General features: G+C 62.9%; 104 protein-coding genes (2 of these 104 only partly in view). 60 read left to right on the forward strand and 44 right to left on the reverse strand.

The genetic code is table 11. From position 1 onward, the window contains the following. Positions 1 to 624 carry the 5' end (the start) of a decarboxylating NADP(+)-dependent phosphogluconate dehydrogenase gene (gene gnd / locus C4S68_RS06950; RefSeq protein WP_103932342.1) on the reverse strand. It extends 837 nt beyond the left edge of the window, so only the first 624 of its 1,461 coding nucleotides appear in the window; its start codon is at positions 622 to 624; the stop codon falls past the left edge of the window. 340 nt (positions 625 to 964) lie between these two features. Here gnd and C4S68_RS06955 point away from each other — a divergent pair, with 340 nt between their 5' ends. Next, positions 965 to 1,690, forward strand: coding sequence for a hypothetical protein (locus C4S68_RS06955; RefSeq protein ID WP_103932343.1), 726 nt, complete (start codon positions 965 to 967; stop codon positions 1,688 to 1,690). A 20-nt stretch (positions 1,691 to 1,710) separates the two neighbouring features. Here C4S68_RS06955 and C4S68_RS06960 read toward each other — a convergent pair whose 3' ends face one another. Next, positions 1,711 to 2,577 (reverse strand): prephenate dehydratase, encoded by an 867-nt coding sequence (locus tag C4S68_RS06960; protein ID WP_268807267.1) that lies wholly within the window; start codon positions 2,575 to 2,577, stop codon positions 1,711 to 1,713. A 201-nt stretch (positions 2,578 to 2,778) separates the two neighbouring features. Here C4S68_RS06960 and C4S68_RS06965 point away from each other — a divergent pair, with 201 nt between their 5' ends. Continuing rightward, complete coding sequence (locus C4S68_RS06965) at positions 2,779 to 2,928, forward strand: lmo0937 family membrane protein (RefSeq protein ID WP_103932344.1); 150 nt, start codon at positions 2,779 to 2,781, stop codon at positions 2,926 to 2,928. Between the two features lie 124 nt (positions 2,929 to 3,052). Further along, positions 3,053 to 3,358 (forward strand): CsbD family protein, encoded by a 306-nt coding sequence (locus C4S68_RS06970; protein WP_103932345.1) that lies wholly within the window; start codon positions 3,053 to 3,055, stop codon positions 3,356 to 3,358. Between the two features lie 65 nt (positions 3,359 to 3,423). On the opposite strand, the gene C4S68_RS06975 is transcribed toward C4S68_RS06970, so the two are convergent. From C4S68_RS06975 to C4S68_RS06995, 5 genes are all read right to left on the reverse strand, one after another. Beyond that, positions 3,424 to 4,290 (reverse strand): UbiA-like polyprenyltransferase, encoded by an 867-nt coding sequence (locus C4S68_RS06975; RefSeq protein ID WP_103932346.1) that lies wholly within the window; start codon positions 4,288 to 4,290, stop codon positions 3,424 to 3,426. Between the two features lie 114 nt (positions 4,291 to 4,404). Next, a complete protein-coding gene (locus tag C4S68_RS06980) occupies positions 4,405 to 5,172 on the reverse strand; it encodes a BON domain-containing protein (protein WP_103932347.1) in 768 nt (255 codons plus the stop codon). 114 nt (positions 5,173 to 5,286) lie between these two features. Then, positions 5,287 to 9,843, reverse strand: a complete 4,557-nt coding sequence (locus tag C4S68_RS06985) for a translocation/assembly module TamB domain-containing protein (RefSeq protein WP_103932348.1) — start codon at positions 9,841 to 9,843, stop codon at positions 5,287 to 5,289. Next, entirely contained in the window at positions 9,840 to 10,637 is a 798-nt protein-coding gene (locus C4S68_RS06990) for a peptidylprolyl isomerase (protein ID WP_103932349.1), read from the reverse strand. The genes C4S68_RS06985 and C4S68_RS06990 overlap by 4 nt, the downstream gene beginning before the upstream one ends. Before the next feature lie 36 nt (positions 10,638 to 10,673). Then, complete coding sequence (locus tag C4S68_RS06995) at positions 10,674 to 14,153, reverse strand: outer membrane protein assembly factor (RefSeq protein WP_103932350.1); 3,480 nt, start codon at positions 14,151 to 14,153, stop codon at positions 10,674 to 10,676. 412 nt (positions 14,154 to 14,565) lie between these two features. On the opposite strand from C4S68_RS06995, the gene C4S68_RS07000 reads away from it, so the two are divergent. The 8 genes from C4S68_RS07000 to C4S68_RS07035 all read left to right on the forward strand — a co-directional run bounded on the left by C4S68_RS07000 (position 14,566) and on the right by C4S68_RS07035 (position 21,252). After that, on the forward strand, positions 14,566 to 15,678 hold the full coding sequence (locus C4S68_RS07000) for a ThiF family adenylyltransferase (protein WP_200821503.1): 1,113 nt from the start codon (positions 14,566 to 14,568) through the stop codon (positions 15,676 to 15,678). A 155-nt stretch (positions 15,679 to 15,833) separates the two neighbouring features. Continuing rightward, the gene (locus C4S68_RS07005) at positions 15,834 to 16,478 is read left to right on the forward strand and encodes an RNA polymerase sigma factor (protein ID WP_103932756.1); all 645 of its coding nucleotides are present in this window, start codon (positions 15,834 to 15,836) and stop codon (positions 16,476 to 16,478) included. Beyond that, complete coding sequence (locus C4S68_RS07010) at positions 16,475 to 16,753, forward strand: hypothetical protein (RefSeq protein WP_103932352.1); 279 nt, start codon at positions 16,475 to 16,477, stop codon at positions 16,751 to 16,753. The genes C4S68_RS07005 and C4S68_RS07010 overlap by 4 nt, the downstream gene beginning before the upstream one ends. Positions 16,754 to 17,060: 307 nt before the next feature. Further along, positions 17,061 to 17,615 carry a shikimate kinase gene (locus C4S68_RS07015; protein ID WP_235011432.1) on the forward strand — a complete coding sequence of 185 codons (555 nt, stop codon included), beginning with the start codon at positions 17,061 to 17,063 and terminating at the stop codon, positions 17,613 to 17,615. Between the two features lie 217 nt (positions 17,616 to 17,832). Then, positions 17,833 to 18,849, forward strand: a complete 1,017-nt coding sequence (locus tag C4S68_RS07020; RefSeq protein ID WP_327333410.1) for an AI-2E family transporter — start codon at positions 17,833 to 17,835, stop codon at positions 18,847 to 18,849. Between the two features lie 137 nt (positions 18,850 to 18,986). Further along, complete coding sequence (locus C4S68_RS07025; protein ID WP_235011434.1) at positions 18,987 to 19,586, forward strand: RNA polymerase sigma factor; 600 nt, start codon at positions 18,987 to 18,989, stop codon at positions 19,584 to 19,586. After that, positions 19,583 to 20,506, forward strand: a complete 924-nt coding sequence (locus C4S68_RS07030) for a hypothetical protein (protein ID WP_103932355.1) — start codon at positions 19,583 to 19,585, stop codon at positions 20,504 to 20,506. The genes C4S68_RS07025 and C4S68_RS07030 overlap by 4 nt, the downstream gene beginning before the upstream one ends. Before the next feature lie 122 nt (positions 20,507 to 20,628). Next, positions 20,629 to 21,252 carry a hypothetical protein gene (locus C4S68_RS07035; protein WP_103932356.1) on the forward strand — a complete coding sequence of 208 codons (624 nt, stop codon included), beginning with the start codon at positions 20,629 to 20,631 and terminating at the stop codon, positions 21,250 to 21,252. Between the two features lie 60 nt (positions 21,253 to 21,312). On the opposite strand, the gene C4S68_RS07040 is transcribed toward C4S68_RS07035, so the two are convergent. Next, positions 21,313 to 22,371 (reverse strand): aldose epimerase family protein, encoded by a 1,059-nt coding sequence (locus tag C4S68_RS07040; protein WP_103932357.1) that lies wholly within the window; start codon positions 22,369 to 22,371, stop codon positions 21,313 to 21,315. Between the two features lie 135 nt (positions 22,372 to 22,506). Here C4S68_RS07040 and C4S68_RS07045 point away from each other — a divergent pair, with 135 nt between their 5' ends. From C4S68_RS07045 to C4S68_RS07060, 4 genes are all read left to right on the forward strand, one after another. Further along, the gene (locus tag C4S68_RS07045) at positions 22,507 to 23,748 is read left to right on the forward strand and encodes an SGNH/GDSL hydrolase family protein (RefSeq protein ID WP_235011435.1); all 1,242 of its coding nucleotides are present in this window, start codon (positions 22,507 to 22,509) and stop codon (positions 23,746 to 23,748) included. 79 nt (positions 23,749 to 23,827) lie between these two features. After that, a complete protein-coding gene (locus C4S68_RS07050; RefSeq protein WP_103932358.1) occupies positions 23,828 to 25,615 on the forward strand; it encodes an alpha-amylase family glycosyl hydrolase in 1,788 nt (595 codons plus the stop codon). 213 nt (positions 25,616 to 25,828) lie between these two features. Next, the gene (locus tag C4S68_RS07055; RefSeq protein ID WP_103932359.1) at positions 25,829 to 26,200 is read left to right on the forward strand and encodes a hypothetical protein; all 372 of its coding nucleotides are present in this window, start codon (positions 25,829 to 25,831) and stop codon (positions 26,198 to 26,200) included. A 138-nt stretch (positions 26,201 to 26,338) separates the two neighbouring features. Further along, positions 26,339 to 26,788, forward strand: coding sequence for a hypothetical protein (locus tag C4S68_RS07060; protein WP_160115048.1), 450 nt, complete (start codon positions 26,339 to 26,341; stop codon positions 26,786 to 26,788). A 7-nt stretch (positions 26,789 to 26,795) separates the two neighbouring features. Here the strand turns inward: C4S68_RS07060 and C4S68_RS07065 are convergent, their stop codons facing one another. After that, positions 26,796 to 27,476: a tetratricopeptide repeat protein gene (locus C4S68_RS07065; RefSeq protein ID WP_103932361.1), complete on the reverse strand. Its 681-nt coding sequence runs from the start codon at positions 27,474 to 27,476 to the stop codon at positions 26,796 to 26,798. Between the two features lie 141 nt (positions 27,477 to 27,617). Next, positions 27,618 to 27,836, reverse strand: coding sequence for a hypothetical protein (locus C4S68_RS07070; RefSeq protein WP_103932362.1), 219 nt, complete (start codon positions 27,834 to 27,836; stop codon positions 27,618 to 27,620). Positions 27,837 to 27,958: 122 nt separating this feature from the next. Between C4S68_RS07070 and C4S68_RS07075 the strand changes: the two genes are divergently transcribed. The 4 genes from C4S68_RS07075 to C4S68_RS07090 all read left to right on the forward strand — a co-directional run bounded on the left by C4S68_RS07075 (position 27,959) and on the right by C4S68_RS07090 (position 31,533). Next, on the forward strand, positions 27,959 to 29,641 hold the full coding sequence (locus C4S68_RS07075) for a rhamnogalacturonidase (protein WP_235011436.1): 1,683 nt from the start codon (positions 27,959 to 27,961) through the stop codon (positions 29,639 to 29,641). A 19-nt stretch (positions 29,642 to 29,660) separates the two neighbouring features. Next, positions 29,661 to 30,140 (forward strand): YcxB family protein, encoded by a 480-nt coding sequence (locus tag C4S68_RS07080; protein WP_103932364.1) that lies wholly within the window; start codon positions 29,661 to 29,663, stop codon positions 30,138 to 30,140. 14 nt (positions 30,141 to 30,154) lie between these two features. Continuing rightward, positions 30,155 to 30,610 carry a VOC family protein gene (locus C4S68_RS07085; RefSeq protein WP_103932365.1) on the forward strand — a complete coding sequence of 152 codons (456 nt, stop codon included), beginning with the start codon at positions 30,155 to 30,157 and terminating at the stop codon, positions 30,608 to 30,610. A 233-nt stretch (positions 30,611 to 30,843) separates the two neighbouring features. Continuing rightward, a complete protein-coding gene (locus C4S68_RS07090; protein ID WP_103932366.1) occupies positions 30,844 to 31,533 on the forward strand; it encodes a DUF4339 domain-containing protein in 690 nt (229 codons plus the stop codon). Between the two features lie 96 nt (positions 31,534 to 31,629). On the opposite strand, the gene C4S68_RS07095 is transcribed toward C4S68_RS07090, so the two are convergent. The 3 genes from C4S68_RS07095 to C4S68_RS07105 form a co-directional block, all read right to left on the reverse strand. Then, complete coding sequence (locus C4S68_RS07095; protein ID WP_103932367.1) at positions 31,630 to 32,115, reverse strand: bactofilin family protein; 486 nt, start codon at positions 32,113 to 32,115, stop codon at positions 31,630 to 31,632. Between the two features lie 327 nt (positions 32,116 to 32,442). Beyond that, a complete protein-coding gene (locus C4S68_RS07100) occupies positions 32,443 to 33,123 on the reverse strand; it encodes a hypothetical protein (protein WP_103932368.1) in 681 nt (226 codons plus the stop codon). 126 nt (positions 33,124 to 33,249) lie between these two features. Further along, positions 33,250 to 33,777 carry a hypothetical protein gene (locus C4S68_RS07105; RefSeq protein ID WP_146072054.1) on the reverse strand — a complete coding sequence of 176 codons (528 nt, stop codon included), beginning with the start codon at positions 33,775 to 33,777 and terminating at the stop codon, positions 33,250 to 33,252. Positions 33,778 to 34,148: 371 nt separating this feature from the next. Here C4S68_RS07105 and infA point away from each other — a divergent pair, with 371 nt between their 5' ends. The 8 genes from infA to rplQ all read left to right on the forward strand — a co-directional run bounded on the left by infA (position 34,149) and on the right by rplQ (position 38,692). After that, on the forward strand, positions 34,149 to 34,367 hold the full coding sequence (infA, locus tag C4S68_RS07110) for a translation initiation factor IF-1 (protein WP_014264250.1): 219 nt from the start codon (positions 34,149 to 34,151) through the stop codon (positions 34,365 to 34,367). 84 nt (positions 34,368 to 34,451) lie between these two features. After that, positions 34,452 to 34,565 (forward strand): 50S ribosomal protein L36, encoded by a 114-nt coding sequence (rpmJ, locus tag C4S68_RS07115; protein WP_103932370.1) that lies wholly within the window; start codon positions 34,452 to 34,454, stop codon positions 34,563 to 34,565. A 232-nt stretch (positions 34,566 to 34,797) separates the two neighbouring features. Then, positions 34,798 to 35,178 (forward strand): 30S ribosomal protein S13, encoded by a 381-nt coding sequence (gene rpsM / locus C4S68_RS07120; protein WP_103932371.1) that lies wholly within the window; start codon positions 34,798 to 34,800, stop codon positions 35,176 to 35,178. 3 nt (positions 35,179 to 35,181) lie between these two features. Continuing rightward, the gene (gene rpsK / locus C4S68_RS07125; protein WP_103932372.1) at positions 35,182 to 35,610 is read left to right on the forward strand and encodes a 30S ribosomal protein S11; all 429 of its coding nucleotides are present in this window, start codon (positions 35,182 to 35,184) and stop codon (positions 35,608 to 35,610) included. A gap of 151 nt (positions 35,611 to 35,761) precedes the next feature. After that, the gene (rpsD, locus tag C4S68_RS07130; RefSeq protein WP_103932373.1) at positions 35,762 to 36,394 is read left to right on the forward strand and encodes a 30S ribosomal protein S4; all 633 of its coding nucleotides are present in this window, start codon (positions 35,762 to 35,764) and stop codon (positions 36,392 to 36,394) included. A 215-nt stretch (positions 36,395 to 36,609) separates the two neighbouring features. Beyond that, positions 36,610 to 37,698, forward strand: coding sequence for a DNA-directed RNA polymerase subunit alpha (locus tag C4S68_RS07135; protein WP_103932374.1), 1,089 nt, complete (start codon positions 36,610 to 36,612; stop codon positions 37,696 to 37,698). Positions 37,699 to 37,788: 90 nt separating this feature from the next. Then, a complete protein-coding gene (locus C4S68_RS07140; protein WP_103932375.1) occupies positions 37,789 to 38,235 on the forward strand; it encodes a four helix bundle protein in 447 nt (148 codons plus the stop codon). After that, positions 38,222 to 38,692, forward strand: coding sequence for a 50S ribosomal protein L17 (rplQ, locus tag C4S68_RS07145; protein ID WP_103932376.1), 471 nt, complete (start codon positions 38,222 to 38,224; stop codon positions 38,690 to 38,692). Before C4S68_RS07140 ends, rplQ begins: the two co-directional genes overlap by 14 nt. 354 nt (positions 38,693 to 39,046) lie before the next feature. Here rplQ and polA read toward each other — a convergent pair whose 3' ends face one another. Next, entirely contained in the window at positions 39,047 to 42,046 is a 3,000-nt protein-coding gene (polA, locus tag C4S68_RS07150) for a DNA polymerase I (RefSeq protein ID WP_103932377.1), read from the reverse strand. Between the two features lie 85 nt (positions 42,047 to 42,131). Between polA and C4S68_RS07155 the strand changes: the two genes are divergently transcribed. After that, a complete protein-coding gene (locus C4S68_RS07155; protein WP_160115049.1) occupies positions 42,132 to 42,635 on the forward strand; it encodes a nuclear transport factor 2 family protein in 504 nt (167 codons plus the stop codon). Positions 42,636 to 42,644: 9 nt separating this feature from the next. Here the strand turns inward: C4S68_RS07155 and queA are convergent, their stop codons facing one another. The 4 genes from queA to C4S68_RS07175 form a co-directional block, all read right to left on the reverse strand. Further along, positions 42,645 to 43,772 (reverse strand): tRNA preQ1(34) S-adenosylmethionine ribosyltransferase-isomerase QueA, encoded by a 1,128-nt coding sequence (queA, locus tag C4S68_RS07160; RefSeq protein WP_103932379.1) that lies wholly within the window; start codon positions 43,770 to 43,772, stop codon positions 42,645 to 42,647. 18 nt (positions 43,773 to 43,790) lie between these two features. Then, positions 43,791 to 44,480, reverse strand: a complete 690-nt coding sequence (locus C4S68_RS07165) for a lysophospholipid acyltransferase family protein (protein ID WP_103932380.1) — start codon at positions 44,478 to 44,480, stop codon at positions 43,791 to 43,793. A gap of 323 nt (positions 44,481 to 44,803) precedes the next feature. Beyond that, on the reverse strand, positions 44,804 to 46,033 hold the full coding sequence (locus tag C4S68_RS07170) for an ABC transporter permease (RefSeq protein ID WP_103932759.1): 1,230 nt from the start codon (positions 46,031 to 46,033) through the stop codon (positions 44,804 to 44,806). After that, positions 46,026 to 46,958 carry an ABC transporter ATP-binding protein gene (locus tag C4S68_RS07175; protein ID WP_103932381.1) on the reverse strand — a complete coding sequence of 311 codons (933 nt, stop codon included), beginning with the start codon at positions 46,956 to 46,958 and terminating at the stop codon, positions 46,026 to 46,028. Before C4S68_RS07175 ends, C4S68_RS07170 begins: the two co-directional genes overlap by 8 nt. 274 nt (positions 46,959 to 47,232) lie before the next feature. Between C4S68_RS07175 and C4S68_RS07180 the strand changes: the two genes are divergently transcribed. Together C4S68_RS07180 and C4S68_RS07185 are read left to right on the forward strand one after the other, a co-directional pair. Continuing rightward, a complete protein-coding gene (locus C4S68_RS07180; RefSeq protein ID WP_146072056.1) occupies positions 47,233 to 48,261 on the forward strand; it encodes a sensor domain-containing diguanylate cyclase in 1,029 nt (342 codons plus the stop codon). Positions 48,262 to 48,403: 142 nt separating this feature from the next. After that, positions 48,404 to 49,480, forward strand: a complete 1,077-nt coding sequence (locus tag C4S68_RS07185; RefSeq protein ID WP_103932383.1) for a PAS domain-containing protein — start codon at positions 48,404 to 48,406, stop codon at positions 49,478 to 49,480. Between the two features lie 60 nt (positions 49,481 to 49,540). On the opposite strand, the gene glmM is transcribed toward C4S68_RS07185, so the two are convergent. From glmM to C4S68_RS07200, 3 genes are all read right to left on the reverse strand, one after another. Next, a complete protein-coding gene (gene glmM, locus C4S68_RS07190) occupies positions 49,541 to 50,893 on the reverse strand; it encodes a phosphoglucosamine mutase (protein ID WP_103932384.1) in 1,353 nt (450 codons plus the stop codon). 82 nt (positions 50,894 to 50,975) lie between these two features. Further along, positions 50,976 to 52,595 (reverse strand): exodeoxyribonuclease VII large subunit, encoded by a 1,620-nt coding sequence (gene xseA / locus C4S68_RS07195; RefSeq protein WP_103932385.1) that lies wholly within the window; start codon positions 52,593 to 52,595, stop codon positions 50,976 to 50,978. A 67-nt stretch (positions 52,596 to 52,662) separates the two neighbouring features. After that, positions 52,663 to 53,034: a response regulator gene (locus C4S68_RS07200; RefSeq protein ID WP_103932386.1), complete on the reverse strand. Its 372-nt coding sequence runs from the start codon at positions 53,032 to 53,034 to the stop codon at positions 52,663 to 52,665. A 260-nt stretch (positions 53,035 to 53,294) separates the two neighbouring features. Here C4S68_RS07200 and C4S68_RS07205 point away from each other — a divergent pair, with 260 nt between their 5' ends. Continuing rightward, positions 53,295 to 54,527: a potassium channel family protein gene (locus C4S68_RS07205; protein WP_235011437.1), complete on the forward strand. Its 1,233-nt coding sequence runs from the start codon at positions 53,295 to 53,297 to the stop codon at positions 54,525 to 54,527. 94 nt (positions 54,528 to 54,621) lie between these two features. Here the strand turns inward: C4S68_RS07205 and C4S68_RS07210 are convergent, their stop codons facing one another. Continuing rightward, on the reverse strand, positions 54,622 to 55,377 hold the full coding sequence (locus C4S68_RS07210) for a tetratricopeptide repeat protein (protein WP_103932388.1): 756 nt from the start codon (positions 55,375 to 55,377) through the stop codon (positions 54,622 to 54,624). A 356-nt stretch (positions 55,378 to 55,733) separates the two neighbouring features. On the opposite strand from C4S68_RS07210, the gene C4S68_RS07215 reads away from it, so the two are divergent. Further along, on the forward strand, positions 55,734 to 56,483 hold the full coding sequence (locus tag C4S68_RS07215; RefSeq protein ID WP_103932389.1) for a GvpL/GvpF family gas vesicle protein: 750 nt from the start codon (positions 55,734 to 55,736) through the stop codon (positions 56,481 to 56,483). An 88-nt stretch (positions 56,484 to 56,571) separates the two neighbouring features. Here the strand turns inward: C4S68_RS07215 and pgsA are convergent, their stop codons facing one another. Further along, the gene (gene pgsA, locus C4S68_RS07220) at positions 56,572 to 57,222 is read right to left on the reverse strand and encodes a CDP-diacylglycerol--glycerol-3-phosphate 3-phosphatidyltransferase (protein WP_103932390.1); all 651 of its coding nucleotides are present in this window, start codon (positions 57,220 to 57,222) and stop codon (positions 56,572 to 56,574) included. Between the two features lie 229 nt (positions 57,223 to 57,451). Between pgsA and C4S68_RS07225 the strand changes: the two genes are divergently transcribed. Beyond that, on the forward strand, positions 57,452 to 60,640 hold the full coding sequence (locus tag C4S68_RS07225; protein ID WP_103932391.1) for an Ig-like domain-containing protein: 3,189 nt from the start codon (positions 57,452 to 57,454) through the stop codon (positions 60,638 to 60,640). A gap of 97 nt (positions 60,641 to 60,737) precedes the next feature. Here C4S68_RS07225 and C4S68_RS07230 read toward each other — a convergent pair whose 3' ends face one another. Then, positions 60,738 to 62,033 (reverse strand): Glu/Leu/Phe/Val family dehydrogenase, encoded by a 1,296-nt coding sequence (locus tag C4S68_RS07230; protein WP_103932760.1) that lies wholly within the window; start codon positions 62,031 to 62,033, stop codon positions 60,738 to 60,740. A 556-nt stretch (positions 62,034 to 62,589) separates the two neighbouring features. On the opposite strand from C4S68_RS07230, the gene C4S68_RS07235 reads away from it, so the two are divergent. Together C4S68_RS07235 and C4S68_RS07240 are read left to right on the forward strand one after the other, a co-directional pair. Continuing rightward, entirely contained in the window at positions 62,590 to 64,245 is a 1,656-nt protein-coding gene (locus C4S68_RS07235; RefSeq protein WP_103932761.1) for an anthranilate synthase component I family protein, read from the forward strand. Positions 64,246 to 64,270: 25 nt separating this feature from the next. Beyond that, on the forward strand, positions 64,271 to 65,047 hold the full coding sequence (locus C4S68_RS07240) for a DUF2076 domain-containing protein (RefSeq protein WP_146072057.1): 777 nt from the start codon (positions 64,271 to 64,273) through the stop codon (positions 65,045 to 65,047). A 9-nt stretch (positions 65,048 to 65,056) separates the two neighbouring features. Here the strand turns inward: C4S68_RS07240 and C4S68_RS07245 are convergent, their stop codons facing one another. Then, on the reverse strand, positions 65,057 to 65,599 hold the full coding sequence (locus tag C4S68_RS07245) for a DUF4199 domain-containing protein (protein WP_103932393.1): 543 nt from the start codon (positions 65,597 to 65,599) through the stop codon (positions 65,057 to 65,059). Positions 65,600 to 65,782: 183 nt separating this feature from the next. Continuing rightward, positions 65,783 to 66,262 carry a helix-turn-helix transcriptional regulator gene (locus C4S68_RS07250; protein ID WP_103932394.1) on the reverse strand — a complete coding sequence of 160 codons (480 nt, stop codon included), beginning with the start codon at positions 66,260 to 66,262 and terminating at the stop codon, positions 65,783 to 65,785. Positions 66,263 to 66,375: 113 nt separating this feature from the next. On the opposite strand from C4S68_RS07250, the gene C4S68_RS23790 reads away from it, so the two are divergent. Next, positions 66,376 to 66,486: an energy transducer TonB gene (locus tag C4S68_RS23790; protein ID WP_146072058.1), complete on the forward strand. Its 111-nt coding sequence runs from the start codon at positions 66,376 to 66,378 to the stop codon at positions 66,484 to 66,486. 40 nt (positions 66,487 to 66,526) lie between these two features. Further along, positions 66,527 to 67,594, forward strand: a complete 1,068-nt coding sequence (locus C4S68_RS07255; RefSeq protein WP_103932395.1) for an NAD(P)-dependent alcohol dehydrogenase — start codon at positions 66,527 to 66,529, stop codon at positions 67,592 to 67,594. 4 nt (positions 67,595 to 67,598) lie between these two features. On the opposite strand, the gene C4S68_RS07260 is transcribed toward C4S68_RS07255, so the two are convergent. From C4S68_RS07260 to C4S68_RS07275, 4 genes are all read right to left on the reverse strand, one after another. Continuing rightward, on the reverse strand, positions 67,599 to 67,880 hold the full coding sequence (locus C4S68_RS07260) for a hypothetical protein (protein ID WP_103932396.1): 282 nt from the start codon (positions 67,878 to 67,880) through the stop codon (positions 67,599 to 67,601). Between the two features lie 89 nt (positions 67,881 to 67,969). Beyond that, a complete protein-coding gene (locus C4S68_RS07265) occupies positions 67,970 to 69,166 on the reverse strand; it encodes a lactonase family protein (protein WP_103932397.1) in 1,197 nt (398 codons plus the stop codon). A 92-nt stretch (positions 69,167 to 69,258) separates the two neighbouring features. Then, a complete protein-coding gene (locus C4S68_RS07270; RefSeq protein WP_103932398.1) occupies positions 69,259 to 70,056 on the reverse strand; it encodes a tetratricopeptide repeat protein in 798 nt (265 codons plus the stop codon). Positions 70,057 to 70,059: 3 nt separating this feature from the next. Beyond that, positions 70,060 to 71,400, reverse strand: a complete 1,341-nt coding sequence (locus tag C4S68_RS07275; RefSeq protein ID WP_103932399.1) for a hypothetical protein — start codon at positions 71,398 to 71,400, stop codon at positions 70,060 to 70,062. Positions 71,401 to 71,551: 151 nt separating this feature from the next. Here C4S68_RS07275 and C4S68_RS07280 point away from each other — a divergent pair, with 151 nt between their 5' ends. From C4S68_RS07280 to C4S68_RS07290, 3 genes are all read left to right on the forward strand, one after another. Continuing rightward, the gene (locus tag C4S68_RS07280; RefSeq protein ID WP_146072059.1) at positions 71,552 to 72,397 is read left to right on the forward strand and encodes a response regulator; all 846 of its coding nucleotides are present in this window, start codon (positions 71,552 to 71,554) and stop codon (positions 72,395 to 72,397) included. 100 nt (positions 72,398 to 72,497) lie between these two features. Further along, positions 72,498 to 73,175, forward strand: a complete 678-nt coding sequence (locus C4S68_RS07285) for a response regulator (RefSeq protein WP_103932762.1) — start codon at positions 72,498 to 72,500, stop codon at positions 73,173 to 73,175. Positions 73,176 to 73,262: 87 nt separating this feature from the next. After that, positions 73,263 to 74,303 (forward strand): YpdA family putative bacillithiol disulfide reductase, encoded by a 1,041-nt coding sequence (locus C4S68_RS07290; protein WP_103932401.1) that lies wholly within the window; start codon positions 73,263 to 73,265, stop codon positions 74,301 to 74,303. A 117-nt stretch (positions 74,304 to 74,420) separates the two neighbouring features. On the opposite strand, the gene C4S68_RS07295 is transcribed toward C4S68_RS07290, so the two are convergent. Both C4S68_RS07295 and C4S68_RS07300 read right to left on the reverse strand, forming a co-directional pair. Further along, complete coding sequence (locus C4S68_RS07295) at positions 74,421 to 75,275, reverse strand: ABC transporter permease (protein ID WP_103932402.1); 855 nt, start codon at positions 75,273 to 75,275, stop codon at positions 74,421 to 74,423. Next, a complete protein-coding gene (locus C4S68_RS07300) occupies positions 75,268 to 76,218 on the reverse strand; it encodes an ABC transporter ATP-binding protein (protein WP_103932403.1) in 951 nt (316 codons plus the stop codon). Before C4S68_RS07300 ends, C4S68_RS07295 begins: the two co-directional genes overlap by 8 nt. Before the next feature lie 84 nt (positions 76,219 to 76,302). On the opposite strand from C4S68_RS07300, the gene C4S68_RS07305 reads away from it, so the two are divergent. The 4 genes from C4S68_RS07305 (at position 76,303) to C4S68_RS07320 (ending at position 81,277) form a co-directional block, all read left to right on the forward strand. Further along, entirely contained in the window at positions 76,303 to 76,845 is a 543-nt protein-coding gene (locus C4S68_RS07305; protein ID WP_103932404.1) for a Uma2 family endonuclease, read from the forward strand. Between the two features lie 94 nt (positions 76,846 to 76,939). Beyond that, positions 76,940 to 78,487, forward strand: coding sequence for a fumarate hydratase (locus C4S68_RS07310; protein WP_103932405.1), 1,548 nt, complete (start codon positions 76,940 to 76,942; stop codon positions 78,485 to 78,487). 192 nt (positions 78,488 to 78,679) lie between these two features. Further along, positions 78,680 to 80,311 carry an OmpA family protein gene (locus C4S68_RS07315; protein ID WP_235011438.1) on the forward strand — a complete coding sequence of 544 codons (1,632 nt, stop codon included), beginning with the start codon at positions 78,680 to 78,682 and terminating at the stop codon, positions 80,309 to 80,311. Positions 80,312 to 80,500: 189 nt separating this feature from the next. Beyond that, complete coding sequence (locus tag C4S68_RS07320; RefSeq protein WP_235011439.1) at positions 80,501 to 81,277, forward strand: SDR family NAD(P)-dependent oxidoreductase; 777 nt, start codon at positions 80,501 to 80,503, stop codon at positions 81,275 to 81,277. A gap of 167 nt (positions 81,278 to 81,444) precedes the next feature. Here C4S68_RS07320 and C4S68_RS07325 read toward each other — a convergent pair whose 3' ends face one another. The 3 genes from C4S68_RS07325 to C4S68_RS07335 all read right to left on the reverse strand — a co-directional run bounded on the left by C4S68_RS07325 (position 81,445) and on the right by C4S68_RS07335 (position 83,833). Beyond that, the gene (locus tag C4S68_RS07325) at positions 81,445 to 81,666 is read right to left on the reverse strand and encodes a hypothetical protein (protein ID WP_103932406.1); all 222 of its coding nucleotides are present in this window, start codon (positions 81,664 to 81,666) and stop codon (positions 81,445 to 81,447) included. 85 nt (positions 81,667 to 81,751) lie between these two features. Continuing rightward, complete coding sequence (locus tag C4S68_RS07330; RefSeq protein ID WP_103932407.1) at positions 81,752 to 82,483, reverse strand: hypothetical protein; 732 nt, start codon at positions 82,481 to 82,483, stop codon at positions 81,752 to 81,754. Positions 82,484 to 82,615: 132 nt separating this feature from the next. After that, positions 82,616 to 83,833 carry a DUF481 domain-containing protein gene (locus tag C4S68_RS07335; RefSeq protein WP_235011440.1) on the reverse strand — a complete coding sequence of 406 codons (1,218 nt, stop codon included), beginning with the start codon at positions 83,831 to 83,833 and terminating at the stop codon, positions 82,616 to 82,618. Between the two features lie 136 nt (positions 83,834 to 83,969). Here C4S68_RS07335 and C4S68_RS07340 point away from each other — a divergent pair, with 136 nt between their 5' ends. The 4 genes from C4S68_RS07340 to C4S68_RS07355 all read left to right on the forward strand — a co-directional run bounded on the left by C4S68_RS07340 (position 83,970) and on the right by C4S68_RS07355 (position 86,225). Next, the gene (locus C4S68_RS07340; protein ID WP_103932408.1) at positions 83,970 to 84,458 is read left to right on the forward strand and encodes a hypothetical protein; all 489 of its coding nucleotides are present in this window, start codon (positions 83,970 to 83,972) and stop codon (positions 84,456 to 84,458) included. Between the two features lie 206 nt (positions 84,459 to 84,664). Further along, the gene (locus C4S68_RS07345) at positions 84,665 to 85,660 is read left to right on the forward strand and encodes an alpha/beta hydrolase (protein WP_103932409.1); all 996 of its coding nucleotides are present in this window, start codon (positions 84,665 to 84,667) and stop codon (positions 85,658 to 85,660) included. Between the two features lie 21 nt (positions 85,661 to 85,681). Next, entirely contained in the window at positions 85,682 to 85,960 is a 279-nt protein-coding gene (locus tag C4S68_RS07350) for a BrnT family toxin (protein ID WP_103932410.1), read from the forward strand. Then, positions 85,944 to 86,225: a ribbon-helix-helix protein, CopG family gene (locus C4S68_RS07355; protein WP_103932411.1), complete on the forward strand. Its 282-nt coding sequence runs from the start codon at positions 85,944 to 85,946 to the stop codon at positions 86,223 to 86,225. Before C4S68_RS07350 ends, C4S68_RS07355 begins: the two co-directional genes overlap by 17 nt. 31 nt (positions 86,226 to 86,256) lie before the next feature. Here the strand turns inward: C4S68_RS07355 and C4S68_RS07360 are convergent, their stop codons facing one another. After that, complete coding sequence (locus tag C4S68_RS07360; protein WP_103932412.1) at positions 86,257 to 89,025, reverse strand: DNA translocase FtsK; 2,769 nt, start codon at positions 89,023 to 89,025, stop codon at positions 86,257 to 86,259. 470 nt (positions 89,026 to 89,495) lie between these two features. On the opposite strand from C4S68_RS07360, the gene C4S68_RS07365 reads away from it, so the two are divergent. From C4S68_RS07365 to glgC, 3 genes are all read left to right on the forward strand, one after another. Beyond that, on the forward strand, positions 89,496 to 89,969 hold the full coding sequence (locus tag C4S68_RS07365; RefSeq protein WP_103932766.1) for a PA2169 family four-helix-bundle protein: 474 nt from the start codon (positions 89,496 to 89,498) through the stop codon (positions 89,967 to 89,969). A 261-nt stretch (positions 89,970 to 90,230) separates the two neighbouring features. Next, on the forward strand, positions 90,231 to 90,554 hold the full coding sequence (locus tag C4S68_RS07370; protein WP_103932413.1) for a hypothetical protein: 324 nt from the start codon (positions 90,231 to 90,233) through the stop codon (positions 90,552 to 90,554). A 265-nt stretch (positions 90,555 to 90,819) separates the two neighbouring features. Further along, positions 90,820 to 92,073, forward strand: a complete 1,254-nt coding sequence (gene glgC, locus C4S68_RS07375; RefSeq protein ID WP_103932414.1) for a glucose-1-phosphate adenylyltransferase — start codon at positions 90,820 to 90,822, stop codon at positions 92,071 to 92,073. 94 nt (positions 92,074 to 92,167) lie between these two features. Here glgC and guaB read toward each other — a convergent pair whose 3' ends face one another. The 3 genes from guaB to C4S68_RS07390 form a co-directional block, all read right to left on the reverse strand. Further along, positions 92,168 to 93,688, reverse strand: a complete 1,521-nt coding sequence (gene guaB, locus C4S68_RS07380) for an IMP dehydrogenase (protein ID WP_103932415.1) — start codon at positions 93,686 to 93,688, stop codon at positions 92,168 to 92,170. A gap of 110 nt (positions 93,689 to 93,798) precedes the next feature. Further along, positions 93,799 to 95,094, reverse strand: a complete 1,296-nt coding sequence (locus tag C4S68_RS07385; RefSeq protein WP_103932416.1) for a hypothetical protein — start codon at positions 95,092 to 95,094, stop codon at positions 93,799 to 93,801. Positions 95,095 to 95,403: 309 nt separating this feature from the next. Beyond that, positions 95,404 to 96,678: a PKD domain-containing protein gene (locus C4S68_RS07390; RefSeq protein WP_103932417.1), complete on the reverse strand. Its 1,275-nt coding sequence runs from the start codon at positions 96,676 to 96,678 to the stop codon at positions 95,404 to 95,406. Positions 96,679 to 97,126: 448 nt separating this feature from the next. On the opposite strand from C4S68_RS07390, the gene C4S68_RS07395 reads away from it, so the two are divergent. The 3 genes from C4S68_RS07395 (at position 97,127) to infB (ending at position 103,012) form a co-directional block, all read left to right on the forward strand. Beyond that, the gene (locus C4S68_RS07395) at positions 97,127 to 97,729 is read left to right on the forward strand and encodes a ribosome maturation factor RimP (RefSeq protein ID WP_103932418.1); all 603 of its coding nucleotides are present in this window, start codon (positions 97,127 to 97,129) and stop codon (positions 97,727 to 97,729) included. Between the two features lie 115 nt (positions 97,730 to 97,844). Next, a complete protein-coding gene (gene nusA, locus C4S68_RS07400; RefSeq protein ID WP_103932419.1) occupies positions 97,845 to 99,485 on the forward strand; it encodes a transcription termination factor NusA in 1,641 nt (546 codons plus the stop codon). A 248-nt stretch (positions 99,486 to 99,733) separates the two neighbouring features. Beyond that, positions 99,734 to 103,012, forward strand: a complete 3,279-nt coding sequence (infB, locus tag C4S68_RS07405) for a translation initiation factor IF-2 (RefSeq protein WP_103932420.1) — start codon at positions 99,734 to 99,736, stop codon at positions 103,010 to 103,012. Positions 103,013 to 103,132: 120 nt separating this feature from the next. Here infB and aqpZ read toward each other — a convergent pair whose 3' ends face one another. From aqpZ to C4S68_RS07420, 3 genes are all read right to left on the reverse strand, one after another. Then, a complete protein-coding gene (gene aqpZ, locus C4S68_RS07410) occupies positions 103,133 to 103,852 on the reverse strand; it encodes an aquaporin Z (RefSeq protein ID WP_103932421.1) in 720 nt (239 codons plus the stop codon). Positions 103,853 to 104,010: 158 nt separating this feature from the next. Continuing rightward, positions 104,011 to 104,784 carry a hypothetical protein gene (locus C4S68_RS07415; protein ID WP_146072060.1) on the reverse strand — a complete coding sequence of 258 codons (774 nt, stop codon included), beginning with the start codon at positions 104,782 to 104,784 and terminating at the stop codon, positions 104,011 to 104,013. A gap of 187 nt (positions 104,785 to 104,971) precedes the next feature. Continuing rightward, positions 104,972 to 107,395: a carbohydrate binding family 9 domain-containing protein gene (locus tag C4S68_RS07420; protein WP_146072061.1), complete on the reverse strand. Its 2,424-nt coding sequence runs from the start codon at positions 107,393 to 107,395 to the stop codon at positions 104,972 to 104,974. Positions 107,396 to 107,543: 148 nt separating this feature from the next. On the opposite strand from C4S68_RS07420, the gene C4S68_RS07425 reads away from it, so the two are divergent. The 3 genes from C4S68_RS07425 (at position 107,544) to C4S68_RS23370 (ending at position 109,430) form a co-directional block, all read left to right on the forward strand. Then, complete coding sequence (locus tag C4S68_RS07425) at positions 107,544 to 108,740, forward strand: M24 family metallopeptidase (RefSeq protein ID WP_103932424.1); 1,197 nt, start codon at positions 107,544 to 107,546, stop codon at positions 108,738 to 108,740. 77 nt (positions 108,741 to 108,817) lie between these two features. Beyond that, complete coding sequence (locus C4S68_RS07430; protein WP_103932425.1) at positions 108,818 to 109,252, forward strand: DUF6677 family protein; 435 nt, start codon at positions 108,818 to 108,820, stop codon at positions 109,250 to 109,252. A gap of 1 nt (position 109,253) precedes the next feature. Beyond that, positions 109,254 to 109,430 (forward strand): hypothetical protein, encoded by a 177-nt coding sequence (locus C4S68_RS23370; RefSeq protein WP_200821504.1) that lies wholly within the window; start codon positions 109,254 to 109,256, stop codon positions 109,428 to 109,430. A gap of 118 nt (positions 109,431 to 109,548) precedes the next feature. Here C4S68_RS23370 and C4S68_RS07435 read toward each other — a convergent pair whose 3' ends face one another. Then, a complete protein-coding gene (locus tag C4S68_RS07435; RefSeq protein WP_235011441.1) occupies positions 109,549 to 109,920 on the reverse strand; it encodes a YbjQ family protein in 372 nt (123 codons plus the stop codon). Between the two features lie 66 nt (positions 109,921 to 109,986). Next, positions 109,987 to 111,012, reverse strand: a complete 1,026-nt coding sequence (gene trpD, locus C4S68_RS07440; protein ID WP_103932426.1) for an anthranilate phosphoribosyltransferase — start codon at positions 111,010 to 111,012, stop codon at positions 109,987 to 109,989. A gap of 269 nt (positions 111,013 to 111,281) precedes the next feature. On the opposite strand from trpD, the gene sucC reads away from it, so the two are divergent. The 3 genes in view from sucC to sucD are tightly spaced (at most 53 nt apart) and all read left to right on the forward strand, a layout consistent with a single transcriptional unit that may run on beyond the window. Further along, positions 111,282 to 112,454, forward strand: a complete 1,173-nt coding sequence (gene sucC / locus C4S68_RS07445; RefSeq protein ID WP_103932427.1) for an ADP-forming succinate--CoA ligase subunit beta — start codon at positions 111,282 to 111,284, stop codon at positions 112,452 to 112,454. Positions 112,455 to 112,486: 32 nt separating this feature from the next. After that, positions 112,487 to 113,671: an FAD-dependent oxidoreductase gene (locus tag C4S68_RS07450; protein ID WP_103932428.1), complete on the forward strand. Its 1,185-nt coding sequence runs from the start codon at positions 112,487 to 112,489 to the stop codon at positions 113,669 to 113,671. Positions 113,672 to 113,724: 53 nt separating this feature from the next. Then, a protein-coding gene (gene sucD, locus C4S68_RS07455) for a succinate--CoA ligase subunit alpha (RefSeq protein ID WP_103932429.1) crosses the window boundary here: on the forward strand, positions 113,725 to 114,564 show its 5' portion. It continues 51 nt past the right edge of the window; the window shows 840 of its 891 coding nt (coding positions 1-840); it begins with the start codon at positions 113,725 to 113,727; its stop codon lies off the right edge, out of view.

The following is a 114,564-nucleotide window of genomic DNA, read 5'->3' on the forward strand; positions in this document are numbered from 1 at the left end:
CTTGAGCAGCTGGTAGGCTTCGCCGATCAGCTGCATGTCGCCGTACTCGATGCCGTTGTGCACCATCTTCACGTAGTGGCCGGCCCCGCCCTCGCCCACCCAGTCGCAGCAGGGAGTGCCGTCTTCCACCTTGGCAGAGATGCCCTGGAAGATCGCCTTTACCGCAGGCCATGCCGCGGGATCGCCGCCAGGCATGATCGACGGGCCGAAGCGCGCACCCTCTTCGCCGCCGGAGACGCCGGTGCCGATGTAGTGCAGACCCTTCTCCGCGAGCTCCTTGGTGCGGCGCTCCGAGTCGGTGAACAGCGAGTTGCCGCCGTCGATGATGATGTCGCCCTTCTCCAGGAAGGGAACGATCTGCTCGATGGTCTGGTCGACGACGGAGCCCGCCTTGACCATGATCATGACGCGGCGCGGCGTCTTGAGCTTGGAACACATCTCTTCGATCGAGTGTGCACCTTCAACCTCGGTGCCCTTTGCTTCCTGCGCCAGGAACTCGTCCACCTTGCTCGTCGTGCGGTTGTAAACGCACACCTTGAAGCCGTGGTCGTTCATGTTGAGGACCAGGTTCTGGCCCATCACTGCCAGGCCAATCAGGCCGATGTCGCAGCTTCCACTTGCCATCTCGTCTTAGTCTCCTTGCATGCGCGCCGGCATTCCCTGGCTCACACTGCAAATTCGGGGTTTGAACTATCTTAGCCGACGCTGTATGAGCGCCCGTTAGCGCTGACTGACAGCGTACCTCGTATCCACTCCTCAGGGATGTGAGCAGAAGCACACGTCAACAGGCGTCAACACCGGCCTTCGCGACACCCTACGCTCCTGGTGCAACGACTGTAAAGCTCGGCTGTGGACGCGCGAAGACTCGAAAGAGGCGTTCTTCTGCAACCGAAGCACGATGTGAAACTCCGGCGCGATACACTTCGGCAAACCTGTCCTGCTAACTCTGAGTCCGCGAGCCCCTATGACCTACGATCCCGCCTTCGTGCCCATCTCTTCCACTCCCGCCCCGGTCAGCGAGCGCCGCCCCACCGGCGTCGTGATCGCTGCGCTGACGCTGGGTCTCGCCTCGCTGGGGCTGCTCGTCATGGCTGGATTTCTGGCGGTGGCCGTCGTCGTGGTTGGAAAGTCTCCGCAGATGCTAGCAGCCGCACAAAGCGGAACGCCGCAAGGCGCCATGCCACCCAGCATCGCCGCGATTCAGCTCATCTATGTGGCAATGTCGATCGTGTCGCTTGGACTGGCCGTCTGGGGTGGCGTCACCGTCGTGGGACTGTTCCGGCTCAAGCCCTGGGCTCGCATCTCGATCATGGTGCAGGGAGGTCTCGTTGCAGCTTCCGCGGGCTTCTTCGCTCTCATCTGCCTCATCGCTCCGCTCATGATGTCCTCCATGAAGCTGCCGTCCAACGTCAGCAGCTCGCAGATGCACATCGTCTTCGCCGTGATGGGCCTGATCGCAGGCCTGGTCGCCCTCGTAGGCGTCTGGTGGATCGTCTACTTCGCCCTGCGAGGAGCCCGCGAGGTATTCTCGCCCAGCAGCCGTCCGGGGCAGTCCTTCGGCTCACGCTCGGCGATCGCCACGCCGGCACTGCCGCCGCGGCAGGTCGGCCCCATCACTGACTTCAGCGTCGCGCAACCGTTGCCGCCGACAGCTCCTCCACCACCGGAGAACATCGATCCAGAGATCTAACACTCGTGACGCTGGCCCCGTTACGCCGCCGCGTAACGCCCCAGCTCCTTCACCATGGAGCACACCGGCTTCAGAGCCGCCAGCGCAGCGTCCGCCGTGGACTCATCGTCGAAGCGGAAGTCCACGTAGAAGATGTACTCCCACGGACGCCCCGGAACCGGGCGCGACTCGATCTTCATCAGGTTGACGCCTGCCGCTGCGAGGCCCTGCAGCGCTGCCACCAGCGTGCCGGGCTGGTGTTCCACCGCGAACGCCACGCTGAGCTTGTTAGGGGCGGGAAGGCTGCCGGGTTTGGGGTCGCTCGCACGCCGCAGCAGGTGAAAGCGCGTGTAATTGTCCTCGTGGTCTTCGATCCCCGGGACGAGAATCTCCGCACCATAGATCTCCGCAGCCAGCGCCGGAGCTACACCCGCTACGTCGCGCAGGCCCTCCGCCATCACGTGCTTCACGCTGCCCGCCGTGTCATAGAAGGGCACAGCGCGCGCGTGTGTCATGGTCGCAAGATACTTGCGGCACTGCGCCAGCGCGACGGGGTGCGAGTAAACAGTGCGAATCTCGTCGAGTTTCACACCCGGAACCACCATCAGGTTGTGCCGGATGCGCAGCTGACCCTCGCTGTCGATCCGCACCGGGTTCGCCAGCATCAGGTCGTAGTGTTCATGCACGCTGCCGTGCAGGCTGTTCTCGATCGGCAATACCGCCCCATCGACACGACCGTCGACCAGCGCCGCGATCACCTCGGCCGAAATGGAGCAGGGAACCACCTCGACGTCCCCGAGCATCTCGAGCGCCATCATGTGGCTGTTCGATCCCGGCTCGCCCTGGATGGCGACCGTTCGCAATCTGCTAATGCCCTGTTCCTTCGCCTGCGTCGTTCCGAGACTCACCGCTACCACCCTCCATCGCCTGCCGCGCGATTTTCGCCGGCACGGGCAACCCTGTCGATACAACAGATTATCCCGGCGAAGGGACAACCTCGCTCATAAGCATGGGCTCTTATTCATTACAACCCGGCGCGGAGCCGGAAAGATTTCAGCGCCGATCCCGCAGGCATGAGGATCGCGCTTCATCGTTAGGAGAACGACCTCATGCTTTGGACCATCACGATTATTCTCGTCATCCTCTGGCTTCTCGGCGTTGTTAGCAGCTACACGCTGGGCGGCTGGATTCACCTTTTGCTGGTCTTGGCGGTTATCGTTCTGATCTTCAACCTTCTTTCGGGGCGCAGAGGAATCTAGTCGCTCTGCCCGGCGATCCGGCTACGTTGCATCAGGCTGGATCGCATCGACAGTTAGCACGCAAACGATACTCGCGATTTGGGATTCCGGCCCAGTCGCGCGGTACCTTTTCGAGGAGCCTCATATGAGCACCACGACAAGTGAAAGCACGATCAAAGGCAAGTTCAACGAAGTAGCTGGCCGCGCGAAGCAGAGCATCGGCGAGCTGACGAACAACGACTCCCTGGCCAACGAAGGCGCCGCCCAACAGATCAAGGGGCACGCCCAGCAGGCCTGGGGAAGCCTTGAAGAAGCCGCGAAGGACACCAAGGAACGTCACCAGCCCGAAGCTGAAGCCAAGGCGCATGACATCCGGGAGAAGATTGTTTCGACTGCGCAGAACGTCCGCGAGCACGTCGAGGCCTTCGCCGAAAAACACAAGAATCACTAGGATTCGCTTTGGCGCCAAGAACAAGGCCCGCTTCGGCGGGCCTTGTCGTTTCTTGAAAACGAAGCTCAGCGACGCACGAGAATATCGGTCGCCACAAAAACGAAGAACACCACCGAGATGATGCCGTTCAACGTGAAGAACGCAGCGTTCATCCGTTTCAGGTCGCGTGGGCTCACGATCGCGTGCTCATACGCCAACAACGCGCCCACAAGGCACATCCCTGCAAACGCAATCCACCCCAGCCCGAAGGCATGCACCAGCACGAAGAGCAGCACAAACATGGTGCCGTGCATGCCCTGCGCGATCCAGAACGCCCCTTCCAGGCCGAACGCTGCCGGAATGCTGTTCAGTCCCACCTTGCGATCATGCTCGAAGTCCTGGCACGCATACAGCACATCGAATGCACCGACCCATAGCAGCACGATCGCCGTCATCAACAGCATGCGCCAGTCATAGGTGCCGCGCACCGCTATCCACGCTGCCGAAGGAGCAATGCCAAGCGCGAGCCCCAGCACCAGGTGTGACCACCGTGTGATGCGCTTCATGTAGCTGTAGCTGAGGATCACTGCCAGCGCGATTGGAGACAGCACCAGTGTTAGCCGATTCAGCATCGCGGAGGCCACGAGAAACAGGCACGCCGAGATCAACGTGAAGGCGATGACAAACGTGATCGTAAGCTCGCCCTTGGCCAGTGCCCGCATCGATGTCCGTGGATTGGCTGCATCGAGCTTCGCATCCACCAGCCGATTGAACGCCATGGCCGCCGACCGGGCGCTCACCATACACACGATGATCCAGCCTAGAACTTGAAGCGGCGGCCATCCACCAGCTGCCAGCATCGCTCCCGTGAGAGCGAACGGGAGCGCAAAGATCGAGTGCTCCCACTTGATCATCTCCAGCGTGACGCGCGTGCTGCGGAGAATGTTTTCCATCGCTTAATCGTACTTGAAACGCGGATACGGCATTCCCGGCGCCTTCCGGCCCTCATTGCCGGGTGTTGGGCCACGAACCAGCTGACCCGACATCCGGCAACTCGAACCCGATACCTACCGGCCGCTCTCCTGGCCTGCGACCTGCAGATCGTTCGTCACCGAGAACACTCCCGGAACGCCGTTCGCCCGCATGCCTGCCATCTGTTTGTCGGACTGGCTGTCCACCGATCCCACGAGGGTTGCGTGCCCATTGATCACAACGATGCGGATCGACTTCGCAGGATCAAGCGCGTAACGATTCAGCGCCGTGTAACCGTAGATCGCAGCAAAGAGCGCGCGGCGCAGCTGGTCGTCGTTGCTGGAGAGCGGCGCCACCTTGATGTTGTCCACCAGGTCGCGCACACCACTGGTATCGGCAATATCGCCGATCACCTCGTCCTTATCTTCAGGACGCACGGCGACGCCGCCCACCGTCACCACACCGTCATGGACGCCCAGCGTGAACGCATTGAACGGTTGCGTCCAATAGCCGACGCGGGCATAGAGGATCTTCTTCATCAGCTTCTCGCCGAGCTGCTGATCGCTGATGACCGGGCCGCCGCTCATCGACACCTGGATGTGATTCTGCACGCCCACCGGCTTGAAATGCTCAGCCTTCCTGGCGGCCTCGATCTTGTCGTTCAGCTTGTTTACCTGGCCGGTCAAAGTCACAACACCTTCGGCGACCTGGACCTGCACGTCGGCATACTGCTTCTTGCTGAGTGATTTCTGCACCTCGGCCTGAAGCTGAGGATCGGGGTCGACCTTCTGCGCCGCAATCGAAACGGTGGAAAGAGTAATGGCCAGCATCGCAGCAGCGGATAGTAGCGTCTTTGTTCGCATAGTGCACTTTCTCCTGGAGCTCCGCACCCCTCGGAGGCTCAACTATTTCGATGCTTAATGCCCGAGGAAGTGAGCATCGCCGACAAAACGCTTACATAACGCCCGAGCCCGAAATTAACGATAGCGCTTGCGGATCTTGTACACGATGGAGAAGACGCCGGATTCGTCGCGGGTGGCTACAATCGAGCGATTCTCCGATACCTGCCACTGCACCTGGATCAGCTGTTGCGCCGTCTGGTTCACGTTGGTCGCGAATACCAGCGTCAGCTGCTTGGAGAGTGGCTCCTGCACCGTGATGCGTGCCGACGAGTTTCCGAGTGTGCCCACGAAGGCCGGATCGATCTTCACCGAACCCGCACCGAAGAGTTTGCCCACACGGCTCGAGACGGTCGCGTTCAATGCTCCGCCCAGCAGCGCACTGGTCGTCGGATCGGTTCCGGCCTGCACCTGCTGCTCCTGGTAGAGCTGCGCTTCTTCCTGTGTGCGTCCCAGCGCTAGCAGGTTGAAGATGTCAGCCTCAGTGAGCGGGGGCTCTGACCGGTACGTCGGCTTCAGGTTGGTCATCGTACCGTTCAGCCCGATCGTGATGTCGTAGTTCTCCACGCGCGCGCTCGCCGTCAGATCGATGATCGGATCGATGCGCACCGGGTTCGAGAAGTAGATCGTTCCGCGGTCCAGCTGATACTTCGTTCCCGCAAACGTCGCGCTGCCTTCGGTGATCTGGATGCGACCCAGGATGCTCGGCACTGCGGTTGTGCCACGCACTGTCAGGTCGACGGTACCGGCAAGTTTCGCGTAGCTGTTCTGGAAGTCGAGCTGCGGCGAGCTCGTGATCCGCACATCCAGCCGCACTTTGTTGGCAGCAGACGTCGGATCCGGAGGAAGTTCGACACCACCCGCTCCCGCGAAGCCTGCAAAGTCCACATCCGGCCCCACGTTGAAGCGCGTGATCAGCACATTGCCGGAGAAGAGCAGCGACTGCGGGCCGCCCTGCAGACGGAAGTTCGCATTGGCCGTGGCGCTCAGCCCGTTATAGCGGACGCGAACGTTGTCGCCGGTGGCCGTCAGGTCCGCAACCAGGCCCTTCTGGTAGTAGATTGAGCCGCCGATCTTGAGATCGCCACCACCGGAGCGCCCGGTGAGCGACTGCACGTCGAGTCGGTTCTCGTTGAACACCAGCGTGCCGTTCATCGAGCTCAGGCCGTTCGGTATACCGTCGATCGCGAGGTTCACGTTCTGGAACTGCACCTTGCCGTTGAGCTCCGGCGCCAGCAACCTTCCATTCGCCCCGACGTTGAAGATGACCTTGCCACTCGTGATGAGATCCTGGTCGAAGACGTGCGCGAGGCCCATGTTGATCGCGCCGCCCGCGTTGATGCTCAGCGTACCGCCCTTGGGATTGGGATCGCCGAAGAGTACCGCCGAGCCACCCGCGCGCAGGTCGGTGTCGCGCCCCGTAATGTGAAGCTGGTCGATCGTGAGCGTGCCGTTGCGTAGCGAAGCCCGCAGCGGCTCCGCAGTCTTCAGGTCGATGCCCTGCACCATGATGTCGGCGAGGTTCAGCTCGATGTTGCCCACCAGCTGTTTCGGCTGCGTCGCTGGTCCGTTCACCGTAATCGTGCCGCTGATCTTCGAAGTTGCCTTCACGCTGCCGGGCGCGAACAATGCGATCGCGTTCGCAATATCGAGGTCTGCGAGCGTCAGCTTGGCGCTGGTGTCGAAGTTCCCTGTAAGGGCCGTCTGGCCGTTGGCTACCAGCTGCGCTCCCAGCGCATTCGAATGCACGTCGTAGTAGACGATGCTCTTCGTGCTGTAAGCGGTCGCGTTGAGGTCCCCCAGCGCCTTGCCTTGGTAGATCAGCTTCGCAAGGCTCAGCTTGGCATGCAGATTCGGTTCTTGCAGCGTGCCGTTGGCATCGGCGTTGAAGGTCAACACGCCGTCTGCCCCGGCGTTGCGTACCGCCGCAAGCTTTGCCAGCTGCATGTTGCTGCCTGCAAGCTGCGCTGTGATGTGCTTCGTCTCGTAGTTGTAGCTGCCGGAGCCACTCACCGACATGTCATAGGCCTGCACCAGCAGGTGGGAGGCGTCGATCTGCGGCCCCGCCATCGTAAAGATCACATCGAGATTCTGATAGCTCTCGCCGTAAGCCGAGCCGTTCTTCAGCGTCACCTCGCCGCCACCCGCGAGAGTCTTCAACGTGCCTGCCGCATGAGCGTTCGCAGCCACGGTACCGGTGAGAGGAATCTTGCCTTTCTGACCAGCGATGTCCAGCAGGTCCGCAGCCTGTGCTGTGTCCAGCTTCAAGTTGGTGTTGATGTCACCGCCGTCATCCCACACGTAGCTCACAAGGCCGCGCCGTGAGACGACCTTGCGCGGACGATAGGTGCCCGCTACCTCGAGCACGGCGGTGTTGCGCTTGATCGTCGACGAGCCAACTGCCAGTCCCGAGTTCGGGGAATACTCCGCATCCGCGACCAGCGAGTCGATGTGGACGTCTGCGGTGGTGCCTGATGCTGCCTCAAAGTTGTCCGCGCTCAGGTGACCCTTCACATCGAGATTACGTACCGCGCCATGCGCCGAACCGTTGAAGTTCAACGCTCCATGCAGCGCCACGGGGATTGCTGCCGAGCCCTTCTTCCCATTGTTCTCGAAGCCGAGCGTCTGAAGCACGGAGTCGAACTCGGAGAGATCGCGGGCCTGCAGGTTGAGCGCAAGCTGCGTCAACGGATCGCCCTTGTTCACACCGAGGATGCCGTTCGCGTCCAGCGTCGTCGATGGTGTCTGGAGGTTCACCGACGTGATCTTTACGGTCTCGTTGGCGCCGTCGTAGTGGCCCACCACATGGCCGCTCACCGGGATGTTTTGCCTGCCCCTGGTTTGCTTGCCTGTGGGAGTAAACGCCAGATCCGCGTCGACCTTCACCGTGTCGGCGACGTTCGTTGCGGGCCCGCCCCACTCGACCTCCACGGGGCCTGCAATGGACGTGTCGAGTCCGAGATCACCGTAGTGCTCCGGCGCGGTGATGTCCATGATGGTGCGCAGCGAGATGCCCTGCACCTTGACCGTGATGTACGTATGCGTGCCGGTGACCGGCGCCGCCGTAGCTGCGGCGGTCTTGGGCGAAACATCCTTTCGCTTCACGGCCTTCACGTTGTCGACGGGGGCTTTCGCACCGATGCTCTTCGCGGCGTTGTTCGCGACCTTTTCGCTGGCCACCGTCGTCGCGGAGGCCACCGGAGAATCGGGCAGCACCTCGCCAAGCCAGTTCTCGATCTTCATATCGCCGGCGATACGGCCACCACCAGGAAGCGTCGAGGTGATCGAGTTGAAGAGCAGCTCTTCCGGCGTCACGTGAAGCTGTGCCACTGCGTCCACGTCATGGAATCGAACCTGGGGAATCCGATAGGCCACACGATGGGCCTTCACCCCGCCCACCAGCAGGTAGCCCTTCTGGCAGTCCGGGCTTGGCGGCAACGCCTTGGCGGCGGGTGATGTCTTGTGGCTCCGTTGCCAGAAGTGCGGCTTCGTCTGCGCTTCCTGCGGAGTCACGTCGCACGAGTGTCCACTCACATCGAGTTCCACCGAACCAGCGCTGAAACCGTCGATGCCCGCGAGCAGTCCGAGCTGCTTCAGGTCAACGCTGCCGTTTGCGCTCGCCTGCCACACCGGCTTCGCAAAGTCGCGCAAGAAGACATTCGCGGAAAGGTGTGTATTGCGAGCCGTCGTAAAGTCCACTTTGTTCAGCGCAAACATGTCGCGGCCAAGCTCGGCGGTGATGTGCAGCTGCGATTGCACCTCGGGCTGCTTGCTGATCCTCGTCCGCAGATCGTTAAGGTCGACCGTAGCGCCGTAGTGATCGGTCTGCGGCAGGTACTTCACCTCGGCCGCGAGATCGTGCGCTGCCATGTCGAACGGGATCGACTTGTCGTTGATCACCGCCAGGCCATTGGCAAGTTGCACATCGCCAGCCTGCAGGTCGAGCAGCGTGTTCTGCACCGGCTCCGTGCTTGGTGTCGGATGCTTCGGCGTCGGCTGGTTGGTCGTTCCGTCCTTGTTCACGATCAGGTGAACATGCGGCTGCTCGACACGCAGGAAGTTGAGCCCAACGTGCGTCTGCGGCCCCTTGCCCACGGTGTGGGAAATGAAGGTGTTGATGCGCAGACGCAGCAGAATCTTGTCCGCAGAAAGATAGGGCATCTCGCCGGCAGGCTCGGTGCCATGGATGACGAGCCCGTCGACCTCAATCGCAAGATGCCACAGGCTGAAGCCGATGTGCCCGACGTCGACGCGGCCACCGGTGGAGTCTTCGAGCACCTCCTTCACCTCGCGGCCCACGCGGTGCTGGAAGTCGTTGGTGCCCGTGTACCAGGTCGCAACGCCCAGCATCAGCACCAGCAGCGCCAGCAGAGAACCGGAGACGATACCCACCCAACGCCAGAATCCACGGCGTTTCGCAGGAGGAATCTCCTCATACCGATCGTGTACATCCTTAAGCTTCTCTTTGAGGTGCTCGCCCTTCTCCTTGAGATGTTCGCCGAGGTGCTCGCCTGTTTCCTTCAGGTGCTCGTGCGTCTCCCTCAGGTGGTCACGAAGCGACTCGTGCGCCTTGGGCTTCTCGTCCTCCGGTCCTTTGGAGGCCGGAGCATTGGGATCATTGCCGAAGAGGCTCATGGTGCGACCTCCCCGGGATGCATCACGACGATGGACCCTTGTGCGCGCAGGCTCTTCAGCCAGTCATCCAGCAAAGCCGTCACGTGCTGCGAGAGCAGCACCTCCTGGATACGCTCCGACAGCGTATCCAGCTTCGGAGCCGCTACGTGCTGGGCTGCATACTCCGGCAGCATCGTCTTCGTGTAGTAGTCCTGAATCTCCTGCGGAGTAATGCGGATGCCCATCTTGAAGCGCTGCTCTATGTAGTCCAGCACCTGCATCCTCTGCGCCCACAGCCCCTGCAGCGACTGCTCGGTAAAGCCCTGCTTTGCGAGGAATGCATCCCATCCCGCCTTGGTCGCGCAGTCATAGCGCTTGCACTCCGGGATGTTCTTGCGCAGGCCGTCGAGCTCCTTCTCAACCTCATCGGCCGGGATGGGCTCATCGTTCTGCAGCTTCACCTGCTGCAGGATCAGCGCGCGGTTGATGAGGCGGTTGACCGCCTGGTCGCGTGAGCCCTCACGCTCCGGATTGTCATACGGCTCGAGAGCTTCGAGCCGCAGCTCCTGGTCCACATCGCTGTCCAGGATGAGATCTCCATTGACGATCGCGACGATGCGGTCGATGGGTGTACCGGGCGAGGTGGTGGTCGTGGGCGGCAACGACGATGCAGAGGCGGCGGGAGCTACGCCGGGCACAACTTTGGCCGGGCCCGGGGCATTGATGGTCGATGGCGCGACCTGCGCCTGGACTAGCCCGGCGCCCGCAAAGGCGCACAGGGCCGCAAGCATCATCGTTGCTGCCTTCGTGTCCATCGCCCCGCCGTGTTGTGCTCGCCTTGTCATCGCGGTTTAGAAGGTCTGTCCGATACCAAAGAAGAAGTTGAAGTGACTTGCACGGCCCACATAGGGCGCTGCACCCGTGTAGTCGTCATACACGGGATACGTGGGCGGATTCAGGTTATAGCTGAAGTCCACACGGATCGGTCCCACGGGCGTCTTATAGCGCGCACCCATGCCGATCGCGTGCGAGTAGTAGTTGAAGCTGCAGGTGCCCGTGAGTGTACTCACATCCGTCGTGCCCGCCGGAACACTGACGTTTTCGCAGGTCTGCTTGTCGGGCTGCCGGAAGTTCTTGATGCTCTTCAGCATGTCCGAGGGATAGCGGAAGACGTTGCCCATGTCGTGGAAGAAGACGAAAGATACGCTGTCTCCCACCAGCGGAAGCACGGGAGGCGGCAGCCGCAGCTCGAAGGTGTTCACCACCACGGCCGAGCCTCCGACGGGATAGCCGGTCGTCAGATCGCGGGGACCTGCATCGTTGATGCCAAAGCCGCGGTGCGAGTTCGCTCCGCCGGCGTACAGGCGCTCAGGCAGGGGAATCGGGTTGCAGGTCGCGTTGCTGTAGAGCAGGCTGCCCGAGCAGTTGGCAATCGCTCCAATGCTGGAGAGATTGCTCACGCCGCTGGTTCCGCCGTAGAAGTTCTCAAAGCCCACCCGCAGGTTGCGTGCGAAGGTGTACTTCCGTCGCTTGCCAAACGTGTAGTAGCTGGAGTGCGAGAAGTCTGTGCGGCTGAAGTCCGTCTCTGCGCCGAACGTCGAGTACGAGATGAACTCCTGGGCGCTGAAGTACTGCCCGTGTTGCGCATCCAGGGGCGAAGGATCGCGCGTGTCGTGGAAGAACGTAATTCCTGGGCCACCGACCGTTACGGGCTCTGACAGCTGCGGCACCAGGTTCGGCGTAATCTCCAGCGAGTCCTCGTTCACCGAGATGCGGCGATAGAGAAAGTCGTAGATCACGTTATCGGCGCGCTTGATCTTCTGCGCGACCCGGAAGTCACCCTGCAGCGTGGAGGCCTGGAACGTGGTGATGTTCTGCACGTTGGAGTAGCCACCCGAAATCGACGCTGTCAGTGTCGGCTTTCCGAGAAACTGCGGCACGTTGTACGTCAGCGTAGCGACGCGCTCCAGCAGACCATAGGTGCTGTGCAGCGTCAGCGACTGCGTTGTGCCGCGCAGGTTGATGCGGGAGACGTCCAGCGACACGCGAGGACTCACTCCAGCCTGTCCGTTCTGCGCTGCCGTGTTGCCCTGCTTGTTGCCGTTGGTCACGGAAGGAATGCCCGTCTGTGCCTCGAAGCCGAAGCCATAGGTCACATCCCAGCGCTTCGCTTCGGTCAGCTGCACGAGCACGTTCTTCGTTGGAGCTTGCCCGGTAGGGTTCTGCACCGCAGCGTTTACCTCGCTGAACAGCGCGAGGTTGTAGAGGTTGCGTTGCGTATCCAGTAGCGCGCTCTGGTTCAGCGGATCTCCCGCGTGCACCTTCAGCTGCTTGTCGACGAGGCGCGGCTTGGTATGCACCACACCGGAGAGCAGAACGCTTTCGATCGCAACCATACGCCCTTCATGCACGTTGAAGGTCACGTCTGTGCGCGTGGCATCGTCATCGCTCAGGGCCTGGTCCAGCTCGATGCGTGCGTGATCGAAGCCGTGCGAGACGTAATAGCTCAACACGGCGTCGCGGTCCTGCGAGAGCGTGACCAGGGAGAACGGTTGTCCGCTCTCGGCGCTCAGCAACTTTTTCACCTCGGCCTGCCGCGCTTCGTCCACTCCTGATAGCGTCACGTCACCGAACTTCTGCTGGGCGCCCTCGACCACGTTGAAGTGCACCTTGATCTCGGGCTTCTTCATCGTCTGCCCGCTCGCCGTCTTGTCGATATCCTCAACGCTCGATGTCACCTTGACGTGGGTGAAGCCGTTCGCCCGATACAAGCTCTCGATCGTGCTCGCGTCGGCGTTGACCAACTGCGTGGAGTAGCGTCCCGAGCGCTGGTAGGCATCGCCCTTCTTCACCCGCAACGACTCCTCGATCAGCTCCGCATCGAAGTACTTGTTGCCCTTCACCGTCACATCGGTGACGCGATGCTGCAGGCCCGGCTTCACGTCATAGCGCACCGTGACCGTTGGGGTGTCGCGCCCGGTGACTTGTACTGAGTCCTGCACATCGAAGTAGCCTTTCTGCTGCAGGTAGTCGCGGATGTTGAACGCGCCTTCGTTCAGCAGATCGATGTCGACCGCGCCCTCCTCGTAGATGGGCACCAGCAGTTTCACGCGCGAGCGGGGCAGCTTCACGCCCTCGACGTCCACCTTTACCAGCGGCCCCTGGTGCGCCTGGAACTTGTAATCAATCTGTCTGCGTTGCGCTGCGTAGGTCGAATCCTCCAGGCTGATGGTGCCCTCGAGTCGATCCTTCTTCTGGTAATAGCCACGAACTCCCGCCAGCGCGTTGCTGGTCGTGTCGCGCGTCACCTTGGGGCGGCAGTGGGGCTGGAATGCGTGGGTGAGCAGTGAACAGTTCAGCTCGCCTTTCTTGCGGAACTCCTCTTGCGTGATGCCCGCATCGGTGCCGTCGACGGCCACATCGCCGACACGCGCCTGCGGGCCCAGCGTCACCTTGAACGTCGCGTTCACCTGCTGGCCCACGTCCGTCGCGGTGGTTGGGGCCACCGTCGACTGGTAGTACCCGTTCTGCTTCAGCGCGTCTGTGATGCCTTCGACCGCGGCCGGAATCTCCGACTCGGTAAACGGTGTTCCCGGCTCAAGCTTGGTGGAGAACTCGAATAGGGACGACAGACGCTCATTCGGCACCCCGACGATCGTCACCCGCCCCACGTAGTAGCGCGGCGTGCCCGTAAAGATCAGCGTCAACCCATCGCCATTGGGTTCGGCGTTCACGGCGAGATCCCGATAACGTCCGCTCGCGAAGAGTCTTCGCAGATCCGCACGGACCTTCTCGGCATCCAGCGGCTGGTCCGCCTTCTGGGTAAGCTTCGCTGGCAGAGGATCGCCTGCGGGGAAGGTCACGCCGTCGAACCGGATGTCCTTTACCATCATTCCCTGCCTGGACCAGACCGAGCTGGCCAGTGCCGGCAGGGGATTGCTTACCACTGGCGCGGGAGGTGGTGCGTTCGCTGCCGCCGCGGCTGCCGCCGGGCTCTGCGAGTTCGGCCCGGGCAGAGCCTCGGGACTGGCAGCCTGCGCGGCCTTTGCCGAAGCGCCCGGGGACTGCACCGCGCCAGCCGCTCCGTTCGAGAGTGCCGGCGAGCTTGCGGCCTGTCCACTCAGTGTGGTCGTGGTCGGGGATGTTGCCGGTGCTGCGGTCTGAGCGACGCTCGAAACCGCGTAGAAAGCGAGCGCTGCGCTGGCCAGCAGGGCAACGGCGCTCGGGGCCTGCGGGGCCTGCGCCTGCACTGGCTGCCGCTTTCCCGCGCCCAAAGAACTGCCCTCGCGGGCCAAAGCCGTCTTCGGACCGCTCGACCGCGGTCCGCTCATGCTCTGCCGGTCTTCTCCTGCCGGACCCGTCACTGCCGCTTCCTTTGCGCCAAGTTGCCTGCTTCCACTTCGTATACCGGTATCGCTGGGATACCGTCGGCATCGGTCTCCGGGACACCGTGGGAAACCGGCTGGAGTGAAACCTCTGATTTCCCGTAGAGATGCAATCTGCGGGCGTGGGGTTCGCTCGCGGCCACAACTGGCCGGAAGCCTATACTTCTCATCAAAGATGGAGCGTTTCCCAGTGTCTGCCTTTGCTGAAAACCCCGGGCCCGATCAATCGTCGCGCAATGGCACCCCTTCCGGGTTGGACGGCCCGGCGGGAAAGCCGCCTGCAAGTGCTTTAAGCCAACCGAATCAGTCTATTCAATCTGTGGACGACGGTGGTCTTGGCGAACGATATTCCCGTCAGATGCTCTTCCCGGGCATCGGCCTCAAGGGGCAGCAAGCTCTTGGACTGCGCCATGTCGCGATTGTGGGCGTGGGCGCGACCGGGGCGGTTACCGCCACGCTCCTCGCCCGCGCTGGCGTCGGGCTTCTGACCCTCATCGACCGCGACTTCGTCGAGCCCTCCAATTTGCAGCGACAGATCCTCTACGACGAGGAAGACGCCCGCAACGCTCTGCCCAAGGCCGAGGCCGCAAAGCAGCACCTCCGCCGCGTCAACTCCAGTGTCATGGTCGAAGCTCATGTCGCCGATTTGACCCCGGCCAACGTCGAAGCCCTGCTGGGGCCTGTGGACCTCGTGCTCGACTGCACCGACAACTACGAGACCCGCTACCTCATCAACGACCTCTGCGTTCGAGACGGCAAGGCGTGGATCTATGCCGCCGCCGTCGGAGCCTACGCCGCAGGAATGAATGTGCTGCCACAGGGCCCAGGGCCCAGGGTCCAGGGTCCAGAAGACGCTCCGCGGAGGATGGATTCGCAGTCTGGCCCCCGGGCCCTGAACCGTGATCCCTCGCCGTGGAAGCCAGAGGCTTCCACGGCCTGCCTGGCCTGCCTCTTTCCCGAACCGCCCACCGGGCCGGTCGAGACCTGCGACACCGCCGGAATCCTCTCACCGGCGGTCAACCTCGCGGCGTCCATCCAGGTCGCAGAGGGTCTCAAGTTCCTCAGCGGACAGCCTGAGCTGATGCGCCGCACCCTCGTAGGCTATGAGCTCTGGACCAACGCTCCTGACGGCCGTCAGGCCCGCTCAGAGCTCTCCACCTCCGCCCCGCGAACCGGCTGCGAGGTCTGCGGGCAACGCATCTTCCGGCACCTCGCCGGTGAGGGCCGCCCGACCATCACCCTCTGCGGCCGCAATTCCGTGCAGATTCACGAGCACCAGCGTCCGGTCGATCTCCACGCCCTCGCCAGGAAGCTCGAGTCCTCGGGCCGGGTCCGCACCAACGGCCACCTGCTCCGGTTCGATCGCCCTCCCCACTCGCTTACCGTCTTCCCGGACGGGCGCGCGCTGGTCCAGGGAACCACCGACATCGGCTTGGCGCGTTCGTTATATGCGCGATTTGTGGGCGCTTGAAGGGCCGGACAACCCCAACCGGCTCCTACGCTTCCAACCCCACTGAAACCATTTGGAGATCCAGTGCGTTAGCCTCAGGACAGGCGCTTTGCCGGTTCGAGCCAAATCTGGACTCCCACGGACCAAAGCAGATGGCAGCTCAAGGCACAATCACGATGCAGACAAAACCGACCCCCGGGTTGTTTAAGCGCAACCCACCGATCGCCGGAGAGGCCGAAGCCATTGAGCGCGCGAAAGCGGGCGATGCGGACTCATTCTCGAAGCTCTACGCCCTGCACAAGCGGCGCGTCTACACGCTCTGCCTGCGCATGCTCGGCAACGTCTCCGAAGCCGAAGACATGACGCAGGAGGCATTCCTCCACCTCTACCGTAAGCTGGGCAGCTTCCGGGGCGAAAGCGCTTTCTCCACCTGGCTGCACCGGCTGACGGTGAACCTCGTCCTGATGCACCTCCGCAAGAAGGGCCTCCAGCTTGTTTCGCTCGAGGAGACCATCAATCCGAGTGAAGATGACGCTCCGAAGCGCGACTTTGGTGCCCGCGACCCCCAGCTTTCGGGCTCCGTGGACCGCGTCACCCTCGAGCGTGCCGTCGCTGCTCTGCCTCCGGGCTATCGCATGGTGTTTGTGCTGCACGATGTCGAAGGTTTCGAGCACAATGAGATTGCCGCTATGCTCGAATGCTCGACAGGAAACTCCAAGTCCCAGCTCCACAAGGCGCGTCTTAAGCTGCGCGAACTGCTGCGTCAGCCCGAACAGCTTCGCCCCACTCCCGCTGAGGGTGCGAAGGAGGTCACGCAGTGAAAGACCTCTCCACGTTGAACTTCGACACCATGACCACGACCGAGTTCTCGGATCTCCTGCCCGAGCTCATGTCCTCTTCCGAGGGCACGCTCTCCGACGATCCGCGTCTCCAGAAATTCTTCGACACGCATCCCGATGCTGCGGCTCTCGTACGTGACCTCGAGGCCATCGCAGAGGCCGCCAAGGGCCTCTTCGAAGCCGATGAAGAAGCGGAGCCTGCCGACACGCTATGGGACAAGATCGCCGGGAAGCTCCAGACTGAACCGGCGGAGTAGCTGTCCCGAAACTTTCCACTTGCAACGACGCCAAGACCAAGAGTAGGCTCTGACTTCGATGAACGACATCCGCATCTCCGCTCGATTTAGCAGCTGGTGGTACTACCGACCAGCGGCCGGGCGGTCTTGCGTGCTTCCGTAACAGCGAAGCCAGAATCAAGAATCCATCTGAGCCGCAGCCTGAAAAGGTTGCGGTTTTTGCTTTTGGCGGGAATCTCGCCGGTTTCCCTCACCGGTTCGCAAGCTCGAATGAATGGAGACGACAATGGCAGCAGCAGCCCTGATCGAAGTTTCGATGGAAAAGACGATGAGTTCCCAATCAGCCCGCCTCGCGCCCGCCCCCGCAGCCTTCGACCGCCTGGTGCTGACCGGCTTCATGGGCTCCGGGAAGACCACCATCGGCGCTCTCCTGGCGAAGCACCTCGGCTGGACCTTCCTCGATCTCGACCACGAGATCGAACGCCGAACCGGCCAGACCGTCCCCGGCCTCTTCGCTCAGCACGGCGAGTCGCACTTCCGCCGCCTCGAGTCGTCCGCGCTGGCCTCGGTCCTGGGCCGCAGGCACGTAGTCATCGCTCTTGGGGGCGGCGTTCCGGAGGAGCTTGGCAACCGGCTCCTGCTGGAGCAGACACCCCGAACAGCCGTCGTCTACCTCGAAGCTCCCTTCGAAGAGCTCCTGGAGCGCTGCCTCCGACAGCCCAACGCCACCGAGCGCCCCAACCTGGCCGACACCGTCCTGGCGGCGCAGCGCTTCGCTCGCCGCCAGCGCCACTACGAGCATCTCGCCCGCTTCCGCGTCGTCACGACAGGCCGAACGGCGCTCGAGACGCTGGACGATGTCCTCGCTGTCGCGCTTCGGTAGCCCGGAGAACGACGGCTGAAGCGATTCTTTCGGCAACCGGCATGAGGCAAGGGCCAGCAATTGCATCACAATAGGGACGTCGCTGCCCCAGGCTGCTTCGACCAACGCTTCAGGAGAGTGTCCGCTGTCCGCCCAGTCCCCATTGGTTCCATCGCCCACTCCTTCCCGGCAGCCCCCCTCCGAGTCCCGGCAGGTCCGCGGCCACATCCTGTTCGCCGTGGGAGTGGTGCTTGCGCTCCTGCTGGCGTGGCAGCTGCGTCAGGTGCTGGAACTGGTCTACGTCAGCGCGCTCTTTGCCGTGGTGCTGATGCCGGTCGTGCAGCGGGTGATGGGGATCTCCATCCGTGGCTGGCACCCCACGCGCGGCATTGCCGTGGTCACGCTGGTGCTGTCCGTGGGCCTGGCGCTTGCGATGCTCTTCACCTTCGCTCTGCCGCCCGTGCTGCATGACGTGAAGCGCTTCTCTGACGACCTTCCGGCCAAGGTGCCTGAACTTGTCGCCCGGATGCACCGGCTTCCCATGGCGGACAAGCTCGGCGTCGACAGCATGGCGCAGAAGGCAGAGAATGCGGCGGCCTCCTTCGCCAGCTATGTGCTCAACTCCATGCCTGTCTGGATCGGCCGCATCCTCGATCTGATTACGGCGCTTATCCTCTGCATTTACTTCATGCTGGAAGGCGAGTTCGCTTACTTCTACTTCCTCTCCTTCTTCCAGCCGGAGACCCGGGAGCGCCTCGCTCGCACCCTCCTCGTCGCCGAGACGCGCATGAGCAAGTGGCTGCTCGGCCAGGGCGCGCTCATGCTCACCCTCGGCGTCACCAGCACCATCGTCTTCGCGGCACTGCACGTCCGTTACTTCTTCCTGCTGGGCGTGCTGATGGGGTTGTTCAACTTGATCCCGGTCGCCGGGGGCGTCATCACGATCGTGCTTGCCTCCGGCGTGGCTGCGCTCGATTCCTGGACCAAGATGGCGGGGGTTCTGATCTTCTACGCCATCTACGTGCAGTTAGAGAACGGCTTCCTGACGCCCCGGATCATGCGCACCAGCGTCAACCTGATGGGCCTCAGCGTCCTGATCGCCCTGCTCGCCGGCGCCAAGCTCGCCGGGGTCGTCGGTGCGATGGTTGCCGTGCCCACCGCAGCGCTCGTGGCTGTGCTGATCGACGAGTACATCGTTCAGAAGGATCCCGCGGCCGCGGAACAGGTGCGTAAGGCTCACCAGGCCCAGAGCTGAAGCCCCGGCGGGACGCGGCGAGACGCTTTGGAGTTGCCTCTGGCGCGCTCCTAGAGCAAAATTGCCTGACGCGGGTGTAACCCCCGGGCTCTTTCCAGCCCGTCTTGGGTTGTATGCAGCTCGCACTCGAAGCCACGATGACAACCGCCGAAGCACCCGCCAGGATCGCGACCGAGCTCGACGATATCGACACGCTTGTCCGCACCTACCGGCCACGCCTGCTCCGTTTCGTGTCCTTTTCCATCGGCGACCCCGACATGGCGGAGTCGATCGTGCAGGACTGCTTCGTAAAGGCCTACAACGGCCGTGCCAACTTCCGTGGCGACTGTTCGGTGAATACCTGGCTCACGGGCATCGCTCTGAATCTGGTTCGCGATCAGCAGCGCCTTCAGAAGTTCCGCTTCTGGCGACAGGCCCGCGCTACTGCCATCGACGTCACCGAGGCGGCCAACTTCCTGCCCAGCCACGAGAGCTCGCCCGAGGCCCGCGTCCTGGCCCGGGAGCAGACCCTGCAGGTGCAGGCCGCCCTGCAGAACCTCTCGCCCAACCAGCGCACCATCTTCCTCATGCGCTTCGGCGAGGACATGAGCCTGGCCGAGATCGCCGAGTCCATCAGCATGCCGATCAACACCGTGAAGACCCACCTGCATCGCGCGCTCAAGGCCGTGCGCGCCCAGGCTGGCCCCCACACCCCAACCCGGGCGGCCGCACCGAGACCCGGAGGAGCAGCGCGATGAGTCCTGACGCCACTCTCAAGAATCCGAATCCCGTGGAGCATCTGACCGAATTCGTGCTCGACGAGATCCTGATGGGCGAAGCTTCGCCCGAGGCTCTCGACCATCTCGCCACCTGCGACGAGTGCAACGCCCGCATGGACGCCATCGCGCAGCCTATCGCCAGCTTCCGCGAGGTCACGCTCGCGTGGGCCGAACAGCGTTCGGCCGCCATGCCGGTCCCGGCCTTAGCCGCTCAGGCACTCGCACCGGTGGCAGCGGAACAGGCCGTCCCCGCAGAATCTCTTGCAGAGTATCTCTCCGGCCACCTATCCGACGCCCAGCTCGACGCCGTGCTCATCGAAGGCGCATCCCCTGCGGCCGCCGCCCATCTTGCCGACTGCCATCCCTGCGCAGCCCGGCTCGACGCCGTGGCGCAGCCGGTTGCCAGCTTCCAGGCTGTATCCCTCGCATGGAGCGAGCGTCGCTCTGCGACGTTGCCGCTGCGCGAAGAGAGCTTTGGCCGTGCCACCTCACGCAACTGGGGACGCCGCTACGGCTGGGTTGCTGCAACCGCCGCTGTAGTCGCCGTGTTGCTGGCTGTACCAATGCACCGCGGCCATGACCAACCTGCAGGGCCGGTCGCAGCGAACGGCACCCCGATAGTGAGCGCCGGGACCGCTCAGCCCGTCGAGACAGCCTCCACGTCCAAACCGGCGCCTTCGACCTCGGTACAGACTGCGACCGCGCTACCGCCCCTGACCTCCGTACCGGCCACGAAGGATCAGCTTCGTCGCCAACGGCAGATCGATGCCGATAACCAGATGCTGGCCGCGATCGACCACGAACTCGACGCTTCGCAGGCGACGCTGGCAGCGTACGGCGTGACGGTCTCCACGTCCCCGGCGCCTTCGCGCAGCCGGACTGCGGTCGCGCAGGACTAACCCGGCCCGGACGGGCGACGATTTGTTGTACGAGTACGCGGATCAGGATCGAGACGAGTCCGCGCCTCGCCGAAGAAAAGTTTTTAGGCCTGATACGAGTGGTTCTAGACTGAAGGACAACCGTGACGCTCTGTTTCCCAATCCGTTCTGTACGCCAGGCAGCGCTTTGTGTAGCGCTCGCGGCCTTCGCCCCGCTGGCAATCGCTGCCCAGCACGGTGGTGGTGGCGCGCCCGGCGGTGGCGGCGCCTCGGGCGGTATGCAGCAGGGCGGCGGCCAGATGGGTGGTCAGGCCGGCGGCGCCCAGATGGGCGGAGACCGTGGGATGAGCCCCGCCATGGCCGGAACGCCCGGAACCTCGATGCGTGGCAACGGCGAGGCCGGGGCTATGTCTTCAATCCGCAGTGGACCGCAGATCGCGATCCCCGGCCGCTTCTGGAACGACACTTCGATGGTTCGCACGCTGCGCCTTCGGCCCGAGCAGCAGCGCCGCATGGACCAGGTCTTCGACGCCAACCGCTCCACGCTGCAGACGCTCTTCCAGAACCTGCAGCGCGAAGAGGCGAAGCTCAGCGCGATCTCGCCCAAGAATACGCAGGACCAGACCAAGGTCTTCTCCGCCATCGATCGCGTAGCGCAGGCTCGTGCCGATCTCGAGAAGGAAAAGACCCAGCTTGCCGATGCCCTCCGCAAGGAGATGGATCCCGAGCAGGTTCAGCAGCTCAACGCGATCTCGACCGCCCACTAACCTCTCCAGACAAGGTAAAGGCGCGGCTTCGGCCGCGCCTTTGCCCTGTCTGCCACTCTCTTATCGCACCGACAACGTCCAGGTCGTCACACTGGCGTACACCTCGCCGGGCCGCAACACCACGCTGGGAAAGTTCGGGTGATTGATTGCGTCCGGGAACCCCTGCGTCTCAAGGCACATGCCGCAGCGCTGCCCATAGGGCCGCCCCGACTGCCCGATCACGCTGCCGTCGAGGAAGTTGCCGCTATAGAACTGCACACCCGGCTCGGTCGACGCCACCTCCAGCTCGCGTCCGCTGGTGGGCTCGTAGACCGTCGCCACTGGCCGCAGGGAACCCGCGTCGCCGCGCACCACGAAGTTGTGGTCGTAGCCCGCTCCGTGGCTGATCTGCTCGTCCTGCGCGTCGATCTGCTCGCCGATCCGACGCGGCTCACGGAAGTCGAAGGCGCTCCCTGCCACATCGCGGATCTCACCCGTGGGGATCTGCGTGGCATTCAGCGGCGTAAAGGCGTCTGCCTCGATCTGCAGCTGATGATCCAGCACGCTGGGCGTGCCCTCGCCCGCCAGGTTGAAGTAAGTATGGTTCGCCAGGCTCACGATCGTTGGTGCATCGGTGGTGGCTCGTGTTTCGATCCACACCGTGTTGCCCTCCAGCACGTAGCTCACGCTCGCATGAAGCTCGCCCGGAAAGCCCTCTTCGCCGTCCTCGCTGAAGTACGAGAACCGCACGCCGTTTTCGATCGTGTGCGGCTCCCAGTTGCGTGTGTCGAAGCCGCCGGGGCCGCCGTGCAGCGTGTTCTCGCCGTTGTTGATTGGCAGCTGATACTCGTGGCCGTCCAGCGTGAAGCGTCCCCGCGCAATGCGGTTGGCGACCCGCCCCACGATCGCCCCGAAGTAGAAGTTCTTCTGCGTGACATACGGTGGCAGGGTGGTGTAACCCAGTGCGATGTTCGCCATCGCACCATCGCGGTCGCGGCTCTCCAGCGCCACCACCCTGGCTCCGTAGGTGGAGAGGTGCAGCGTCAGGTGTTCGTTACGGAGGAGGTAGAGCTCCACGCGCGAACGGTCAGGCATCTTGCCCATCGGCTCGCAGGCGACATCGGTAAAGCTTCGCGGCATAGGAACAAGAAAACCACAAACCGGGCCTTGCAGGCCACGTCCCAGCGAGGCAGCGCACTATCCTGCAAAACTTTCCGCGCCGTTGTCTCGCATGCCGCGACGCCGCGTTGCCAAACCCCTGCCGCGAACGGCATCATGGCTTCCATGCTGAAGACTCACGTCGCTGCTCGATTCACCGCGCTTGCTGCGTCTGCGCTCGCCCTGGCCCTTACTGCCTCCGCCGCCACGCCACCCGCTCCGCACTGGGTCGCAACATGGGCGACTTCGCCTGTGTTTGCTTCCAACACCACCGGCAAGTTCGATGCCGCCGCACCCGACGGCATCACCCTCCGCCAGATCGTGCATCTCTCGATCGGCGGCTCCAGCTTCCGCATTCAGTTCACCAATGAGTTCGGCACCGCCGACCTGAAGATTTCAGCGGCGTCTCTCGCCACGGTCGGTGCAGCGGGCGCACTCACCTCCACCGCGATGCCCGTCACCTTCGGCGGCCACGCCTCGGTCACCATCCCCGCTGGAGCGATGATGGTCAGCGATCCCGTCTCGCTCAAAGCCGCGCCCTTGTCGGATGTCGCCGTCAGCCTCTTCCTGCCGTCCCAGACCATCGACGCAATGACGCTGCATTCCTTTGCCGACACCACCAGCTACCGCGTCCCCGGCAACAGCGTCACGGCTCCAGCGCTGACCGACCCGAAGACCTTCACCACCTGGATGTTCCTCAAGGGCATCGCCGCCGATGCCCCTGCGAATGCGGCCTCCATCGTCACCCTTGGCGACAGCATCACGGACGGCGCGCTGAGCACCAGGGACACCAACCACCGCTGGCCCGACGTCCTCGCCGCCCGCCTTCAGGCCAACGCCGCGACACGCAACCTCGGCATCGCCAACGAAGGCATCGGCGGCAACCGCGTGCTGCATGACACCACCGGCCCCAACATGCTCGCGCGCTTCGATCGCGACGTCATCGCCCAACCCGGTGTGAAGTACCTCGTCGTCATGGAGGCCATCAACGACATCGGTCACTCCTTCGATCCCAGCAAGCCCTACGATCCCATCACCGCAGACGAGCTCATCGTCGGCTACAAGCAGCTGATCGAGCGCGCGCATGAGCACGGCATCAAGGTCTTCGGCGCGACGCTGACGCCGTATGTCGGCGCAAAGTACCAGTCACCCGCGGGAGAAGCCGCCCGCCAGGCCGTGAACGAGTTCATCCGCCACGGCGGTGCCTTCGATGGCGTCATCGACTTCGACCAGGTCACCCGCGATCCTGCGAACCCTGGCGCCTTCCTTCCGGCCTATGATTCGGGTGACCACCTCCATCCGAAGGACGCCGGCTACAAGGCCATGGGCGAGTCCATCGATCTCAAACTCTTTCGTTGATCCCCACTTCCGCAAAAGGTAACGTGGCGGCGCGGGCGTTCGCTCGCGCCGCCGCACGTTGACGAGCATCCAATCGCCTATGTCCGACACGCAGTTTCCGGCGACGCAATGGTGGCAGACCGGCGTCATCTACCAGGTCTATCCCCGCAGCTTTCAAGACACCTCTGGCCCTCACGGCCAGCCCGACGGCGTCGGTGACCTGAACGGCATCACCGCGCGGCTGGACTACCTCGCCGCGCTCGGCGTGGCTGCCCTCTGGATCTCGCCGTTTTACCCGTCGCCCATGGCGGACTTCGGCTACGACGTAGCCGACTACACCGGCGTCGACCCTCTCTTTGGCACGCCGGAAGACTTCGACCATCTGCTCGCCGAAGCCCACAAGCGCAAGCTCCGCGTCATCCTGGACTTCGTTCCCAACCACAGCTCTGACCAGCATCCCTGGTTCCTCGAATCGCGTAGTTCACGGCAGAATCCGAAGCGCGACTGGTACCTGTGGCGCGATGCTAAACCCTCCGGCGACGACTGGACGCCAGCCCGCGAGCGCCTGCCCAACAACTGGATGTCGCACTTCGGCGGCCCTGCGTGGACCTGGGACGAAAAGACCGAGCAGTTCTACCTGCACTCCTTCCTGGCGCAGCAGCCTGACCTCAACTGGCGCAATCCCGAGGTCCGCGCAGCGATGTACGGCGCGATGCGCTTCTGGCTGGACCGCGGCGTCGACGGCTTCCGCATGGACGTCCTTTGGTTGCTCATCAAGGACGAATTCTTCCGCGACAACCCTCCCGACCCCGCCTTCGACGATGCGGCGCATGATCACACCCGCCACCTCGCCGTGCACAACGCCGACCAGCCTGGCACCCACCAGATCGTCGCCGAGATGCGCGCGCTGCTCGACACCTATCCAGACACGCTCGCCGCGTCGCAAACTCGCCGTCTGGACCCTGAGCCCTCCACCCTTGGCCCTCGCTCCAATCGTGTCCTCATCGGCGAGATCTACCTGCCGCTGCCCGAGCTCGTGCGCTACTACGGTTCGCCCACGCTGAACCCATCGCCCAAAGAGATCGACTCCACCGCGCCCGCAACCAACCTCAGCGGAGCGAATCTGCCCTTCAACTTCCACCTCATCCAGACCCGGTGGGCTGCCGAGGCCATCGCGAACATCATTCGCACCTACGAGGAGCTATTGCCTCCCGGCGCGTGGCCCAACTATGTGCTGGGCAATCACGATCAGCCTCGCTTAGCTTCGCGCATCGGCCAGAAGCAAGCCCGCGTCGCCGCCATGTTGCTGCTCACCCTGCGCGGCACCCCCACGCTCTACTACGGTGATGAGCTCGGCATCGAAGACGTGCCCATCGCGCCCGGCCAGGTGCAGGATCCCGCCGAGAAGAACGAGCCGGGCAAGGGCCGCGGCCGCGATCCCGAACGCTCGCCCATGCTCTGGGTCGACGCCCCCAACGCAGGCTTCACCACCGCCGACGCGCAGCCCTGGCTCCCCCTCGACGCGCGCTGGCCGGAGATCAACGCCGCCACCCAGTCCCGTAATCCCAAGTCGATCTTTTCTCTCTACCGCCACCTGCTTGCGCTGCGCCGCCAGCACGACACCCTGCACTCCGGCGGCATCGCTGACGTGCAGGCCGAAGGCAATCTCCTCCGCTATCGCCGCACCTCGCCGCCCGATGGCGACAGCACCGACTTCCAGGTCCTGCTCAACCTCGGCAACGACATGATCACCACCCACTGCGCCGCAGGGACGGTGGTGCTCACGACCATGCTCGACGGCGTCGGCTCGATGGTAGGCAAAGAGGACGGCTCCCCGGGAGAGATCACGCTGGAAGCTGGCGAAGGTCTGCTGATCGCGCTCGACTGATCTGGCCGGGGCGAAGCGAGGCGGTATCGACCGATTCAAGACCACCAGAAGATGTGTCTTTTCGACCGGAGCGGGACAGTTTCATCGTCCCGCGTAGTGGAGAAACCTGCTTTGCTCCGGCAAAGGCGAAATGCTCTAGCGCTGCGGCAGCTTGTGTGAGCATGGCCCTCACGCTTCCCAGTTGCCATCCCCTTGCTCTAGACTGACGCGACCATGCATCCCGCTCTCAGCGCCGTTGCTATCGCCGCGATGGTTGGAGGCTTCCTCGGGGCGCCCATCCTCGTCATCTGGGAGTGGCTGCGCGTCCGCAGCGCGTCTGCTTCCAAAGAGCGCGCAGCCCGGGCCGGGCGCATCCTCGTGACCGCCTCCGTGCTCTGCGAAAACCTGTGGTGGATCCCATCGATCGCCTACGACCACACCGGCTCGGGGATCGCGATGGCCGCCTGGTACGCTGCGATTCCGCTGTCCTTCATCGCCCTGGTGCTGTGGTTCAGCGTGAAGAACTTCATGGGGCAGCCCGGCTTCTGGGCGTGTTGGCTCAACATCGCGACCGTCGCCTTTCTGATCAGCATCGCCGGGGACTAAGAAACGTCAGACGACGAACCGCGCCTGGCTGCGTCTTATGGCTACGTCCATGGCAGGATGAAGCAGCACTTGTCCGTCGAAAGGCACCGCATGCGATCGCACTCTTCCCGGTGGGCTTCGGCCTGCCTGCTTCCACTCTTGTTTGCCACATCTGCAGTTCGCGCCCAGGCGTCCCACAGCCAGTCCCAGGCCCAGACCCAGACGGCCCCGGTGCCGGTTGCCGCACCTTCCAAAGACGATCTGCCCGCCAACGTCCTCGCGGGCATGGATGCGCTCCGCAGCGACGGCCCCGATGACGCGGTGAAGTTCTGGGTCAAGGGCAGCGTCCTCGAGTCCAGCAAGGACGCCCTCACGCAGGCCAACAACCTGCGGGACATCCAGGGCACCTTCGGCCGCTTTCAGTACTTCGACCTCATCCGTCTGCAGGACCTCTCGTCACGTGTGCGGGTGGCCTACATGGTGATGAACTACGAACGCGGCCCGCTCTTCGCGCGCTTCGTGCTGTACCACGCAACGCCCGGCTGGGTTCCCGTCAGCTTCCAGTTCGATACTGACGACACGAAGATTCTTCCGCTCAGCCAGCAGTAGCCCGGGCCTACGCGGGAGGAAGCTGCTTCAGGATCTGCTTCGCTCTCCGGAACCACGGGCGCTCGCGCCGCTTCAGGTATCCGGGCATCGTGGGCTTTTTGTCGAGTACCTTCTGCGCCCACTCCCGCGCTTCGCCGTGCCGCCCCTGGCTCTGGAAGAACTCGGCGTAGTGCAGATAGGTCTCCGAGCGCGTCGAGGCCCGCGTCACGCTCTGGAACAACGCCTCCGCCCGTTCGGTCTGCCCGGTCAGCGCATACATGTGGGCCAGCAGGCCGCCCGCGCGGTAGAAGTCATAGTCCGGCTCCCTGTCGACCACGCGCTCAAAGTCAGGGAGCGCCACGGCAGGCTCGCCGAGCAGCATCGCGCAGATCCCACGCCTGTAGTACGCGTCCAACGACGCCCCACGCGCGGCGATCGCCTTCTCGAACGCCTCGCGCGCCGGGCCTGGCTTGTTCTCCTCGAGGTACAGATCCCCCAGCTCCTCATAGTTGCCGGTCGAGGGATTGTCCTTCACGATCATCTGCAGTTCGCGGATGCGCTTCCGCCGGGGAAACGCGCGGAACCCATAGCCGGTCGATCCTGCATCGGGCAGCGCCTCGGCCAGCAGGTAGATCACCGCGCCGATCGGTCCCAGGAACAGGATGATGTACAGCCAATAGGTGTCTGGCCGTCGGCGAATGAAGTGCACGATCGCCAGCCCCTGGAGGATGAAGCCCCATGGGTACAGGAAGTGGCCGAAGAAGCTCAGGATGGCCCTCGCTGGAGGGAATTTGGATGCCTTCTGGGAGGGTAGCTGCCTTCTTGCAACCGCGCAATTCCTGGACCGCGGTTACTTCTTGCTGTAGAGCATCTCGCGGATCACACGCCGGCGCTCCGCGTCGGCCTCGCGCTGCACGCGGCGCTCGTCAGCCGTCATCGACTCCGGCTCGGCGGCCTTCTCTTCCTTTGGCGCATTGCATTCGATGCAGCGGTTGGCGTACCCCGGGTGGTTGGGGCGAAGCTCAAACTCCTCTTCACAGACGACACAGGTTTTGATCGGGAAACCCATAGCCTCCATTCTACGAAGTCGGCGGCGGAGCGGGGAAGTCCCGGTCAAAACCGTCCCTGACTGTCGCGTTTCAGTGTTCGGACTTCTCCATCAATCTGTCTGACTGCTATAGTTCACTCGCCATGCCCCCATCATTTATGGATCGTCGCGACCTTCTCAAGCTCTCCCCCCTCGCCGCCGCAGCCACGCTCACGACAGTGGGCCACAACGCCTTCGCCCAGGCCGCTGCGCCAGACGATCTGACGAAGAACTCCGACGGCATCTTCAGCGTCCGCCACTACGGCGCCAAGGGGGACGGCAAGGCCGTCGACACTCCCGCCGTGCAGGCCGCCATCGATGCCGCTGCAGCAGCAGGTGGTGGGACCGTCGTCTTTCCGGCCGGCATCTACCTCTGCTTCACGATCCGCCTCAAGTCCCGGGTGGCGATCTACCTCGGCGCAGGGGCGACCATCGAGGCCGCAGCTTCACCCAAGCCCGGCGAGACCACCGGCTACATGGGCGGCGCCTACGACGCCGCCGAGCCCAACGATCCCTGGATTCCCTACCAGGACTACGGCCACAACCACTGGCAGAACTCTTTGCTCGTGGGCATCGATATCGAAGACGTCATGATCTACGGCATCGGCCTGATCCACGGCAAGGGGCTGAGCAACGGCACCAAGGGCATCCGCGGCGGCACCGGCGGCTTCGTCGCCGAGCAGCCCGGCGTGGGCAACAAGGCCATCGCGCTCAAGAACTGCCGCAACGTCGTCCTGCGCGACTTCGGCATCCTCAAGGGCGGTCACTTCGCCCTGCTCGCGACGGGCGTCGACAACATGACCCTCGACAACCTCGTCGTCGACACCGACCGCGACGGCTTCGACATCGACTGCTGCCGCAACGTCCGCGTCTCCAACTGCACCGTCAACTCGCCCTGGGACGACGCCATCTGCCCCAAGTCGAGCTACGCCCTGGGTTATGCGCGTTCGACGGACAACGTCACCATCGCCAACAACTACGTCACCGGCTGCTATGAGCTCGGCTCCGTCATCAGCTGCAAGTGGAAGCACTTCGACGAGACCGAGCATGTGCCTTACAACGGCCGCATCAAGTGCGGCACGGAGTCCAACGGCGGCTTCCGCAACCTCACCATCACCGGTAACGTCATCGAGGGCTGCAAGGGCATCTCGCTGGAGAGCTCCGACGGCGCGCTCATCGAGGACGTCGCCATCACTGGCAACACCCTCCGCGACATCTTCGACGCTCCGCTCTTCCTGCGCCTCAACCGCCGCAATCGCAATCCCAAGGAGACACTGCGGCCCGGAACCCTGCGCCGCGTGCTCATCTCCAACCTGGTCAGCTACAACTCCAACGCGTCGACGTCCTCCATCTTCTCCGGCATCCCGGAGAACCTCATCGAGGACGTGAAGCTCAACAACTGCTTCTTCGGCCACAAAGCCATGCCCACCGAGATGCGCGCCGGCTGGGGCGAGCAGGTAAAGCCCATGCCGGACTGGAAGACCATCAAGGTCCCCGAGCTCGAGCCCGACTACCCCGAGCTGCTCCGCTTCGGCGCCACGCCCTCGAATGCGTTCTTCATCCGCCATCTCAAGAACCTGGAGATGAGCCACGTCGAGGTCGCACCCTCCGGCCCTGACCCTCGTCCCGCCTTCTGGCTCGAAGACGTTCACCGCGCCGACTTCTTCGCCGTCACCGCACCCCCGCAGCCCAACTTCGCGCTGCACAACGTCAGCGATCTGCGCATCTTCTGGTCGCGTGCAGGGAAGGACACTACGCTGGCGAAAGTCGACGAGCAGGTGGTGTAATCCGGGTTAAGATGTCGGGATGACGATCTCATACTCCATGGTGCGGCGCGATGTCGCGCAGGCCTGTTCGGCGATGAGCACGAAGAGCCGTTGGTATTTGCTCGCCCTCTGGCTGTTTCTGGTTATCTTCACTGCCGGGCTCAATGGCAGAGAGATCATGCATGGTTCTATGTCGGATCGTATTGCAGTGCTGGTGCCACTCATCGTCGCCGCGATGATCTTTGTGGCACTTTCCTGGTTTGCGCCTGTCCTACGTGCGCGGAAGATGATCCTCCGGGACGTCGTTTGGACATTTGGGGAAGATCGCGTCGAACAAATCACGGACGTTTCACAAGCACAGCTCAAGTGGACCGCTTTTCTCAAGTACCGTGAAACATCGAAGCTTTTCCTCCTCTACATCCAAAAGTCCCAGGCGCAGTTCATTCCCAAGCGCGTCCTATCTGAGGAGCAAATGACGGAACTTCGCGTCCTGCTATCTGCTCACGTCAAGAAGGCCTAACCTTCGAGGCCCCCATGAACAAGCTCACTCCCTTCCTCTGGTTCAACGACAACGCCGAAGACGCCGCCAACTTCTACCTCTCTATCTTTCCTGAATCGAAGAAGCTCTTCGAGCTGCGCTCCAGCGGCGTCGGCCCATGGCCCGCAGGGCACATCGCCACCATCCAGATCGAGCTCCTCGGCCAGCAGATGACCTTCCTCAACGGTGGTCCTGCGTACCAGTTCACGCCGGCTTTCTCCTACTCCGTCGCCTGCAAAGACCAGGCCGAGATCGACTTTTACTGGGACAAGCTCCTCGAAGGCGGCGGCAAGACCATGGCCTGTGGCTGGCTCACCGATCGCTTTGGTCTCTGCTGGCAGATCGTGCCCGAAAAGCTCGGCCAGCTGCTGAAGCACCCCAACGCGATGGCCGCGATGATGACGATGACCAAGTTCGACATCGCCACACTCGAAGCCGCTGCCAACTCCTAGCACCCCGTCAGCCCGTCATCCTGAGCGAAGCAGGTCGCGGCGAAGCTGCGATCTGCGAAGTCGAAGGACCCGCCACGCCGCCCTTCCCGGAACATGGTCAGGCGATTTCGGGCCAGAAGTGCCCGCCCACGCCTCCTTCGGTCCTGATATACCCCGGCGATGTTGTGACCTCCGTGTCCGCCTTTTAGCCCACGGGCAACGAACTCCCGGTAAGCTAGATCGAACCACTCACCATGACCTATCGGATCGCACGCAACGGCCAGGTCTTCGGGCCCTATACCGCGGCGGAGGTGCAGGCCTACCTCGCCGACGGGCACATCGTCCCCTCCGACCTCGCGCAGCTCGAAGGTGCGCAGGGTGAGGCGGCGCAGGTCTGGCTGCCTGTTGCGGAGCTCTTTCCCTCCGCGCCCACAGGCGTGGTGCCTCCACCCACGCCCGGCTACGCCGGTGGCCTTCCCCGGCTCTATCCCGATCCCCCGGACCTTCCGTGGTGGATGGCGCTCCTGCTGGGCATCTTCACCGCCGGCGCCTTCTTCGTCGTGTGGGACCTGGTGCTTTCCGCGTGGCTGCGCCGCATCGACCGGAGCTCGAATGCGGTTGGCTTTTATGCCGCAGTCGCCGTCGTCTATCTGCTCAAGCTGCCGGACGAGTGGAGTACCTTCCGCTACAACATCGGGTACGACATCGCTCCTGAGCACGGCCACTTTCACTGGCTGCTCAGCCTTGCCGGACTGGTGCTGTTCTTCGCCTCCCGCTTCATCTTCCGCACGGAGCTTCTGCGCCACTTCAACAGCCTCGAGCCCATCGGCCTCCGCCTGGGGCCCATCATGACGCTGATCTTTGGCGGCATCTACTTCCAGTACCACTTCAACCGCATCAACGAACTGAAGAGGGCGCTCCGGCTCAGCGTACCGGGAGTCTGAGCCGATCCAAACAATAGAGCTAGACACACAAAAGCCGCACCCGAGGGTGCGGCCTTTGCTGTTGCTTTCTAAACGCTGGCCCCTAAACCCTGGACCCTACGCTTCTACAGCAGGAACCGGCTCACCGGCCTTGGCCTCAGCACCCGGCTTGCGGATGTCGATGCCGCCCTTGAAGAACGCGCCGTCCTCAATCGAGATACGAGCCGCGATGACGTCGCCCGTCAGCGAACCTTCGCTGCGGATGTCCACGCGGTCGGATGCCTGGCAGTTGCCACGAACCTTGCCCAGTACCACGATCTCGCGGGCGAGGATGTTTGCTGCGACCTGCCCATTACGGCCGACAGTCACACGGTTGCCGGGCAGGTTGATGGTGCCTTCCACCTTGCCATCGATATACAGCGACTCCGAGCCCGAGAGCTCGCCCTTGACCACCAGGCTCTTGCCGATGGTCGCCTGTTCGCTCGCCGTAGCCGTCCCCGCAGCCGCTGGACGGGCCTCATAGCCGCTTGCGGCGGGTGTTGCCGGACGCGCCGGCTCGGGAGTGGTAGGCGTCGAGCTGCCAGGCTGATTCGGTTTCCACATACAATCTTTTCCTTTCCGGAATATCTCGGTGTAGCTGTCTCGGTACTTCGTTGGATAAGGAGAGCGAGCCCACCTCGCGTCGAGCGCGCAGTCATCGCCGCTGGCGCTATGCTCCCGCGCTTGAGTTCACGATACTACTTTGGCAATACCCCGTGCGGGATCGGTCAATGGCAAATGCGCATGATTGGTAACCCTTTTTTCACGGACTTCCACAGGACTTCATACGACACAGCGCGCTGCTTCGCCGGTAGCCGCTGCGCGGATAGCGCCTCGCGGCAGCGAGTCCTCGACATGGCCGCCCGACTGGCTAACGCGAAGCGGCTGCCTTCAAGGCTCGTCCGTATCCTCCACGAGGGACGTCGTCCCCAGAAGGTCAAACGTCACCGCAGCAAGCCCCGTCGGATGCAGCGTCGCTCGAATCGGCGTCCGTTGCCACGTCGTGGCTGCGCAGACAGGATGGGGCAGGGGATTCAGCGGCCAGTTCGCCAGCTTCTGGCTCACCGCCGCCCGGCGAGCTCCCAGTTGGAAGACGATCGCCGTCAAGGTCGTGGAGCGAACCAGCACATGCAGCCCGCAATACGCGGCATAGTCCCGATACCAGATGGCCTCGGAGATCTGCGGATCGAAGTCTGGCAGATGCAGCGCTGTGATGTGGCCGGTCACCCGGTCCACGGATAACCAGGGTCCCGGCTGCCAGCTCCACCTGGCCGCCTCGCCGGGCAGCGCATCGTTGATCCGCAAGGCCCGCCGGATCACGAAGGTGCGGTCGGTGACGTCGTGGAAGTCACCGACCGTCCACTCCTTCATTGCGCCGTCGACGGTCAGCGGACGAACCCGAAGCGTCGTAGCTTCTTCACTTCGGTTGTCGGCGTTGGCCTCGGGAGGAGTGTACGGAACCTTGCGGAGGGGACCCAGTGCGACGGTATGAGACTTGGGAGGAGCGGCCAGCGCTGTGAACGGGCACAGCACGGCCAGGAAGAGCAGCAAAACTCTGCGGATAGGCTGCATGGCCGCAGGGTATCAGAGGAGAGTCATCGGCACCGGGACAAAGCCGACAGTCGTCCTTAAATGGAAATCCCCGCGCTCGGGTCGCAAGAGATGCGGCCCGAACGCGGGGCTGATTTCGAGTCGCCGTTAGATTGTGCGGACGATGGTCTGGAAGTCGATCGTCTTGCGGGCAGTAAAGTGCCTCACGTGGCGATCCGTCGAGTGCGTATATTTGCCGTCCGTCGTGAGGATCACGTAATACCCGCGTTTGCGCAGCTGGTCCCTCGAAAGGAACTCACGGATGCTGCTGGCCGTCACAGGCTTGCCGATCGCCACCAGGGGGGAGAGCAGCTTTTGCAGGCTGCGCTTGGCCACCGAAAGCCGATCCGTGGAGTAGTGGCCGACCAGCATCCCCGTGAACATCGTGGCACTCTCGATCACATAGTTGGGGTACAGGTTCAGCCCCTGGTACATGGTCATCTGGTCTTTGGCGAACAGGAGCATGTAATCCGATCTGGCTTCGTGGAACTTCGTGAGGCGGTCCGAGGCAAAGCCTCCTCCGACGAGCGGCGACACGCGCACCATGTTGGGGTCCGACAGGAGTTCATGAACGGCGGTGCCAATATGAACTCCGTTGAGATCCTGTATCGACAATGGAATCTGGAAGATACTCACTTTTCAATCCTCTATGGCGCCCCGGACACACTCGTGCCTGGAGCGAAAGTAGCGTCGCAACGTTGGATTAGAGCTCGCGATGCTCGTTTGGTGGCCCGCAGCGCCCGGTGGGGAAGGCAGCGGTCAGTACACCACGCAGAAATAGCTCGGTCAAGGGACTTTAGCCTGCATCCTGGGCGTTTCGCTTCTCAAGGGGAGACTTTTCCTGTACCATTGCAGATGGTGCGTGTCCCTTCCGCCGTATCGGTCTGCCTTCCAGGCGACTGAGTACAAGAAGCCCACGATACAGGACGTATAGGTCTGCGGGGATTTCAAGCCCCGTAGCCACATGAGTGCGGACTCCTTACGGGGTTCCTCTCGAAGGAGATTGTTTGTCGAAGGAAGATGCAATTGAGGTAATGGCGGTCGTCGTTGAGACGCTGCCCAACGCACTGTTCAAGGTGGAGCTCGAGAACAAGCATCAGGTTCTCGCGCACGTCTCGGGCCGTATGCGCAAGAACTTCATCCGCATTCTTCCCGGAGACCGCGTCGCCATCGAGCTCAGCCCCTACGACCTGAATCGCGGACGCATCGTCTATCGCTACAAGTAACCCGTTGTACGTTTCAGGTTCTACGTTCTACGCGCAAGCATGGACGTACAACGTACAACGCACAACGTAGAACAGAGGATTCTCATGAAGGTCCGTGCATCCGTAAAGGCCATCTGCGACAAGTGCAAGGTCATCCATCGCAAGGGTGTCGTTCGCGTCATCTGCGAGAACGCCAAGCACAAGCAGCGCCAGGGCTAAGGAACAAGGGTCCAGGCCTCAGGTTTCAGGGTCCAGAAAGCAGCGCTTTCTAATCCCTGGGCCCTAAGCCCTGATCCCTCGCATTACCGGCCCCACCGGGCGAGTTCGCCGATGTCAAGGCGTGCGTTGAACCCGGAGGAGGCAGCAGTCAGAAGTCAAAGCTTTCTGCCAGCCGGAAACAAATCACCCCGCTCCTCTGCCATGCAGAATGAGCCCAGACGAAAGGCACACCATGGCCCGTATCGCCGGCGTCGACCTGCCACCCAACAAGCAGGCTCGTATCGCCCTCACGTACATCTACGGCATCGGTAGCCCGCGCGCTCTCAAGATCCTTGAGAAGGCCGGCATCGATCCGCTCGCCAAGATGGCAACCCTCGACGAGGACCAGCTCAACAAGATCCGTTCCGTCATCGAGCAGGAAGGTCAGATCGAAGGCGATCTCCGCAAGGAAATCAGCCTGAACATCAAGCGCCTCGTCGAAATTCAGTCGTACCGTGGTCTTCGCCACCGCCGCAGCCTCCCGGTCCGCGGCCAGCGCACCCACACCAACGCTCGTACCCGCAAGGGCCCCCGTAAGGGCACCGTTGCCGGTAAGAAGAAAGTGACGAAGTAGCCCATGGCGACCAAACAGCAGCAGCAGAAGTCCAGCGGAGCCAAGGCGGGTAAGGGCAAGAAGTTCAAGAAGCGCGAACGCAAAAACGTTCCATTTGGACTCGTCTTCATCCAGGCTTCGTTCAACAACACCATCGTCACCATCACCGACCAGCAGGGCAACACGCTGTCGTGGAAGAGCTCAGGTTCGCTCGGCTTCCGCGGTTCGCGTAAGGGCACCCCGTTCGCGGCGCAGCAGGCAGCGGTCAACGCCGCCAACTCTGCTCGCGAGCACGGTCTCCGCTCGGTCGATGTCCGTGTGGCAGGCCCCGGTTCGGGCCGTGAGAGCGCCATCCGCGCCCTCGCCGCCGCCGGTATCGAGGTCCGCTCCATCCGTGACGTCACGCCCATGCCGCACAACGGCTGCCGTCCGCCGAAGCGCCGCCGCGTGTAACTTCAGGGGCCAGCGTTCAGGGCCCAGGGGGCAGAAGGCAAGAGCTTTCTGCCCCCTGAGCCCTGGACCCTGAACCCTTTCACCACCGGATCCCGAAGAAGCGCCCGCCGCGTGTAAACGGATCGACACCTGATTTAGGAGAAAGAATCAAATGGCACGTTATACAGGACCCGTCTGCCGCCTTTGCCGCCGCGACGGTCAGAAGCTGTTCCTCAAGGGCGCAAAGTGCTTCACCGACAAGTGCGCCGTCGAAAAGCGCAACTTCCCCCCGGGACAGCACGGTCAGTCCAAGAAGATCAAGAAGGTTGTCGGCTACGGCCTGCAGCTGCGTGAGAAGCAGAAGGCCAAGCGCATCTACTTCACTCTCGAAGGCCAGTTCCGCGCCTACTACGAGAACGCTGCCCGCAAGACCGGCGTCACCGGCGACCTGCTCCTGCAGCAACTCGAGACCCGCCTCGACAACGTCTGCTACCGCCTCGGCTTCGCGATGAGCCGCCGCCAGTCGCGCCAGGTTGTTCGTCACGGACACATCCAGGTCAACGGTCGCAAGGTCAACATCCCGAGCTTCCAGTGCAAGGTTGGCGATGTCATCGCTATCCGCGAAGGTTCGCGCTCCATGGTCATCCTCGAGGAGTCGAAGAACTTCATCGGCGGCCAGAACCGCGTCACCTGGATCGATGCTCAGCCTGAGAACTTCAGCGGCAAGATCGTCTCGATGCCGAAGCGCGAAGAGATTCAGCTGCCGGTCAACGAGCAGCAGATCGTCGAACTTTACTCGAAGTAAGTAACTAGCTGCTAGCCGCTGGCCTCTAACTCCCGTCTCACCCATGCCCGCACGATCGGCAGAGGGTCTTCGCAGGAGATAGGGGCCGGTGGCGATGCAAGCGGCCCAGCCTTTAGCTAGGAGCTACAAGCTAACAGCTAGAAGCTGCCTCACCGTACCAACCCTGAACTGACGCAGAGTGCTTCGCGTCGGCAGGAGAAAGGAAATACCGACCCATGCTTTGGAGAGGTTTTCAAAAGCCCAAGCGTCTCGCTGTTGACCAGGAAACACTGACCAACAACTACGGTAAGTTTTCCGCGCAGCCCTTTGAGCGCGGCTTCGGTACCACCATCGGCAATGCGCTTCGCCGCACCCTGCTCTCGTCCATCGAAGGCGCGGCGGTTACCGCCGTCCGCATCGAGGGCGTGCTGCACGAGTTCCAGTCCATCACCGGAGTGGTCGAGGACGCGACCGACATCATCCTGAACCTGAAGCAGATCCCGTTCAAGCTCAACGGCGACGGCCCCAAGGCGCTGTACCTCCGCGCTGACCAGGCTGGCCCCGTTATGTCGGGCATGATCGAAGCTGACTCCGACGTCGAAATCCTCGACCCCAACGTGTACATCTGCACGGTGAGCGAGGGCGGACGCGTCGACATGGAGATGCGCCTCAAGCGCGGCCGTGGCTACGTCTCGGCCGACAAGAACTTCGACGCCGACCTAGGCATCGGCTTCATCCCTGTGGACAGCGTTCACTCGCCCGTCCGCAAGGTGAACTATCTCGTTGAGGCTGCGCGTCTCGGTCAGATCACCGACTACGACAAGCTCACGCTCGAGATCTGGACCAACGGTTCCGTGCTTCCCGCTGACGCACTCGGCCTCTCGGCCAAGCTGCTCAAGGACCACATGACCATCTTCATCAACTTCGAGGAAGAGATCGAAGCCGGTGGTCACGACGGTCTGGACGGCCCGCAGATCCGCAACGAGAACCTCAACCGTTCCGTTGAGGAACTCGAGCTCTCGGTCCGCAGCTACAACTGCCTCAAGAACGCGAACATCTCCACCATCGGCGAGCTGATTCAGAAGACCGAAGCCGAGATGCTCAAGACCAAGAACTTCGGCCGCAAGAGCCTGAACGAGATCAAGGAAATCCTCGCTCAGATGGGCCTGAGCCTGGGCATGAAGATCGACGAGAACGGCAACCCCGTACCCGGACCGACCTCCGTACTCCCGGCCGCGACCCTGGCTGCCAGCTATGGCAGCTTCGAAGACGAGGAAGATGATGACCTCGACCTCGAACTCGCGAACGAGTCGGAGAACTTCTAAGTACAGGGATTAGGGAACAGGGATTAGACAACATAGCGGGGCAGCAAGCATTGTGCCCCGCGCCATTTCCTCGCAGAGTGGTGAACAGGAATGGTCACATCCTATAAAGATCTGAAGGTCTGGCAGCGCGGTATAGAGCTTTCGCTTGCTATCTACAAGCTGACAGCCAGTTTTCCTTCGGACGAACGGTTCGGTCTCATCAGCCAGTTTCAACGCGCTGTGGTCTCCGTTCCGAGCAACATCGCAGAAGGCTACGGCCGGGGCACACGGAAGGACTATAAACAGTTCCTCTCGATTGCCCGTGGTTCAACATTGGAAGTTCAGACGCAGCTACTCATCGCACGCGAATTAGGCTACGGGAACCCGGCGCTGTTTCAACGGGCTGAATCCCTGAAGAGGAAAGTAAAATGCTCTACTCCCTCATTCGCAAGCTCTGAGCGGCTTTCTGGACCCTGGGCCCTGACCCCTGGACCCTCGCACAATTTCCGGTCAAGTGCAGAAGCACGGCCGAAGGAGACTCTCGATGCGTCATCGTAAAGGCGGCTTTAAGCTCGGCCGCAACACCTCACACCGTCGCGCACTTCTGCGCAATCTCGTCACCAGCATCATCCTTCACGATCGCGTCGAGACGACGCTGACCAAGGCCAAGGCCTCGCGTCCCATCGTCGAGAAGATGATCACCCTCGGCAAGAACGGCAGCGTTCACGCCCGCCGCCAGGCTCTCGCGTACCTCATGACGCCGGAGTCGGTCGATCGCCTCTTCAAGACCGTGGCTCCCCGTTACGCGACCCGCAACGGTGGCTACTCGCGCATCATCAAGGCCGGCCCCCGCAAGGGTGACTCCGCCGAGGTCGCTTTCATCGAGCTTCTCGACGCCGAGGCCGAGCTCGATGCCAAGGCAGCCAAGCGCGAGGAAGCTCGCAACCGCCGCCGCGAAGAGCTCCAGAAGCAGCTCGAAGCCAGCCAGGCTGGCGACGAAGGCGCTCAGTCCTAAGACTCAGGACTCGAAGCTCACAACTCGAAACTCAATCATTGATTTTCAACACGAAGGGCGCGCCATCAGGCGCGCCCTTCGTGTTTCCTGGCATCTGGCCAATTGGTGTCTGGCATCTGGTATGCCAAACTGCCCGGCGCCTGCCTCCTTCGCTGGCTGCGGTAGGATAGCTGGTGTGGCCCTCACATACTTGAGTGGAAGTTGGGCGCTGATCCTCTTGGATCTTGCGATGTATGCAATTGTTTTCGGCGTTCCGATCGCTCTGCTGATCTGGCTGCGCCGAAGGTCGAAGAATCGTAGGAGTTAGCCATAATAGTTGTTGCCATGGTGTAGGGAGGGGGCATAGCCCTCGCCTCACTTAATATCTCTCCAGTTGTCGCCCAGCCCAACCTCCGCAACGATCGGCACACTGAACTGCGCCGCTGACTCCATCTCGTACTTCACCAGCTCTTCCATCGCCGCGGCCTCCGCGGGCACTACGTCGAAGAGCAGTTCATCGTGTACCTGGAGCGTCATGCGGCTCTTGAGCTTCTGCTGCTTCATCGCCGCATCAATCCGCAACATCGCGATCTTGATAAGGTCAGCAGCTGTGCCCTGCAGCGGCGTATTGATGGCCGTGCGCTCAGCAAACCCTCGCTGGTTCGGGTTGCGCGACTGGATATCCGGGATCGGCCGGATGCGCCCGAACGCTGTCCGCACGATCTGCGTCTTGCGCACCTGCTCCAGCGTGCGTTCGATGAACGCCGCCACGCCCTGGTAGCGCTCAAAGTACCGCGCGATGTACTCCTTCGCCACCGACTGTTCGATGTTGAGTTGCGCCGCCAGCCCGAACGGGCTGATGCCATAGACGATGCCGAAGTTCACCGCCTTCGCGCGCGCGCGAGTCTCCTTGTCCATCGTCTCCGGATCGACACCGAAGACCTCAGCCGCCGTGAGCGTGTGGATGTCCTTGCCCGTACGATACGCATCCACCAGCAACGGGTCGCCGGAGAAGTGCGCCATCAGTCGCAGCTCAATCTGCGAGTAATCCGCGCTCATCAGCTTGTTGCCCGGCGCTGCGATGAACGCCGCCCGAATCTCACGCCCAATTGCAGTGCGCACGGGAATGTTCTGCAGGTTCGGGTTCGTCGACGAGAGCCGTCCCGTCGCCGTGCCCACCTGGTTGAACGTTGAGTGGATGCGCCCCTCCGCATCGGCAAGTTGCGGCAACGCGTCCAGGTACGTGCCCTTCAGCTTCTGCAGCTGCCGGTGCTCCAGCACCTCGGCTGCAATCGGATGCGCCTGCGCGAGCTCTTCCAGCACATCTTGCGCGGTTGAAACCACCTTGCCCTTGCCATACTTCATCGGCTTCGGCAGGTCCATCTTGTTGAACAACACATCGCCCAGCTGCTTCGGCGAGTTGATGTTGAAGCGATGCCCCGAGGCCGCATAGATGCGCTCGGCAAGATCATCGATCTGCACCGCCAACCGCGACGACTGTTCGCGCAGCAGCGCGATGTCAACGCGGACGCCGACTTGCTCCATCTGCAGTAACACGGGCACCAGCGGCAGGTCGAGGTCCTCATACACGTCGGGCAGCGTGCTGCTCTCGGACAGGGCCTGCGTTCCTTGCGCCTTGGAACCAAACAGCATCTCCGGCGTCACCGCTCCACCCAGCGCGGGATCGTCCTTGGGAATCTCCTGCGCCACATGCTCTTCAAGCATCTGCGCGGTCAGCGTCTCCGCCAGCTTGCTGATCGCTGACGCCGCCTCAGGAAGATGGTTTGGGTCCGATAGATTCGCTTTGCTCGGCTGATGCTTCAACGCGCGCGATGTGGACCGCGCCGCAATGTCAGCCAGCGTGTGCGAAGCGTGCGTCGGGTTCAGCAGGTAGCTCTCCAGCATCACGTCAGTGATAGGTCCACGCAGCGTAACTCCGTGCGACTCCAACGCCCGCAGCACCGCCTTGAGATCATGCACCAGCTTGGGCAGCGTGGCATCTTCCAGCGCCTCGCGCACGCCTGCAGCATCAAGCCCCACCAGCAACGCATGCTCCGAGTCCGCTGCGAAGCCCAGGGCACAAGCTACGTCCACGGCCTTCGCGTCCGCCGCTACACTCGCTGCGATCTCAGCAGCGGACGGTGGCGGCGCACCGAAGAGAGACATCGTCTCCGCCGGCGCAGGCTCAGCTTCTTCGATGACAGCCTCGTCCCCGCTCACCTCTTCAGCGATCGTCTGCGCCGTCGCTGCAATGGCGATCGAAAGCCCCACCGGAGAAGGACGCGAGGCACCGGAGCTCTTCACTGCAGGACGCGCGGCCTCGATCACCGCTGCGATCTCCTCGGCCTTGGGCGCAAGGTTGTAGGTCGTCGCCACGGCTTGCACATCCGGTGCAAGCTCCTTGAGGAGCGTCGTGAACTCCAGCTCGGTGAACAGCGCACGACACGCCGCGTTGTCCAGCGGCTTCGTTCGCATCGCCTCCAGGTCCAACTCGATCGGTACATTCGTGTGGATGGTGACGAGTTCCTTCGAAAGCAGGATGTTGTCGCGGTTGTTCGCCAGCGACTCGCGATACGTCTTGCGTTTGAAGGCTGCTGGCGTCGCCACGGCCGCATCCATCGCGGCCTCCACGCTGCCGAACTGCTGGATGAGCTCGACAGAACCTTTGTCGCCAATGCCCGGAGCGCCGGGGATGTTGTCGATCGAATCGCCCCGCAGTGCCATCACGTCGATGACCTGCCGCGGCGGCACACCCAGCACGGACTCCACGCCAGCCGGGTCGAGCACCAGGTTGTCCTTGGTCGGGTTCAGGATGCGCACGTGCTCATTGACGAGTTGCATCATGTCCTTGTCCGGGGAGACGACGAAGACCTCATAGCCCTGTTCCGCGAGTCTGCAGCTCAGGGTCCCGATCACATCGTCCGCTTCCATGCCCTCGAAGTACACGATGGGGATGCGAAAGGCCTCCAGCGCGCGCCGGATGTAGGGCTGCTGCTGGATCAGGTCGGGCGGAGTCTCGGCGCGATTGGCCTTGTAGCCTGCATACTCAACAGCCTCGAACTGCTGCGTCTTCATGTTGAACTTCTTCACGTCCTTCAACTGGTCAGCAAGTTCATTGCGATGCACGGGAGCGCCAACGTCATACACTGCAGCCAGGTACTCAGGCTGGAAGTCCTTGCGTAGCTTGTTGAGCATGTTCACGAAGACATAGGTCGCCGCCGTGGGTACACCGGTGCGCGTAGTCATCGGGCGCGACCGTTGCATCGCGTGGTATGCGCGATAGATGAAGGCCATCGAGTCAAGCAGGTAGACAGGCGGCTTCTTGCCGGGCTGGGCGGCGGAGCTGAGGTTCGGGGTTTCGGTCGCGCTGGACATAGTCCATTCGATGGTACGGCCCGTCACAGCAGCTTGGCGAACTTGCTTGCTAACCTGTGCAAACAAGGTATTGCAGGAGAGGAATATGCGTATTCATTGGATGATGTCGGGGCTGATCGCCGTTTCCATGGCTCTGCCGGGTTTGGAGGGCGGAGCGCAGATCCCTGCCCCCTTCCCACGTATCGTTGCGATGTCCGCGGATCAGAATGCGGTCGTGAACGTAATGCGGACGATGTACCGCGCCGCCGCGACTGACGACGTCCGTAAGTTTCACGAGCTGATCGTGCCCGGGTTCTATGCCTTCGACGGTGGCAAGCGGTATGAGATGGAAGAGCTCATGGGCATGATCATGGACTACCACGCAAAGGGCATCAAGTTCGCGTGGAACGTCACCAGGCCCGACGTGCATGTGGCCGGAGATCAGGCCTGGATCACGTATACAAATTCCGGTTCCATCACCATGGGTGCAGGGCAGGCGCCCATCCCGACGACATGGCTTGAATCCGCTCAGCTGGTGAAGAGGAACGGAGCCTGGAAGCTCCAATTTTTCCATTCCACGCGCGTGCCCGTATCGATGCCGACGAAGTAGTCAATCGACTTACGTGATCAGCATGCAGTCGCCGTAGCTGAAGAAGCGGTAACGCTCAGCGACCGCGTGCGCGTAGGCGCGTAACGCAGCCTGCCGTCCCCAATCTGATTCCTCGCTATGTGCATCGCCAAGAAACGCGCTAACGAGCATTAATAGCGTGGATTGCGGCAGATGGAAGTTCGTCAGCAGCCCGGCGACGAGCAGGAAGCGATCGTTGAGGCCGGGCGAGAGAAAGAGGCTGGTCGATCCGGAGTGCGCCGCGACGTTCTCGCCCGCAGGGGTGATGCGCGCAATGTGTTCCAGGGTGCGCGTCGTCGTAGTGCCTACAGCGACGATGCGCCGGCCTTCTCGCGTTGCCCTGTTGATCGCACAGGCGGTTGCTTCGGAGAGAGTGTACGGTTCTGCATGCAGGCGGATGTCTTCGGTGCGGTCCACACGCACCGGCTGAAACGTGCCGAGGCCCACGTGAAGCGTGATGGTTGCCAGTTCGACTCCACGCGCGCGCAATGCCTCAAGCACCTCGGGCGTGAAGTGCAGTCCCGCAGTGGGCGCAGCGGCTGAGCCACGCTCACGTGCGAACACGGTCTGGTAGCGCTCGCGGTCTTCGCTGGTGTTGGGCGCGGCCTTGTCGCGATGGATATACGGTGGCAGCGGCAGATGCCCGATACGGTCGAGCCCCTCGTAGAACGCTGTGCCTGCGAGGTTGAAGCGTAGCGTACGCTCGCCAAACTCGCCGGCTGCGATCACCTGGGCACTCAACGTCTCATCGAAGCGCAATGTCTCGGCGGGCTGCACCTTCTTCGCGGGCTTTACCAGCGCGCGCCATTCGTTATGCCCTTCGGCGTTGGACAGGTGCTCGACGAGCAGGACCTCGATGTGGCCGCTGGGGGCCGGGGAGTTGTGCTGCGTCGTCAGCCCCGCGCGCGTCGCAAACAGCCGCGCGGGCAGCACGCGCGAATCGTTCATTACCAGCAGGTCGCCGCGCTGGAGCAGCGACGGCAGATCAGTGAACTGGCGGTCTGCAAGAGCACCCGTTGCGCGATCGACCGCAAGCATGCGACTCGAACCGCGCACCGCCGGCGGCTGCTGCGCGATGAGCTCTTCAGGAAGATCGAAATGGAAGTCGGAGACAAGCATGGAGAGAGACCGCAGAGGTTAGACAGTAGAGCGTAGAGACGAATCAATATCAGGGGACGACATGCTGACCGCTTGATCCAGTGCGTTCTGCACTGCGACGAGCGTGGCTTCTGGAGCAGCCTCATCCACCATGACATGCGCGGGCCAGCCAAAGGTGATCGTCGCGAAGGGCTTGGGGATCATAAAGCGGTCCCAGCTCTTCATCTCCCAGCGCTTATCAGGCTGTGCATGAAAGGCACCGATCCACGTAGCGCCGGAAAGCTGCGCGAGCTGCACCGGTCCCGCCTTGCAAACCATGTTGGGGCCGCGAGGACCGTCCGCAGTGAAGGCGCAGCGATGACCTTCGCCGTAGGCCTGCGCCATCGCGCGAAGCCCCGCGGCTCCTCCGCGGGAGCTCGACCCACGTTGTGGATGGAAGCCAAGGTGCTCGACGGTGCGTGCGATCAACTCTCCATCGAATGAAGGGGAGATGAGGATCGCGATGTCCTTGTTCCTGAATCGATGCGCACACGTGAGCAGCGTTCGATGCCAGAAGGCAAAGACCACCGGCCCCGGAATCGTGATGCCGATGGGCACGGTCCTTCCATCTGCATCGGTGGCGTTCACGTCGCGATAGCGCCATGTCATCCCCAGCAGGCGGATGAGCCCGGCGGCGAGCCATGGCACCACCGCCAGGATGAGCTTCTGCTTGAAGGTGAACCGCTGCACGTCTTTCAGTTTACCTGCGTACGCGTACTGTCTGCCGCAAACAAGAACCCCACCTCCCTCGCGAGAGATGGGGCACCCAGACAGGTGGAAGGATGGTGCGAGACGTCGTAAAGATCAACGGATCGAAGCTAGGCTGTATCAACAAATTCGTAATTGCGAAAGCTGTGTCATTTCGACCGGAGCAGGACAGCTTCATCGTCCTGCGCAGTGGAGAAACCTGCAGTCCTGTGCCAGCACAAACTGCAGATCCCTCGACTTCGCTCGGGATGACACATCTTTCAGGACTATATAGATCCGTGGCTCGCCGAATTTGTCGATACAGCCTAGCTGTACCGCATCCAGCGCACGATCTCCGGCAGGCTGGGCTTCTTGCCATACATCAGGATGCCGACGCGGTAGACCCGCGCGCTGAAGGAGAGAATCGCCGCGATCGTCGCGGTCATCAACCCGATGGACAGCCAGATCTCCCATGCGGGCACATGCGTCAGCGAGATGCGAAAGTTCATCAGCAGCGGGCTGCAGAAGGGAATCAGCGAAGCCACGCGGGCCAGCGTGGAATCCGGCGCACGCATGATCGGGAAGATCATCACCATGCAGAACACCAGTGGGATGACCAGGAACATGTTGAGCTGCTGCAGCTCCTGCTCGCTGTTCGTCATCGCTCCCAGCGCCGCGGCGATGGACGAGTAGATGAGGAAGCCGAAGAGGAAGTAGAGGATGAAGAAGCCGATCTGCGCGAGCGAGATGAGCGGATGACCGTGTGACATCATGCCCGGCGCAAGGCCCGAGCCCGCGAAGGCGAACGCCGCCAGCATCCATACGCTGATCTGCGTAAGCCCCACCGCGCCGACGCCGAGAATCTTGCCCGCCAGTAGTTGTTCGGGCTGGATCGTCGCGAGCAGCACCTCGAAGATGCGGCTGGTCTTCTCGTCGATGATCGAGCGAGCCGTGTTCATGCCGTAGAGCATGATGACCATGTACATCAGGAAGAAGAGCATGTACGCGGCAAGGAATGCCGCGCCGGAGTCGCCGCTGGCGCTGGTGTCGATCTTCACCGGAGCGGTCAGCTGATCGATGTCGCCGGTCGTAAGGCCATGCGCGGTAAGGCGCTCGCGCATCAGCACGGCGCGCAGGGCGTCCTGCAGAGCGTTCGCGGTAGCGATGTCGCCCGCCGAGCGTGCGCTGTAGGCCACGTTGGGGCGAGCCTCAGGCGTCTCTCCGGGAGTCACCCAGAGGTATCCGGCAAGCGTGGAGTCCTTGGCATGAAGCTGCGCCTCAAGCTGGCTGCGAACGGCATCCGAAGGTGCGAGCAGGTCCACCTTCATCTGCGCCTGCTGGCCGCCTTCGAGCTGCTGCTTCATCTCTGTGCCAAGGCTGTTGTTCGTCGTGACGATGGCCACGTGCGACTGCGTCTTCGAGGTAACCATCAACAGCATGCTGCCGAAGATAAGCGTGCCCATGACCAGCGGGATAAGCACCGTCGCGAGCAGGAAGCCCTTGGTGCGGACCCGCTCGAAGTACTCGCGGCGTGCGATGAGAAGGACGTTATGCATCGACCGCACCCCCGTTGTCGGCATCGCCGAAGCTGGCCTTCACATGCTCGATGAAGATCTCCTCCAGCGTAGGTTCCATCACCTCGAACCGCACGATGTTGGTGCCATGCTCCAACGCATGACGAAGCACGCAGCGTGATTCCTTGCCTTCGTGCAGCTTCAGCTCGGCGCCATCCTCGTAGAGCCTGTAGGTCTCCACGGAAGGATGGTCGAGGAAGCTCTCATTGCCGGTGAAGATCATCTCCACACGGTTGCGCGGGTACTGGCTCTTGATCTCGCGCATGGAGCCGGAGAGCAGCAGCTTGCCGCGCGAGAGCAGCGCGATCGAATCGCAGAAGCGCTCCACCTGGTCCATGCGGTGGGTCGAGAAGAGTATGGCCTTGCCCTGCGTGCGCTGGTCGATCAGGACGTCCATCAGCAGCTGAGCGTTCACCGGGTCGAGGCCGCTGAACGGCTCGTCCATAATGATGAGATCCGGATCATGCAGCAGTGCGGCAATAAACTGGATCTTCTGCTGCATGCCTTTGGAGAGCTCTTCGGTCTTCTTCTGCAGCGTGTCTGCGATCTGCAGTCGCTCGCACCAGGCAACCGAGCGTGACTTCGCGGTAGCGGCGTCGAGCCCATGCAACCGTCCGAGGAAGACAAGCTGGTCCAGCACCTTCATCTTCTTGTACAGGCCGCGCTCCTCCGGGAGGAAGCCCACGCGGGCGAGCTGCTTGCGAGAGAAGGGCTGGCCGAAGAGCGAGACTCCACCGGAGTCAGGCACGGTCATGCCGATCATCATGCGGATGGTCGAAGTCTTGCCGGAGCCGTTAGGCCCCAGCAGGCCAAACATCGAGCCACGCTCAATGTTGAGGGACAATCCCTCTACGGCAACCTTCGAACCGTACTGTTTGCGAATTTGATCGAGCTGGACGATGGGCATAGGTCGGTTGAATTGACGCAAGTGTACCGTCCGATATCAAAACCTCATCCCAACTTTTAGTACTGCAAAACCCAGCGTTTAGTAACACGTTACGGGAGTACTGACCGAAGTACAGGGTGCGGGGCGCGGTGCCTGCGCCTTTTGCCCTACCTGTGGTGAAATAGCGCCATGGGCCCTTGTCATCGCAGAACTCCCAGGGTCGTTTCGTTCGAAAACAACCGGGAGGGCGAGCGTGATCGCTGAGCAACACTACGAGGCCAGGAGGCTGGAAGCATTGCATCGAACTGGGCTCCTGGATAGCCCCCGGGAGCCGGAGTTCGACGAGTTTGCCGCCACAGCTGCGGCGGTTTGCGGCACGGCCGTTGGTGTTGTCTGCCTCATCGACGAGACGCGGCAGTTCTTCAAGGCAGCCGTAGGCCTCAACCACCGCGAAGATCCGCGCGAGATTGCCTTCTGCGACTACGCCATCCGCCAGGAAGAGATGATGCTGGTCGAGGATGCGACCGCCGATGAGCGCTTCCGGAATAATCCGCTGGTCACCGTCGAAGGTGGCATTCGCTTCTATGCCGGCGTGCCGCTGCGCAATCCTGAAGGCTACGCCCTGGGCACACTGTGCGTCTTCGCTCCCCATCCCAGGACCCTCAACGATGCGCAGGCGAAGGCGTTGAAGAGTCTCGCCGAGCAGGTGAATGCCCGTATCGAGCTGCGTGTGCAGCGACTGGAGCTGGAGCGCGCCCTGGCCGAACTGAAGCAGGCCAACCGAAAGCTGGAGCAGCTGGCATCAACCGACGGTCTTACCGGGCTCGCCAATCGTCGCACGCTGGATGAGCGCCTTGCGTGGGAGATCGCCCAGCGCCGCCGCAACCAGCGGCCGCTCGCGATGTTGATGTTCGACCTCGACAACTTCAAGCTGCGCAACGACACCTTCGGTCACGAGGACGGCGACGAGGTGCTGCGGCAGTTCGCCCGGGTACTGCACAGTACCGTTCGCGAGAGCGACCTGGCGGCCCGGTATGGTGGCGAGGAGTTCGCCATCCTGATGCCCGAAACCGACGAGGTGAAGGCGCTGAACCTGGCGCATCGCATCATCGAGCGCGTCCATGCCACGGAGTGGCGGCACCGTCCCGTCACGGTGAGCGTGGGAGCGGCAGCGATCACCGTGCCCGGCGAGCAGTCGGCGGAACTGGTGCGGTTGGCCGACGCCGCCTTGTACGCGGCCAAGGACGCAGGCAAGGACAGGGTCGTCGCGGCGAGCGGCCTCGAGATGCCGGCCACCTCTGACACGCACGCCGCGGTCAACTAGAGAGGATTCAGGTTGTCGAAGTGTTCCTGCCGGTGGGCATCCACTTCGCCAATACGTACCTGAGTTGGAACCTCACAAACGGCTCTCCGCTGCCTATGCTCAGTACATTCGCGGGCTCTGCGTCCGCCGGAGGTGCTGTTCTATGGACCGTGCGATGAACCAATCGCTGACGCACAAAGAGGCCAGCCGCCTGGAGGCGCTCGCACGTCTGCGTCTGTTGGATACACCCGCCGAGCCGGAGTTCGACGAGCTGGCAGGGCTCGCAGCCAGCATCAGCGATGTGCCCATCAGCGCGATCACGCTGATCGATGAGCGGAGGCAGTGGTTCAAGGCCGTCGTCGGCATGGACTCGCACGGTAGTGACCGTGAATCGGCCTTCTGCTCGTACACCATCCAGCAGGATGAGATCTTCGTTGTGGAGGATGCCACGGCTGATCAGCGCTTCCAGCGCAATCCGCTGGTGCTTGGCGACCCGCATATCCGCTTCTACGCGGGCATGCCCATCAGCGGACCCACTGGCGAACACGTAGGCGCGCTCTGCGTGTTTGACCGCCAGCCCCGTCAGCTGACTGGTGCTCAGCGTACCGCGCTCGAGGTGCTCGCGCGGCAGGTAAACGCGCGCATGGAGCTTCGCATGCGCCGCATGGAGCTTCGCATGCGCCGCATCGAGCAGGAGCAGATGCTCGTCGAGCAGGATCGCCTCAATCGCGAGTTGCTCGCAGCCCAGCAGCGCTTCCAGTCCTTCATGGACGAGAGCCCCTTCCTGAGCTTCGTGAAGAGCGTGGATGGCAGGATGCTGTACTACAACCGCCGCTTCGCCGAGCGCTTCGGCATTACGATGAGCGCGTGGCTCGGCAAGACGGACTTCGATCTCTTCCCGGCGGAAGATGCTCAGGCCTATCGTGACAACGACCTTGCGGTACTGCGGAGCGGTCAGCTGCAGGTGCTGGAGGAGCGCAGCCGCGAGTCGGACGGAAGCGCATCGCTTTGGCACATCTACAAGTTCCCTTGCGGTAGCGGCGAAGGCGTGACGACGCTTGGCGGAATCGCGGTCGACATCACAGAGACGACCATGCGCGAAGAGAAGATCGCTCGCATGCGGCGCGAGATCAGCGAACTCCGCGACCAGGTCGAACTGGCGCAGGTGATGGCCCTGCAGCAGGAGCGGTCCGAGATGATGAGCGACCGCAAAATGGAGATGGCACTGGTCGGGCTATAACGCGGTTGCAAAGATCGGATTCCCCGGGGGCCGCAACTTTGGCCCCGGGCTCCCCATTTGCTACACGCCAATCTCGGTGCGAATAGCCCCTGCGATGGCCTCGGCGTGGCGGCGCATCGCCTCTTCGCTCTCAGCCTCGATCATCACGCGCGCCAGGGCCTCCGTGCCGGAGTAGCGAATCACCACGCGGCCCGTGTCCTTCAGCTCCACCTCTGCAGCGTGGATCGTCTCCACGACTGCGGGAATCGTTTCGAGCGGCTTCTTCTCACGCACCTTCACGTTCAGGATCACCTGCGGATAGTTCTTCAGGTCCGCGATGAGCTGCCCCAGCGTCTTGCCGGAACGATGCACCACATCCAGCACCACCAGGGCGGTCAGCAGGCCATCGCCGGTCGTCGCAAGCGCAGGGAAGAGGATGTGGCCGGACTGCTCGCCGCCCAGCGAAGCGCCGGACTTCTTCATCTCCTCCAGCACGTACTTGTCGCCCACCGGAGCGCGCAGCATGGTGATGCCTGAGCGCTTGAACGCCGCTTCCAGGCCCATGTTGGACATGGTGGTTGCAACGACGGTGTCCTTCGTCAGCAGGCCGCGCTGCTGCAGGTCGCGCGCGCACACGAGCATCACGGCATCGCCGTTGACGACGTTGCCATGCTCATCGGCGAACAGTGCGCGGTCGGCATCGCCGTCGAACGTGAAGCCCATTGACGCGTGGAGTGTCTTCACTTCGGCTGCCACGATCTCGGGATGCAGTGCACCGCATTTCAGGTTGATGTTGCGGCCGTCGGGAGAAGCATGGGTGACCTCGACCGTACCGCCAAGCTCCGCAAAGAGCTGCGGCGCGATCGTCGAAGCTGCGCCGTTCGCGCAGTCGATGACCACCTTGTGATTGTCCAGCGAGATGTCAGGCACGGTCGAGAGCAGGAACTCGATGTACTCGCGCCGGAAGGCCTCGTTGACCTCGGGCAGCTGGCCTTCTGAGCCCTGGGCTCTCAACGCAGAACCCTCCAGTGCCCTTTCGATCTCCGCCTCAATGCCCATCTCCACTTCGTCGGGCAGCTTGTAGCCGTCGCCGCCGAAGATCTTGATGCCGTTGTCTTCCCACGGATTGTGCGAGGCCGAGATGACCACCCCCGCAGCGAAGCCGTGCTTGCGCGCCAGGTAGGCCACGGCCGGCGTCGTAATGACGCCCGCGAACTCTACATGCGCTCCCACGCCGTTCAGGCCGGCGATCAGCGTTCGTGCGATCCATGGGCCGCTCTCGCGCGTGTCCATGCCCATCACAACGCGCACGTCTTTTCCGGGTGCACCAAGCGTGACACCCAGCGCGACGCCGACGGCGTGCACCGTCTTCTCATCCAGCGGAGCCTGACCGGCAACCGCGCGAATTCCGTCTGTTCCAAACAACTTCCGCATCTCTACAGCCTACCTTCTCAGGGTGTTGCAGCGCTGTTGACGCTTGCGACACGTTTCTTGAGATGCGAAATCGGCGGCGGCGCTAGGACTTGCTGGACTCCAGGACACTCGCCCGGAGCCGCCCATTGGAGAGCCGCGCCGTGATGGTATCCCCGGGGCTGGCGGCGTCACTCGAGCGAAGCAGCCGGCCATCCGCGCCGTAGACCAGGGCATAGCCACGCTCGAGCACCTTCACCGGGCTCAGCGCGTCGAGGCGGCTGGTCAGCTGCTCCAACCGCAGGTTGCGGGCACGCGTGACCGCGAAGGATGTAGCCTCCAGCCGCGTCCGCAAGACCGCCGCCCGCCGCTCATCCGCAGCGAGCCGCCGCCGGACATCCTGCCGCGCCAGCCGCGAGCCCAGCTGCGAGATCGTCGCATCGGCGCGCGTAAGTCGGCGGCGCATCGCGGCCTCGACCCGAAAGCCCAGCTCGTCAATCTTCTGCGCCCGCTGGCCGAGGGCATCGCTCACGCGGCGCAGCACCATCGCCGCGCTGAGACGCGCAAAACGCTGCCGCGCGCGAAGAAGCTCGTATTGCCCGGCGCGCCGAACGCGGGCATCGAGCCGGGCCAGCCGCTCACCCACCTGATGATGTGCGGCAGTGACGAGTTCTGCTGCTGCCGAAGGCGTCGGTGCCGCCACGTCGGCCGCCGCATCAGCGATCGTCGTGTCGGTCGCGTGACCGATGCCGGAGATGACCGGCACGCTGCAGGCCGCAATCGCCCGCGCCACCAACTCGTCATCGAAGCCGTGAAGATCTTCCCAGCTTCCGCCACCTCGCGCGACCAGCACAACGTCCGCAAGCTCGGGCCGAGCGGAGAACCAGTTCACTCCCGCGGCGACCTCACGCGCACAGTTGGGGCCCTGCACGGCGGCGGGGTAGATGAGCAGCCGCACGGCCGCATGACGTCGCCGGCAGACCTTGACGATGTCTCTCAGAGCGGCGCCTTGAGCGCTGGTGACCACTCCAATGCAGCGAGGAAACGGTGGCAGGGGACGCTTGCGGTCGAAGAGCCCTTCGCGCCGCAGCCTCTCCTTGAGCTCGCGCACCGCGGCCAGCAGCGCACCGAGGCCCAGGGGCTCCATGCTTTCCGCGACCATCTGCATCTGGCCGCGGCTCTCGTACAGGCTGAGCCCGCCCCGCACGCGAACTTTGTCGCCGTCCTTCGGCTTGAACCGGAGGCGCTGGGCGCGGTTGCGGAACATCACGATGGAGAGCTGTGCGGTCGGGTCCTTGATGGTGAAGTACACGTGTCCGCTCGCGGCGGGTCGCCAGTTGGAGATCTCGCCTTCCACCGTCACGCCACCAAAGCCGCGCTCGATCGCGTTGCGAACGTGACGCACCAGGTCGCTAACACTCCAGACACGGGTGGGGTCGGCGACGGGCAGTGACGGCGCATCGGTCGCGCGGCTCGGAACCGGCTCCCGAGCTGCTGCAACGGCAGGCTCCGGTCGGTGGACGGGGATGATCTCTTCTGTAGGGGACGGCGCTTCAGGGGCCGGAAAGCTGTCGAAGAGTCCGGGAGGGCCTGAGCTTACCCGCGATGCGGGAGCGCGACGTTTTGGGGATGTCCGCCCGCGCCGGAGCTCGGCCAACGTCGGGATTCCGCTGGGCTGGTCCACATCTGGATGGTTCCCGCTGAGCTTGTCATCGCTGGGCTTCATGCTCAGGTTGAGTGTACGCCGCGGCCCGGCGTGAATTTGGCGGCAGGCAGGCGCGACAGGTGTCGATCTAGGCCAGCAGCAGCTCGTGAACCTCGCGGATCAGTTCTTCCGGGCGGACAGGCTTGTAGAGCATGCGGATAGGTCGCCGGGTGCGCGCGGTATGCTTCTCGACGTGCGGCGTGTTGCTTTCGTAGGCCGTCAGCATCATGAGCTTGCAGTCAGGCATCTCACGGGCCACGGCATCCGCCAGGTCGAGACCGCTCTCACCGGGCATCGTCACGTCAGTGAGCAGGAGAGTCGGTGCGAAGCTCCGGGCAAGGTTCAAACCGTCGGCGGCGGAGTACCGCGCCTCGCTGTCAAAACCATTCAGGCGAAAGACCAGCGACAACGTATCAGCTACAAGACGATCATCATCAACGATCAAGACCCGCTGCTTCATGGCGCACCTCGTTAGCGGCTGTACGGCGTTCATTTGGCCCGAAAGAAGGGCGCCCTTCACAAACCGACTCGACGTGGTCAGGGCTCTGGGTGTTTAGACCCGGGTCATGGCGAATTGACTCGAGCTCAACCCAAAAATCCCTAATCTGGTGCTGGCGCGACGCCGGGTTGCAAATCACACTAGATCAATCTGCGTGCGGACGCCACCCGTTGCGCGAGTTTTACGGGTACGAAGGTATTCACTCAATCAAATTTGGAAGGATGAAGGCTAAAGTCAACGGTATGCACAGGTTTGCGCTGATTCTCGGCTTCCTCACTCTGACACTCGCCCTGCTGGACGCGTTTCAGACGATCATCCTTCCGCGCCGGCCTGTGGGGCGCTTCCGCATCACCCGGTTGTTCTTCCTGGCGACCTGGACGCCGTGGGTGCGTGTCGCCCGACTGATCCAGTCGTCTAAGGCGCGAGATCAGTTCTACAGCTTCTACGGGCCGCTCTCCCTGCTCCTGCTCTTTATCGTGTGGGCGACCCTCCTGGCCGGAGGCTATGGCCTGATCTTCTTCGGGTTGCACACACCGTTCAGCGATCCATTCCATCCTGGCACCCTCGGCGGGGAGCTTCGTACTGCCCTGTATGTCAGTGGATCCACGATCTTTACACTGGGCCTCGGAGATGTGGTCCCGGCCACGCTGCTGGCCCGGGCGCTTGTCGTCCTCGAGGCCGGAACGGGCCTCGGCTTCGTCGCCCTGGTGATCGGTTACGTTCCGGTGCTCTATACAGCGTTCAGCCAGCGGGAGATCGCCGTCGCCCTGCTGGACGCCCGCGCCGGTTCGCCCCCGACGGCCTCCGAGTTGCTCGTCCGCCACAGCTTTACCGGTGGCAACGCCGCGCTCATCGAACTCCTCGCGGAGTGGGAGCGGTGGTGCGCAACGCTGCTGGAGACCCACATCTCCTATCCGCTGCTCTGCTATTACCGCTCGCAGCACGACAATCAAAGCTGGCTCGCGGCTCTGACAGCGATCCTCGACACCTGCGCGCTGCTGATCACGACGGTGGAGGGGCCGGCGACCCGGCAGGCGCAGCTGACGTTCGCCGTCGGCAGGCATGTGCTGGTGGATATCGTGCACGTCTTCCGGCAGGAGTCGATGGAGATTGGCTTCCTGCAACAGCCCATGCAGCGCCTGGACGACGATGAGTTCGCCCGGCTCTGCGAAGTTCTCGGCGGAGCCGGCTTCGCTTTGTGCGGGGATATCGAGGCGCATGCCCGGCTGCAGTCGATTCGGAGGCTTTACGAGCCGTCCGCTTGTGCGATGGGGCACTTCCTGGCTCTTGGGCTGCCTCGCTGGGTCCCTCCGCCGCGCGACCCAAGCAAGCGCAAGGACAACTGGACGACGGTGGCGGATCTGCGCACACCCAGCGCGCTGGCGGACCGCCTCAGCACCCACCTCAGCCCACTATCGACGGCCGATCACTTCGGAGAGGACGAGAGGCACTAGGCCTGGGGAAATCAATCACTTGCGGATTGGAAACAAGAAGGCCGCCCATCCCGGGCGGCCTTCGTGCGGTTGAATCCATGCGTCCCGGTCAGTGTTACTGGAGCCCAGGACCCTGAGCCGCAGCCTGCGGGTTGAGCTTCTGGGTGGCGATCTCGGCGGCGACGCCCGGGTTGCCCTTGGAGTCCTTATCCTTATCCTTCAGCTGAGCGAGGATCTGGCGCGCCTGATCGGTCTTGCCCTCGGCGGTGTAGAGCTCCGAAAGCTGGATCTGGGCGAGGCCCGCAGGAACGGTGGTCGCGTTGGTCTTGGTGAGCTCGGTGTAGAGGCTCACCGCTTGTGAATCACGGCCGGTCTGCTGATACAGCTGCGCGAGTGCCAGCTTGCTCAGCGCGGAGACGTTTCCGTCCCAGCTGGAGGCCGACTTCGACAGCGAAGCCTCCGCCGAGCTGTTCTGACCCTCTTCCATATACGTGAGCCCGGTGAAGTACACCGCGATGCGGCCGGCCGGCATCATGCCGTACTGGTCGGCGACGCTCTTGAACTCGGCGTTCGCCGCGCTGGCGCGGTCCTTCAGGGACGGGAAGCTCTTCATCCCGGCGGGGAGTTCCTGGCCAGGCGTGGCCACAGGGGTCTGGTAGGTCTGAATTGCTTCTCCCAGGGCTGCCGACGCTGCTGCCGAGCGGTGCTGGTAAAAGGACGCTCCTGCGAGCACCAGCACAACGATGCCGGCGATCGTGAGCCCGCGGGTGATAGCGGTGCCGCGGTTATGCTTCGCCCAGTCGATGCTGTTCTCGGTCAGGGCGACAAACTTGTCGGGCTGCTTCAGCGCTTGCTTTGTTGCGTTATCCACTAGCGAATCCTTTGTCCAGAACCCCTGACGGAACAGGGAAGATCGTCGGGGCCCAGCGCCCGGACATCGCCTCAGTTTATCAGGATTACTGCCGGACGCATCGCGAAGACGGGGAAGGTTTGGGGTCTGCGGGCGTTTCTGCGGGGTGTCGCGAGATGCTGCACTAAGGCTCGCGATTCGTTTACTTCCCGCTTGCCAACCGTTATTCGGACGGCATACTATCCGTCTCGCTATCGGTACAGTGCACTACAAAATGGGGCACGCGCCAGATGGAGGCAGTGCGTTCAAAAAGCAAAGCTGGACGACGAAAAAGCCGAAGGGGGTTCACCCCTCGGCGACCAGGAGCGACCCAAGTCATGGCATGGTATGCCTACTGCATCACCGAACGGAACGCCTATCCCGAATTAGCCCGTCACCGCCGCCCAATGCCTCTGGAGGGGCTGACCGGGCTCTTTGGAAACCAGACCTTCTTCTTTCCCGCGGCGGACCTCGCCGTGATCGTCTCGGAGCACCAGCCTGAAGACACGGCTCGACTCTCCGGCCCGCAAGGGCAGTCTGCCGCTCGTGACCACGCCCGCGTGATCTCCAGCTGCTTCTCGAAGTCCACCGTTCTGCCTTTCCGCTTCGGCACCTGCTTTGAGGACGACGACGCTCTGCGCCGCTCGGTCCGTTCCAACCAGCGTCACTTCATGGCCAACGTCGAGCGTCTGCGCGGCAAGGCCGAGATGCACCTCAAGGTCGTCGTCGACGACATCTGCCCCGAGACCCGCGGCGAGTCCGTCACCGGCGCGGCCGGACAGGAGTATCTGTCCCACCTGCGTGAGTCCGCCAGCCGCCAGCGTGAGCGCCAGTCCCGCGCACGCGCACTGAGCCTCCAGATGCACCGCATGTTCCTCCCGCTGGCCGAGGAGATCACCTGCAAGCGCATGGAGTCCGGCAAGATGCTGCTCGACATCGCTCACCTGGTCGACAAGAAGACCGTGGAGCGCTACCAGAACAAGTACTCCACCGCGACCAAGGAGATGAAGGACTGCGCCATGCAGCTCTCCGGACCGTGGCCGCCGTATCACTTCGTCCACCGCGAGCAGACCCGCACGCACGCGTAGGACCTATCCCGCTCAAGCAGAAAGCTCCAGCCTTTGGCTGGAGCTTTCTGCTTTTCGTCGTCGTCCTGAGAGGAGCGAAGGACGCCACCTACGCCTTCTCGGGTACCGCCGTCTTCTTGCGGTTCAGAACCAGGCTGCGCTGGCGGGTCGCATCGCTGGCATGCTCGATCTTGCTCCAGAAACCGATGAAGTAGTCCACCGCGGAGATCACCGAAACGGCGGTCATCCAGTACGTGGCCATGATGGCCGTGAAGGCGACGGGAAACGGGTACCAGCCGATCTGCCAGTGGTCCCAGCGGTGGCTGAGGATGCAGGCGACGACCGCGACGATCTGCGTCACCGTCTTCAGTTTGCCCAGATCGCTTGCTGCGATGGTAAAGCCCTCGTTGGTCGCGATGGAGCGCAGGCCGCTGACAAGGAACTCCCGCCCGATGACCAGCACAACGATCCAGGGCTTCATGATGTGTGGGGTAAAGGCGACCAGCAGGATGAAGGCGGTCGTCACCATCAGCTTGTCGGCCAGCGGATCCAGCAGCATGCCGAGGGTTGTGATCTGGCCGCGTTTTCGCGCCAGGTAGCCGTCGAGGCCATCCGTAATGGACGCCAGGATGAAGATGACCGAGGCGATGATCTCCTGCTCGCCGTGTGTTCCCTGCACAGGAAACTTCGGGCTCAGCACCCAGATGAGGACGGGCACCGTGGCGATCCGGCTGAGCGTAATGGAGTTTGGCAGGTTCACGTGGGCTGGGCGCACGCCGCGGCGCGCCGGGGCCGCACTCGCCGACCGGTGACTTACGTACTGGCCGGACCGACGTTGGGGCCCGGTGAGGGCCATGGTCGCTCCCTGCCATTCTGCCACACCCGGCGACCTGTTGCTCTGCGACCCGTATCACTTTACTTTGCACCCGGTGAACCGTATCGTTCCTTGAGACCGTCCCAACATTTACTCAGGGCCCATCAGGACTGCCATGCCGCTCCGCCGCCTTGCCGTGTCGCGCGCCGCTCGTTCGGCCGCATCTTCTCCTGCGATCTTTGCTGTGCTCCTCTTCTTCATAGGAGCGCTCTTCCCCTCGGCCATGCTGCGGGCGCAAACGCTCACGTTCACGGGGCAGGTTTACTCGCCTCTCGGACCGGCGGTTACAGGTTCCACCGCAGCGCATGGCGACCCGATCCCGAACATCCTCGTCTTCGTGCAGGATCCCGCCAGTCCGCTGCCGGTCTTCTCGCAGGGCGTCACCGTGCCTGCTGCAGGGCAAAATGGCTGCGCGGTCCAACCCAACCTCGTGCCCGCGACGGTCCTCGGCAGCGCTCTCACTGACTATTCCGGGACCTACACCTTCAACGTCTCGGGAACGGTCAGCTACCCCATCAACGTCGTCATCCAGGCCGGCAAGTGGCGCAGGCAGTATCAATTTACGCAGGCCCAGGTCGCCAGTTACACCTCGGGTACGGTCGTCACGCTGCCGATCCTGTCGATGCCTTCCAACCAGTCCCAGGGTGACCTGCCGCATATCGCCGTCGTTACCGGTTCGGCGGACCAGATCGAGTGCATCTTCCCGCAGATCGGCGTCTCCGCCAGCGAGGTCACCGACCCCACCGGCACCGGCAGCATCAACTTCTTCAGCGGCAACGCCAGCTCCGGCGAGATTGTCAGCTCCAGCACGCCCACGGAAACGCAGCTCGTGAACCCCGCTGCGAACGGCGCCATTCCGATCAGCAACTACGACATGGTCATCTTCGGTTGCCAGACCTGGAATGCTGGCATCGTTGACTCCGACGTCGCGCCCTACGCCAAGAATGTCGAAGCCTTCGCCAACGAAGGCGGTCGCGTCTTTGGAACGCACGGAGCGGCTACCTGGATCACAACGCCCTCCGACTGGAGCGGCATCGCGACCTTCGACTACTCGGGCTCCGATTCAGAGGCCGCCTCGATCACCGGTCAGCTCAGCACCGCCTACACCGGGGAGCCAACGCTGGCGGCGTGGATGGGCTATATCGGCGCGCTGAATGCTCCCGTTGCGAATCTCCAGTTCACCCTGACGGATGTCTTTTACAACATCACCGCAGTGAACGCTCCGGGCCAGACCTGGGTCACGATTCCAAGTCACAGCAGCACCCCGGCCCAGTTCTCGTTCGACACTCCCGTGAACCAGACCGGATCGCCCAGTGCCGTCGTGAACTTCACCAACACGCAGACGAACTTCGATCTGGGGCAGACCGGCGACTCCATCGTCATCAACGTAACGGATAACAGCGCAACGGCTACTCTCTCCGGCCTTACGCTCACACTGCAGATTCCGTCTGGAATCACTCCCACCTCGCTGGTCGATTCCACTGGCGGGTCGTGGGTCTGTACGCTCACCACGCCGACCGCGATCTGCACCTTGCCCGCCCCACTCGCCGCCGGTGCTTCCGATGCCGTCACCTTGACCTTTGACATCCCAGCCACCACGACGCCGGGCTCCGTCACTCTCACCGGAACGCTCAGCAACGGCGGCATCAACCAGTCCAACCAGTGCGGCCGCGTGCTCTACAACGACTACCACGTCGAAACCGCCGGTTCGAGGGTGGCGTGGAATAACGGCGGACGTTGCACCGTCGGAACAACGCTGACCAACGCGCAGAAGTTCCTCGAGTACAGCCTCTACAACCTCTCCAACTTCGTCGCGCCCACCACCTCCGACACCATCGTCATCCAGGCGCCGTCCACCACCACCATCACCACCAATGGCCAGCCGGGCGTCACCACCCCCATCTACTACGGCCAGATCATCGGCGACACGAACAACGTGAACGCCATTGTGAGCACGACCGCTCCTGGCGGCACGAACAACGGCACGCTCACCGTCTCGGTCGATGGCACGACCGCCTGCACGCTGCAGAACTCGCTCACGCAAGGCACCTGCCCGAACGCCGGCTTCACCGGCCAGAACGCAGGAAGCCACACGGTGCAGGCCTCGTACTCCGGCGACTCGGAGTATCAGCCTTCGCAGTCCCCGGTCTATAACATGACCATCCTGCCCGATCCAACCGCGACCGTCGTCACCACGTCAGGGACCCCGTCGATCTACGGCAACGCAGTCACCTTCACCGCCACCGTGACCAATACCGCGCCCTTCACCGACGTCGCGCTTCCGGCTCCGGCTGGCACGGTCAACTTCTTCGACGGCGCCGCGCAGATCGGTACCGGCACGCTGAACAGCTCCGGCGTGGCCATCCTCTCGGTCACCTCGCTCGGCGTCGGCTCGCACACCATCAACGCCGTCTACGTTCCCACCGTCAACTTCACAGCTTCCACCAGCGTTGGCATTGCCCAGGTGGTGACGTTGCCGGTCTCCGCGACCAGCACGCGGCTGACCTCGACGGCGAACCCCGCCTACCAGGGCCAGAACATTGTCCTCACGGCAACCGTCACGCAGCTTGCTTTCTCAGTAGCTGTGCCCTCTGGACTGACGAACCCGCTGCCGACCGGAACGGTGAGCTTCTACGATGGCACGACCCTGCTGGGAACCGCACCGCTCACCGCGGCTCTCACCGCAACGGTCTCCACCTCGACCCTCGCTGTCGGTACGCATGCCATCACGGCGGTCTATTCGGGCGACGCCGCGAACACGGGAAGCACCTCGCCGGTCCTGAACGAGGTCGTCCAGCCAAACACCTTCACACTGACCGTCAATCCGACGACGCTCAACCTGATCATCGGCCAGACGGCCGCGATTACCGTCACGATCACGGACAATGGCGACTTCAACGAGCCGGTTCAACTCTCCTGCGCGGGGCAGAGCGCGGAGACGATCTGCAGCTTTGCCACCGCCACGATCCCGGCAGGCGGCGGGACGACAACACTGACGGTGATGCCTGAGCCGCCGCACAACTGCTCAACAACGGCTTCGAACGAGCATCCCGGATCGAAGCTGCCCATCATGGCGGGTCTCGGAGTCATGCTGCTGGCGTTTCGCCGACGCAGGAAGCTGCTCGGTCTGGTGACGTTCGGCCTTCTGCTGGCAGCCCTGCCGATGCTGAGTGGCTGCAATACGACCGGCTGCACTGACTTCGGTGTCGAGCCCGGAACCTATACCTTCACCGTCACCGCAACCTCGGCCGCGCCCTACGCGCAGACGTCGAACCAGACAATGACGATGGTGGTCAAGCCTTAGAAGCAGTGAGAAGTGGCAAGTGACAAGTACAAAGCAAAGGGCGCGACTCCAGTCGCGCCCTTTGTCCTTACGTATCACTTGTCACTTACCACTGCTTCTACGCATAGAAGCCCCGCTGCTTGGTCGTATACGCGACCCGGTCGACCGCGAGCATGTACGCTGCGATGCGATTGTTCACGCCGTGGGCGATGGAGTACTGCAGCACATCCTGGAAGCTGTCGGTCATGATGCGGTCAAGCCGCTCGTTCACTTCTTTCTCCGTCCAGAAGTAGCCCATGCGATCCTGCACCCACTCGAAGTAGCTCGTGGTCACGCCACCGGTGTTGGCCAGGATATCCGGAATCACGAAGACGCCCTTGTCGGCGAGGATCTCGTCGGCGATGGGAGTTGTCGGGCCGTTGGCGCCTTCTACCAGCACACGGCAGCGCAGCTTCGCCGCATTGCGGCTGGTGATCACGTTCTCGGTCGCGGCTGGGATCAGCACATCGACCGCGGAGAGCAGAAGCTCGTCCTTGTCGTAGGCCTCGCCTTCCTTGAAGCCATGGATCGTGCCGTTCTTTGCGCGGTACTCCAGCAGTTCGCTGATATCGAGACCGTTGGCGTTGTACAGGCCGCCGTCCCACTCCGCGATGCCGACCACCTTGTAGCCCTTCTTCCAGAGGAAGTGTGCCGTGTTCGAGCCCACGTTGCCGAAGCCCTGCACCACGACCTTCGTGTCCTCGGGACGCATGTTCAGGTGCTTCATAGCCTCGTCGGTCACCACGCTGACGCCGCGGCCTGTCGCTTCCTTGCGGCCGCGCGAACCCCCCAGGCTCACGGGCTTGCCCGTCACGACGCTCGTCATTGTCTGGCGCATGTGCATGGAATAGGTGTCCATGATCCATGCCATCGTCTGCTCGTCGGTGCCCATGTCCGGCGCGGGGACATCCTTTTCCGGTCCGAGGAACTCGATCAACTCAGCGGTGTAGCGGCGCGTCATGCGCTCCAGCTCGCCCTGGCTCATCTTCTTGGGGTCGCAGATCACGCCACCCTTGGCGCCTCCGAAGGGGATGTTTACGACCGCGCACTTCCACGTCATCCAGCTGGCGAGGGCGCGAACCTCATCCAGGCTCACGTCCGGAGCGTATCGGATGCCGCCCTTGCATGGCCCCCGCGACGAGGAGTGCTGCACGCGGTAGCCGGTAAAGACTTCGATCGAGCCATCGTCCATGCCGACCGGGATGTGCACGATGATCTCGCGCGAAGGGTAGCGCAGGACCTTCCAGATTCCTGCATCAAGGTTCAAACGACGGGCAGCTTCGTCAAAGCGAAGCGACTGCGCCTCCCATGGATTCGTTTCCTGCTCCAGCGTGAGCGTTGCGATGCTGTTCGAATTGTCTGTTGCCTGCTTCATCCGGTCTTCCTTCGTCTCTGCGTGATCGCCGTTTTGCGACGCAGAGGCATTCCCAGCCGCGGCATTGTCGTGGCTGTGTTGCGGGTTACGGCCCAGGGTCGGCATTGCTGCGAGCGCCGGACCTTCGGGAATCAACGTCTCTCCGGCCATCGTCGATCCTCCTTCTACCCACCTGCATTAGACGCAGGTGAAAGACTCGGGAATCACACATTCGCTCTCGCGGAGATCGCCGTTGAGAAGATCCGGAGAGACGCCTGCGGTGGCCGGTACGGTCTCCGGCCAAACCGGGCGAGTCTACGCCCGGCCTGAGACGACCGGCAACCAAATCGTGTTCTGTTATCGGCACGGGGCAGCGCGAGATGAGTGCTTTCGGGAAGGATCTTTCGCTGGGGTAGCGGGCTGCGACCGGTGGCGGCTGACGCCGTTCGCGCTGCGCGTTAGCAACGACACGTCTCACCCTGGATTGACTTCGCTAACGGCGAAGCCGCTAACCGCGAAGCGGCTACCGGACGAAGCCCGCTAACGCGAAGCGCCGCTCCCAACTATCATGTTCTTTATGCCGCGCAGCCTTACGACCCCCAGCCTCAAAGACTTCCAGAAGCTGGCCCGCACCCATTCGCTCGTTCCTGTCAGCCGCACAGTCGCGGCCGATCTCGAGACCCCCGTGTCGGCCTTCCTCAAGGTCGCCTCGGTCGAGCCCGAGGCCTTCCTGCTGGAGTCGGTCGAAGGCGGCGAGCATGTGGGCCGCTACACCTTCATCGGCATCCGCCCCTACCGCACGCTCACGGCGCGGGGCGGCGAAGTCACACTCACCGAAGGCCGCCGCAAGAAGATCTACAAAGCCGACATCTTCACCGAGCTCAAGCGCGCCCTCAGCGGCGAGACGCCTGCCCGCCTGCCCGGCCTGCCGCCCTTCACCGCCGGCGCCGTCGGCTTCTTCTCCTACGACGTCGTCCGCCTCATCGAGAAGCTGCCCACCCACGCCGTCGACGAGCTCCACGCACCCGACGCACATCTCATGTTCTTCGACGAGGTGCTGGCCTTCGACCACGTCCGCAAGCAGATTCACCTGATGGTGACCGCCGGCGCCCGCAAGCCGTTTGAGCTTCCGGGTGCCCCATCCGTACCGACAGGTTCATCGTCGGGACGGGTGGGTGCGAAAGACTACGCCTCCGCCAACCGCCGCCTCGATCGCCTGGAGAAGATGCTCAACGCGGCACTCCCCAAGCCGAAGCGCAAGCCCTCCGCGAAGCTCGGCGCGCTGAAGCTGACCGCGCGCACGAAGCCCGCGCAGTTCCTCAAGGCCGTCGAGAAGACCAAGAACTACATCACCGCCGGCGACATCTTCCAGTGCGTGCTCTCGCAGCGCTTCGACTGCACCCCTGGCGTCGACGCCTTCGACGTCTATCGTTCGCTCCGCATCGTGAACCCGAGCCCGTATCTGTACTTCCTGCGCTTCAATGTTCCGGGATCGGCTCGAGAACCGAATGCCAGCGCAAGGGTTCAGGGCTCAGGGTCCAGGGCGCAGAAGACGGTTCGTGGCAAGGCGCAGTCTGAACCCTTGGCCCTGAACCCTGGGCCCTTGCACATCGTTGGCTCCTCGCCCGAGATGCTCGTCCGCGTCTCTTCCAACGGCAAGATCGAGTACCGCCCCATCGCCGGCACGCGCCCGCGCGGTGCGGATGAGATGCTCGACCGAGAGATGGAGGCCGGGCTCCGCGCCGACGCCAAGGAGATCGCCGAGCACGTCATGCTGGTCGACCTCGGTCGCAACGACGTTGGCCGCGTCAGCGAGTACGGGTCGGTACGCGTGAAGGACCTGATGTTCGTCGAGCGCTACAGCCACGTCATGCACCTGGTCTCCGCGCTCGAAGGCACGCTGCGCAAGGACCTCGCACCCATCGACGCCTTCAAGGCCTGCTTCCCCGCAGGCACGCTCTCCGGCGCACCCAAGATCCGCGCCATGGAGATCATCGACGAGCTCGAACCCGCCCGCCGCGGCGTCTACGGCGGAGCCATCTTCTACGCCGACTTCGCCGGAAACTTAGACAGCTGCATCGCCATCCGCACGCTCTTCATGGACGGCGAAGAAGGCCACATCCAGGCCGGCGCCGGCATCGTCGCCGACTCCGTGCCGCAGAAGGAACACGAAGAGTGCCGCAACAAGGCGGCGGCGGTAGTGAGAGCCATCGAACGCGCACGGGCGATGTAGTCGGCAGACGAAGTATGATCCTCGGATGACAGCTCGCTATCTCAGATATCTACCTTTGTGTGTTGCGATGGTGGCTCCGGCCCAGCATCTGACTCCCGACAAGCAGAAAATTGTGGAGGCTGCCCGTGCACACTATTACTCATTGCCCGATCACGGCTTTGACGGTCTCAGCTGCTCCGTATCGTTCGATTGGTCAACTTTTCCCTGGGGTGGAAGCTCTCCGGAACAGCAGGCGAATCTCAAGCAGACGAAGTTCCTTGTCACCATTGACGGGCAGGGGCGCTCGCAGGTAACGGCGCAGCCACCTGACGGCCCGGCCACCGTGCAGCCTCAGGGAGCGGCAGGTTTGGCCCGGGCCCTTGTTGCCGGTGTGTTCCTAACTTGGCCGACAAAAGGCCTCTTCGGCCCAATACCTCCTTTCAATACCGAGGTGGGAGATGCGGCCGCAGTTCCTGAAGGCTTTCGATTCACCTTGGCGGTTCCAGGTGGGCCGGTTACGGTCATCACAGACAAGGACTACCTGGCCTCGGAGGTCAGGAGCTTTCACGACGAAGTCGATGAACATCCTGTCTACTCCGCTATGCCCGAGGGGCTGGTCTATACAGCGAATCAAGCGGTGACGAAGAACCCGGACGGAACGCAGTCGGAGATAGCGTTTGAGCTGAATACACAGGTTCTATCCGGGCTGCGCGTCCCTTCTTCCGTGCACCTTCGCATCAATCGGAGTATTGATGTGCACTACTCGCTTGAGAATTGTGCCGTTAAGAAGACTGCGGTGGTGAAAGTGTTGCCTCCCAAATAGGATTGCGGCCTAGGAAACCATAGCCTCAGCCGCCTGAGCTTTGTTCTTCCTCCGCAAAATCCCCGCCGACACCAGCGTCATCACCACCCCCACCGGCAGCGGCTCCAGGAACGTCATCAGCACGTTCATCACCGGGTTGCTGTAGAGCTGCTTCATCTTCTCCATCTCCGCCATCTTTGCCTGGATCTGCGCTGCCGTCTCGCCGGCGTCCTGCGCCTTCTTCAGCATGTAGGCGGCGTAGTCGTCCATGTAGTGCGGCATGAAGTTGTGGTAGATCACCTCCCACGTCGCCACGTAGAAGACGCAGGTGAACACCATGATGAGCCCGCCGATGGCCACGCCGCGGCCAAAGCTGACCTCGCCTCCGCCTACCGTGTCCCGATAGCTCCGGATGCCGAAGTAGACCAGCAGGAACGACGCGACCATCGTGGCGTAGCCCACGTACATCGCGTGGCCCTGGCCAATCTGTTTGCCAAACACCGTCGCGAGCGCCATCAGGCAGGCCATCACGCCGCCCGAGATCAGGCCATAGGTCAGAACAATCTTTTTCATCGGTGAAGCTCCTGTTGCGCGGCAAGCCCATCAAGGCAGCCTGCGCTTTGGGTGGAATGCCTCCACCATCGCGGCGCACCGCCCCGGATGTCGTCATCCTTTCGCATGATTTTGCCCTGAAACAGTGACTAAGGCGAAGAAATCATCGTTTCGTATGACAGGATGGCGTCGCGCGAACGGGGACTATGGCAGCAGCCCCATCTCCTTGCCCATCTGCACGGCCTGCGTTCGCCGCTTGGCCCCGAGCTTGTCGAACGCCCGGCTGCAGTGCGTCTTCACGGTGTTCTCGCTCACGAACAGCCGCTCCGCGATCTCGCGATTGCTCAGCCCCTCGGCCACCAGTGCGAGGATCTCCATCTCGCGCGGCGTAATCGCCAGCGCCTCGCGCCGAGCCTCATCCATAACAAATGGGACGTTCGGTTCCGCAGCGACCATCACCTCACGCACCTCAATCTCGCGGACCACGACCTCCCGGACCACCGGCTTCGCTCTCGCTGTCAGCCGCTGGCCGAGCCAGATGCCGAAGGCCGCGAAGAGTGCAGCCACGACCGCGCCGTAGATCTCCACCGAGTGCTCGAGGACGAGGAAGTGGTACTCGCTCCACACCAGTGCCAGGACCAAAGCGCCGCCAATGAGCCCGAAGATGAGTACGTGACGCAGCATAGGATTGCCTGCAGCTTACCGGATCGCCCGCCCTCCCATCGCGGCGGGACAGAATTCCTGCCGCGCTTTACCATCACAAGAGTTTCCCCAGGCCTCGCCGATGAGATTCTTCGTTGCTCAGGGCAGTACAGAGTTGGAAATACATTCCATATCTATTGAATGGACAACCGGTGGAAGTAAACACGATCATCACCGTGAACTTTAATATGACCCAGTCACTCTGATCGGACTGCGATCCGGCAGACCTCTCCAGGAGAAGATTCGATGAAGTCCTTCGGTTATGCAGCCCAGTCCAAGACCTCCGCTCTTGCCCCATGGCACTTCGAGCGTCGCGAGCCCAAGCCCGATGACGTCGTCGTGCAGATCGACTACTGTGGGATCTGTCATTCGGATATTCACCAGGCGCGTGGCGAGTGGGGCGCGGAGATCTTCCCCATGGTTCCGGGGCATGAGATCACCGGCCACGTGATCGCGGTCGGCTCGGACGTGACGCGCTTCAAGGTCGGCGATCGCGCGGCCGTGGGCGTCATCGTCGAGAGCTGCCTGCACTGCGAGAACTGCAAGGCGTCGCTCGAGAACTACTGCTCCGATGGTGGCCCGCGCGACACCTACAACGCGAAGCTGCGCGACGGCTCACCCACCTACGGTGGATACTCTGACATCATCGTGACGCCCGAGCACTTCGTGCACACGCTGCAGCCGCATGTCGATATGGCCGCGACCGCGCCGCTGCTCTGCGCAGGCATCACGACCTACTCACCGTTGCGGCATTGGCTCTTCAACTGCGCGAAGAAGGACGTCAAGGAGATGAAGGTCGGCGTCGTCGGTCTGGGCGGACTCGGTCACCTGGGCCTCAAGTTCTCGCACGCCTTCGGAGCGCATACGGTGCAGTTCACCACGTCTGAGAGCAAGGTTGAAGACGCGAAGAAGCTCGGAGCAGACGAGGTCATCATCACGAAGGACCCCGCGCAGATGGCGAAGCATGCCGGCAGCTTCGACTTCATCCTCGACTGCGTCTCCGCCCCGCACGATATGAACGCGTACCTGAGCCTCATCAAGCTGGACGGCACGCTGTGCCTGGTGGGCATCCCGGAGCAGCCGCTCTCGGTGCATCCGTTCTCGCTGCTCGCCAACCGCCGTTCGCTGGCTGGCTCGGGCATCGGCGGTATGAAGGAGACCCAGGAGATGCTCGACTTCTGCGCCGAAAAGGGCATTGGCGCAGACATCGAGATGACCACCTACGACCAGCTGAACGAAGCCTACGAGCGCGTGGTCAAGGGCGACGTGAAGTACCGTTTCGTGCTGGACAACACGGCGCTGCGGCAGGCGTAGTGCGCTATGTGAGCGACCGGTCGTTGTGCTCCTCGCGCACGACGACCCGTTCGCCTACCTTCACGTAGCCCTTCTTGTGGAACCACTGCTCGATCGCACACTCAAGGTGCTCGAGCGGCACGCGGTGCCCAACCTCCATCCGGCCGTCGCCCACCGGCAACGTATCGTCGAAGACCTTGTCGTTGGTGAAGTTGCGCATGGCGAAGGTGTCGATCCATGCGACCGGGGCTGGTGTGGATGTTCCGTTACTCGTGATGCACTCGACTGTGACCTTGCGGGCAAACATAGGGGTACCCTCGTCTTCCACGCTGCGAGACCCGTCCGGTGAGGGGTTAACTCAGCGATACCGCTCTTCGAAACCCAAAGCACGAACCTCTAGACCCAAAGCACAAACATCGGCGTAGGAGCTGCGACGACACGTGGCGTCTCGCTCAGCTTTCCAGTGGCAGAATCCCGGTGATAGATCGATACCGTAGCCCCGGCTCCGCTGTCGGCTGCTCCCTGGTTGGTGCAGGCGAGCCACCGCTCTGTGGGGTCCAGGGCGAAGTACCGAGGTATCCGGCCTCCCGAGCTCACACGCTGCAGCTCGGTCAGATCGCCCTCCCGTCCGACGGCATACACAGTAATCTCATCCACGCCGCGTGAGCAAGCGTAGACGAAGCGGCCGTCCCGGCTCACCTGAATCTCGCAGCCACTGTTGCCTGCCAGTCCCGTTCCGGGCTTCAGCGTGAAGACGACGCTGCCCGGACGCAGCGTCGCTGTGGCCTTCCCTTCGGCGACCTTCCAGTCGTAGATGTCGAGGGTGCAGTCCAGCTCGTGAGCCACGTAAAACCACCTGCCCGAGGGATGAAACGCGATGTGGCGCGGTCCCGAGCCGGTTCTTGCGGCCACACGCTGCGGTGTGCTGGTGATGGCGGCTCCGGAGTGGTGGAGCGGAAAGATCTCAATGGCGTCATCGCCCAGGTCGCAGACCAGGACGAAGTCGTTGCCCGGCGCGACCACCGCGCAGTGCAGGTGCGGAGCGTTCTGGCGATCTTTCACCGGACCCAGCGGGCCGCAGGCTGCCGCATCGACGCCCTGGCAGGCGAGCGTGCCGCCAACCGGGCCGATCTTGCCGTCGGCCTCAAGGTGATACGCCGCAAAGGCGCCGCCCCCGTAGTCGGCGACGAAGAGTTGCTTGCCGGTGTGATCGATCCCCAGCGCGCAGGGCCCAGCCCCATGGGAGTCCACCCGGTTGATCGGCGTCAGCCCACCTTTGGCGGCGTCCAGGCGGAAGCTGGAGATACCGCCGACCGGCGTGGTGGACTCGTTCACCGTGTAGACCACCGGCAGGTGCGGGTGGCGGACGAAGAAGTTGGGGCGCTCGGATTCCACTGCGAGCTCGATCGAGCCAAGTTCGCCCGTCGAGGCATTCCAGCTGGCGCGGTAGATCCCTTTGCCTGTATCGGTACCGAGAAGAACCCACTTTGGGGTCGGCCCAACCTGTAGACCCTTCGCCATGCCACGCATCGCCAGCGGCATCGCCGCCGCGCCGACCAGGAACTTCCGCCGTGTCCACATTTCAGTCTGCATACGGGTGCCAGTCTACGGGAACGGATGCGGTTGAAGAATGGCAACGGGCGGGAAATGGAATCCAGTGTCCAACCGCGTGCTTCGGGAGCACGTCAGTGCTGATGTGCGGTCGCCGACTGCTGGCGGATCCAGCGCATCGCGTCGGCGCGAACCCGCTCGTAGCTGGGCTCGGCTCCCATGTAGGGCCGGACGATCCCATGTGCCTGCCCTGTATACCAGTTGAGCGCGAAGTCGCGGATGGCCGGGGCTGCAGCGCCGGCCTGCGGCGTGTCAGGGCCGCCCGGGTGCCCGACCATCGCAGCGGCGGCCGATGCGGACTCCAGCGAAAGGAAGGCCTGGACCCGGCCATCGGGCGAGAAGCGTTCGAAGTTGTAACGCGTCAGCGAGCGTCCGGAGGGTTCGTCGTAGGCCCGCACAATCCAGTGCTGCCCTGCGACGTTGAAGCTGTCGATCACATCGCTCTCGCGGGCAGAGATACCCTCGGCTCCACGCTGTCGCGCGTCGTGCAGGATCGCGCGCTCGCGGTCGAACTCCTCCCACCGCCCCAGCGCAGCTTCAACGACGACGAGGTTCTTGTGCGCCAGCCACATCTGCGGCTGCTTCGCGACGATCGCCCGGTAGCCGACCTCGGCGTCATCGTATTCATGCAGCCCAAGCTCGGCATCGGCCTTGCCCAGCTGCGCCTCTACGCTCTCGGGATGTGCGGCGGCGAATGCAGAAAACTGCCGCTTCGCTTCGACAAAGTGCTTCTGTGCAAGCTGCTGGCGAGCCGCCTTCAGCAGCGGGTCAGTATTCACATGCGTGGGAAGCGACTGGGCCTGCGCAACGGTCGCCGCCGCAAGCACCACCATGGTTCGCCCCTGCGGCCAGAACGTCTTTCCTTCAAACATCCGCTACCGATCCCTCTTTCGTTTGACGCTTTCGAGCCCTGCAAGTCCTGCTGCCGCTATCAGGATGAGCACCCCCACGGACATCGCTTCGGGGTGCTGGCTGGCCATTTGTTGCGGTGCGGCGCGAGGAGCGAAGCTGGGGTTGGGCTGCTCCTGGTCCAGCTGGGCATACGCCGCGTGGGTCGAGGGAGCGAAGTGGCGAGCGTAGTCGTATGCCGCCGCCGCGATTGATGCGTCTCCGTAAAACATCGTGTAGTGCTCGCCGGGAGAAGCGTCGAAGCACAAGCTCCGACGCCGCATCTCCAGCGCCACCGAGGCAATCGGAGGCGGTGCCTTCGAACCGTTGTGGATCCGCACCACGACTTGTGCCGAGGACCCCAGCGTCGCTCCCAGCGTAGCCGGAAAGTCCAGGGACTCGTAGTGAATCGCCGGGGCTTCCTCGACACCCGGTCGTTGCAGGAAGGCGATGCTGCCGCCCAGGCTCTCGTCCGCGCTTGGTTCGCCCTTGCTGTTTCCTGTTCCCGCTGCAGCCGTGAGAGTGACCGCCCGCAGAAAGCTGGCGTGCGCGCGCGGCTCCAGCATGAAGCGAACATGTTCGACGGGAACGTGCTCCGGGACTACAGGCAGCCGCAGCACCGTATCCTGCCCGTCCTGCTCCGGGGCACCGGACTGCGCGACCGTCGTGTAAAGCACCTGCGCCTCGCGGCTGGGAGGGACGTTCGCTCCCGCGATCATCGCCGGAGTCACGCGAGGCATCAGATGGCCGTCCGGCTGAACCATGCGTATCGACACATGCAGCAGCGGATAGCTCGCTTCTGCGAGCGCAAGTGTGGTCGACCTTGGCAGTTGCTCCTTCGAGAGATCGAAGAGCAGGAAGCTGCCCAACGGGGTGCCGGGGTCCGAAGCACTGCGACGTCCCAGCACGTGAGCGATGCCCACGAACTCCGGGGCGTCGAGCTTCAGCGCGACCGCGGAGTAGGCGCGCGCGGGCATCGCAAGGTCGAAGCTCAGGTCGCTGCCGTGGACGGCGACGTTGCCCACACCGGCGGTCGCGTCCTCGCCCGGCTGGGTGTCGCTTTCACTCATCGCGTAGGGCACCTCGCGGAGCGCGCCCAGGCTCGGAACAGCAGCGGCGCCTGCAAAGATCCGCACATCCCGGGCTGAGGACTCGGCGGCATGGGCGTAGACCGCCGCGTCCAGCACCAGGCACGCCTGCCCCTGCTCGCCCGCTGGAAGGGAGATCTCCCGCTCGAAGCGGAAGTGCGTGGGCGCCACCGTCGGCGCATGGTTGTTCGAGGCCATCTGCCAAACCAGCAACGTCGCCAGAAACCGGGGCAGGCTCACGCGGTCCTCCTCGATCGAGGGGCCACGGCGTCGCAACTCGTCTGGCGCAGGCGGCGGGATACGGCCATCAGCCCAATCTACCGCCTTTCTGTGCTCCCCCGGATGCGGAAAGGGGTGATGCCGAAAGTACTGCCGCTGAGTCCCCGGACCAGTGTCCGGGACTCCCGTTTCTTATACCCTCAACACCATGGGGCAGGACACGGCGATCGCGGGGCTGCAGGTACTCATCATCGAGGATGATGTGGTGGTCCGCGAGCTGCTCGAGATGTTGCTGCCCATGGAAGGGCATTCCATCCTCTCCGCAGCAAGCGCAGCAGAAGGTCTGGCACTGCTTGAGCAGCACAAGACCGGGATCAACGTCGTTCTCTGCGACCTTCATCTTCCCGATATGGGTCCGGCTGAGCTGGGCTCACGGCTGCGTGCAATATGTCCTCCGTCAGTGCTGCTCATCGGCATGAGCGCGACACAGGCCACGACGGTCGAGCTCCAGTCCTTCGACGATTTCCTGTTGAAGCCCTTTCAGCCCGGAGAATTGACTGCCGCTGTCGTCGCTGCAAAGGTGAGGGACGGATCTTCGGCACACCTGCCGCACGCGGCGGCCGATTCCGTGACGGGAGGCGCCTCAGTCTCCGAAGAGGTTGGCCTCGAAATAGAAGCCGCAGACCGCGCGGCAACTCCCGCGCTCGATGAAGCGATCTTCGCGACGCTCTCGGCGACTTTGCCTGGCCCGCAGCTGCTCGAGCTCTACAACCTGACGGTGCAGGACGTTGCCCAGCGCGTGGAACGAATGAGCGCCGCGCGCGCTTCCGGAGACCTGGATCTCTATCGTCGCGAAGCCCACGCGATCAAGGGCGGCTGTGGCATGGTCGGTGCGGTCGAACTGCGCGATCTTGCGACACTTGCAGAAGGGGGTGCCCCGGAATGCACCCCTCCGATTGAGGATTTCATGCGAGCCTGCGCGCGGCTGCGGCGTATGCTGAACGTGAGATTGACCTGATAGACAGGCCGTTTTCTGGGACGGAGAACCTCCACGAATGGCGACAGATTTCCGTAAACCCGCTCCGCAGGCTGGTTCCGCCAGCAGCTCGACTCCGCCGATGATGCGTACCGCCGGAACCATCCGCATTGTCGTGGCCGACGATCACCCCGTCGTGCGCTTTGGCGTGAAGAACATGCTCCAGAGCGAGCCCGGCTTCGAGGTGGTAGGCGAGGCGGAAGATGGCGACGTCGCCATCACGCAGACGCTCGAGCTCGAGCCCGACATCCTTCTGCTGGACCTCGCGATGCCGCGCCTGCCGGGCCTGGAAGCGATGCGAGCCATCATGTCGCGCTCGCCGCGGGTGAAGATCATCCTGTTGACGAGCACGATCAGCACGCAGCAGGTCATCGAGGCGCTGCAGATCGGCGCCCGCGGTATCGTGCTCAAGGACTCGGTCGCCGACGACCTGACGGAGTCGCTGAAGGCTGTGCTGTCCGGCGATTACTGGATCGGTGGACAGCGCGTCGCCAACCTTCTGGCTGCGCTGCATGAGTTGATGCAGCAGGCTGCTGCGGTGCCGGAGCGCAAGACCTATGGTCTGACGCCTCGCGAGCTCGAAGTCGTCACCTGTATCGTCGAGGGTTGCTCGAACAAGGACATTGCGAAGCAGTTCTCCATCTCGGAGGAGACGGTGAAGCGGCACCTGTCGAATGTGTTCGACAAGACGGGGGTCAGCACTCGCCTGGAGCTGGCGCTATTTGCGATCAGCCACAAGCTGGTGGACCTCGACGCGTAGCGATCAGTTTGCCTGCAAGCTTCACACCAAGGCCGCCGCGAGGCGGCCTTGGTGCTGTCTGGGTTACCGTCCCAATACAATGAAGGCATGAGTGAAGTGATGCACGACGTCCTTGTGATCGGAGCCGGACCCACGGGGCTGGCCTGCGCGATCGATGCGCAGAATGTTGGCTGCAGCGTGGCGGTTGTGGACAAGGGATGTCTCACCAACTCGCTGTTTCACTATCCGGCGAACATGACGTTCTTCACCACGCCGGAGCTGCTGGAGATCGGCAACATTCCGTTTCCGTCACCGAACCAGAAGCCTTCGCGCGGCGAGGCGCTGGAGTACTACCGCAAGGTCGCGGAGCGCTATAAGCTCGAGCTGCACCTGTACGAGACGGTGAAGCGGGTGAGCGGTACGGATGGCGACTTCACCGTGCACACCGAGGATGAGTTCGGCCGGGCGCGGGAGCATCGCGCGCGCAAACTCATCGTGACGACGGGCTACTACGACCTGCCGAATCCGCTCGATGTGCCGGGGGAAGAGCTGTCCAAGGTGATGCACTACTACAACGAGCCGCATCCGTACTTTGGGCGCGATGTGCTGGTGGTGGGCGGCAAGAACTCGGCGGCGATCGCGGCGCTGGAGCTGTATCGGCATGGAGCGCGGGTGACCTTGGTGCATCGTGGAGCCGCGCTGCATCGGCACATCAAGTACTGGATCAAGCCGGACATTGAGAACCGCATCAAGAACGGCGAGGTTGCGGCGTACTTCAACACGACGGTCAAGTCGATTGGCTACGACGAGGTGGTGCTATCTACGCCCGATGGAGAGAAGACGATTGCGAATCAGCACGTCTTCGCGCTCACGGGATACAAGCCGGACTTCACCTTCATCGAGTCGATGGGGATCACGCTGGACCCGAACAACTCGCGCTGCCCGATCTACAACACGGAGACGTTTGAGTCGAACGTGGCGGGGATTTATGTGGCGGGCGTTGTTGTCGCAGGTGAGCGGACGAACGAGGTGTTCATCGAGAACGGGCGCTTCCATGGCGCGGTGATCGCGAAGGACCTGGCGGACAAGCTGGGCAAGGCGAGCGTGGCGAAGCCGGTGAAGCCGGAGCATACGTACGCGGCGGAGTGAGCGCGCTGCTCGCGTTAGTGCCTGCGGCGTAAGCGAGGCTTGCGGAGACGTCCGCTAACGCCCAGCGCTAACGATGCAGTCGCTGCCGGCCGAAGGCCGCTGACGCGAAGCGCTGCCCTAACTGATTACTCTGCGCCGGAAGCCGTCGCAGCCGATCTTCAACAGCAGCGCTAAAAAGATGCAGAGCATCAGCAGGATGAGGCCCTGGTTCATGTGGCCGAGTGCGGGCGTCAGCGCGGCGCGTAGGCCCTCACTGATGTACACGATGGGGTTGATGAGCACGCCGTACTGCAGCACGGGGTTGAAGCGCAGGGCGATCCAAGGGTAGTAGACGCAGCCCAGGAAGGTGATGGGCATGACGACGACGCCGAAGATGAGGCCGATCTGCTTGGGTGGGACGAGGGTGCCGATGGTGAGCCCCAGGGCACCGGAGAGCAGGCTGGCGAGCACCACTACTGCGATGAGGAAGGGCCAGCTGGTGACGTGGGCTTCGACCTTGGTGGATGGCACGTAGTAGGCCATCGGGAAGACGACGCAGGCGGCGAAGATGGACTGCACCGCGCTGAAGATGACCTTCTCCAGGGCGACGGCGGTGACGGGCAGCGGGCACATGACGCGGTCGTCGATCTCGCGGGTGATGCCGAACTCCTGCGCGAGGGGAAGGGCGACGGCGGCGATGCCGGAGAACATGATGGCGACGGCGATGAGGCCGGGCAGCAGCACGGTGGAGAAGTTGGCGCCGGCGCCGGCGGCCATGCGGGCCGTGGGGTTGAGTGCGGCGCCTTCCATGTGCGGCATGATGTACGTGAAGACGAAGAGGAAGAGCAGCGGGTTCATGCAGACGCGGATGAGGAAGGGGCCGATCTCGCGGCGCAGGACGTAGAGATCGCGCAGGAGCAGGCCGCCGAAGGCGCGCGTGTAGCTGGTAAAGGGGGATACCGAATTCACAGGGGAAACGGTTGGGTTACTCACGGAGGTCTCTCCCGGTCAGCTTGATGAACACGGCTTCGAGGGAAGCCTCGGAGGTGGCGACGTCGCGGAGGCCGTACTCGCTGGCCATGCCGACGATGTGTGCGAGCAGGCCGTCGCGGGCGTGGGCTACGACGCGGAGGCCTTCGTCGGTGGGCTCGACGGTGGTGACGCCATCGAGCGAGCGGAGCAGTGCGGCGAGTGCTTCGCTGCGCTGCGGATGATCGAGCTTCAGCTCGTAGATCTTTTCACCGCCGAGCGAGCCCTTGAGTGCAGCGGGTGTGTCTTCGACGAGGATGCGGCCGTGGTCGATGATGGCGAGGCGGTCGCAGAGGGCGTCGGCCTCTTCCATGTAGTGGGTGGTGAGGACGACGGTGATGCCGTGCTCGCGGAGGCCTTTGACGGCCTCCCACATGGCGATGCGGCTCTGCGGATCGAGGCCTGCGGAGGGCTCGTCGAGGAAGAGGACGCGGGGGCGGTGGGCGATGGCGCGGGCGATCTGGACACGCTGGGCGAGGCCGCCGGAGAGCTGCTGCGGATAGGCCGTGGCGCGGTCGGTGAGGCGGAACTGGTCGAGCAGCTCGGCGGTGCGGGCCTTGGCGTCGGCGCTGGAGAAGCCGAAGTAGCGACAGTGGAAGCTGATGTTCTCCGCGATGGTGCAGGAGCGATCGAGCGTGTTGTACTGCGGCACCACGCCGATGACGCGGCGGGCGATTGCGGGATGCGCGCCGACGTCCGTGCCCGCGATGTGCACCGTGCCTGCCGTGGGAATCGCACGGGTTGTGGCGATGGAGATGGTGGTGGTCTTGCCGGCGCCGTTGGGGCCGAGCAGGCCGTAGATCTCGCGGTCCTCGACGTGGAGATCGATGTCATCGATTGCGATGACGGGGGTTTTGCCGGGATAGACCTTGCGGAGCCCGGTGATGTCGACGATGGTCTCTGCCAAGGGAAGCCTCAGCGGTGATTATAGTGAGTCCGTCGATGTGCGCTGACGGCGCGGGTGTACGCTGAAATCTCCAGGAGGTGTGTGATGGCGACAGCAAACATGACTTCTGTGGACGTTCCCCTCGTAACCGTCGAAGAGTATCTGCATACGGTGTATTCGCCCGACGTCGACTATGTTGACGGCCGGCTTGAGGATAGAAACGTGGGTGAGTTCGATCATTCCAGTATCCAGTCGATCCTGATCGTGATCTTTGGAACGCATCAGAAGGATTGGGGCGTTAAGGTCTTGCCAGAGCTCCGGACCCAGACGAACGAGGCACGTTATCGCGTTCCCGATCTGCTGATTATCCCGACAGGTATCCCGCGCGAACAGATCATCCGCACTCCGCCACTTCTCTGCATTGAGATCCTCTCGCCTGAAGACCGGTGGAGCCGTCTCGAACGGAAGATCCAGGACTTTTTCACCATGGGCGTTCCTGTGGTTTGGGTCTTCGATCCCGAACAGCGGGTCGTTACGGTTCTGGAGCGCTCCGGGACGCGTCGAGAGTTGCGGGATGGGGTGCTGGGGCTGGAGGGAACGCCGGTGGCGGTTCCGGTTGTCGAAGTCTTTGCCGTGCTGGACGAGTAGCGCTTTTCGCTGAAGACCGAATTGACCGAACATCGATCCGGCAGGCTGCGCGGCGACTACACGGGCGTACACGTGCGGGCCTATCATGTTGGGCATGACGACGATTCAGCAGGACGACCTGATCGAGAGCATTCGCGCGGCGTTGCAGTACATCAGCTTCTATCACCCGGTGGATTACATCGAGAACCTGGCGCGGGCTTATGAGCTCGAGCAGTCGCCTTCCGCGAAGGATGCGATGAAGCAGATCCTGGTGAACTCGCGCATGTGCGCGGAGGGACATCGGCCGATCTGCCAGGACACGGGCATCGTCACGATCTTTATCAAGTTGGGGCTGGAGTGTCATCTGCTGAAGGGCGAAGGCCCGGCGACGATGTCGCTGCAGGAGATGTGCGACCAGGGCGTGCGTGAGGCCTGGCTGGACCCGGATAACAAGCTGCGCGGCAGCATTCTTGCCGACCCGGCGTTCAGTCGCAAGAACACCAAGGACAACACGCCGTGCGTGGTGGAGGTATCGCTGGTCCCGGGCAACAAGGTGGATGTGACGGTGGCGGCCAAGGGCGGTGGCAGCGAAGCGAAGTCGAAGTTCGTGATGCTGAATCCTTCGGACTCGATTGTGGATTGGGTGCTGAAGACGGTGCCCACGATGGGTGCGGGATGGTGTCCTCCGGGCATCCTTGGCATCGGCATTGGCGGCACGGCGGAGAAGGCGATGCTGCTTGCCAAGCAGAGTCTCATGGACGACATCGACATGCAGGAGCTCAAGGCCCGAGGTGCGAAGACGAACATAGAGAAGATGCGCGTCGAGATCTACGACAAGGTAAACGCGCTGGGTATTGGCGCGCAGGGACTCGGCGGCCTCACGACCGTGCTGGATGTGAAGATCTACGACTACCCGACGCATGCGGCGAATCTTCCGGTGGCGATGATTCCGAACTGTGCGGCGACGCGGCATGCGCACTTTGTTCTGGATGGTTCGGGCGCGGTGTATCTCGATCCTCCGAATCTGGATAAGTGGCCGAAGCTGACTTACGACGTGAGCGGAGGCAAGCGTGTGAACCTCGATACGTTGACGCGGGAAGAGATTAAGACCTGGAAGCCGGGTGAGGTCCTGCTGCTCAACGGCAAGCTGGTGACAGGTCGCGATGCCGCGCACAAGCGCATGACGGACATGCTGAACAAGGGCGAGAAGCTTCCCGTGGATCTTACCAATCGCGTGATCTATTACGTTGGTCCGGTCGATCCGGTGCACAGCGAGGTGGTTGGCCCGGCAGGGCCCACGACCGCGACGCGCATGGATAAGTTCACGCGGCAGATGCTTGAGCAGACGGGCCTCATCGGCATGGTGGGCAAGGCCGAGCGTGGTGTAGCAGCGATCGATGCGATTCGCGACAACGAAGCGGTGTATCTCATTGCTATCGGCGGTGCAGCGTATCTCGTGTCGAAGGCCATCAAGGGTTCGAAGCTGCTGGCCTTCGGCGACCTTGGCATGGAGGCGATCTACGAGTTCGATGTCGTCGATATGCCTGTGACCGTCGCGGTCGACTCAAAGGGCCAGAGCGTGCACATCACGGGTCCGGAAGAATGGAAGGAAAAGATCGCGCACAGCATGGAAGTAGCTGGCGTGCCGATTCTTGGCCAGTAATTAGGTCGTAGATAGGTAGTGTTTACGCGGCTTTGAGCATTGCTGGCGAGAAAGAGTTGCCTCGTTTCCAGTAATGCAACAAGGCCGCGTTTCCTTATTCGGTTGCCTGTAAAGTCTATTTATTTCGCGGGCACCTTTTGCGTTTCCGCTCCCATCACAACCCTTGTACGCCTTCATTGGCGTGAGGCGAGTGTGCCGCGTCTGTTCTGCGCCAACGCCGAAGCGGTAAGCAATCAGGAGATCGAAAACATCATGAACACGTGGAAGAAGACAACATCCGCATTCTCGTTTGCGGTCGTAAGTGCCGGCCTATGCCTCAGCGCGACCGCGCAGGTGCCGAACCCAACCGCGGTCGCACCCGGTGCGCAGTCGGCTGAGGTGATGGCTTCGGGCCCGAATGGGACCTACATCTATCACGTGAAGGTCGTCGAGCGTCAGCTCGATGCCGTGAACTTTCTCAATCGCAGCGGCGCAACGAAGATCGGCTTCATGGGAACCGAACTCATGCCCAATGCGCGTGGCGAAGCAAAGGTCGAATCGGTCACAGGCAAGTCGAAGATCTCGATGCGGATATCTGGACTTACTCCTGCGAACGGCTTCGGTCCTGAGTACCTGACCTATGTCCTTTGGGCGATCTCGCCCGACGGCCATCCGCAGAACCTTGGTGAGCTCGAACTCGCCGGCGACAAGGCGAACCTCGACGTATCGAGCTCCTTCCAGTCCTTCGGCATGATCATCACCGCTGAGCCCTACTACGCGGTCTCACAGCCGAGCGATGTGGTGGTAGCGAAGGGCGTCATCCTCGACAAGACACAGGGCGTCCTCGAGCAGGTGAATGCGCACTACCAGCTGCTGCCGCGCGGCATCTACGCTCCGACAGATGGCTCTCACTCGGTCTTCAACCCCATTACCGATCGCGAGCACTATCCGCTCGCCCTGTATGAGGCACACAACGCCGAGCGCATCGCGATGATGGCTGGCGCTGATCGTTATGCCGGCGACATCATGCAGGAAGTGAAGACCGACATCAACAATGCGGACGCGATGCAGGCCAACCCGCACCGCGACGTGCACATGATCTTCACCGATGCGCGTCAGGCAATACAGCGCGCTGAAGATGCCCGAATCGTCTCGCTGCGCAAGGAAGCTCAGCTTCGCGAGCAGCAGAATCAGAACGAGAAGGTAGCAGCACAGCAGGAAGCGCAGGAAGCGAACGCAAACGCAGCGAACGCTCAGGCGCAGGCTGACGCGGCTGCGGCTGCCAAGGCCAAGGCCGATGCTGACCGTGAGCGCGCAGAGGCAGAAGCGGCAAACGCTCGCGCCCAGGCTGCGGCTGCTCAGCAGCAGGCACAGGCCAGCCAGCAGAGCGCGGAAGAAGCTCGCGAGAAGCTGAAGTCGCAGCTCAACGCTGTGCTCCAGACGACCGAGAGCGCACGTGGCCTCATTGTGAACATGAACGACGTGCTCTTCGACACCGGCAAGTTCACACTGAAGTCGGATGCGCAGGTTCGCCTCGCGAAGATCTCCACGATCCTCGAGCTGTACCCGAACCTCAAGGTGCAGGTGGAAGGCTACACGGACTCCACGGGAACGCCGGCGTTCAACCAGACGCTCAGCGAGAACCGTGCCGACACCGTGAAGAACTTCCTCGTCCAGAACGGTGTGCCCCAGCCTAACGTTTCAGCGCAGGGCTTTGGTGCGACGAACTTCGTCGCCGACAACGCGACCGTCCAGGGTCGCCAGCAGAACCGCCGGGTGAACCTGGTGGTCTCGGGTGCGTCCATCGGCGTAAGCGGCGATGCCGCTTCCAGCCAGCAGCAGTAAGCCGCAGCACAACTTCTACAACCAGACTGCTAAGAGGCAGTTCACGGGCATACCGCCCGTGGATTGCCTCTTTGCTTTGCGGCAGATTTTCCAGTGCTCTTAGCTCCGGGCTCGCGCGCTGCGCAGCTTTCAGGCAAGATGAAGTTCGGGAACGAATCGGCTATACAAGACTGCAGGAGACATAGGTCCGTGGGCATTTCTCTCAGAGACAAGATTGTGTTTGTGACCGGCGCGAGCAGTGGCATCGGTGCCGCGACGGCGCTGGAGTTTGCGAAGCTTGGAGCGAAGCTGCTCGTCTGTGCGCGCAGGCTGGACAAGCTCAAGGAGCTCGAGCCGCAGCTTCGGGAGGCGGGAGCTGCCGACGTTCTCTGCTTCGAGCTCGACGTGCGCGATCGCGATGAGGTGGAGTGCACGCTGAAGACGCTGCCCGCCGGCTGGAGCGACATCGAGGTTCTGGTGAACAATGCCGGGCTCGCCCGCGGCCTCAAGAAGCTCTACGAGGACGACATCGAGAACTGGGAAGAGATGATCGACACCAACGTGAAGGGGCTGCTCTACGTTACCCGCACGGTGGTCAGCGGGATGATCGCCCGCAGCCGCGGCCACGTCATCAACCTGGGCTCCATCGCCGGGCACAACGCCTACGCCAACGGCGCGGTTTACTGTGCGACCAAGGCGGCGGAGCGCTTCATCACCGACGGACTTCGCATCGACGTGAATGGGACCCCGATACGCGTCAGCACGGTCGACCCCGGCATGGTGAAGACGGATTTCAGCCGCATTCGCTTTCGTGGGGATGAGGAGCGTGCCGGAAAGACCTATGAGAACGTCGATCCGCTGTTGCCCGAGGATGTGGCGGACGTCATCGTCTTCGTCGCAACACGGCCGGAGCATGTTGTGCTCCAGCAAATCGTGATGACGCCGGTAGCGCAGGCGAATCCGTTTACGCTGACGAGGAAGAGCTAGGGGAAGCGCGACTTTGTCGCGTTCGCTGCTGCGCAGGTAGCGGCTTCGCCGTTAGCGCCTGCGGCGTTAGGCCTGGCAGGTCGTGTAGATATTGCAATCAAGAGCTAACCGCGAAGCGGCTGACGGCCGAAGGCGCTCCAGCGCAGCGCTAACCCGAAGGGCTGCTCTTAGAGCTTCACCGACCAGCCCAACTGCTCCAGCTCGTACTCGATGGACTTGAGTGCTGTCTCGAGGGCGCTGCGGCGGTGGGGGCTGGCGGTGCGCTCGCTCAATACGCGCTCGCGCTGCAGCTCCAGGGTCTGAATCTTGCGCTTGAGCTCGGCTTCGGCGCGACGGGCGACTGAGTGATCTTCCGGTTTGACACCTTGCGAGGACGGTTGCTCAGGCATGAGACCATTCTACGCCCAACCATCAAAGAACGAAGGGGATGCCGTTGCGGCATCCCCTCCCTGTAGGTTCGTTTCGCGGAGCCCGCTACTTCTGGTGACCGAAGCGGTACAGTACACCCGCGTTGAAGCCGAAGTGGCTCTGGATCGAGCTCGATGAGGAAGTACCCGGCGCGTTGCTGAACAACGTCGCCTGGTAGACCGGCGTAAAGCGGAAGGCCAGGTTCGGCTGGAAGTTGTAATCGACATTCCCGCTCACCGAGAACGCCGGACGGACGCCGTCCTGCCACAGGCCCAGCTGGTAGCCGTAAAGCCCCTTCGCGCCGCCGGAGAAGATGCCGTCGGCCACGCCGCCCACACCCTGCACGGAGACTGCGACCTTCTCCTTGGCGTAGACGCGATAGCCTGCGCCGCCCTGGAAGAAGTACTCGTTGATCTGCGGGTTATAAACGCCGTAAATGTTGTTCGGGACCTTGGCATTGCCAAAGGCGCCGCTGGCAGCGCCAACGACAAAGAGCTTGGGATTGAGGAAGTAGTTGGTCGAAACCGCCCACGTGACCTCGTTGTTGCGCTGCAGGGACTGCCCGGAGCGGTAGCGCAGCCAGCCACCACCGCCGAAGACCTCCCAGCGGTGCGTGTAGGTGTCCTCGATGGTGCGCTGAATGCGCGCCTGGCGGCTCGCGTTGGTCTCGTGACGGGCCACGTGCCCCTTCGGGGTGGTGCTGCTCTGGGCCGTCGCAGCGAGAGAGGGAATCAGGAGCGCAGCCAGGGATACAACTGTCAGGCGCGCGGTATTGCTCAAGGACTTGCGGGCAAACATCAGAATCGAAACTCCTGCGGGTGGGGACACCGAACGGGGCGCAAAGGCCCGCATCTTCCATTAGAACATTGCCGAGGCGTCTGGGGGACAGTAGGGAGGCAGAACCGCACCTCCCCCCATCCCCATGGGACGTTAGCGCAGGTTGTAGGTCACCCCGGTTACGAACTGAAACGAGTTCTTCTTGTAGCCCGGGGCAGGATCGTTCAGGAAGCTGTCGCTGGCCGTAATCGCCGCACTAAGCCGCTTGAACACCGGCAACGTGAGTCCTGTGTTGACGTTCGCCGAGTAGTCCGCAGCGATATTGTAGGAAGGAATCAGGTTCAGCGACTGCGTGAAGACCATCTTGCGCGGTAGCGCGCGGTGGTACCCCTCGAAGATCGTGGAGCCGACCAGCTGGGTGGAGGGAGCCGCGACGGTGGGGACGCCATTGATGACGCCGCCCAGGTACTTCTGGGTCTCGTAGTGGATATCGGCCTTCAGGTCGAGCTCCTGCTTCGCGTCCTTGACGATCGTCCAGCCGATGCCGCCGCCGTAGATCTGCTGCAGCGAGAGGCCTTGGGAGTAGTTGTGGTCGAAGGCCACGTCGCCGAGGGCGTAGAAGCGGGCGCTGAAGTACTGATCGCGCTCGGAGTCGGCGTGGAAGATGCTCGCGAGGGTGGTGATGTTCTTCGCGGGAGGGTTGGTCTGCGGGATGGCGCCCGGCGAGGTGTTCTTGCCGTAGCTCTCCATGATGTTCAGGGTGGTGCGATCGCGCGGAGCCAGCCAGGACACAGTCGGGGTGGAGCGGATGAGGCCAACACCGAGCGTGAGCGTGGTCGCGTTCGTGGTCGCGCGAACCAGAGTCGCACCGCCGGTGACGGCGCCGTTCCAGTCGGCGAAGAAGCTCTGGTGGCCGCGAACCTGCTTGTCGAATTCTGCACGTGGGACGAGGTAGTTCACCTGGTCTGCCGGGATCGTGGACGCCACGGATTCGGCGTCGGGACTTGTCGCGGGCCCCGAAGGATGTACAGCGACCTTGCCATCGGCGATCGAGATGGTTCCTTCCGGCGCGGGGGTGCCTGTCTTCACCACGAGGCCTTTCTTCAGCAGGGCGAACTCGCTGGCCTTCGAACCCGCGCGCAGCTCCTTCACCTTGGAGAAGGGAATCGTAAGGCTGCCGGCCATGTCGCTGTTGAAGACGACGGAGCCGCCCGCTGAGCTGACGAGGTGGCCGGTGAGCTGATCACCGTTGGAAAACACCAGGACGTCTGGCGCCGGATCGGCGGGCTTGTCCTGCGCCTGGGCGCCGAGCGCGAATGCCATCCACATCGAAAACGCAAACACTACGGGCCGGGTGATACGAAAAAGCATGAAAGTCTCCTTGAGCCGGTCTGCTTAAGCCTACATGGGGCGCCCTTTGCTCGACGACCCTTCTGTCAAAGGTCGTTGCCACGTTACACAACCTTCCCAGTTGCGGCGCAATGCCGGGAGCGGATAGGCTGAATGCATGTACGAGGACTTTCGGGCGATCGACCGCTGGACCGGCGAAGAGCTGCACTGCGTTTGGAAGGGCACCGTTGTGGCCATCGCCACGCGCCATGCCGACGCGACAGACATCCGCTTTGCCGTGAACGGCAAGCCGCTCTGGATTGCCATGCCGAACACAGCGTGGGTGGAGCACAAGAAGAAGACCGGCAAGGCCATCACGGATTACCTCGCCGCGCAGACCGCGGGATGCTTCCTGAAGCAGCAGATCGAGGCCGGCTACGACAACGGTCGCGAGATGCTGACCATGAGTGTCCCCGAGGTGCTGGAGACGGCGGCTTCCGTGATGAAGGAAGCTGGTCACACGGCGAAGCTTCCCTCGCTGCCTGTCATCGACCGTGGCGCAACGCCGGAGTCCTTTGACTTCAAGCTGCCCGGCGAGCCGGAGACGCTGGCGCAGGACATCGCCAAGGCCCGGGGTACGGGTATGCCGGGCGCCGTCAACAGCTAACAAACGGTCTTCCCGCAAGGCAACGCGGGATCGTACTCCCAGGACACGGCTCAGGCCGTGTCCTTTTGCGTTTTCCCCGCGCCACGACTGACGTTTTCTATGTTTGCGGCGTCAAACTTCACCAGACGATATGCCTCGAACAGCCCGGAGTTTGGGTGTCCGGATTCTGGGCGTTACGAGGAGCTGTTGCCCCTGGGAAGAACGATATGACTGCACCTGAGAAAAAGCTTTCAGTGCCGGTGCGGATTGCAGTCACTCTTGTTGTTGCCTACGCCGCACTGACGTTGATCGTCGGCGTGGCGCTGGCGGAGTTCTCGCTGCATCTGCCCAAGATGCCAATCTACGCACCGGAGATCTACCGCGTGCGCTACGAGCGGCAGTTCGATGCGCGCCTGCATGATGTGTCCATCACCGCGCAGGATGGCGCAGTGCTGCGCGCGTGGTACGTCGCTCCGGCCAACCCGAACGGCCGCTCGGTGGTGCTGCTGCATGGCATCGGCGGCAACCGCGTGTGGCTCTCGGGCTATGCCGACATCTTCCTCAAGCGCGGCTACACTGTGCTGCTGCCGGATTCGCGCCAGCATGGAGCGTCGGGCGGAAGCATTGCGACATATGGCGTGCTGGAGCGCGATGACGTACGCCGCTGGGTCGGCTGGCTGAGCGCTCGCAACCCCGGCTGCACCTACCTTCTCGGCGAGTCAATGGGCGCGGCTATCGGTGTCGAGGCCACAGCTGTAACGCCGCAGCTCTGCGCCGTCGCCGTGGAGTCGCCCTTCGCAAGCTTCCGCCGCATCTCCGTCGAGCGGCTCGGTTGGCAGACGCACCTCGGCGCGACCTTCTGGGCCACCGCCGGACGACCGGCGATTGAGGTTGCGTTCCTGTGGACAAGGCTCCGCTATCACGTCAATCTTCCCGATGCTTCGCCCATCCGCGCCGTCGAGCACTCCCACGTCCCCGTGCTGCTCATCGCAGGGACGCGCGACGAGAACATTCCGATGCACAACGCGCTGGAGATCCAGCAGGCCTGCGGCAAACGCTGCGCCCTGTGGATCGTCCCCGGCGCCGACCACGGCGCGGCAGCGTCCATCGCGCCGCAGGAGTTCCATACCCGCGTGGTGCGGTGGTTCGACACGCATGATCCTCTGGGGGACAGGCTGGGGCCTGTCGCGCCGAAGACTGTGGCGATGGCGCGGGGGCGATAGTGGTATAACTCTTATACCAACATGCGCTTCGAGTTCGACGCAGAGAAGAGCGAGCGGCTGAGGAAGAACCCGAAGCGTGGCATCGGGTTTGAAGAAGCGCAGGAGATCTTTGCCCGGCCCTACTATCAGGACCGCCGGTCCGATGATCCTGAGCAGTTCCGCGCCATCGGATGGGTCGGACGTCTCCTGTACTCGTTGATCTTCGAGGTGAGGGAAGACGCTGACGGCGATTACTACCATCTCGTCACCCTATGGCGTTCAACCCGGGAAGAGAAGGAGCTTTATGAAGACCACTCGTAAGAATGCTGTGCCGAGCGCGGACGACATCGCGAAGTTGGCAGACGAGGGCCACAGCGTCTCGAAGCACTTCACAAATCGTGGAAAGATGATGCCGCCGATGCTTCCCATCCAGCGCGTCAACGTGGACTTCACGGAGCCGATGCTGAAGGAACTTGATCGCGAGGCTCGCGAGCTGAATATCAGCAGGCAAGCGGTGATCAAGACCCTGCTGCGCCGTGCGCTGGATGAAAGAAACCTCGCGGGTCGCCGCGAGGTTTCGAGGTAAGTCTCAACTTCGTTGAGTCGGAATCCCGCAGCTACCGCATCGCTCCATCGACTTCGCTGTAGAAGCTCTTGGCTTTAAGGATCTCGCGGGGTTTGGAGCCGTCGGCGGGGCCTACCATGCCGTCGCGTTCCATCATGTCGATAAGGTGGGCGGCGCGGCCGTAGCCTACGCGTAGCCTGCGCTGGATGAGCGACGTGGAGGCCTTGCCGAACTCGTAGACGAGGCGGACCGCGTCGTCGTAGAGCGGATCGTTGTCGTCGCCGTCGTTGGCTCCGCCGTCCTCGCCCTTGCCTTCGTCCTTGGGTCCTTCGAGGAAGCCTTCCACGTACTCGGCCTCGCCCTGGTCCTTCCAGAACTTGGTGACGGCGGCGATCTCCTTTTCGGTGACGAAGGGAGCGTGCACGCGCTGCAGACGGCTGGTTCCGGGCGGAAGGTAGAGCATGTCGCCGCGGCCCAGCAGGCTTTCGGCGCCGTTGCTGTCGATGATGGTGCGCGAGTCGACTTTGGTGGCGAGGCGGAAGCTCATGCGGGTGGGGACGTTGGCCTTGATGAGGCCGGTGATGACATCCACGCTCGGCCGCTGCGTGGCGAGCACGAGGTGAATGCCGACGGCGCGAGCCATTTGGGCGAGGCGGGTGATGGCTTCTTCGACATTGGCGCGGTCGAGCATCATGAGATCGGCGAGCTCGTCGATGATGATCATGATGTAGGGCAGGGGCTCCTGATTGACGTCCTCGAAGAGGTACTCGGAGCCGTTCTCGAAGAGCTTGTTGAACTGGTCGATGTTGCGGACGTGGTTGGCGGCGAGGAGCTTGAGGCGGCGCTCCATCTCGCGGACGGCGTTGCGCAGCGCATTGGCTGCGAGCTTGGCCTCGGTGATGATCGGCGTGAAGAGGTGCGGGATGCCCTCGTACATGCCCAGCTCGACGCGCTTGGGATCGACGAGGATCATGCGGACCTGCTCGGGCGTGGACTTGAGCAGGACGGACATGATCATGGCGTTGATGGCGACGGATTTGCCTGAGCCGGTGGAGCCGGCGATGAGCACGTGAGGCATCGCGGCGAGGTCGGCGGTGACGATGCGGCCGTTGATGTCCTTGCCCATGGCGACGGCGAGCTTGGACTTCGACTTGGCGAAGCTTTCGCTCTCGACGACGTCGCGGAGCCAGATGGTCTCGCGCTCGCGGTTGGGGACCTGGATGCCGACGGTGGACTTGCCGGCGATGCGCTCGATGAGGATGGACTCGGCGGCCATGGCGAGGCAGAGATCGTCGGCCAGACCAGTGACGCGGGAGTATTTGACCCCGGCGTCGGGGCGGAACTCGAACGTCGTGACGACGGGGCCGGGGTTGATCTGCTCGACATTGCCATCGACGCCGAACTCGGCGCACTTTTGCACGAGGACGCGGGCTTCTTCGCGCAGCTCATTCTCCCGCACCGGAGCGTGCTCGTCGCTGCGGTACAGCAGGGTGCTGGGCGGCAGTTTGTAGCCGCGCACGCTCTTGGCGAGCATCGTGACGGCCTGCAGGTTGGCGTCGGCGCGCTGGCCAAAGGCGATGTTCTGGTCGCGGATGTCCGCGGTGGGCGAGGGCATCGGTGGCTTGGGGACCGGTACCGGTCCGGCCTTGGCGACCGCACGGGGAACTGGCATACGAGCCGGAGGAGGTTCGGGCACGTCCGCGGGCTTCACGCGATTCAGCATCGGCGGCGGCGTGCGGCGCTCCGGCCGGTCGAGCCAGTTGTCATCATTGACCTGGCTGACGGTCTCGGCGCCTTCGAACGGGATGTCGCCCGGGCGGGGCATCTCGCGCAGCTTCGCGCCAGCCACCATGGAGGGCGGTGTGCTCGGCAGGTCGGTGGCATTCGGGTCGTCGAGACCCAGGGCGAACTCATCGTCCTCGCTCGCTACGGTGTCGAGAACCGTGCGCGGCATGCTCTTCCATACATTGGGCGCTTCGGGCTCAACTGCAGCGGCTTCGGAATCGGACGATAGGTCCTGCAGCTTTGCCTTGCGGCGTCCGAACCAGCCAAACAGGCCCGCCAGGACTGACGTGCTGGCGCCATCTTCGCCTTCGCTGTTGCGTCGGGCGATGGCTTCCTTCTGGGCGCGCACGCGGGCACGAGCCGCGGTGCGCTCGCGGCGGCTCTGGAACTGGTCTTCCTCTTCGTCGAACTGCTCGACGCGATGGTTCGAGCGGAAGGCCTGCCAGCGATCGCTGGCCCAGCGGATGAATGCAAAGTGGGAGGTAAACCACTCGTTCGCGTTCGTCAGCAGGAATGAGGTCGAGAGATACAGCGAAAGCAGCACCATCAGGGCGCAAACCGCGATGGCGCCGGGCAGGTTCACGACGTGGATCAGGCCATCGGCGAGCGTGCTTCCGAGCAGTCCCGCGATCGGCAGGGCGCTGCGCCATTCCACGTGCCACGGCAGCAGAGCGATCGCTGCCGGAGCGAAGATCATCCACAGCAGTCCGCCGACAACCTTCGAGCGCACCGGGCCGGCAGAGCGCGAGCGCATCCAGCGGATGCCGGTACGCACCAGTACCAGCGGAACGAAGAGCACCGCAACGCCAAAGCTTTGCAGCGCCAGGTCGGCGCCGTAGCTGCCAAGGAGGCCCATCCAGTTGTGCGCCGGGCGCGCGCCCACGCCGCCGCCCACCGTGTTGAACGAGGGGTCCACGGGGTTGTAGGTCACCAGTGCCAGCAGCATCAGCGCTCCGGTGGTAAGCACGACGAGGCCCAGCATCTCGTTCAGCCGGCGGTTACGCGTGGGGGAGTAGAGCAGTCTCTGAGGCATCATGGGACGGAGCTTTCTCGCGGTTGGCGTATGCGCGCACACCCTGGCTGGCTTCGAGCGCCACAAATAGCGCAAGCCGGGCCAGTGCATCACGCAACGGGCTCGGCGATCATCTCAAAGCCCGGAAACAATCCAGAGCAACTTCATTCTTCCACGCAGCGCTGTGACGGAAGCGCACGCCTGATGCCGCGAACCACAGTGGTGACGGGGCGATTTCCATGCCACACACGTGAGCCGAATCATTACAGGGACAGCGGCAACCGCGCAGGAAGCATAGGGCATCTAGCAGTTCAGGTGGGCTTTGCGAGGAACGCATTGCCAGGGAAGCGTGTTGTGGGGGCGCGGGATTTTCGCGATTTCTTCCGCCCATCACCGGCGAAGGAGAATCGCCGACAGCCGGTGGACCCCACAACACAGCACCTGCACGAACATTTCAGCTCGACATACTGCTCTTGAGAAGAAGGATGGACCACATGGCAAACACACTGGATGGATCAGCAAAGAACCGTGAAGCGGAGCGCGTCCTGCTGGACGTGATCAAGACGCTGCAGGATGGGCAGAAGGGGTTCGCCGAGGTGGGCGAGCACCTGAAAGATCCGACCCTGAAGCGCTATTTCCTTGCCCAGAGCCTGCAACGCGCCAACTTCCGCGCGGAGCTCGAGAACGAACTACATCGCGACGGCATGCCGGATGTCAGCGAGTCCGGCTCGGTGGCTGGCGCGCTGCACCGGGTATGGGCCGACGTAAAGGCCAAACTCGGCGGTGGCGACTCGTCCTTGCTCGAGGCCGCGGAAGAGGGTGAGAAATCCGCCCTCGACGTGTACAGGGACGCCCTGGAGCAGGATCTGCCGCTGCCTGTGCGCGAACTCCTCAGCGAGCAGCAGGCGCATCTGCTCAACTCGCAGGAGTACATCCAGCGCAACCGCGAGGAACTGGTGAAGGCCTAAGCGCGTCACACGCACAAGGTTGCAGCAAGGGCGGCCACCCGGCCGCCCTTGCTGCGTCTCCTGAAACGTCCCAACTTCAGACAGGAATCCTTTTCCTGAACGGGTCATCGTAAATAGGGGCGCTTTTCCTCAGTTGGCGACTTGGAAAGGACGCGATAGTCTACCGATAGTTAGACCCGCAGCTGCCGTTCCCGCTGAATCCTGGCGAGGAAGACCCATTGCGAGGTAGGTGTCTGAAAGCGCATCGCCTGGGAGGTGGCTATGAATCAGCAGGTCAAGGATCTCATTCAGAAATTGGGCGAGGCGATCCATGAGTCTGTCTCAGACTCAGACCAGATCGCCGGAGTGGTGCGGGAGATCCGCGAGCAGGGCTTCGATGTCCTGCTGATGCTCGAGGCCACCATCGGCCTGAACGAGCTGGAAGAGGCCGAGGCCGCGGACGGCGAGTCCGAAGACCCCGTCGAAGGCCCCTTCACCCGGCACGATCTCACGTTCCTCAAGTCCCTCCGGATCACCACAGAGGAGCAATCGGCTCTGGGCGACGGCAATGACGGCGGCAGCGCCGACAAGCAGTCGGGTACCTAGCACCGGGTCGCCCCCATCGTCGCGGTGGGCGGTGTTCGGAGCGTGTTCCGCGGCAAATCGCTTCACTTTGACCGCTCTCGTCGCGCGAGCCCGGCTCCATCGCGGGACATGTCTTCTAACGCTCTCATCCCACTGATACAATTCGCGCCATCGGTTGTAAGGGTTTTCTTCTAGGTGTCCTTTTTGCCTCCAGTTGGCATCCCAGCATGGGGCGAAGGACAGTATGGGCTCTCCCGCGCAGGGATTGCCTTGAGGGTGCAGGACGATGAGAGACACACTGGGCGTACTGCTGGCTGGTGGAGCCGGCGAGAGACTTTTTCCCCTAACCCGCGACCGTGCGAAGCCCGCGGTTCCCTTTGCAGGGCAATACCGCATCATCGACATCACCCTGTCGAACTGCATCAACTCGGATCTGCGTCACGTGTACATCCTGACGCAGTACAAAGCGCTCAGCCTCAATCGCCATATTCGTGAGGGCTGGGGACCGGTGGTGGCTTCCGAGCTCGGTGAGTTCATCGAGATCCTGCCGCCGATGCAGCGCGTGTCCAAGTCCTGGTACCAGGGCACAGCGGACGCCGTCTTCCAGAACATCTACTCCATCGGTTCGGAAGAGCCGAAGCGCGTGCTGATCCTCTCCGGCGATCACATCTACAAGATGAACTACGCGCTGATGCAGGAGCACCACCTGGCTTCAGGCGCGGAGGTCACGCTGGCGACCCTGCCGGTCGCGCCCAACGAGGTCTCGGCATTTGGTGTGGTCGAAGTCGGCAAGAACGGCGAGGTCATCGGCTTCGTCGAGAAGCCGAAGGAGACAGCCATCCGCTCGCCCTTCAATCCCGACATGGTCGATGTCTCGATGGGCATCTACCTCTTCAACACCGACGTCCTGCTGCCGGAGCTCATGCGTGACGCTGAGGATCCCGACTCGAAGCACGACTTCGGCCACGACATCCTGCCGAAGCTGCTCGGCAAGTACAAGGTCCAGGCCTACAACTTCGTCGACGAGAACAAGCAGCGCGCACTCTACTGGCGCGATGTGGGTACGCTTGAGGCCTACTACGAGGCCAACATGGACGTGGCCTCGGTCGCCCCTGTCTTCAACCTCTATGACAAGGCGTGGCCCATGCGCACGCGGCCATACCAGTATCCGCCGGCGAAGTTCGTCTTTGGTGAGCCGGGCCGTACGGGCATGGCGATCAACTCGATCGCCTCGGCGGGCTGCATCATCTCGGGAGCTGTGATCCGCAACTCGGTGCTCTCGCACGATGTGCGCGTCAACAGCTATGCGGATGTCGATTCGAGCATCATCTTCTCGCACGGTAACATCGGCCGCCATTGCCGCATCCGCCACGCCATCATCGATCGCGACGTCCACATTCCGGACGGCACCGTGATCGGCTACGACCCGGCCGAGGACAAGAAGAACTACTTCGTCACGCCTTCGGGGCTGACCGTGGTGACCCGCGACTACTCGGTCTACGAGAACCCCGTATCGCCAGGCTTCCTGGGCGGCTTCTAGTCACGTCGTCTCCAGCAGGAAAGAGCCCGGTTCAGAGACTCCCGCAATGAGCGGGCCTCCGAACCGGGCTTTTCTGTGTGAGCAGTTGCCGTGTCTACTCCACGTGATAGTTCGGCGCCTCACGCGTGATGACCACGTCATGCACATGGCTCTCGCGCAGTCCTGCGCCGGAGATGCGGATGAACTTCCCGTTTTTCTGCAGCTCTTCGATGCTGCCGCAACCCAGGTAGCCCATGCCGCTCTTCAGGCCGCCGACGAGCTGGTACACCATCGCCTCCAGCGGTCCACGATGAGGCACGCGGCCTTCGATGCCCTCCGGCACGAACTTCGCCAGGCGGTTGCCGCTGGACTCCTGCTTGAGCTCGATACGCTCATTGCGCGTGCTCGGTGAGATATCGTCCTTGCCCTGGAAGTAGCGCTCCCCGGAGCCTTGCGCCATCGCACTCAGCGAGCCCATGCCGCGGTAGGACTTGAAGCTGCGGCCCTGGTACAGAATCGTCTCGCCTGGGCTCTCATCCACGCCCGCAAACAGTGAGCCCATCATGCACACGCTGGCGCCTGCTGCGATGGCCTTCGTGATGTCGCCCGAGTACTTGATGCCACCATCGGCGATGATCGACACGCCGTGCTCCCGTGCCGCGCGGCTTGCTTCTGCGATTGCGGTGATCTGCGGCATGCCTGCGCCGGTGACCATGCGTGTGGTGCAGATGGAGCCTGGACCGATGCCGACCTTCACCGCATCTGCGCCCGATTCGATGAGCGCCTTCGCGCCGTCGTAGGTCGCAATGTTGCCGGCGAAGAGGTCGACGTCAGGAAACAGCCGCTTACACTCGCGAACGGCTTCGAGCACGCGCGAGGAGTGACCATGGGCGGAATCGATCGCCAGAGCGTCGACGCGCATCTTCACCAGCTCGGCGGCACGCTCCAGGAAGTCTCCCGTAGCGCCGATCGCGCCCGCCACGCGGAGGCGACCCTGCGCATCCTTACTGGCGTTGGGGTACTTCAGCTTCTTCTGGATGTCCTTGACGGTGATCAGGCCCTTGAGCTCGTAGGCATCGTTGACGACGAGAAGCTTCTCGACGCGGTGCTGGTGCAGGATGTGCTCCGCGTCCTCCAGGGTGGTACCCACCGGTACCGTGATCAGATTCTCCTTGGTCATCACGTCCGCGATCGGGATGTCCGTGCGCGAAACGAACCGCAGGTCGCGGTTGGTGAGGATACCCACCAGCTTGCCACCCTTGGTCACGGGCACGCCGGAGATCTTGAAGCGGCGCATCACATCGAGCGCATCGGAGATGGGGCGGTCGGGGCTGATGGTCACGGGGTCGACGATCATGCCCGACTCAGAGCGCTTCACCTTGTCGATCTCACCCGCCTGCTGTTCGATGGTGAGGTTACGGTGTACGACGCCCAGGCCACCCTGCTGTGCAATTGCAATCGCCAGTCGCGATTCGGTGACGGTATCCATCGCTGCCGACATCAGCGGAGTGGCCAGCGTGATCTTCTTCGTCAGCTGGACCTGTGTGCTGACCTGCGTCGGAACTACGTCCGAGTACGCAGGTACGAGCAGGACGTCATCAAACGTCAGTGCTTCGGGAATATGCGTTTCGATCATCTTTCTATTGTTGCACCGGACGCGGGTGGGTGTGTTCCAGCCCCGAGAAACCGAAAGGCCGCCGCCTCGGGGAGGAGGCGGCGGCCGGGATGGCGAATCGTGGTGCGGGCTTACTGAACAACCGTTACCGTAAGCGACTTGCTCACGCTCCCAAACGCATTCCTGGAGGTCAGTGTGTAGGTCGTCGTCGCAGTGGGTGAAACCGAGACGGTGCCGTTACGCATGAAGCCAGCCTTGTCGACGTAGCTGTAGGAGGCGCCGGGAGCCACGGCCGTGAGAACCACGGTAGCTCCGGCCTTTACGCTCGTCGCCGATGCCGTGAACGACTGGATCGTGGGCGCTGCACCTGTTGCCGGAGGGGTCCACATCGTGCTCACGGTTCCCATGGTGACGACTTCGAACGCGCTGGACGGCACCGCGCTGAGCGAGCTCAAGTCGTTGTCATCCCAGCGGTTGTCTTGCGTTCCCTGGAAGAACATCGTCGTTCCGTTGTCCGCAAGAATCATGCCGTAGTTCTTCATCGCCGTCAGGATGATCTGGTTTGTCTTGGAGTAGTGCGAGATGTCGAAGCCGGCCTTCAACCGGATCCTCATGCCGATGATGTTGTCGGTCCCCCACAGGTTGCCGGAAGAGTGGGTGGCCGGAGCGACGTAATAGCCATCCTGCGGACCGGTCTTGGTGTACTTCGCGGTAAACCGGATCGCGTGGTTGATGCTTCCGGCAATGATCTCGTCGTAGCGGATGAGGCCCTCAAAGACCGAGAGGCCGGCCGCATCGGCCGAGGTGTACCCGTACGGACGTTTTTCCGGGGTCGTCATGTCCCACAGAGCGGAGTCGCTGGCGGACCAGGCGCCGTTGCAGCTCGAGGCCGTCCAGTACTCGTAGTCGACGCAGGAGTTGCGATCGAGAACCAGCACATGCTGGTCTCCGGCAGGTGCCGTGCAGGCCAGGGGATTCCCCTCGATCGGAGCGTTGGCCGGTACGGGCGCCACGGTGATGTCGCTCTCCGAACCGTAAAGGTTGATGGGAACCGAGACGTTCGGCTGCGTGCGTGAGTCGACCACGACGTAGGGGATGCCGTATTGCGTGCCGAAGTCGGGGTGCAGGTTGTATCCAGCCAGGTCTCCGGCCGTGTTGATGATTGTGGCAGAGCTCGGATCGACCGTGGCGGAGCTGATGTTCTGGTGCCAGGCATCGGTCGACGCGGGAACAAACCCGTTCAGCGCACCGTTTACGCCCAGGCCCATGCCGGAACACAAGCTGTTGGCCGGCGTGACGGCGCTGCCGACGGAGCGCTGAAACGCGTGGACATGCACGGGGGCAATAGGCAGGGTCGCTGCGGAGCCGGACTGCGCGAGCACGGCGCTCGCTGCGAGGAGGATCAGGGTGCTACGGGGGGTGGCCATCGTCGTCTCCAACGCCTGGCGCATGGTTGGGATGACCACTCGCTCTCACAAGCCCCGCTGAAACGCCCATGAGGCGCTCCGGAGCCTTGTGTTCTAGCCGAGGTGGCAGCATCCCTGTGCGCGCACAGGTCGTTCGTACTTCTCTCGTGTACGTCGGCAGTAGAGACGGCTTTGGTCAGAGGGTTGAGGCGACGAGTAATGACATTTTGGTTACTAGAGTACTGGTACTCCCGATTCGGTCCCCTGAAAGGAAACACAATCGGGTCCGACGCTGGTTTCTGTACGTAAAGTGCACAAAATCGGCCAAACTTAGCGAACTTCGACGACGACCTCTGTGCTCGTGGAGCCGTACTCATTTCGCGCAGTGAGCTTGTAGTGCGTCGTCTGCGTGGGTCTCACCACAACCGACCTCCCGCGCAGGAATCCGGTCTGGTCAATGTAGGAGTACGACGCTCCTTGAACGTCAGCCGACAACGTCACAGGCATCCCCGCCTTGCTCACGGCAGGTGAGGCGGTAAAGCTGACGATCCGGGGCGGCGCGCCCTTCGGCGCTTCTTCCGTGTTGGAGGCCGGGCCCATCTCCAACACGTCGAAGTCGGTCGCATGCACGGTCGTCAGCTGCTTCAGGTCCTGATCGTCCCAGCGTGGATCGCGCGTTCCCTGGAAGAACATGTTTGCGCCGTTGTCCGCAAGGATCAGGCCATAGCGCTTCATCGCGTTCAGGATGATCTGGTTGGTCTTTGAATAGCGCGAGACGTCAAAGTCTGCCTTGAGCCGGATGCGCATACCCATCACGTTGTCCGTGACGAGACTTTGCCCGGCGCCGTGGTTTGCCGGGGCCACGAACAGCGACCCATGCTGGCCCCGGCGGGTAAATCGAGCCGTGAAGCGAAGCGCATGGTCAATGTGTCCGGACAGAATCTCGTCATAGCGCACCAGTCCCTCCAGAATCGACAGTCCGGCGGCGTCTGCGGATGTAAACCCGAACGGGCGTCGATTCGGGGTCTGGAGGTCGAACATGGCCACATTTGCGGCACTCCATTCCCCATTGCAGGTGGAAGCCACAAAGTACTCGTACGCGCTGCAGGTCTTGCGGTCGACGAGAATCAGGTGCTGGTCGCCGCCGCTCTCGCTGCAGGCCGGCATAGTGCCCTCCGTCACCGCGCTACGCGGCAGGGGAACGGCCGTCACGTCACTTTCGCTGACGTATTGATTGATCGTGACGAAGCGGAAGGGCGTCGTGTCTGAGTCGACGACGTTATAGGGAATCCCGAACTGGCTGCCGAAGTCCGGATGGAGAGGAGCCGCGTTGAGATCCAGCTTGCGCCTGGAGAAGTCGGCGGAGTCAGCGGCTCGAGGCGCCGCACTGACGTCCTGGTGCCAGGCGTCCGAGGCGTCCGGCACAAATCCGTTGAACGCGCCATCCGCACCAACGGACATCGCGCTGCAACTCGCTGGGCTAGCCGAGCTCCGGGTGATGGCGGTGGTCGGCTGTTGCACCACGGCCGCCGGCTTTGGCGACTTGCAGGAGAGCAGCGGAAGTGCGGCGAGCAGCGCAAGCTGGGCGCGGAAGTTCTTTGTCATGCGGTACTTCCGGTGCGGTTCGAAATCCCGAAGAGAGGCGGCCCAAAGTTTACAGGTCGCGACGGTTCGGGCGCTCTGCCACGTGCAGGGAGTCGGTTCGCGCCAGTATACCGTTGGCAAGCCGGGGATCGCCCAAAGCCCGGTTGCTCCCCGCCACGAAGCCCTCTGGATTCTGAAGCTACGGAAGGCTTGAGTTCGCTTTGCGGTTGTCGTACACTACCGGTGCAGACGAATCCGTTCTGCCAGCGCTGGCGAACCTGCCAGCCACGCCGTGATCGCACCGGCCTGAGACTGGCGGAAAAGAGGAGTGGGCTAACGCCCACTTTTTGTTTGCCCTGAAATCAGGCTGGCGCGTTTCGACGCTGCGCTAAGTCTGGACCGTGATCGGCGTCTCTGCCGTGCGGCCTGTACCCGAAGCACAACGCGTCCTTAACACTGGTGTCTTGCGATGGCTGTTGTGCTGGACAAAATTCGAGATGCTGCCGACCGGGTTGCGGCATCGCATGGGCTTGACGTGGTCGACCTGGAGTTCACGGGCGGCGGAAAGCATCGTGCCCTGCGTATCTTCCTCGAAAAGAACGCGGAGGAGCGCGCCAAACTGGCCGCGCTTGCACTGATCCCCGCCGCTGATTCGGACGGACAGGTTGCGCTCCCCCAGGGAGTACCCGCCGAGGCCCTCAGCGGCATCACACACGAGGACTGTGCGCTCTTCGCCAGTGACTTCGGGACGCTCGCCGACGTGGAAGATCTCGTCCCCGGCGCCGAGTACACGCTAGAGGTCTCCTCTCCCGGGCTCGAGCGCAAGCTGCTCAAGCCTGCCGATTACAGCCGCTTTACGGGCTTCCTGGTGAAGCTCCAGACTTTCACTCCGGTAAATGGCAACCGCCAGTTCACCGGCCGACTGACCAGTTTTGACGGACTCCGGCTCACGCTGGATCTCGCCGCCATCCAACAAAAGGGCAAGGCCGCCCGCAAGAACACCCAGGCCTCACCGACCGTCGAACTCGACCTGGCCAATGTTGAAAAGGCCCATCTGGTCGCAGAAATTTAGGAAAGGACAGTGGTTAAGAGAACAGTGAGTAGAGAGTAGACGGGCCGCATGCACGCGCGGCAGACGCGGATTCAACGTCTACTCACTGCTCTCTAACCACTACTCAGTCGCACTTATGGCAAGCCCTCTGTATCAAACGATCGAACTTCTCTCGCGCGAGAAGGGAATTGAAGCCGAAGTCGTCGTTGGCGCCGTTGAAGACGCCATCGCCCTCGCGACTCGCAAGTTCTACAAGACGCAGGAAAATATGCGTGGCGAGCTCGACAAGGAGACCGGCGAGATCCGCGCGTACGTCTACAAGACCGTCGTCGAAGGCGATGAGCAGGTCGAAGACGCCGAGAACCAGCTGACGCTGGAGGCTGCCCGCGAACTCGCTCCCGAGGTCGAGGTCGGCGGTGAGCTGCGCTTCTACAAGGACACCACCCCGCTCGGTCGCATCGCAGCGCAGATGGCCAAGCAGGTCATCTTCCAGAAGGTCCGCGAGGCCGAGCGCGACACCGTGTTCAACGAGTACGCCCACCGCGCCGGGGAGATCCTCAACGCCACCGTGAAGCGCTCTGAGCCGATGGACGTGATCTTCGACCTCGGCAAGACGGAAGCCCGCATGCCCAAGCGCGAGCAGTCGCGCCTGGAGCAGTTCGCCGTCGGCGAGCGTGTTCGCGTCGTCCTGCTGCGCGTGGACCGCGCCGCCAAGGGCCCGCAGGTCATCGTCAGCCGCGCAGCGCCGGGTCTGGTGCAGTCGCTCTTCCAGAGCGAAGTTCCCGAGATCTACGACGGCACCGTGCAGGTCAAGGCCATCGCCCGCGAGGCCGGTGAGCGCACCAAGATCGCCGTGCAGTCCCGCGACAAGGACGTCGACCCCGTCGGCGCCTGCGTCGGCATGAAGGGCATGCGCGTGCAGTCGATCATCCGCGAGCTTCGTGGCGAGAAGATCGACATTATCGAGTACTCGGACGAGATCACCACCTTCGCCGAGAAGGCTCTGCAGCCCGCCAAGGTCTCGCGCGTATCGATCGCCGACCTGGCCGAGAAGCAGCTCGAGGTCATCGTCGACGACACCCAGCTCTCGCTGGCGATCGGCAAGAAGGGCCAGAACGTCCGCCTCGCCGCCAAGCTGCTGGGCTGGAAGATCGACATCAAGAGCGAGGAAGAGAAGCGCCAGGAGGTCGAGCAGCAGATGCAGGCCATGAGTGGCGGACCCTCTACCCCGATCGAGCAGGTTGTCGAGCTGGGTGAGCACGTGATGGAGAAGCTCATCGCGGCCGGCATCACCACGGTCGAATCGCTGGCGGATATGACTGCCGAAGAGCTGGGTGAAATCCCGGGCATCGGCGAGAAGACGGTCGAGAAGATCGCCGTCGCCGTCCGCCACTACTTCGGTCATTACGAAGAAGGTGAAGTTCGTCCGGAGCCTGTGGTGGGTGAAGAGAATCCAACCACTGTGCCGGAACAGACACTCGCTGAGGGCGAGGTAGCGGTGGCTGCGGCCGCCGAGACCGACGCCGCCGGCGACGAGGAGCATTCGCTGACCATGACACCTGAAGAAATTCTCGCCAGGCAGGCCGGCTCCGACGGAGCCACAGAGGTTGACGACGTGTCGACCGAGGACATCGCGGACGCCGAGGACGAGATCTCGCGTTCGGACGCGAACGACGATGCCGACGCCCGCGAAGAGGCCATCGAGTTAGACAACGACACGATGGACTCGCTGGTCGAGATGTCGGAAGAGACCTCGACCGAGGGTATCGACGAGTAACAGGATTCGGCACGGCGGAGCTGCAAAGCTCCGCCGTGCTGCCACGAAACATGCGGAGATTCGGCGTGCAGACGGCGAATATCACGTAAAACGCAGGTGAACTCTGGCAAGAACCTTGCCAGTCAAGGCAACGTTCAAGGGATAATAACCTTGAACCCAGCTCCTAAACGAAGAGGCTGAAATGAACAGCTAGCGCCTAGGAAACGGGCCGCGCGATGCGCGTCGCCCCTGGTACCGAGAAGGAATAGATGAGCAAAGTCCGCATCAATGATCTGGCCCGCGAGCTTGAGGTCAAAAGCAAACCGATTCTCGACGCTCTGATCGCCGTTGGCGTCACGGAAAAGAAGACCCATTCTTCCTCGATTGAAGAGGATGAAGCAGAGAAGGTGCGCGCTTTCTTCAATAAGAGCGTTCGCACGGCTGGCTCTTCGAGCCGCCAGGGTTCGGGCGACCGGCCCAGATTTGATCTCTCACACGCCTCCAAGCCAGGCGACGCGCTGAAGGCAATCCTCGAGCGCAAGCAGGCAGAGACCGTTGCTCGGACCTCTCCGCCCCCGGCTGCAGCTCCGCAGCGCCCGGCCGTGGCCGTAGCTCCGCCGTCCAGCCGCCCCGTCGTGGCAGCTGCGCCGCCGCGCCCCGCAGGCGCACCGGTTGCAAGCGCCCCCGTTGTGGCGGCCGCTCCACGCCCGGTGCTTCCTGCTCCGACTTCGACCCATTTCACGCCGCCGGCCGACCCCTCGGCCCCGCCGCGCCGCGTCGTCATGCCGCAGCCGCGTCAGGCTGCCAACGTCACCATGCCCGGAGCTCGGCCGGTCGTTGCCCCCGGAGCTCCGCGCCCCGTGGTTGGCGGTCCCGTCGTTGCTCGCCCCGGCGTGACCTCCGCCTCCGCAGTTGCCTCTGTTCCCCCGGCGGCGCCGGTCGTGGTCAGGCCTCCTGCTGCACCGGCGGTTCCGGCCGCCGCTGCTGCTGCCCCCGTTGTTGCCTCTCCGGCTGCCGCAGCGCCCCAGGTCAGCGCGGCACCGGCTGCTGCGGCACCGGCTGCTCCGGCCACTCCGCCAGTTCCGGTCGCTGCTGCCGCTCCCGTCGCTGAAGCACCAGTGCCTGTCGCGGCCGCCGCTGCTCCGGTAGCTCCCGCGGTTCCAGGTGCTCCGGTCCGCCGCGTCATCATGCCGCAGACTGGCCCTCGCCCGACCTACACCGCTCCGGCGGTGGTTCCCGGCACGGTTCGCCGTCCTATCTTCGAACGCCCGCGTCCCGGCGGCCCTGGTGGCCCCGGAGGTGCACCCGGCGCTCCGGGCATGCGTCCCGGCGGTCCTGGCGGCCCCATGGGCCCTGGCGGTCGCCGTCCCATGCACCCGACTCGCACCTTCCCGGGCGGCCCTGGCGGCGGCCCCGGTGGTCCGGGCGGACGTCCCGGCTTCCCACCGCGCCCTGGCTTCGGTGGTCGCCCCGGCGGCGGTCCTGGTGGCCCCGGCCGTGGTCCAGGCCTGCTTCCTCCGGCTGAGGCGGCGCCCGCTCCGGGCCGTCCGCGTGGCGGAGCGCAGCGTGGCCGTGGTGGTCCCCGCTACGAGAAGAATAAGGAAGTCGCACTGAAGGGATACGCGCCCAGCCGTGGCGCGGCCATGATCCCGCAGGGCGAACTGCCCATCACCAAGCACATCACCGTGACGGAAGGCATCTCGGTCAAGGACCTCGCCGAGAAGCTCGGAGTCCGCGGCAAGGATCTCATCGCGACGCTGCTCATGAAGGGCGTGTTCGTGACGGTCAACCAGTCGCTCGATGCCGAGCTGGTGAAGGAAGTCTCCCGCCAGTTTGGCGCCGACACCAACATCATCTCCGTGGAAGAGCAGATCGAGAACGAGGCGATCGAGGACCTCATCGAGTCCACCGAGGGCATGGTCGAGATCACCCGCGCCCCGGTCGTCACGATCATGGGTCACGTCGATCACGGTAAGACCTCGCTGCTCGACGCCATCCGTTCCACCGATGTCGCCGGTGGCGAAGCCGGTGGCATCACCCAGCACATCGGCGCGTACAAGGTCCGCATTACCAAGGAAGACTCTGCGGCCTTCGGTCGCGAGATCGTCTTCCTCGATACGCCGGGCCACGAGGCCTTCACTCGCATGCGCGCCCGCGGCGCCAAGATCACGGACATTGTCGTGGTCGTGGTCGCGGCCGACGATGGCGTAATGCCCCAGACGCTCGAAGCCATCGATCACGCCAAGGCCGCGAAGGTTCCGATCATCGTCGCCGTCAACAAGATCGATAAGCCCGACGCAGACCCAACCAAGGTCATGAACCAGCTCGCCGCTCGCGGCGTTCAGGCTACCTCCATGGGGGGTGACGTCGAGTTCGTCGAGGTTTCGGCCAAGAAGCGACTCAACCTCGACTCGCTGGAAGAGATGATTCTCCTCGTCGCCGATACCAACGAGCAGAAGGCTCAGCCTGAGCGTCCCGCTGTCGGTACGGTCATTGAAGCCAAGCTCGATCGTGGCCGCGGCGCCGTCGCTTCCATCCTCGTGCAGAACGGAACCCTGCGTACCGGCGACAGCTACATCGTCGGCAACACGTTCGGCAAGGTTCGCGCCATGTTCGACGATCGTGGTCGCGAGATCAAGGAAGCCGGTCCCTCGACCCCCGTCGAGATCCTGGGCCTCGAGTCCATGCCGGATGCAGGCGATACGTTTGTGGTGATGGCCGATCGCGACCGTGCCAAGGAGATCGCTCGTTACCGCACACTCAAGGAGCGCGAAGCGCAGCTCGCGAAGACCTCGCGCGTGTCGCTCGAGGGCCTGGCGGAACAGATCAAGCAGGCCGGCATGAAGGACCTCAACATCATCCTCAAGGGCGACGTGCAGGGCTCGGTCGAAGTGCTGGCCGATTCGCTGCAGCGTATGTCGACCGAGAAGGTGCGGGTCAAGGTGCTTCACTCCGGCGTCGGCGCCATCACCGAGAGCGACGTGCTGCTGGCGTCGGCTTCCAATGCGGTGGTCATCGGCTTCAACGTCCGTCCGGATCGCAAGGCGCAGGAAGTGGCCGAGCGCGAGAACGTGGACATCCGTCTGCACTCGATCATCTACGAGCTGCAGGACGAGATGACCAAGGCGATGTTCGGCTTGCTCGATGCCGTCTACCGCGAAGTCTACGCAGGCCGCGCCGAGGTGCTCAACGTCTTCAAGATCACCAAGGTCGGTCAGATTGCCGGTTCGGTGGTTCGCGATGGTCTCATCAAGCGCGACAACCAGGTCCGCGTCCTCCGCGATGGAGTCGAGGTCTGGAAGGGCAAGATCGCCTCGCTCAAGCGCTTCAAGGACGACGTCAGCGAAGTCCGCCAGGGCGTCGAGTGCGGTATCGATCTCGCCGGCTACAAGGACATCAAAGTCGGCGATATCGTCGAAGCCTTCACCACGGAGAAGGTGGCTGCCGAACTCGGCCGCAACACCGCCGAGGCCAAGAAGGAACAGATGGCCGAACTCGCCGCGGCGAAGAACGCTGCCGACGAAGCCAAGCGCGCCGAAAACGCATAAACTGCAACCTCTACTCAAACCACAAAGGCCCGGACATTGTCCGGGCCTTTGTGTCTTTGAGCATCTTGAGATCAAGGAAGAAGGCCGTACGCATCTACCCACAGATGTGCGGCTGATCTCCTATGGAGTGCCCGCAATCTTCGGCTCCGGTGGCGTCTTCTCAAACAGCGAACGATGCAACACGCCCGCGATGATCGCGCCCGCAATTGGCGCAACCCAGAACAGCCATAGCTGCTGCATCGCCCAGCCGCCGCAGAAGATCGCCACCGCGGTCGACCGCGCCGGGTTCACACTGGTATTCGTCACCGGGATGCTGATCAGGTGAATGAGCGTCAGCCCGAGGCCAATCGCGATCGGAGCAAATCCCTGTGGCGCGCGCGAGTGCGTCGAGCCCAGGATGATCAGCAGAAAGACGCCCGTCATCACCACCTCACACAGCGCCGCCGCGACCAGCCCATAGCCATCCGGCGAATGCGCGCCATAGCCATTCGACGCGAAGCCCGCGTGCACATCGAAGCCCGCTTTGCCGCTTGCGATGCCATAGAGGATCGCCGCACCTACCGCGCCGCCCACCAGCTGCGCCGCGATGTACCGGGGCGCGTCCTTCCACGCAAACCGCCCAGCGGTCGCCAGCCCAATCGTTACTGCGGGGTTGAGATGACAGCCTGAGATATGTCCCACCGCGTACGCCATCGTCAGGACCGTGAGACCGAACGCCAGCGCGACGCCCGCGAAGCCAATGCCAAGATGCGGATATCCGGCAGCCAGTACAGCGCTGCCGCATCCTCCAAGCACAAGCCAGAGTGTGCCGAGGAACTCGGCTGAGAGACGCTTACCCATAGGTTCCGTTCCTTTACGTGCATGGTTGCGGGTAGCCGGAAGACCCCCGGCTTGCACCGTTCTAGGCCCGAGAATTTTGTGTTCTACCAACTTAACAGGGAATGAGTAAATACCGCACCAGTTTTTGCCCAAAAGACTGCGTTCGACTCTGCTCGGTACTAGGAAAGATCCTCGAAAGAGGATGGTCGCTTAAATAGCTTTTTCAATTTCGAACCATATACTGGCCCCCTACGAGGCAGTTTCTTCTTGGGGATTAGACCCCATTCACTCCAGAGGGTAGAGGAAACCTCATGCCAACGCGGATCGCTAAAAGGACCGTCGGGTGGCATCACCCGAAACGTGACCCAATTCCACTCTGGGTCTCCGTAGTCATAATGTTCCAGCCATATGAGCCTTTTTGGCGGGATGTTGAATCTCTCGCAGACCTGAAAGCATATTAGCTCGACATTATTTGTGATGCTCTGCCCCGGGTTTCCGCACGGCGCAATGCAAGCAATGGCGATTGCTCCATTCGGCAAGTCGATGCGTTCAATCAAGCAAACACCATCAATATCTCCGTGCGACTTGTAAGCAAACAAATCAGTCTGGTCGACTACTTGCCACAGTGGGTAATTCCACTGGCGGTTGAGTACTTCGAAGCCCGCGTTGTCCTGATCCCGAGCATGCTGAAACGCGGATTCGTCGCGCAAGAGCGGCAGGATAGGGTTAGCTGCTTCCGTGACTTGCGAATTCTCGGTTGCCAGATCGACCTGGGCTCGATTTGCTTTGTAAAGCTGCTCCCGATACAGCCGCACTTCATCCTCCGTCAGCCCTTTTGCTTGACTAGTCCGAGAGTCATACTCGTCGTGGTGGTCAAGACAGAGATAAACTAGGTTCCCGATATCGCCGTCACTGCGATCTTTATTCAGGTGCGCTATTTGCCCCTTCTTCACCTCGTTGATGTCGTGCAGGTAAAAGCAGACGCAGCAACGCCTTCGGGATTGGGACAATACCGTGGTCTCAACGGCTCTTGTTACGAAGGCTCGGGGTGGCTGCCTAGGGGGCCTCATATAAGTCGCAAGTATAGCCATGAAGCGAGTTGATCCCATAGGGCTTTGAGTGTGCTCCGCACGCCCAACTTCAGAATCGGATCAGGTAACTCGCCTTCACAAACAGCTGCCGGCCATCGTTCAGGTAGTTCTTTCCGCGCGGCAGAATCGGGTAGTTCTGGTTGCACTGCTGCGTGCCGGCGATGGTCGTACAGATCTGGTGATCGTAGTTGTCGAGGTTGTTGTTCCACCCGATGTAGAGCACCGTGCCGGGGTGTGGGAGCCACGTCACCAGCGCCTGCGTCTGCACCTGCTTGGTGCGTTGCAGCGAGGTCAGCGCGGGGTTCGCAAGCGTGGAGTCGTACTCCATGATGACGCGGGCCGACCATGCCCGGGTGAACTGGTAGTTCAGCTTCGTCCGGAAGACCTGCGTCTCGTACACCAGTTGGCCTCCATGGGTGGCGTGGTCGCGATCCAGCAGGTACGTATTGTCGTCGGTCAGCTGCTTGATGGGGTTGATGCTCACCAGCAGCTGCACTGAGTCCTGGTTCAGCAGAAACGGCGCCTGTCCTGTCACGGGGTTGTAGTTCACGTTGCCGCTGCGGAGAGCCTGCAGGTTGAAGTTCATCTGCGACCACGGCTGTCCGCGAGCCACGATGCCGCCAAAGTTCTCCGTGAAGTTGTGGTTCGCGGGCAGGGGATATCCGTTCTGCGGTCCGACCGTATCCGAGTTCTGTCCGAAGATTGGCGCGAGGACGATATCGCGAGGCAGGAGCCAGAACGGGTCGAAGGTCGAATAGTGATAGACCCGGTTGCCCGCGTGGTCGTAAGCGATGTTCTGGTTCGTCTCGAGGCCGAAGCTCTGATAGAACTTGTGCTTCGGAAACCACTGGTAGGTCGAGTGGAGATGGTCGCTGCGGATGTTCGAAGTCTGGAAGAAGCCGGAGGTCGTGACGAAGCCGCGGCTTACGTCCTGGTACTCATCGAACAGGCTGAAGGAGTGCCCGCTACGCTGCACCTGCAGATCGCTCGCTGGTCCAGCGTTATAGCCGGAAGGGAAGACGGTGGCTGCGCTGTCGGGGCGATTCTGCCTGGTTGCGCTCTCGACCATCTGGCCCAGGGCCGTCCAATGGCTGTTCATTCGCCAGGTAAAGTCCGCTCCGCCCACCCGGTTGAAGCCGCCACCGAACTCCTCGTCGGTGTACATCAGGCCGACGTTTGAACCCTTGTTCTTGCCCGTGCCGAGGTCTTGGCTCACGCGGCCAACATAAAACTGCGCCTTCTTGTTGTAGAGCGGATCGCCCGGCTGCACGGTCTGCCCTGGTTCGCGATCATCGACCGCCAGGATGCCAAGGTTCGTGCGGCCAACCTTGCCCGTGATGCGCCCTCCAAACTCGGGCCGGATGATGTTACGGGTGTACAGCAGCGTCATCGGCGTCGCAAAGTAACTTGCATTCTCCAGGAAGAACGGGCGCAGCTCGGGAAAGTACACCGGAAAGCGCTGATCCACCGTGAACTGCGGCTGGTCGCTTTCTACGTCCGAGAAGTCGGGGTTCACCGTGCCATCGAGCACAATCGAGTCCCGGATGACAGCCTTGGCTTCTCCGCCTGCCGTGCCTTCGAGGTGCCGCGTGGAGAAGTAGGGATTGTTCGGATCGACGGTCTGCAGCGAGTGCTCGTTTTGGCCGAGAGCGTAAGGGTTGAGCTGCACGTTATGGGAGCCGGTAGCCCCGGCGAGGCCGTCCATGTGCAGCGTGCCCTCCTGGCTCAGCTCGCCGTTCACGTTGGCTGAGACCCGCGGCCAGAAGTCGTTTTCGCTGTTGCGCGGCAAGTTGCGCCAGAAGACCACGCCCCAGTCCCCACCCCTGGGCGGGAACCGCAGGCTCTTGAACGGAATCACCATCAGGGCCATCCAGCCCTTGCGGGTGATGCGGCCCTCCGAGTCCCACACCTGGTCGTAGCTGTAGTCGGCGCCGTTGGCCTCGGTCCACGCCGCGTCCGCCTGCACACCGCTCGGGTTCACCTGGAACTCCACGCCGCGCTGGCGGTCCTGGAAGGGATCGAGGTTCACCGTGACGTAGTCGTCCTTGAGGATGTTCTCGCGCCGCGCGAGGTGCGTCCGGATCTGCTCCGGATGCTGGTCGAAGCACAGAAAGACGATGTAGAGCGCCTGCGTGGTGCGGCCGAGGTACACCTCGGTCGACTCCGTGCCCGGCGCTCCGTCGACCGGGGTGTTCTGGATGAAGTTCACCAGGTGGCCGAGCTTGTCCTGAAGCTCTGGCCGAGGCGTCATGCCGGGGAAGTCGGCCAGGGAGATGGGATGGTCAAGCAGTGGCACCTTGGCGTCCGACGCGGGCTGCGGCTTCGGTGGAGTCTCCGGCACAACGCTCGGTTTGGCCTGCCCTTGCTGCTGGGTCGCCACCTGCGCGCGGAGGCCTGTTGCTGGAGAAAAAATGCTCAGGGAGAGTGCGAACGCACCCAATCCCCAGCCGGACCCGGTCCTGCGAAACTTCACCTGCTTGCCACTCCTTGATTCCTTGGGGGAGACGTTTGGGGTTTAGACGAACGCAGCGCTATCTCGCTCAGCAGATTCCCCGTTGCAGATACGTTGACCGGGACGCGACGGTTCCGTCGCGACGCTGAATGCGGGATACTGGAATGCGATGAAGCTTCATGAAATCCAGGCGGCACTTCGCGACCAGCAGCTCGACGGCTGGCTCTTCTACGATCACCACCACCGCGACCCCATCGCCTACCGCATCCTCGGACTCGACGAGCAGAGCTTTGTCTCGCGCCGCTGGTTCTATTTTGTGCCGGCAGAGGGAGAGCCAAAGCGCCTGGTGCACCGGATCGAATCCGGCAAGCTGGATGCTGTTCCGGGAACGAAGGAAGAGTACTCGAGCTGGCAGGAACTCGAGCTGAAGGTGCAGTCGATGCTCGAGGGCTCGACCCGCATCGCCATGCAGTATTCCCCGCGCAACGCCATCATGTACGTCTCGATGGTGGACGCTGGCACGGTCGAGATGCTGCGCGCCTTTGGGAAGGACATCGTCAGCTCCGCCAACCTCGTGAGCCTCTTCGAAGCTGTTCTCACCGAGGATCAGATTGCCTCGCACTTTGCGGCGCAGCAGCGCGTGGATCGCGTCCTCCAGGCCGCCTGGCAGCGCATGGGAGAGGCCGTCCGCTGCGGCCATGGCGCGTCTTTGGATCGCCGCGAGATCACCGAGCGCGAAGTCGTGAACTTCATCCTCGAGGGCTTCGAGCGCGAGGGCCTGTTCCCCGACCACGGGCCCAACTGCTCGGCCGGCCCCAACTCCGCCGACTCGCACTATGAGCCCACGGTGGAGCACGCGCGAACCATCCGTTCGGGCGACTTTGTGCTCATCGACCTGTGGGCGAAGTTGGCTCACGATCCGAACGCCGTCTGGTACGACATCACCTGGACCGGCGTGGTCGATCGCGAGCCAACCGAACGCGAGCAGCACATCTTTACCACCGTCGCATCGGCTCGCGACGCCGCCATTCAGGTCGTCGAAGAGGCCTTCCTCGCGGGCAAGCCCATCGCCGGCTGGCAGGCCGACGCCGCCGCGCGCGCGGTCATCACGAATGCTGGATATGGCCCCTTCTTCACGCATCGCACCGGTCATAACATCGCCGTGGAGCTGCACGGCAACGGTGCGCACCTCGACAACCTCGAGACCCACGACGAGCGATTGATCCTGCCCAATACCTGCTTCTCCGTCGAGCCCGGGCTCTACTTCAACGGCGAGTTCGGCATCCGCAGCGAGGTGAACATGATCGCGCGTCCGGGCAAGGCCGTCGTATCCGGGCCCATCCAGCGCGAGCTGGTGAGGATCTAAGGAGTTCTCAGTCGCCCGTTGCCGGGGAACGGACAACGGGACACGGAGAACTTCTTCCGCTGCTAGAATCAACTCCGATGCCAACACCCGCTCAGCAGGCCCAGACGCGCGACCAGATCGCACAGCGTGTACCCGGCGAGAAGTCGAGCCTCCCCGCCATGGTTCTTGTCGCCGGTTGGCTCGTCCCCGGCGCCGGTCACTTGATCCTCGGCAAGTGGGTTCGCGGCGTGCTGCTGTTCGCCTCCATCGTGACGATGTATGTCCTCGGCCTCGCCCTCGCGGGCAAGATCTACAACCCCTCCACCGGCGACATCCTCGATATCCTTGGCTCGATCGCTCAATTGGGCAACGGTCTCGCGTACCTCCTCGCGCGAGTGATGGGCTGGGGAACGAACCCGGTGCTCACCACGGTCGCCGACTACGGCTCCAAGGCCCTGCTCATCGCTGGTTTGCTGAACATCATTGCCGCGGTCGATGCGCACTCGCTGGCCAACGGAAGGAAGGCCAGCTAGCATGCTCCTCTCGCACTTCAGCGCCGCAACGCTCTTCGCGCTCTGCATCTCGGTGGTCTTCGGCATCACGCAGCGCGCGGAGCCAAAGATGATGATCCGCTTCGGCGCCTTCTGCTTCGCGCTCTTCGTCGGCGGCCTCATTCTGGCCAGCTGGCTGATGTTCGCCATCAAGCACTAAGGCGGGTGCGTCCGGACCGTCGGGTTCTTGCGTCTGTAACTCCAGCCCGGAGCTCCAGACTCTCCACTCGTAGCTGGTTCATAGCCATTAGCCAAAAGCTAACGGCTAAAAGCTAACCCTAAATTTTCTCCACCACCACTGCTGTCCCATACGCCAGCACCTCGGTAACGCCCTGCATCAGCTCGTTCGCGTCGTATCGCATGGAGATGATAGCGTTGGCTCCATGCTCCGCTCCGTGCAGCATCATGCGGGCAAAGGCGTCCTGACGGGTCTTTTCGCAAAGCTCGCTGTACAGCGTGATGTCGCCGCCGACCAGCGTCTGGAAGCTTGCACCGATCGACCCAAACACGGAACGCGAGCGCACTACGATGCCACGCACGATTCCCAGGCTGCGCACGATCCGGTAGCCGGGAAGCTCCAGCGCCGTCGTCACCATGTCCGGTCCCAGTGCGCCGATCCCCGGCGCTGCAAATCCCTCGTTGAAGCTCATCGTCGTGCCTCCGTCGTAATTTCCTGTGCCGCGGGTAAGGCTAACAGTACTTGGCTACGCGGCTGATTACCTTCGCAGATTCGCGACCAGCTCCCGCACAGCGCCCGAGTCGATCGCCCTCGCCGCGAGTTCCACACCCTCGCGCAGGTTGGCCGCGACGCCCGCGGTCAGCAGAACCGCCGAGGCGTTCATCAGGACGATGTCGCGTCGTGCTCCGGATTCCCCCGCAAAGATCGAGGTCAGGATCGCAGCATTCTCCGCCGCATCGCCGCCAGCCAACGCTTCCAGCGGAGCGCGCGTAAGCCCAAACTCCTCCGGTGTCACGATGTAGGTGCGCAGCGAGCCGTTGCGCACCTCGGCGACCTCGCTCGGCCCGCTCAGCGCGAACTCGTCCTGTCCCTTCACACCGTCACCGTCGCCATGCACCACCAGTGCGTGCTCCGCGCCGAGCATCGCCAGCGCTTCACCCACCAGGGGCACCAGGCGCGCGTGGTAAACGCCCATCACCTGGCGGCGCGCGCCTGCCGGGTTCAGCAGCGGGCCCAGCACATGCAGTACCGTCCGCACCCCCAGAGCGCGACGCACAGGCATCACCGCCTTCATCGCTGGATGGTGCGAGGGAGCCAGCAGGAAGCAGAACCGGTGGGTGCGGAGAGCCTCGGCGGCAGCCTCCGGCGCGAGCTGAATCGGAATGCCCAGCGCCTCCAGCACGTCAGCCGAACCCGACCGCGAGGTGATAGCCCGGTTGCCATGCTTGGCGACCCTGGCCCCGGCGGCTGCAGCAACCAGCGCAGCGGCGGTGGAGATGTTGAAGCTCCCGGAAGCGTCGCCACCCGTGCCGCAGGTGTCGACCAGCTCGGACTGCTCGGCCAAGGACAATGGGAGCATCGTTGCTGCGGAGCGCATCGTCTCGGCAAAGCCTGCGATCTCGGCGGCGGTCTCGCCGCGCCCCGCCATGGCGCCCAGCAGCCCGGCCAGCTCCACCTCGCCGGCTTCTCCCGCGAGGATGCGTTGCATCAGCGCAGCGGCTTCGTATCGCGTCAGCGTGGCGCGAAGCTCCACCACGGACCGCAGTTCCTGTTGTATCGACATGCCGGTTAAGGCTACCAGTTAGGGCTCCCGGCATGAAAACAAACGCCACGCCGCCTCCTCCTCTGCAGATCCCGCCGCCGGCCCTTGCGTCCTCCGCGCCGTTGCGTTTGCCTTTGTCTTCTCCCACCCTTGTAACGTTGCAGTACGGTGACAGAACGCTTTCGGCGATAATCGTGCGATCCTGCTTGCTCACGCCTTTCGCGCGTCGATACCATACTCGCGTTGCCGCGCACGGACTTAACTGTGCCATACGACCCTCCGGAGCTCCCATGAAGATTCACGAGTACCAGGCCAAAGAGATCCTGCGCCGCTATGGCGTGCCCGTCCCCTCGGGCGAGATGGCCACCACGATCGAGGAGGCCGACAAGGCCGCCAAGCAGCTCTTCAGCGAAGGCAATGCCGTCGTCGTCGTGAAGGCACAGATCCACGCCGGAGGCCGCGGCAAGGGCGGCGGCGTCAAGCTGGCGAAGACCATCGAGGACGCGGATGCGCACTCGAAGGCCATCCTCGGCATGCAGCTGGTGACGCACCAGACCGGCCCTGCAGGGCAAAAGGTCCAGCGCCTGCTCATCGAGCAGGGCTCGGCCATTGAGCGCGAGCTGTACCTCGGCCTCGTCCTGGACCGCGCTTCGGGCAAGGTCGTCTTCATGGCCTCGCAGCATGGCGGCATGGATATCGAAGAGGTCGCGCACAACACGCCCGACGAGATCTTCAAGGAGTACTGCGATCCGGGCATCGGCCTGCAGGCATACCAGGCGCGCAAGCTGGCGTTCAAGCTGGGGCTGGCGAAGGAGCAGATTGGCGACGCGGTCAAGTTCATGTTCGGCCTCTACAAGGCCTTCATCGACACCGACTCGACGCTGATGGAAATCAACCCGTTCATCACCACCAAGGACGGCAAGCTCCTCGCGCTCGACTGCAAGATCAACTTCGACGACAACGCGATGTTCCGTCACAAGGACCTGAAGGAACTGCGCGATATCGCCGAGGAAGATCCGCTCGAGGTCGAGGCGTCGAAGTATGCGCTGAACTACATCAAGCTGGATGGCTCGATCGCCTGCATGGTGAACGGCGCCGGCCTCGCCATGGCCACGATGGACATCATCGAATACGCCGGTGGCAAGGCCGCTAACTTCCTCGACGTAGGCGGGGGAGCCAACCAGGAGCAGATCGAGAACGCGTTTGGGATCCTGCTGAGCGATCCGAATGTGAAGGCGATCTTCATCAACATCTTCGGCGGCATCCTGCGCGTGGATGTGCTTGCGACGGCAGTCGTTGCGGCGGCGCGAAAGCTCAACGTCACCCTGCCGATCATCCTCCGCCTGGAAGGCACGAACGTGGAAGAGGGTCGCCAGATCATTGCGGACTCAGGCCTCAAGGTCCAGATTGGCGCAACGATGAAGGAAGCTGCAGATCTCGCGGTCGCGGCGGCGAAGGGCTAGGCTCTCCCGTCCAGATCCCTGAGAGGTCGTTCATGTCTGCAATAGACGGAAAGAAAATCGCGATCGTCGGCGGAGGTCCGGGGGGCTTGACTCTTGCGCGGTTGCTCCAGATGCATGGGGCGGAGGTCGCAGTGTACGAGCGCGACACGAGTCGCGACGCGCGCATTCAAGGCAGCGCCCTCGATCTGCATGAGGACTCGGGGCTGGCGGCTTTGCAGGCTGCCGGCCTGATGGATGCTTTCTGGGCGAATCACCGGTCGGATCTCGATCGCCTCCGCCTTACCGACCAGCATGGAACGATCCTGCACGATCATCAGCGCACGATGTCCGGTGCAGGGAAGCGTCCGGAAATTGAGCGCGGTCCCTTACGCGAGCTACTGCTGGAGTCGCTGCATGCCGATACGGTGCACTGGGATCGAAAGCTGGAATCCGCAGTCCACCACGACGGCAAGGTGGCTCTGCAATTTGCCGATGGAGACACCGTGCTGGCCGATATCGTGATCGGTTGCGATGGGGCAAACTCGCGGCTGCGGGCGTTCGTCACGCCCAACCGCCCTTACTACGTCGGCATTACGCTCGTCGAAGGCAGCGTGCCAGCGGCAAAAGACACGGTGCCGGAGCTATGGGACCTGCTGGGCGGAGCCGCGCTGATGGCGCTTGGGAACGAGCGCACCCTGGGCATGGGAACAAAACCGGACGGTAGCCTTCTCTTTTATGCGGGAGTAAAGTCTCCCGTTCCGAACGGAAAGCAGCAACTCGAAGAAGCAGGCACGGCGGGCAAACGCAAAGCGTGGTTTTATGCCAACTTCGAAGGTTGGAGCGAACGTTGGGCTCCGCTCTTCGCGGAGGCATCCTCGCTGGTCTGGCGTCCGCTGCTTTCGTGTCCGGCGGATCAGTACTGGGATTCGCTGCCGAACGCGACCTTGATCGGCGATGCCGCGCATGTGATGCCGCCGTACGCCGGCGAAGGGGTAAATATGGCGATGCTGGATGCCCTGGTGCTGTCGCGGCAACTGCTTAACGGGCGCGATGCTGCCAGCGCCATCACAGCGTACGAGACGGAGATGTTTGCCCGCATGCGACACATGGCGGAAGACACGATGTCGAATACTGAAATCTTCTACGCGCCGGACGCGAGCACAAAGGTTGTCGCGATGTTCCAGGGTTTCGCACGTCGCTCTTCAGGCGATGTACCCGTTTCTGCAGCGTCAAATTGATCGAATGTTGAATTCGTAGTGAGCGCTCATGGCGCAGGTAAAGGGAGAACTCGATGTCAGTACTCGTAGGAAAAGACACTCGCCTGATCGTGCAGGGCATCACCGGCCGTGAGGGTTCGTTTCATGCCAAGGGTTGCGCGGAGTATGCGAAGCAGTTTGGCGTGGACCTCGTCGTCGGCGGCGTAACGCCCGGTAAGGGCGGCACAACGCACGAAGGCTGGCCGGTATTCAACACCGTCGAAGAGGCTCGCAAGGCCACCGGCGCCAACGCGACGATGATCTTTGTCCCGCCACCGGCTGCGGCGGATGGCATCCTCGAGGCCGTGGATGCGGGCATCGAGCTGATCGTCTGCATCACCGAAGGCATCCCCGTCCTCGACATGGTCAAGGCCTTCCCGCTGGTGAAGAAGTCCGGCTCCACGCTGATCGGGCCGAACTGTCCGGGTGTGATCTCGCCGGGCAAAGCGAAGATCGGCATCATGCCGGGGCGGATTCACAAGGAAGGCTCGGTGGGCATCGTGTCGAAGTCGGGCACGCTGACGTATGAGGCGGTATACCAACTCACGCAGCGCGGCATTGGCCAGTCGACGGCGATCGGCATTGGCGGCGACCCGATCATCGGGACGACGCACATTGATGCGCTGAAGCTGCTGAACGAGGACCCCGACACCGAGGCGATCATCATGATCGGCGAGATTGGCGGATCGGCAGAAGAGGCAGCGGCGGAATACATCAAGGCTCACGTGAAGAAGCCGGTGGTCGGCTTCATCGCTGGCCAGACGGCGCCTCCGGGCCGCCGTATGGGCCACGCGGGCGCGATCATCTCCGGCGGCGAAGGCACTGCCGCCAGCAAGATGGCCGCGATGGAAGCCGCAGGCATCACCGTGGTCAAG

This window comes from Bryocella elongata, assembly GCF_900108185.1.
Lineage (GTDB): Bacteria > Acidobacteriota > Terriglobia > Terriglobales > Acidobacteriaceae > Granulicella > Granulicella elongata.

Coding starts and splice junctions, on each gene's coding strand:
- C4S68_RS06955 (WP_103932343.1), top strand. CDS start 965: ATGACCTACGATCCCGCCTTCGTGCCCATCTCTTCCACTCCCGCCCCG.
- C4S68_RS06965 (WP_103932344.1), top strand. CDS start 2,779: ATGCTTTGGACCATCACGATTATTCTCGTCATCCTCTGGCTTCTCGGC.
- C4S68_RS06970 (WP_103932345.1), top strand. CDS start 3,053: ATGAGCACCACGACAAGTGAAAGCACGATCAAAGGCAAGTTCAACGAA.
- C4S68_RS06975 (WP_103932346.1), bottom strand. CDS start 4,290: ATGGAAAACATTCTCCGCAGCACGCGCGTCACGCTGGAGATGATCAAG.
- C4S68_RS06980 (WP_103932347.1), bottom strand. CDS start 5,172: ATGCGAACAAAGACGCTACTATCCGCTGCTGCGATGCTGGCCATTACT.
- C4S68_RS06985 (WP_103932348.1), bottom strand. CDS start 9,843: ATGAGCCTCTTCGGCAATGATCCCAATGCTCCGGCCTCCAAAGGACCG.
- C4S68_RS06990 (WP_103932349.1), bottom strand. CDS start 10,637: ATGGACACGAAGGCAGCAACGATGATGCTTGCGGCCCTGTGCGCCTTT.
- C4S68_RS06995 (WP_103932350.1), bottom strand. CDS start 14,153: ATGAGCGGACCGCGGTCGAGCGGTCCGAAGACGGCTTTGGCCCGCGAG.
- C4S68_RS07000 (WP_200821503.1), top strand. CDS start 14,566: ATGCTCTTCCCGGGCATCGGCCTCAAGGGGCAGCAAGCTCTTGGACTG.
- C4S68_RS07005 (WP_103932756.1), top strand. CDS start 15,834: ATGCAGACAAAACCGACCCCCGGGTTGTTTAAGCGCAACCCACCGATC.
- C4S68_RS07015 (WP_235011432.1), top strand. CDS start 17,061: ATGAGTTCCCAATCAGCCCGCCTCGCGCCCGCCCCCGCAGCCTTCGAC.
- C4S68_RS07025 (WP_235011434.1), top strand. CDS start 18,987: ATGACAACCGCCGAAGCACCCGCCAGGATCGCGACCGAGCTCGACGAT.
- C4S68_RS07030 (WP_103932355.1), top strand. CDS start 19,583: ATGAGTCCTGACGCCACTCTCAAGAATCCGAATCCCGTGGAGCATCTG.
- C4S68_RS07040 (WP_103932357.1), bottom strand. CDS start 22,371: ATGCCGCGAAGCTTTACCGATGTCGCCTGCGAGCCGATGGGCAAGATG.
- C4S68_RS07045 (WP_235011435.1), top strand. CDS start 22,507: ATGGCTTCCATGCTGAAGACTCACGTCGCTGCTCGATTCACCGCGCTT.
- C4S68_RS07050 (WP_103932358.1), top strand. CDS start 23,828: ATGTCCGACACGCAGTTTCCGGCGACGCAATGGTGGCAGACCGGCGTC.
- C4S68_RS07055 (WP_103932359.1), top strand. CDS start 25,829: ATGCATCCCGCTCTCAGCGCCGTTGCTATCGCCGCGATGGTTGGAGGC.
- C4S68_RS07070 (WP_103932362.1), bottom strand. CDS start 27,836: ATGGGTTTCCCGATCAAAACCTGTGTCGTCTGTGAAGAGGAGTTTGAG.
- C4S68_RS07075 (WP_235011436.1), top strand. CDS start 27,959: ATGCCCCCATCATTTATGGATCGTCGCGACCTTCTCAAGCTCTCCCCC.
- C4S68_RS07080 (WP_103932364.1), top strand. CDS start 29,661: ATGACGATCTCATACTCCATGGTGCGGCGCGATGTCGCGCAGGCCTGT.
- C4S68_RS07085 (WP_103932365.1), top strand. CDS start 30,155: ATGAACAAGCTCACTCCCTTCCTCTGGTTCAACGACAACGCCGAAGAC.
- C4S68_RS07090 (WP_103932366.1), top strand. CDS start 30,844: ATGACCTATCGGATCGCACGCAACGGCCAGGTCTTCGGGCCCTATACC.
- C4S68_RS07095 (WP_103932367.1), bottom strand. CDS start 32,115: ATGTGGAAACCGAATCAGCCTGGCAGCTCGACGCCTACCACTCCCGAG.
- C4S68_RS07100 (WP_103932368.1), bottom strand. CDS start 33,123: ATGCAGCCTATCCGCAGAGTTTTGCTGCTCTTCCTGGCCGTGCTGTGC.
- rpmJ (WP_103932370.1), top strand. CDS start 34,452: ATGAAGGTCCGTGCATCCGTAAAGGCCATCTGCGACAAGTGCAAGGTC.
- rpsM (WP_103932371.1), top strand. CDS start 34,798: ATGGCCCGTATCGCCGGCGTCGACCTGCCACCCAACAAGCAGGCTCGT.
- rpsK (WP_103932372.1), top strand. CDS start 35,182: ATGGCGACCAAACAGCAGCAGCAGAAGTCCAGCGGAGCCAAGGCGGGT.
- rpsD (WP_103932373.1), top strand. CDS start 35,762: ATGGCACGTTATACAGGACCCGTCTGCCGCCTTTGCCGCCGCGACGGT.
- C4S68_RS07135 (WP_103932374.1), top strand. CDS start 36,610: ATGCTTTGGAGAGGTTTTCAAAAGCCCAAGCGTCTCGCTGTTGACCAG.
- C4S68_RS07140 (WP_103932375.1), top strand. CDS start 37,789: ATGGTCACATCCTATAAAGATCTGAAGGTCTGGCAGCGCGGTATAGAG.
- rplQ (WP_103932376.1), top strand. CDS start 38,222: ATGCGTCATCGTAAAGGCGGCTTTAAGCTCGGCCGCAACACCTCACAC.
- polA (WP_103932377.1), bottom strand. CDS start 42,046: ATGTCCAGCGCGACCGAAACCCCGAACCTCAGCTCCGCCGCCCAGCCC.
- C4S68_RS07155 (WP_160115049.1), top strand. CDS start 42,132: ATGCGTATTCATTGGATGATGTCGGGGCTGATCGCCGTTTCCATGGCT.
- queA (WP_103932379.1), bottom strand. CDS start 43,772: ATGCTTGTCTCCGACTTCCATTTCGATCTTCCTGAAGAGCTCATCGCG.
- C4S68_RS07170 (WP_103932759.1), bottom strand. CDS start 46,033: ATGCATAACGTCCTTCTCATCGCACGCCGCGAGTACTTCGAGCGGGTC.
- C4S68_RS07175 (WP_103932381.1), bottom strand. CDS start 46,958: ATGCCCATCGTCCAGCTCGATCAAATTCGCAAACAGTACGGTTCGAAG.
- C4S68_RS07185 (WP_103932383.1), top strand. CDS start 48,404: ATGGACCGTGCGATGAACCAATCGCTGACGCACAAAGAGGCCAGCCGC.
- glmM (WP_103932384.1), bottom strand. CDS start 50,893: ATGCGGAAGTTGTTTGGAACAGACGGAATTCGCGCGGTTGCCGGTCAG.
- xseA (WP_103932385.1), bottom strand. CDS start 52,595: ATGAAGCCCAGCGATGACAAGCTCAGCGGGAACCATCCAGATGTGGAC.
- C4S68_RS07200 (WP_103932386.1), bottom strand. CDS start 53,034: ATGAAGCAGCGGGTCTTGATCGTTGATGATGATCGTCTTGTAGCTGAT.
- C4S68_RS07205 (WP_235011437.1), top strand. CDS start 53,295: ATGAAGGCTAAAGTCAACGGTATGCACAGGTTTGCGCTGATTCTCGGC.
- C4S68_RS07215 (WP_103932389.1), top strand. CDS start 55,734: ATGGCATGGTATGCCTACTGCATCACCGAACGGAACGCCTATCCCGAA.
- C4S68_RS07225 (WP_103932391.1), top strand. CDS start 57,452: ATGCCGCTCCGCCGCCTTGCCGTGTCGCGCGCCGCTCGTTCGGCCGCA.
- C4S68_RS07230 (WP_103932760.1), bottom strand. CDS start 62,033: ATGAAGCAGGCAACAGACAATTCGAACAGCATCGCAACGCTCACGCTG.
- C4S68_RS07235 (WP_103932761.1), top strand. CDS start 62,590: ATGCCGCGCAGCCTTACGACCCCCAGCCTCAAAGACTTCCAGAAGCTG.
- C4S68_RS07240 (WP_146072057.1), top strand. CDS start 64,271: ATGACAGCTCGCTATCTCAGATATCTACCTTTGTGTGTTGCGATGGTG.
- C4S68_RS07245 (WP_103932393.1), bottom strand. CDS start 65,599: ATGAAAAAGATTGTTCTGACCTATGGCCTGATCTCGGGCGGCGTGATG.
- C4S68_RS07250 (WP_103932394.1), bottom strand. CDS start 66,262: ATGCTGCGTCACGTACTCATCTTCGGGCTCATTGGCGGCGCTTTGGTC.
- C4S68_RS07255 (WP_103932395.1), top strand. CDS start 66,527: ATGAAGTCCTTCGGTTATGCAGCCCAGTCCAAGACCTCCGCTCTTGCC.
- C4S68_RS07260 (WP_103932396.1), bottom strand. CDS start 67,880: ATGTTTGCCCGCAAGGTCACAGTCGAGTGCATCACGAGTAACGGAACA.
- C4S68_RS07265 (WP_103932397.1), bottom strand. CDS start 69,166: ATGCAGACTGAAATGTGGACACGGCGGAAGTTCCTGGTCGGCGCGGCG.
- C4S68_RS07270 (WP_103932398.1), bottom strand. CDS start 70,056: ATGTTTGAAGGAAAGACGTTCTGGCCGCAGGGGCGAACCATGGTGGTG.
- C4S68_RS07285 (WP_103932762.1), top strand. CDS start 72,498: ATGATGCGTACCGCCGGAACCATCCGCATTGTCGTGGCCGACGATCAC.
- C4S68_RS07290 (WP_103932401.1), top strand. CDS start 73,263: ATGAGTGAAGTGATGCACGACGTCCTTGTGATCGGAGCCGGACCCACG.
- C4S68_RS07305 (WP_103932404.1), top strand. CDS start 76,303: ATGGCGACAGCAAACATGACTTCTGTGGACGTTCCCCTCGTAACCGTC.
- C4S68_RS07310 (WP_103932405.1), top strand. CDS start 76,940: ATGACGACGATTCAGCAGGACGACCTGATCGAGAGCATTCGCGCGGCG.
- C4S68_RS07325 (WP_103932406.1), bottom strand. CDS start 81,666: ATGCCTGAGCAACCGTCCTCGCAAGGTGTCAAACCGGAAGATCACTCA.
- C4S68_RS07330 (WP_103932407.1), bottom strand. CDS start 82,483: ATGTTTGCCCGCAAGTCCTTGAGCAATACCGCGCGCCTGACAGTTGTA.
- C4S68_RS07335 (WP_235011440.1), bottom strand. CDS start 83,833: ATGCTTTTTCGTATCACCCGGCCCGTAGTGTTTGCGTTTTCGATGTGG.
- C4S68_RS07340 (WP_103932408.1), top strand. CDS start 83,970: ATGTACGAGGACTTTCGGGCGATCGACCGCTGGACCGGCGAAGAGCTG.
- C4S68_RS07345 (WP_103932409.1), top strand. CDS start 84,665: ATGACTGCACCTGAGAAAAAGCTTTCAGTGCCGGTGCGGATTGCAGTC.
- C4S68_RS07350 (WP_103932410.1), top strand. CDS start 85,682: ATGCGCTTCGAGTTCGACGCAGAGAAGAGCGAGCGGCTGAGGAAGAAC.
- C4S68_RS07355 (WP_103932411.1), top strand. CDS start 85,944: ATGAAGACCACTCGTAAGAATGCTGTGCCGAGCGCGGACGACATCGCG.
- C4S68_RS07360 (WP_103932412.1), bottom strand. CDS start 89,025: ATGATGCCTCAGAGACTGCTCTACTCCCCCACGCGTAACCGCCGGCTG.
- C4S68_RS07365 (WP_103932766.1), top strand. CDS start 89,496: ATGGCAAACACACTGGATGGATCAGCAAAGAACCGTGAAGCGGAGCGC.
- C4S68_RS07370 (WP_103932413.1), top strand. CDS start 90,231: ATGAATCAGCAGGTCAAGGATCTCATTCAGAAATTGGGCGAGGCGATC.
- glgC (WP_103932414.1), top strand. CDS start 90,820: ATGAGAGACACACTGGGCGTACTGCTGGCTGGTGGAGCCGGCGAGAGA.
- guaB (WP_103932415.1), bottom strand. CDS start 93,688: ATGATCGAAACGCATATTCCCGAAGCACTGACGTTTGATGACGTCCTG.
- C4S68_RS07385 (WP_103932416.1), bottom strand. CDS start 95,094: ATGGCCACCCCCCGTAGCACCCTGATCCTCCTCGCAGCGAGCGCCGTG.
- C4S68_RS07390 (WP_103932417.1), bottom strand. CDS start 96,678: ATGACAAAGAACTTCCGCGCCCAGCTTGCGCTGCTCGCCGCACTTCCG.
- C4S68_RS07395 (WP_103932418.1), top strand. CDS start 97,127: ATGGCTGTTGTGCTGGACAAAATTCGAGATGCTGCCGACCGGGTTGCG.
- nusA (WP_103932419.1), top strand. CDS start 97,845: ATGGCAAGCCCTCTGTATCAAACGATCGAACTTCTCTCGCGCGAGAAG.
- infB (WP_103932420.1), top strand. CDS start 99,734: ATGAGCAAAGTCCGCATCAATGATCTGGCCCGCGAGCTTGAGGTCAAA.
- aqpZ (WP_103932421.1), bottom strand. CDS start 103,852: ATGGGTAAGCGTCTCTCAGCCGAGTTCCTCGGCACACTCTGGCTTGTG.
- C4S68_RS07425 (WP_103932424.1), top strand. CDS start 107,544: ATGAAGCTTCATGAAATCCAGGCGGCACTTCGCGACCAGCAGCTCGAC.
- C4S68_RS07430 (WP_103932425.1), top strand. CDS start 108,818: ATGCCAACACCCGCTCAGCAGGCCCAGACGCGCGACCAGATCGCACAG.
- C4S68_RS23370 (WP_200821504.1), top strand. CDS start 109,254: ATGCTCCTCTCGCACTTCAGCGCCGCAACGCTCTTCGCGCTCTGCATC.
- C4S68_RS07435 (WP_235011441.1), bottom strand. CDS start 109,920: ATGAGCTTCAACGAGGGATTTGCAGCGCCGGGGATCGGCGCACTGGGA.
- trpD (WP_103932426.1), bottom strand. CDS start 111,012: ATGTCGATACAACAGGAACTGCGGTCCGTGGTGGAGCTTCGCGCCACG.
- sucC (WP_103932427.1), top strand. CDS start 111,282: ATGAAGATTCACGAGTACCAGGCCAAAGAGATCCTGCGCCGCTATGGC.
- C4S68_RS07450 (WP_103932428.1), top strand. CDS start 112,487: ATGTCTGCAATAGACGGAAAGAAAATCGCGATCGTCGGCGGAGGTCCG.